Raw genomic sequence first — 115,343 nt, 5'->3', positions numbered from 1 at the left:
CCACAACGCCACGCTTCAAATTTTGCACCTGTTCTCGTGAAGGTGTGAAATAGGAGCGCAGCACCTCAAGGCTCAATTCCGGCTTGGCATCGCCGCACATGAAAATATCGATGGCGACATAGTCGTTTTCTGGCCATGTGTGTACAGAGATATGCGACTCCGCCAGCAACGCAACGCCAGTGAAACCGTAACGGTCACCAAAGTCGTGCAAGTTCAAATCCAGAACCGTCGCCCCTGCCGCCTCCGCAGCTTTGTGCAACATGGCCGCGGCGGGGCCGCCGTCGAACAACTGCGACGCGCCGTAAAAATCAGCAATCAGGTGCTGCCCCAAAGCAGTCGCGCGCACGCCAGCTGTCCCGCCTTGATTTACCATATGCCACTCGCCCAAACTGCTCTTTTGTGAAGACGTTACAGGGCGGGCGTGACAATTCCAATACGCACGACGACAAGCCGAGGCAATTGCTGGCGGAAGCGCCTGCACCACCCCAGATCCGTCGTTAACCCGCGTTAACTCGGGCCACCAGTGTTTTGTAGTGTTCGTGGGCCAGATGATCTGTTTCGCAGTAGGGCTTCGACGCCAAGAAACAGCGCTTAAACAATGCATCACGGGTCAGGTGCGGGCCTAATTTACTTTTTCGCGCCCCCTCCTCGCCCAATCCGCCTTTATAGCGCTCAGCTACAGTCATGGAGTTATACATCCAGTTCAGGCAGTTGATCGCGGTAAACGGGTCGTTCACCCCTGGAGACAACGCACGTGCCAACATCTCCACCAATTCGTCGGCCAAGAAAAAGATGTTCTGGTTTTCAGTCCGGCTGGACCCAATTGCGAAGCACTCTTGAATGTCACTTAAGTGCTTTTCAGTGAAACCGTCGTCCGCCCATATCCGCAGAACGACCGTACTGGATGTCACGAAATCACCTGGAATTTTGACAATCTCGATCTGCCAGTCGTGGTCTTCGCATATGGTTTCGATCTGACGGTAATCGAGTGTTTGAATGAAACCCGCGGGCGAAACCCGCACGCTGTGATCCGCCTCACGGTCTGGAAAATCGACTACGGGAGCGTCTGGCAAATCCTCTTCCGCGTCGATCATGGCTGTTATAGCCGCCTCCAGCTTAGCGCCCAGCGATGCGGTGATGTTGGATACGTTGATCGTCTCAGGCACGTGGTGGACGAAGTAGATCATGGTGAAGACAGCTAACAAGCACCCTGCCACGGCAATGAGCATGGAATACTGCGGAACAAACGCGTCAATGCCGCCGCTCTCCGAAGGGTCCTGCACCGCCCTTAAGATCATCAAGGTGTAGACGAACGTCGCAATCAATATGCCCAAGCTGATCTGATTGCCGCGATCGCGCATGAAGTTTCCTATCAAACGCGGGCCATAGTTGCCCGCGGCGAAGGACACGGCCAGAATTGTCATTGAAAACATGACGCCGGTTACCCCTATGACAGAGGTGGCAATGACTGAAAGTGTCGAGCGAGCGCCTTCGATCTGAGTGTTGATCAAAGCGTCTGGCAAGGCGAACGGCAGCAGATCTACGTTATGATCGATCCACTGCGACGCGTAGGACAGTGCGATAGCAACGATGACCATCACCGCAGGAATGAACCAGTAGCTCGCGCGGATATCTTGGGCCCATTTCAAAAGGAATGCAGGTTTATTCATTCGGTTCTCACACTCTCGTCTTGAAGCGTGGGGAACGCTAGCCGACCACTGTTGCTCTTGGTTTATAGCCTAGGTCAAGCGCGGCACCGTGCATAGCCGCTGCATTCAATGCCTGCTGCGTGAAGAAACTTTAGTTGAGCGATGCGATCATCTTGTCGCCATCCATGTCCGGCGACCAATTATCGCCCTGCGCCAGCGTGCAGCTCATGCCATCCGGCTCATAGGAAACGACGGTCCAAGTTCCGCCGATGCCGGAGGCCCAAACGATTGAGCCGTCCTCTTTGTGTTGCGCGGGCTTTTCGCCATACCAGTCGAGGAGCGATGCTTCCATCTCGCTCGTCGCCATGCAAACGTCGCTGTCCTGCGCTTGGGCGGGTGCGGCCATGCTGGTTAGAATAAGTGCGGTCGCGAAAAGCTTGTTCATCGTTATCTCCTTCAAAGAGCTAACGATTGCCATGCTGTTTGGTTCCGAAATTATTGCAACGAAGCCTTCTTGCTACTTTGTTTGAAATAGCGGGACCGTCGAAAGCGACATCTTGGCGGAGCCGTTTTGCAAGTCGTTGGCGTGCGCGATGTAGATCAGCGTTTGGTTCGTCTCGTCCCATATACGTTTGATGCGAAGTGACTTCCAAATGACGGAGCGGCGTTCCGAGAAGACGGACTCACCCTCGTCGCCCCGCTCAATGTCACCGACAGTTATCGCACCGGTTTGACGACAGGAGATAGAAGAATTCGAAGGGTCTTCAAACCAGTTCCCCTTTTGCAGCCGGTCGATCAAGCCGCGCTCGAAGTATGCAACATGGCAGGTGACGCCGTCCACTTTTGGGTCTTGGAACGCTTCAATGACGATGTCGTTGCCGACCCAGTCGACATCGACTTTCCCCACCTCCTCCGCATTGGAGAATGACGTGCTTCCCACCAATAGGAAAATAGCCGTCCAGATTTTCGCATAGCGCATGGGGCGTCCTCGTTTCGATATGTTAAAGAGTGAAGCGATGAGCCCGCTAGCACGGACCCGCCCACCCCTGAGTAGTGTCGCGACCCGCTTATCAGGTCTGATCTTCCCGATGTGCGACGACAACAGGATCAAACCAACTCCTCCGGAGCGCCAGGGAGATTGCGGCCTAGCTTGCGCGCCGGACTGGTCGAGTAAGGCAATATAAAGCCGGTGCGCTCTTCTGGCACTTTGGCCTGATTAGCATCAGCCAAGGCCCGCCATGTCGCCACGGCTGTTGCCGGGTCTTTGAACTCTGCCGGAGCTTCGCCGCCGTACCAATGTTCAAAGCACCGTTCCCTTAACCGCGCGACATCATCCGCATTGTCGAGCAGGACGCCCGCCTCAGTATCCCACTTCATGCTGCGCCCATTCAGGTTGGCAGATGATATTATGGCTGTGTCATCATCGAACACCGACACCTTGGCGTGCACATAGATGAGCGGTGCACCGTCTAACTGCGCCCGCGCTGTGTCAGTGGTGCGGCGCGGTTGCGCCGTTGCGGCAATAAACAGGCGTTCGCCAAAGGTTTGCTTCAACTGGTCAAGGCACTTCGCTTGCAGGTATTCCCCGTAGCGAACATCGCTGCCTTTTGAGTTCTCAAAAGCTAGGTCGTCGGGGGCCGCTGGCAGAACGATAATGACCTGCAGCTCGGAGTTGGCCCGTCCCGCCTTGCAGAGCTTATCCGCGAGCTTCGTGTCTCGGAAAAACTGGGTTTCAAGATAGATCAACCGACGCGCCCGTTTGAACCCAACCATGTGAGCCTGTTCGATTTCGTTTAAAACAGGTCTCGGCGACAGGTATAGTGCGCGAAACCGTCGTTGTTCGGAATAGGTTCGCAACAGTCCTGGAAACGGCGCCCTCAGTGCTTCGAAATCGTCTGCCACGAAGGCTGTTAAGTAATCGTGGGCCGCCTTGGCAGGCGCACCGGTCATCATGACTTGAACGTCGTGCCACGTCTGGTCACCCGACTGGTCGTGCACAAGTGTGTCGTATCGGCGCTCATCCAAGTCCAAACCGCCAACGTAGAGCTTCTTGCCATCGAAGATCGCCAGCTTTTGGTGGTGCGTGGCAGGGTGAACCGTCGGAGGGGGGAACGCGCGCGCGCGCAGGTGTGCGGTCTCGCCTCGCATCATTTTGCGCAGCCCCGGCACGTCACGCAGCGCGGCATTGCGTTCTGGCTCAGTCATATCGCGCAACTTCGCGGCGTGGCGGCGTAGCTCAATATACGTACGAGGCCAAAGCATGAGGCGGGGAAATATACCCATCTGCGCGGTGTGCAAGGCGGGGCGTACGTCGAACAGGTCAGTCTCTCCAACAGCCTCGCGAAAGCCGCGCACGGACGCGTGCGTTCCGCTATGAAGCTCTGTGCCGACGATGGGGTCGAAATCGGAGATACGCAACGTTACCTTCACGCCCTTACCGACCACATGGCGCATCAAATCGGCCCATGTGTCCCCGATCTTCAGCCCAGCCTCGGAACGCAACTTAGTTTCGGGATCAAACACCCGAAATGAGCCAAGAACCTCGGTCTTCGCCTCGAGAAAGGCCTTCTCCAGCGCGGGATATGCTTCACTCGCGGTTAAGAAGAACACGGGCGCAGCTTCGCGTTGCATCAGTAATCCAATGGTTCGGGCGCGAAATCCGCCACGGTGAACGTCGCAGTGACAACGTAATGGGTATCGGTATCCTCAACAGTCATCTCCGCGCCGAGCTGGATAAGGAACGACTTGATCAGCTTGCTCCCAAGACCTGTCTGATCAGCATCTTCTGCCTCAATCAACGTCGGTCCCTTCGAGTTGGCAACACAAAGCGTGGCAGTGCCGTCCCCGTTTTCCGAAAAACGCACATCAATCCACGGGCGCGCATCCGCAGGCTTACCCACGTATTTCAAAGCGTTCGTCATGGTCTCCGCAGTTAGCAACGATAAAGGAACGGCTTGGTCGGGATACATCGTGACGTCCTCGATGTCCCGTGTGACCTTGATGTCCGTGCCTGGTGCGACACCGACGGAGAGCATCTGGCCGACCATCTCCGACAACATGGTCCCCGCGTTCAGGTTATTGAGATTTTCAGTTTGGTAGAGGTTCCGGTGGACCGTCGCCAAGCCAAGGATACGGTCCTGCAAGCGGCTGAGCACCGACTTGGCTTCAGCGGTACGCGCTTTGCGCATATGCATATTCATGATCGAGGAAATCAGCTGAAGGTTATTTTTCACCCTATGGTGCACTTCCTTGAGCAGAATATTCTTTTCGCGCACAGCTTCTTCCATCGCTGCTTCGTCGTGCAGCAATGACTGGGCCATGGAGACGAAGTCGCTTTCCATGTCACGCAATTCCTGCGCCATGCTTTGACCGTCTTGCGCCAACTCGCGCGGAACAGTGCGCTCCTTTGCGAACTGCCCCATCTGCCTGCGCAGTCGCCGGATGTGGCGCAACACCAGTCCGTGCAGGGTCATATAGGCCACCAGCAAGCTGGCGAGCCACATCAATAGTGGGAACAGGCTTGCAGAGACATCAAAGCTCGCAGCTTTCAAAACTTCGGCATCACCGTCCCAAATGCTGATGGCATAGACCATGCCCTGCAAAATTGGTGTGACAGTATAGATCCGGTTGTCCGCGTTTTCCTGAAACTCGCGAAAGGCCACTGGCCCCGATCCTGTTAGGGTTTTCAAGCTGCGGTCCTTGGGCAGGCGATCATTTGCGGTCTCCAGATTTAAGCTAGATGTGAGGACCACCCCCTCGACGTTGTAAGTGATGACGTCCACGGGTGAAATTTCAGCCTCAGCTTCTGGGTCCACGCCAATGTCGCTGTGCGGGATAGAGACCACGACATAGCCTTCAAAGATGCCATCACTGAAGACTGGATGCACCACGACGATCACCGAAGCCTCGGACACTTCGCCAGATACGCGGATGTCCACGAAAGGCTCTTGCGTGGATTTCGCCTTCTCATAGACGGGGTTTGTTGAGAAATCGAAGCTTTCACCGGCAGATGAGCACGTCATCTGGCCGTTTGCATCTGGAAAGCCGATCAATGAGAAGCGCGGTGACTGGTCGAGGTAGTCGTTGAGCACCTCGTAACACGCATCTGGATCGTCTTTAATTACAGGAAGAACGACGGAAAGCGCCTCCGCCGCAGCGGAGGCGCGCTGGATTATTTCGCGCTCCCCTGACGCGGCGAGGTCGGTCCACGCGATCAAAGCCAGTTCAAGACGCTGTTGCGCCTGCTGGTTGACCGCGCGGCTTTGGTTGACCGCAATCAGCCCGATTGGCAACAACGCCAAAGACAGGAAGAAAACCACCTTAAAGGCAAGTGTATCAAACCGCTGCTTGATGCGGTCCATCAACGAGCCGACAGACATTTTTAAACTGGAGACGCGCCGCTAGCGGAGAGCACCGCCATCGTCGCATTATCGGTAAGTTCCAGCGTCTCGTCATCTTTTAGGTTTAACAGCTCACTTAGGCGTGCCCGACCGCGGTTTACGCGGCTTTTGATCGTGCCGACGGCAACACCGCAGGTCTCCGCCGCTTCTTCATACGAAAACCCTGATGCGCCGACCAGAACAAGCGCCTCACGCTGCTCGTCATTCAATAGGGCGAATGCCTTCTTGAAGTCTGTCATCTGTAAGTTGCCATCGTGCGAGGGCTTCACAGCCAGTGTCTCTGTGAAAACGCCCTCACCGTCGGATACTTCGCGATTAAGTTTGCGACGGCTGGAGTAGAAGGTGTTGCGCAGGATGGTGAACAGCCAAGCCCGCAGGTTTGTACCGAGTTGGAACTTATCGATGTTTGTCCACGCCTTGACGATGGTGTCCTGCACCATGTCATCTGCTGTGGCAGGGTTGCGGGTCAAGCTGATGGCAAAAGCCCTGAGAGCAGGAAGGTGTTCCACCAGCTCTTCGCGTGGGTCAGACGCAGCCAAAACGTTCATCGCGACGCATCCGATCCGCCGCCAGTACTTTGCGACTTTAGTTGGGAAAGCAAGTCCTTGAACCGGTCAGGAAGCTCTTCATTTACAACTTCCTCGTAGACCCGCTTCAGGTTTTCGTCTATTTGCTTTTCGCCTCGTATCTTCTTCTCGTCATTCGTCATGAGGCATCGCGTCCTTCAATAATATTACACTGTGTTCGGAACCAAACTCTCATTCTGCGCGTTAAGTTCCGAAAAAACTTTGAACAAGGGAAAAAAATGTCTGACAGCATAGATAGGTCTGAACTGATCGGAACACATCTTCCGTTTTTGCGCCGGTACGGCCGTGCGCTGACCGGAAGCCAGAGCAGCGGTGACGCATACGCTGTCGCGACCTTAGAGGCAATTCTTCACGATGCCACCGTTTTCGACGAAGTCGAAGACGCGCGCGTCGGTCTCTTCAAGGTATTTCACGGTATTTGGACAAGTTCGGGTGCGCCGGTAGAGGTCCAGGAAAGTGGGCCACGTGCCGCTGCACAAGACCACTTGCAAGATTTGACAGCAAACACCCGCGAAGCACTTTTGCTGAACACAATTGAAGAGTTGAGCTTTGCGCAGGTGGCCAGCGTCATGGGCGTCGAACAGGCCGAAGCAGAAGAATTGATCGTGATCGCCAAACGCGAGATGCTTGAAAGCGTCACAGGCCGCGTGATGATCATCGAAGACGAGCCAATCATTGCTGACGACATCGAAGCCATCGTGGAGCAGCTTGGCCACGACGTAGTCGGCATCGCGCGCACGCGGACTGAGGCCGTAAGCTTGGGCACCAAAGAGAAGCCGGACCTCATTCTTGCGGATATCCAGCTTGCCGATAACTCCTCGGGCATCGACGCGGTTAACGACCTGATCGAGAAACTCGGCGATGTGCCGGTGATCTTCATCACGGCTTTCCCAGAGCGTCTGCTGACGGGCGAGAAGCACGAGCCAGCCTTCCTTATCACCAAGCCGTTCAACGACGAGCAGGTAAGATCTGCAGTGAGCCAAGCGATGTTCTTCGCTTCTACTCAAACACTCAAAACATAAGCTAAAGAAAGCCCCGCCAAATCTGGCGGGGCTTTTTCACGTTACTTAGCTGATAGCGCCTTCAACATCCAAGACGCCTTCTCATGGAACGCCGACCGTGCGGTCGCTAGATCTTCCGTCACCGGATCGTTCTTGTCGCCTGCTAGCTTGATTAGTGCATGCAGCCGGTGCGCTACCCTCTCGTGGTCGCGGCTCAGATCTATACACATTTCGCCCGCACTTGGTGTCTCAGCCAAATCTTCGATGATCGAGTTGTCCATGATCTCTGCCATGGTCATTGGTGCAAGCTGACCCAGCGCACGCATACGCTCGGCAAGCTCGTCCGCTGCGGCGAACATGTCTTCATACTGCGCCTCGGTTATGTTGTGCAGCGAGAAGAACAGTGGCCCTTCCACATTCCAATGGTAGGCGTGCGTCTTGAACGTCAGGCGATACGTGTCGGCCAATACGTCTCGTAGACCTTCCGCAATGGACGCGGGGCTGCGGACACCGCTATTGATTTCGGCGGCTTCGGGGATAATGCTTAGTGTCTCTGACATGATATTTCCTTCTGCTTGTTTGGCTAGGCTCGTCTAGGTTCAGACCTTACGCACCAGTCGGGCGATCAAGGTGACGGCGAACAACGCGAGGAAGATGAAGAACAGGATCTGTGCGATCCCGGCCGATGCGCTGGCGATGCCGCCAAATCCGAAAACCCCCGCGATTATTGCGACAACGAAGAAGATCAGGGCCCAATGTAGCATGGTGTTTTCCTTTCAGTCAAAATTGATGGCGTTGAAGTCTCTCATGTCGTCTCAACCAAGAGCCCCGCTGAGCAGTTCCATAGTTTTTCTTTTCAAATATCCGGAACACTGCGGCCAGTGCTCGCGTTGAGTGGTGAATGAAACAGAAAACAAGGATGCTTCACATGGCACGCTCATCTTCTAAAATTGAACAGTTGAACACAGCAGACGCAGAAGACGTATCCGCGCAAATCGCAGCTTTGAAAGCAGACCTTAGCGGCTTGACCAACGCTATCGCGTCGATGGGTAAAGGGAAGGCCGCAGAGCTGTCCGACGCCGCAAACGCATCAGCAGAAGCTGCCCGCGCCAAAGGTGCGGAACACCTTAGTAAAGTACGCGACCAAGCGGCGGAACTGCAGAACCAAGCCAACGATTTCGTGACAAAACAGCCAGCAACGGCTCTCGCCATTGCAGCGGGCGCAGGCTTCCTGATCGGTATGATCAGCAACCGTCGCTGAGATGTTTGAGGCAATCGAATATAAGGCCAAGACGGCAGCGCGGAAGGTCGCGCTGTCGTCTCTTGGCGGCCTGATGCTGGCCGTCGGGCTCGGATTTCTGACGGCGGCTGCATGGATGTATGTAACTCTCATCGCTGATGCTATGACAGCAGCGCTCGTTATAGGCGGCGCATATGTCGGGCTGGGATTAATCCTCATGGGCCTCTCTTCGGCTCGAAAAGTCGAGACACACCACGCGACGCCCACGCCAGCATCGTCACAGCCGCCACCGCTGATGCAGGCTTTCTTACAAGGCATGCAAGCAGGGGCGCAGGCCCAGCGACGCTAGAGCGTAGTCCCGACCAGCGCCACTAGAAAACCAAAGCACCGCGCCAGTTCTTGGCGCGGTTATTTTTATTCGATGCCCCCGCGCCAAGTACCCCACGCCAAGTACAAAGGGCCGCCTGCATCTCGGCAGGCGGCCCTTTAACTAGCGTGGCGAGGTTGCGCTATACGGTGCGGCCGGAGGACCGTGGCCCAGCGACGAACCAGATGACGAAGCCGACGATGGGCAAGAGCAGGACAAGAAGTGTCCACAGAACTTTCGCGCCTGTGCTTTCACGAGATCCGATGATTGATACGATGGCCCAAATGTCGAGGACCAAAATCAGAATGCCGCCTATTCCAGAATATTCCAACATGCTTAGTTTCCTTCTATGAGTATGCTCACTAACGCGTGACCATCACTTTACGTTCCCGAACTATTTCGTTTTTCGCTAGCGATCTGGCCTCTCGGCACAGCGACGACGTCGACGCGCCACGTGATTAAAGATCGTCCTGAACGTCCCGTGCGGCGTCACTGACTACACTGCCTGCGCGACTTATATCGCGGCCTGCGCCGTCGATGGTCTCGCATGCACCGAGTAAGAACAACGCGACAGCTGCAGCCGATAGATGTAGGGTCTTCATCATAGTCTCCTTCATTGTTTCGGGGTAAATGCAGTAGGGGCAGATGAGGTTCCGAGGTCACTGCTCTTCAAATTTAGTGGGAACCAAATTTTGCTGACGGCGTTGTGGAGCGACGCCTGGAATGATCCGGCGCTTAGAAAAGAGGGACCATCATGAACAGAATTATTTACATCGTCGGCCTTGTAGTGGTTGTACTCGCAATCTTGTCATTCCTTGGGCTTCGCTAAGACTGTGCGGGCGATCCTGTGACCAACGACCTCAAAGCGATACGTCGCAGCCTTGCGGTACTGGCGACGATTTCTGTGTTCGTTGTTGCCTACCACGCCCGCGAGCTCATACTTCCCGTCCTGCTGGGATTCCTTTTGGCGCTGACACTTAGTCCGGTAAACCGGTCTATTCAGCGCATCGGAGTCCCAGCTGGGATCTCTGCCACCCTACTTGTCTTGGTCGCAGCTGCGGGCATTGTTCTGGCCATATTTTTCGCTGGTGGCACCGTCGCTGAGTGGACGAATGACGCCCCAGCCATCGCGCAACAGCTGAAACAAAAGCTGAGCGGCGTTAGCGAGGCGTTAGAAGTCGTCCAGAAAACCTCGAAAGACATAGAGGAAATGGCGACAGAGGCAGAGGCGGACACCACCCAGAAAGTCGCCGTAAAGCCCCCTAGCCTTCTAAACTCCGCAGTAACAGTTGCCGCCAGCACCGTGACGTCAATTGGTGTTGCGCTGATCCTGACACTGTTTTTGTTGGCGTCCGGCGACTTGTTTTACACCAAAATCGTTCAGTCTTTCCCCACCCTGACCGGCAAGAAGCGGGCCCTAAGCACGGTCTACGACATTGAACGACAAGTCTCGGGCTACTTGTTCACGATCACCTTGATCAACGCGGGGCTCGGCATAGCGGTCACATTGGCTTTGTGGGCCATTGGTCTGGAGTACGCCTATGTCTGGGGGATCGCAGCGTTTTTGCTGAATTACGTCCCAGTTCTGGGCGGCATCATTGGGACCGTGCTTATCGCGGCTTATTCAATCGTGACGTTTGACAGCTTAACTTACGCTTTTCTTGCGCCCGTTGCTTATCAGCTGCTGACAACGTCCGAGGCGCAATTCGTGACGCCCTACATTGTGGGCCGTCGCATGGAGCTTAATATTGTTGCAGTGTTCCTTACCGTCGTTCTTTGGGGGTGGATTTGGGGGATTGCAGGCGTCATCGTTGCGGTGCCGTTCTTGCTCGTCTTCAAGGTCGTATGTGACAACTTCGACGACCTTGCCATTGTGGGCAACTTCCTGTCGTCAGCGGAGCGACCTCTCAACTCCAACCCGAAGAGGTAGCGGCGATGGCGAAGAGCGTAAGGCGGTAGTCTGCGTACGCAGGGAAGCCCGTTCCTAAAACGCCCATTCCTTATCCATAGCGCTGCAATAGAGCAAAGATACTAGGCAACTCCAATGGCACGCACTTAAACAGCCTAAGTATCGGCGCTGCCTGACGCAATTGCCGCTACCCAGTTGGGGTGCAGACAGATCTGACCATACTCGTCGTAGAGCGGGACAAGACAAAAGCGCATGAGATTGTCGATGCGTTGCTGGATGGCGGCTGGGGTGATGTCACCGTCATATCTTCCCCCGACGCGATCGAAGGCGCCGTGAAACAGCGAGACCCCGATATCATCCTTATTGATCTGGCGGACCCCGACCGCGACACCCTTGAACATCTCAGCCTTGTCACCAACGCACGCAACCGGCCCGTTGCAATGTTTGTCGATCACACGGACGAGCAGATGACGCAGGCTGCAATCTCAGCGGGTTTAAGCGCCTACGTGGTGAACGGATTGCAAAAGGACCGCATCAAGCCGGTTTTGGAAACTGCCATTGCCCGCTTCCGGATGTTCGCAAAGATGCAGTCAGAGTTGGATGCGGCCAAACAAGCACTGTCGGACCGCAAAGTAATCGACCGCGCCAAAGGGCTGCTCATCCGCGCGCGCAATATTTCAGAGGAAGAGGCCTATACCTTATTGCGAAAGACCGCGATGGGTCAGGGCCGCAAAGTCATTGACGTCGCCACGGCCTTGGTGACGGCGGCGGAGCTTTTGCAATGAAAGCAGTTGAGGTTCGCTGTGGGTACCTTCCGCTGGTGGATTGTGCACCTCTGATTATCGCGAAGGAGTTGAAATTCGCCGCGCAGGAAGGCCTCGATTTAACTCTGGTTCGGCAACCGTCTTGGTCTGCGCTCCGCGATATGCTGGCCTTCGGACAGATTGACTTTGCGCATATGCTGTCGCCAATGCCCATTGCGATGTCTCTGGGGCTGGGCGGGGTAGCGTCACAAATTGATGTTCTAATGGTTCTTTCGGTCAATGGCACCGTTATTGGTGTATCCGAGAGCTTGAACCGCCGGATGCAGGAAACGGGCTGGAAGAACACGTTTTCAGATCCATTCGCGACGTCGCGTGCAATCCTAGCTGCTGGCAAGACCCCGCTCCGTATCGGTGTCCCCTTCCCCTTTTCGATGCACCGGATGCTGCTCGAAACATGGCTGCTGCAGACACCCCACCTCCACCCAGAACACATTGAGATCGTCACCGTGCCGCCCCCGAAAATGGCCGATGCCGTGCGCCACGGCGATCTAGACATGTTCTGTGTCGGGGAACCTTGGGGATCGGTCGCGGTACAGCAGAGCGGCGCGACGCTGGTCTTACCCGGATCCAGAGTTTGGCAGTTCTCCCCAGAGAAGGTACTCGGCGCTCAAAGCAATTGGGCAACGCAGAACCCCGCGCTATGCCACGCCATGATACGTGCCATCTTCAAAGCCGCCAGTTGGTTGGAACGCCCCGAAAACACCCCCCTCGCCATTGAAATCCTTGCGAGAAGCCAGCACTTAGACCTGCCGGACCACACCATTGACCCAGCCCTAACTGGGCGGATCGTTACAAATCTGGGGCAAACCCCACAGCAGACGAATGACTTCGTCACCTTTCACAAGGGTGCCGCAAACTTTCCTTGGCGTAGTCAGGCCAGTTGGATAGCTGACGTCTTGTCGCGTTGGCACAACCTCGACCGCGCCTCGTCACGAGCCATCGCACAAGCCTGTTTCCGTAGCGACATATACCGCGAGGCGTTAGCGCCCATCGGTGCCAACGTGCCCAAAGCATCGCACAAACCTGAGGGCGCGATGGACGGTCCGACAGCCGTATCGTCCACCATGGGCGAGATGATTCTTGGGCCGGATCGGTTCTTCAACGGCGCGATTTTCGACTCTGACGCTCCAGAGGTGCCCAAATAACTGGCACATGCTGCATCGCGGCAAAATATGCTGCAAAGGCAAGAGCCGAAAGGTAGCGAACCTCGCGCCAGTGCTTCAATATCAACGCTAAGGCAAAGAAGCCTGTACCAGCTGACAAAGCCGCCAGCTAACAAATTTAGAGCAAAGCCGCTCGATTGTGCATGCACCGCCACCGCATGCAGCAATCGTGCGGCTTTTTGCGTTTCCACAGGGATCAAGACAATGAAAAAACTCAAATGGCTACTCGCCTCGACAGCTTTCTGCACAAGCCCCGTGATGGCAGAAATGCTGGACCTTGAAAAAGACGAGCTGACGCTTGGTTTCATCAAGCTGACCGACATGGCCCCTTTGGCAATCGCTTATGAAAACGGGTACTTCGAGGACGAGGGGTTGTTTGTCACCTTGGAAGCGCAGGCAAACTGGAAAGTTTTGCTGGATGGTGTGATCGACGGGCAGTTGGACGGTGCGCATATGTTGGCGGGGCAACCGCTGGCCGCGACCATCGGGTATGGAACGCAGGCCCATATCATCACGCCGTTTTCGATGGATCTGAACGGAAACGGCATCACCGTCTCCAATGACATATGGGAGCAAATGCGCCCCCATGTTCCGCTCATGGATGATGGTCGCCCACAGCACCCGATCAGCGCCGCCGCCTTGGCGCCAGTGGTTAAGGATTATCAGGACCAGGGCGTCCCCTTCAACATGGGTATGGTCTTCCCTGTATCGACCCACAATTACGAACTGCGCTACTGGCTGGCCGCTGGTGGCTTGGAGCCGGGTTACTACTCTCCCGATGACGTGAGCGGCCAGATCGGTGCGGATGTCTATTTAAGTGTAACGCCCCCGCCCCAAATGCCGTCCACAATGGAAGCCGGTACGATCTTCGGCTACTGCGTGGGGGAGCCTTGGAACCAGCAGGCCGTATTCAAAAACATCGGCGTTCCGGTCATCACCGACTACGAAATTTGGCGCAACAATCCTGAGAAGGTGTTCGGCCTCTCCGCTGAGTTCGCCGAGGAAAACCCCAACACCACCATCGCGCTTACCAAAGCGCTGATCCGTGCCGCAATCTGGCTGGACGAAAACGAAAATGCGAACCGCGAGGATGCGGTCGAGATTCTGGCGCGTTCAGAATACGTTGGCGCGGATGCTGAGGTCATCGCCAACTCCATGACAGGTACCTTTGAGTACGAGAAAGGCGATGTAAGGGACGTCCCCGACTTCAACGTATTCTTTCGCTACAACGCAACTTACCCGTTCTATTCGGACGCGATCTGGTATCTGACCCAGATGCGCCGTTGGGGCCAAATTGCCGAACCCAAGTCCGACGAATGGTTTTTTGAGACCGCGCAATCTGTCTACCAACCAGACATCTACCTGAAGGCCGCGCGCCTCTTGGTAGATGACGGGATGGCGGAGGAAGCGGACTTCCCTTGGGACAGCGACGGCTTTAAGGCACCTACCCCCGCGGACCATGTCATTGACGCCATTGCTTACGACGGACGCACCCCGAACGCCTACCTAGATAGCCTACCGATAGGCTTGAAGGGCGATCAAACCATCGCCGGCTCCACAATCCAGAACTAAGCCCCACCCGTCCCGGCGCCTTGGGGCGGGTGCTTCACCTGATCAAAACCTCCAGAACACAGGTTCAAATATGACCGCTATTGACCCAAGTACCCTTGACGCAGAGGCACGCCGCGCCCGTCGCTTTACGCGGATCAACAAAGCCGACGCATGGTTTAAAGTGCTCGGCCTCGCATGGATAACACCGCTGCTGAAAGCCGCCGCCGGAGATAATCCACGCGCGCAGCTTTCGGAAATCTGGCGCCTATTAGGAATACCTGTTCTGGCGATTGGCCTTTTCATCTCTGCATGGGCGGCGCTAGCCCCGACGGTGCAAACGTCGCTTGGGGCAATTCCAAACCCTGCTCAGGTTTGGGCGCAGGCGATCAATCTGAACGCAGATGCTGTTCGGGAACGCGAAAAGGAAGCCGCGTTCTACGAGCGGCAAGACCAACGCAACGCAAAGCTTATCGCGGAAGGCAAAGACGACAAGGTGCGCGAGCGGGCGTACACTGGCAAGCCGACCTACTACCAGCAAATTTGGACCTCGATCAAAACCGTGTTTTTTGGCTTCCTGATCGGGTCACTCATCGCAATCCCGTTGGGAATTGTTGCGGGGCTGTCACCAACGGCGAACGCCGCAATCAACCCGATCATTCAAATCTTCAAACCGGTCAGCCCGCTCGCGTGGCTCCCCATCGTAACCATGGTCGTTTCTGCCGCCTACGCCACCAATGACGGAATGTTCTCCAAGTCATTTCTTGTGTCTGCAATCACGGTCACGCTCTGCTCGCTCTGGCCCACGCTGATCAACACAGCGCTCGGCGTGTCCTCCATCGACAGGGATTTGGTGAGCGTGTCCAAAGTGTTAAAAATGGGCACATACGCGAAGATCACCAAGCTGGTGTTGCCCTCTGCATTGCCATTGATCTTCACCGGATTGCGCCTGAGCCTCGGCGTCGGATGGATGGTCTTGATCGCCGCTGAAATGTTGGCGCAAAACCCCGGCCTTGGCAAATTCGTCTGGGACGAATTCCAAAACGGGTCGTCACAGTCCTTGGCCAAAATCATGGTGGCAGTCTTCACCATCGGAATCATCGGGTTCCTTTTGGATCGCGTGATGTTCGCACTGCAATCCATGTTCACATTCTCAGAGAACCGGTGATTGATATGGGCATTTTAACACTCACCAACGTCAGCAAAGGCTTCAGCGAGGGCGCGGCACACACCGAAGTCCTCAGGGATATCAACCTGACTGTGGCGGAGGGGGAATTCGTGGCAATCCTCGGCTTCTCTGGCACTGGAAAGTCCACGCTGATGAACCTCATCGCCGGATTAGAGTTCCCAGATACGGGCTCGGTCAAATTCAAAGGGGCTGAGATCACTGGACCAGGGCCAGAACGCGGACTGGTCTTCCAAAGTTATTCACTTATGCCGTGGCTCACTGTCGGCGGCAACGTGGGGCTGGCCGTGGATGCCGTCTTTCCTAAACTGTCGCGCGCAGAACGCCGCGAAAAAATCGAGCACTACGTCAACATGGTCGGGCTGTCGCATGCCGTGGACCGCCGCCCGTCCGAATTGTCAGGCGGGATGCGTCAGCGGGTATCTGTCGCGCGTGCTTTAGCCATGAGCCCCGAAATGCTGCTGTTGGATGAGCCGCTTAGCGCCCTCGACGCGTTGAGCCGTGCCAACCTCGCCGACGAGATCCTCGACATTTGGGAGCAGGACAAGAAGACCTGCATCTTGATCACAAATGACGTGGACGAGGCCATACTTCTCGCCGACCGGATTATCCCGCTCAATCCCGACGGAACACTGGCCGATCCGGTGACCGTCGATATCCCGCGTCCCCGTTACCGCGCGGCGATGAACCACGACGCGACCTTCAAGGCGCTTCGGTCTGAGGTTACAAAATACCTCATGGATGTTGGCATCGCGGCCAAGGTTGAAAGCACACGCCACCTGCCCCAAGTCACGCCGATTCATTCTGTGCCCGCGGCCGTCGCCAAAGCACAAGATAGCAGCTTGGAGGAACGCTACTTAACCTTCTCGAAGCTGCATAAAATTTATCCGACCCCCAAAGGCCCGCTGACCGTCGTCGAGGACTTCGACCTCAAGATCAACAAGGGCGAGTTTATCAGCCTGATCGGCCACTCCGGCTGCGGCAAGTCAACGGTTCTGACCATGGCCGCAGGGCTGAACCCTATTTCCAAGGGTGCAATTCGCCTAGATGGCTGGGACGTAGAAGGCGCTGATCCCGAACGCGCGGTCGTGTTCCAATCGCCCAACCTGTTTCCTTGGCTCACCGCCAAAGAAAATGTCGCCGTCGGCGTGCACAAGGTCTACCCGCGCGCCTCCCAGGCGGAGCGGCGGGACGTGATCGAGTACTATTTGGAACGGGTCGGCCTAGCCGACAGCATGGACAAGCAGGCCTCGTCCATGTCCAACGGCATGAAGCAGCGGGTCGGGATTGCACGTGCCTTCGCGCTATCGCCGAAACTTCTGCTGTTGGATGAACCGTTTGGCATGCTCGACAGTCTCACCCGATGGGAGCTGCAAGAAGTTCTGATGGAGGTCTGGTCGCGCACCAAGGTCACCGCAATCTGTGTCACCCATGACGTTGACGAGGCCATTTTGTTGGCGGACCGCGTTGTGATGATGACCAACGGGCCACAGGCAACGATCGGGAAGATAACCGACGTCAAACTACCACGCCCACGCACCCGCAAGGCGCTTTTGGAACACCCCGACTACTACACCTACCGCGCTGAGGTCCTCGACTTCCTTGAGGAGTACGAACACGGCGCAAAACCAAAACCGAAACCCACAAACATAGCGGCGGAGTAAGACATGACACAGAAGCTTGTAGTTATTGGAGCTGGAATGGCGTCCGGTCGTGTACTCGAACATCTCTTTGAGGCCAATGCCGACTACTACGTGACATTGTTCAACGCCGAAGCGCGCGGCAACTATAACCGGATTATGCTGTCTCCTGTGTTGTCTGGCGAGAAAACCTACGACGACATCGTGACCCACAATGCGGAATGGTACACAACACAAGGTGTGACCTGTCACTTTGGCACGCCGATCACGTCAATCGACCGCGCGGCCAAGACTGTTACCAGTACAGAAGGCACAGTGCCTTATGACAAGCTCCTCATCGCGACCGGCTCTGCCCCTTTCATCATTCCGGTGCCGGGCAAGGACTTGGACGGCGTTGTCACCTACCGCGACTTGGACGACACAAATGCCATGATTGATGCCGCCAAAAGCGGTGGCAAGGCGGTCGTTATTGGCGGCGGCCTTTTGGGGCTGGAAGCGGCCGCAGGTTTGGCCGAGCGCGGCATGGACGTCACTGTCTTACATCTGATGGGCCATTTGATGGAACGCCAGCTGGATGAAGCCGCTGGCTTTTTGCTACGCCGAGACCTTGAAAAGCGCGGCATCACCGTGAAGTGCCAAGCCTCAACAACCGCTATTCTTGGAACAACCCGTGTCGAAGCCGTGCTCCTCGATGACGGCGAGACGCTTGATGCAGACCTCGTCGTCATGGCGGTTGGCATCCGGCCCGAAACACGGCTTGCGACGGACGCGGGCCTGAGCGTTGCGCGCGGTGTTGAGGTCAACGCGCAGATGGAAACCTCTGATCCCGATATCATAGCGATTGGCGAATGCGTCGAGTTTGACGGGCAGCTCTTTGGTCTGGTCGCACCGCTCTACGATCAGGCTAAAGTGGTGGCCAAAACGTTGATGGGCGTACCGGATGTGTTCACCCCGAAAGAGCTGTCGACAAAGCTTAAGGTGACGGGTTGCGATCTGTTTAGCGCGGGCGACTTTGCAGAGGCCGAGGGGCGCGAGGACATCGTGTTCCGCGACCCAGCCCGCGGCGTTTACCGCCGGTTAGTATTGGAGGACAACATAGTTGTCGGTGCCGTCATGTACGGCGACACCGCCGACAGTAACTGGTTCTTCGGGCTAATTCGCGACAAGACCGACATCTCTGACATGCGAGAGACGTTGATCTACGGTCCCGCTTTTCAAGGGGGCGCCCCCTCGGACCCGCTCTCAGCCGTTGCAGCCTTACCGCGTGATGTGGAAATTTGCGGCTGCAACGGCATTTGCAAAGGTCAGATCGAAGATGCAGTACACGCAGGCGCAACCGACTTGGGCGCAGTGCGTGCAGTGACAAAAGCGTCCGGATCATGCGGCACATGCACCGGCTTGGTGGAACAGGTGCTGGCGGTAACATTAGGCGATGAGTTTATCGCACCAGCCGCCGCATCCATCTGCGGGTGCACCGATATGACCCACGAAGACGTGCGTCGCATGATCAAAAGCCGAGAGCTGAAATCAATGCCTGCCGTCTGGCAAGAGTGTGGATGGAAGACCTCCTGCGGTTGCCACATCTGTCGCCCCGCGTTGAATTTCTATCTGCTGGCCGATTGGCCCATGGAATACACAGATGACCCGCAATCAAGGTTCATCAACGAGCGCAAACACGCGAACATCCAGAAAGACGGCACCTTCAGCGTCGTGCCGCGGATGTGGGGCGGCATCACCACCCCGGATGAGCTGCGTGCCATCGCTGACGCCGCCGACAAATTCGCCGTTCCAACAGTTAAAGTCACCGGTGGGCAGCGCATTGATTTGCTTGGCGTCAAGGGGGAGGACCTCCCCGCCATTTGGGAAGACCTTAACAACGCGGGCATGGTGTCGGGCCATGCGTACTCCAAAGGTTTGCGCACGGTGAAAACCTGCGTCGGCACTGATCACTGTCGGTTTGGAACCCAAGACAGCACAGGGCTGGGCATAAAGCTGGAGAAGACCCTGTGGGGCTCTTGGACCCCGCACAAGCTGAAGCTGGGTGTATCTGGATGCCCGCGCAACTGCGCGGAAGCAACCTGTAAGGATATAGGCATCGTTTGCGTCGATAGCGGCTACCAGATCAGCATAGGTGGGGCTGCGGGCATGGACGTGCGCGAAACGGAGCCGCTCTGTCAGGTCAAAACGGAGGCGGAGGTGATCGACGTCGTCAAAGCCGTTACGCAACTGTATCGGGAAAACGCTAAGTATCTGGATCGCATCTATAAATGGGTGGCCAAAGTCGGCCTCGACTGGGTCAAGGAAAGCGTTGCTGACCTAGACAAACGCACGGCGCTCAAGGCGCGTTTCGAGCATTCCCAAACCGTTTATCGCAAAGACCCTTGGGCCCAGCATGTCGCAAAATCGGAAACGTATCGTCCCCTCGCCGACCTGACCTTGGAGGCCGCAGAATGAGTGCCCAATCGGACAACTGGATCGATATCGCAGCCTTGGACGCGGTACCTCAGCGCGGCGCGCGCTTAATCAAGACCGCGCATGGGTGTGTCGCGGTCTTCCGTACCGGAATTGACGAGGTTTATGCGCTCGACAACGCCTGCCCGCACAAGAACGGCCCCCTTGCTGACGGCATCGTGCATGGGAAGGCCGTGACCTGTCCGCTGCACAACTGGGTCATTTCATTAGAAACCGGTGCAGCACAGGGCGCCGACACCGGACAGGTAGCCACCTACCCCGCCAAGGTCGTCGATGGTCGCATCCAAATAGATGCGTCGCTCCTCACACACCGGGGTGTCGCATGACGCTGACACGAACGACGTGCCCCTACTGCGGCGTGGGTTGCGGTATTCTGGCTGGGGCCGATGGCACCATCAAGGGAGACACGGAACATCCAGCAAACTTTGGTCGTTTGTGTTCGAAAGGAACTGCACTTGGGGAAACCCTGGACCTGCAAGGTCGCCTGCTTGCGCCACAAGTCAACGGGTGTGATGCGAATTGGACCGACGCGCTTGACGCCGTTGCCCAAGCGTTCAGCACTGCCATCCGCGACCATGGGCCGGATAGCGTGGCGTTCTATGTCTCAGGTCAACTCCTGACCGAAGACTATTACGTCGCCAACAAGTTGATGAAAGGCTTCATCGGCTCCGCGAATATCGACACTAATTCACGGTTGTGTATGGCGTCCTCGGTCGCGGGGCACAAGCGCGCCTTTGGCACAGACACGGTTCCGGGCACATACGATGATCTGGAACACGCTGAGCTAATCGTGTTGGTCGGGTCCAACCTTGCGTGGTGTCACCCTGTTTTGCACCAGCGGATAGCCGCTGCGAAAGCCCTTCGCCCTGATATGAGGGTGATCAATATCGACCCGCGCAAGACGGCGACTTCGGCGCTGGCCGACACGCATTTGCGGATCGTGCCGGACGGTGACATCGCGTTGTTCAATGGGCTGCTGTCGCACTTGGCGCAAAACGGCGCTCTTAATGAGAGATACCTGCGCGATCACGTCTCGGGCGCAGCCCCCACGATTGCGCAGGCTCAACAGGGGAACCCGCGTGACAGCGGATTGTCACAAGCGGAACTGCTTGAGTTCTTCAACCTGTGGTCCCGCACCGAAAAGGTCGTCACAGTCTATTCCCAAGGTGTGAACCAGTCCGAGTGCGGGACCGACAAGGTTAATGCGATCTTAAACTGTCACCTCGCTACGGGGCGGATCGGCAAGCCGGGGTGTGGGCCGTTTTCGGTGACAGGGCAGCCCAATGCGATGGGCGGGCGCGAGGTGGGTGGCATGGCGAACATGCTCGCAAACCATCTGGATATAGAAAACCCTGAGCATCGCGAGGCGGTGCAGACATTTTGGAACAGCCCAACTATCCCAACCCACCAAGGCCTGAAAGCCGTGGACCTGTTCAAAGGCTGCGCCGATGGGAAGATCAAAGCGCTCTGGATCATGTCCACCAATCCGGCGGTCAGCCTGCCGGACGCCGACGGGGTGGCCAAAGCGATCTCAAACGTGCCTTTTGTGGCGGTTTCCGACATCATGGCGCGCACCGATACCGGCGACCTCGCCGACGTCCTTTTACCCGCGACAGGGTGGGGCGAGAAGGATGGCACGGTCACCAATTCCGAGCGCCGAATATCACGGCAACGCGCGTTCCTACCTGCACCTGGTGAAGCGCGCCCCGATTGGCAGATCATCTGCGAGGTCGCGGCGCGAATGGGCTGGAAGGACGCCTTCAATTTCGCCACGCCAGCCGATGTGTTTGCGGAATATATCGCGTCTGCTGCGGCAACAATGACCTTTGGACGCGACCTTGATCTCAGTATTTTTGCCGATGCCGATTACGCCAAGCTTGTTCCCACGCAATGGCCCCGCAACGACATGCGGTTCTTCGCTGACGGTAAGTTCTACCACCCTGACGGCAAGGCAAGAATGCTGCCGATCAGTGCGCCGGCACCCCGTACCAAGGACGTATTCACCCTCAACACAGGGCGCAACCGCGACCAGTGGCACACGATGACCCGCAGCGGAAAGGCTCCCCGCCTAGGTGCCCATCTCGCCGAACCTTACGTCGAGATTCACCCGAAGGATGCGGCAGATTTGTCCGTCTCTCCCGACGATCTCGTCGAGTTGCTCGGCCCTAACGGCAAATCGGTCGTGCGCGCTTTGATCACGGAACGCACGGCGAAAGGTCAACTGTTCACGCCTATGCACTGGACCCGCCAGCAGAGCAGCGCGGGGTGGGTGAACGCCCTCGCCGCGCCTGTCGTGGACCCCGTATCAGGGCAGCCTGCATCGAAAACCAACAAGGTCACAGCACGTAAATTCGCGGCAACATGGTTCGGCTATGCGGTGTCTTCCATGCCGATACGCGCCGATGGCGATTATGCCGCCGTCGCGCGAACCCGCACCGGATGGCAAGCCGAGTTTGCCGGTCTCCACACACCTGAAAGCTGGGAAGGCTTCGCGCGCACCGTCATGGATGTTGAGGGGTGTACCATGTCACAAGTGCTTGGCCGAGACGGGCGATATGGGCGCTTAGCGTTTCACGATGGCGACCACCTAACCGGAGTGCTATTTTCCAGCCCTTCTCCGGTTTCGTTGTCGCGCAGCTATGCTGTATCGCTCATCGGGACCTCCGTCCCTGCACTTCGGGCACTTGCAGGTCGAAGTGGCGCCGATCAGCCAGATCCGGGTGCGACGATCTGTGCCTGCCTCAACATCGGTGTGAACACGCTTCGTAGTGCGATCAGCGCGGGGGCAAATAGCGTCGATGCCTTGGGGGCGGCCACCTGCGCCGGTACTAACTGCGGCTCGTGCAAGCCTGAACTCGCCCGCCTCATCGAAGACATGCGCCAGCCAGAGATCGCACAATGACCCTTACGCCCTTTGTTCGCATCGTAGCACGGGGGAAAGGGCGCGCCCGCACATTGACCTTTGATGAGGCAAGGCAAGCGATGGCATTGATCCTCGCCGGCGACGCCGAACCCGAAGCCGTTGGTGCGTTGCTCATGGTGCTGCGCCTACGCGGCGAAACAGATGCGGAAATCGCGGGGTTTACCTGCGCCTTACGCGCAACGACGCCGCAACTGCCAACCCCTGATCTGGACTGGCCTTGCTACGCCGCCGGTCGAACACGCGGCGCGCCGCTGTTTTTGCTCGCCGCCAAGTTGGTGGCACAGGCGGGGTACTCTGTCACACTCCACGGATGGAACGCGCACCAAGGTCCGGCGGCAGATGTGCGCGAGGTACTCAGCGCTTTGCGGCTGGAAGGCGACGGGCTGGCCTACCTACCTTTGGAAGCCCTGAGCCCTAGGGCCTTCGCACTCCTGAACCTGCGCGATACGTTTGGGTTGCGGAGCTGCGTCAACACTGTCCTGCGAATGTGGAACCCTGCGGGCGCAACCGCGTCCGTACAGGGTGTTTTTCACCCGTCCTATCGTGGTTTGCAGTCGCGCGCCGCTGCACTTCTCGGCGATGTGAACCTGACAGTCATCAAGGGTGGTGGAGGCGAATTCGAGCGGAACCCCTCTAAGGATATCGCCGTCTTCGGCCTTCGCAACGGTCAGGACGTGGAAGAGATCGTACCGCCCATACTGCCGGAAACGCGCCGCTTGCACGCGCCAGACCACCCAGTGGATATCGCCGCGCTGTGGGGTGGCTCTCTAGAGGATGCTTTCGCATCCGCTACCGTCATAGGCACCGCGGCGCTTGCCCTGCGCGCCGTGGACACGACCACATCTATGCCAAAAGCAACTGCATACGCGGCCGAGCTTTGGAGCCAGCGCCATTCCATAACAAGGAGAGCAGGATGAAGACCTTTCCCATGTTTTTGCAAACACAGGGTCGTCGCGTCATTATCGCAGGTGGTGGCGAGCAAGCGGCGCAGAAGTGCCGGTTAATCCTCAAGACAGAAGCCGCGATCACGGTGCTCGCTCCCACGCTTGAACCCGAGCTGGCGGGACTGTGTGCCGAAGGACGGATCGTTTGGAGACCGGGACCAATCACGCCTGATGACTTCCAAGACGCGATGTTGGTGTTCGTCGCCACCGGCTGCCCTGCTACAGACGTTTGCTTGCATGGGCTCGCCAAATCCGTCGGGGCGACCGTCAACGTCGTAGACCAGCCGCATCTCTGCGATGCGCTCACGCCCTCTATTGTTGACCGTTCTCCCGTCGTTGTCGCGATCGGAACCGAGGGCACCGCGCCTGTCCTCGCCCGCCAAATAAAAACGCGGCTTGAGGAAATTCTAGAGCCTCGTCTTGGGGATCTTGCAGCACTCGCCGGCAGACTTCGCAGCCGCGCCAATGCCCGCCTCGCCCCGCGCGCGCGCCGTGATTTGTGGCGTTGGGTGTTTACGGGGCCTCCACGCAATACCCATGCGCAGGGAGGTGAACGCGAAGCGGCGCAAATGATCAAGGCTGCCATCGACACCGAGACATTTGATCAAGAGCGCGGCGGCTCAGTCGCGTTAGTGGGGGCTGGCTCGGGCGCGGCAGACCTGATCACACTGCGCGGCGTTCAACGGCTGCAAGAAGCGGACATTATTTTCTACGACCGCCTGATCGCGCCTGACGTCCTTGACCTTGCACGTCGCGACGCGGAACGCGTCTACGTCGGCAAATCGCCGGGCTGTCATCACTGGCCACAGCATAAAATTACAGGTGTTCTTGTCACCGCCGCACGTCAAGGGAAGCGGGTTGTGCGGTTGAAATGCGGCGATCCAGGTGTCTTCGCGCGCGGGGTGGAGGAAGCGGATGCTTTGAAGGCTGCGAACATCCCCTTCGAAATCGTACCAGGGGTCACGGCCGCCAGTGCTGCCTCTGCGGCGTTGGGCGGGTTCCTTACCGAACGAGGCACCTGCGACACGCTGGTGCTGGCGACAGGGCGGTCTGAAGCTGCGGATCAAGACCATGCATGGCTAGACGCGCTGAGGCCCGGAACACGTGTGGCGGTCTACATGGGGGTGGGTGCATCCGCTAAAATTGCGCAAGGACTGATCGACGCTGGCCTTGACGACCACATCACCGTCGACATCGTGTCGCGCGCGCAGCAAAAAGACCAAGTAATTGCGCGATGCTCGGCAAGAACGCTTGTTCAAACCATCGCAGAGAACGATATCTCCAACCCTGCCATTCTGTTTCTGACATGGCCGCGATCCATGGTCGCGGTACAGGAATGCGATGTAGTCGTGCGAATGTAAGCTCATCACTACTGGAAGTCGTAGCCTTCCAGCCATAAGCTTACTAAGGGGGATGCAGCTGCCGTCCGGCAAATGACACGGGTGTGGTATATTGTGAAGGGTTTGGTGGAGCCTAGCGGGATCGAACCGCTGACCTCCTGCATGCCATGCAGGCGCTCTCCCAGCTGAGCTAAGGCCCCAAACCGGCAACCCGTAGGTTGCGAGGTGGTGTCTAGAAGGGCGCGGGGATCAGTTCAAGCGAAAAATCCAACCGCGCCCCACTATTTAGGTATCGTCGTCTTCAGAGGCAACGTCTGCCAGCTCATCAAGGCTTACAGTGTCATCATCGTCGTCGTCTTCAAGGACGTCATCGCCAAGATCCACGTCTGCATCATCTTCGTCATCCTCGAGGATCACTTCATCTGCATCGTCTGTATCGTTGTCTTTGTTTTGCGCATCAGGCTTGTCAGCCTGCATCGTGCGAGACTTGTTGCCAGTCAGGCTTTCGAGCGTGAATTCGTGTTCGCACGACGGGCATGTCAGCGGGTCTTTCTGAAGGTCGTAGAAACGAACCTGGCAGTTTGGGCAAACGCGCTTAACGCCCCATTCTTCCTTAGGCATAATCGTCCTCTTTCGTCGGCGCCGCAGTAAAAGCGCTCATGCAGTTGAATATCTGAATTGCAGCCAGTTGCCACATGGGGAAAGGCGTGTCAAAGGCTTTCCCCCCATTGTTACTTTCCATGGCCTATTGGCCGCGCTACGTTTGGACATAAGCAGCAAAATGCAGGCAATCAAGCAATGGCAGAACTGATTCAACTGGGGCACCCCCCGATTGACGTCACTCTAAAGCATTCCGCGCGGGCGCGTCGCCTGTCACTGCGGGTGTCCGGGGTGGACGGGCGGGTGTCACTCACCCTGCCCCGCCGTGCTTCCATGCGCGAAGCCCAAGCATTTCTGTTGTCAAAAGAAGACTGGATTCGCAAACACCTGGACCGTCAACCGGATGCGACGATCATCGCCCCCGGTGCCACTATTCCGGTGGAGGGTCACCCGAGACTTATCGCCGAAACCAAGACCCGTTCGGTGAAGCTAATGGCCGATCACATTCTGATACCGCCTGGCGCAGACAAGTCCGGCGCGCGCGTGCGTGCCTTTCTCAAGACGATGGCGCGTGACAGGCTGGTCGACGCCAGCGAGCGCTACGCCGAGCGGTTGGGGCGGCCCTTCGGCAAGATCAGCATTCGCGATACCCGTTCGCGGTGGGGGTCGTGCACGTCGGAGGGAAACCTGATGTATTCCTGGCGGCTTATTCTGGCCCCTGTGCAGGTGTTGAACTATGTGGCCGCCCATGAGGTCGCCCATCTGGCCGAGATGAACCACAGCGCCGCGTTTTGGCACGAGGTGTCCCAGCTGATGCCCGACTATGAGGCGCCGCGCAAATGGCTGCGAACGCACGGCGGCGGGTTGCACCATTACCAATTCTGAAAAGGGACACCCAGCGCGACACAGAAACTACGCACAACCTCGCCAAAAGCTGTTGCTCACTCAATAAACTACGCCGGATGCCCCTCCCTCACGCCGGCAAAATAGCCGGTGTGATCCCTCAAGAGGCGAGATCGGTATACTCGATCTCTCAGCCCTTACCTTTCCCCACTCCATAAAGCGGGTGTTACGAAATTCCCTAAACGCGCCTTTAGCTGCACGTTCTTAACCGCATTTGGATACGTATAGCTTTGCGGTGTCAGGCCCGACATCGGGTCCAGCCCATCCGCCAAAGCCCGCGCGATGCAACGCGCCACCTGTGGCGCGGCGCCACTAGTGCCGATCAGGATTGACCTAGCACCGGAATAGACACCTTGCGACACTGTACCCGGAAGCGCTGTGCCGCGGTCGGAAACCCCGCTGAGCGCAACATGCGCGCCCCACGTCACCGGCGCGGCACCGCCCGTGTTAAGCAGGCCACCCGCAGACGAATAGCGCGCCGGATGGCCAGAGCTTTGCACATAGCCGCCCACTCGCGTCACGAAGTCGGCGTTAGCAACACCGTTCATACTGCCGAAGCCGCGAACCGGCGTAAGTGGCTGGGTGTACTCCGGCAGCGCAGGCTTTATGCGTGGTGTCCTGTTCAGGTCCACCAGATAACTTTGACGCCCCCCAGTACGCAGCTCAGACGGGTCATCGTCACGTTGCGCCCAAATGTTAACATAAGCATCAGGCGCCAAGCGTGCGGCACTTGCCGTGCGCTTTAAAGTCAAGGTCCACCGTCCCGAAGCCGCCCATCTGGCCGTCTCCCCCTCTGGCATCGTAACGGGTACGCTAGGGGCCAAAGCCACCATCGCACGCCAGCGCGTGCCACGGTTTTTATCGACCGACATTTGCCCCACCACCGCACCGCCCGCGCGAAGATTTGCGAAGTTTCGCGGGTCTCCACGCGGGAAGCGCGGGGCACCCCGCAAAGCCAGGGAAGGTGCGGCGTCAAGACTGACGCCGCGAGGCGGGGTAACTTCAAACGTATAGCCTTCAGGGTCCAGCCCCTCCGGCAACCATATTTCTACATAGCTGGATGTGCGGTCATCCGGCTGTACCTGCCAGCCGATGCTCAGCTGATCATCCGAAAAATCGCTTTCTTGGAAGTTCGCATGCATGTCGTCTTCAAAAGTGTTGCCACTGGGCATAACCAAGAATGTCGGTGCCAACTTCCGGCGCGATGACAGCAACTCCTGCATGGCGGTGTCCATTTCAGACTGCCCGTCATGACGACCAGCCGACCACCCGTAGGAGAAGTTGATCACCAACGGCAGTTCCGCCCCGCCATGTGCCTCGGCAATGCGGGTCGCGCGATCGAAAATGTAGTGTAGCGCGGAGAGCATATACATCTCTTTGCCGAAACCAGATGTGTCCCATGAGATAGAGTTGGGCAGCTGAACCGCGATGATTTCTATATCGTTCTGCGACACATCCACGCCCGTCCCGAACGCCTTACCAGCCGTCATCGCCATGGTGTGCGCGCCGTGTGTCGTTTCGCGCAGCATGTAATTTCCAACTTCAGGCAAATCCGCGTCGATGGCCCCAGCCGCGACATACATCGCTGCCTCGTCGCGCCCATGTTCCACCCGCAGCGTGTCTATCTCACCATTGCTTATCTCCCGCCCAAACGGAACCGCACTTGGGCCTGTAGTTCGTGCAGCTTGCAGCCAACAGTGGCTGACACGGGTTTTTCCCTCCCCGTCCAAATAGGTGCGGTTTGCAAAGGGAATACCGTCGTCAATCACAGCTACAATAGCTTTGGGGGCGGTCGCCTTCGGCGTCTGGCCAGCAACCGCACGGCCGGGGTCGTAGTCCTGCGTCCAAGACGCCTCATTTATCGGAAAGTTGACGCGATAACGGGCGCGCTTTCGCTGGCCTGTGACTTCGTCCAAGCCCTCGGTGAACTGGTCAAGCAGCTCTAAAAGCATGTCCATCCAGTCTTCAAGGCTCTCCGGTTCCGGAGAGGCCGCGTCAACCGGATCATAAAAGCAAAAGGGGCGTACGGACAAACCCTGCCCGTTCTTCCACAACGGCGGGTACCGCACATCGACCCGTTCGACGGGGGCGCCAGGCTCTGCGCGGAACTTCACTTGAGAGACATCCGGCAACGGCACCGGACTGTCCATCAACGCTGCAAAGTAGCGCGACTTCCAATCGCGAATGGCGGGGAAGCTGAACGGGCGGCCAAGCTTCTTGCCAAATACCCACCGCTCATAGGGTCCCGTATATTGTCGGACGCGCGGTGCCATTTAGGCCACTGGCCCGACTTGGCCAGTGTGAGCTTCTTTCAAAGCCTTATTCCAAAGCCATTCAAACAAAGGCGACGCGGTCGATTGGATAGCAGCCCCCACTTGCACGCCGTAATCGGTGGTCACTGGAACACCAGCCATAATCGCCTCAAAGTCGTGCCCGAAGAAATCGGTGTTCTGCGGGGTGTAGGTTACTGACTTGCCCATAGGTGTAGCACCACACCGCCCCAGTACGGCGGAGCCGATGGCCTGCCCAAGCGACGCGCCAGCCCATGTGTCCATAGGATAATGCACCCCTGCAACGGTGCGGTTCACCGCAATGCGGCTGGCCAATTGCCTCAGCAACTCCTTGCGGTCAGTGCTGTCGGCAAAGCTTTGCCATTGCTCCATCAGCCCCAGCATGACTGTCGCCACGCCGTAGGCCTCCGTCGCGTGAGCAGATGGAAAGCTGCCGTGGCCCGGGGTCGCGATCATGGGCATAATGCGCGTATCAACTTGATCAGGACGCCGCGTCGCCAATGCGTATTTCGCCATCATAGCCAAGTGTGAACACATCAACTGCGTGACAGTAATCAACTCCAGCGTGAAACGATTGTGGGCGGGGTGCAACGCAAGGATCATCGCAAAGTAGTCAGTCGGGAAGCCCAACTGGCTGGTAATTTCCGCCGCGCGGTCAGCCCGCAAATCAGCGTAGTCGCGCACGAAGCCCGCCTGTTCCGACAGTAACGCGGCGGAGGGGCGCTCCACCGACAGCAACGTGTTGCCCTCAAAGCTGATCGAGACCTGCTGACCCGCGACCTGCGAGCCCACATCTTTTATGAAATCCGTCAAGTAGAGCGAACCGCGCACCCAATCGGCAGAGCGATCCAAATTAGCGGTAGAGTTCTCTGGCAGTTGGGTCGGGATCGGGGCTGGGCCCTCACCCGTCGCATGGATGATCGCTTCCGCTGTTGTTTGCAGCCCTGCGGTTAGGGCCGGACCGTAGGGGCCAGCCGCTCCGCCACCAAGGAACCCGCCAAGACCCGCGCCGCCAATTCCTCCGATACCGCCAATGCCACCTATTCCGCCGATACCTCCTATGCCGCCAATCCCGCCGATGCCCCCGATACCACCAATGCCACCGTATCTCGCCATACCATACCTACCTTATGCTGAGGGCACCCCAGCGGCCTTCAAGGCCACCAATGCACGTTGACCAAGTGCCCGTCCCGAAGATGGGTGGGCCTTGGCGTATTCGTTCAGACGGAAACTCGGCTGGCGACGCATCAAGTCCGACGCCGCGGCCCTTGCCTCATCCCCGCGATCCAGAAAATGGAGCGCGATGATTTTTGCACGTAATGTTGACAGGTGACGGTCGTTGAAGGCCAAAGAGCGTTCTGCCAATTCCAACGCGCGGCCGTATTCTTCCGCCGCCAAATGGGCCGTGCTGGACAAGCTATCGTAGAAATACCCGAACGGGTCGATCGGCGAGAGACTACATGCCTGCTCTGCTGCGGCGATGGCTTCACCCCCCTCATCTTGGAAGGCCAGTAGCGCGCCGCGCAGTAACCAAGACAGGCTTTCGTTCGGGTTAATGTCGATGGCCGTGTCGTATCGTTGGCTGGCAACGTCCAGCCGTTGCTTCAGGTTGTTGTGCGCGAAACCATCAATGACCAACGAGAACGAACTGTCCGGATTGATATCCAGCGCCCGTGACGAGGAATCAAGCGCACGCTGCGTGTCGCCAGGTTGATCCGTGGTCCATCCGTTGAACACGCTCAGCACATACCACTTTGCGAGCCACGCGTGCGTTTCAGCGACCATCGGCGCGCGCGACACTGCTTCCTCCAGCAGGGTGCGGGATTTTGCAAAGTCACGGAAAGTCGGGCGGTGCATCAGTGACACCCCGCCGATCACCAAATGGTGGTCTTCCAACTCCGGTAAGGGCCGGTCGTTGACGTAAGATATAGCCTCATCCGCGATAGATCGCCCGATGGCGCGCACGGCCCCGTCCAAACTTGTGGATATCCCATCAAGGAAACTGGCCTGCGGGCCTGCAATCTGGCGGGTCCACAAGATGCTGCCATCGCGCGCATCCACAAAGTCCATGTCAACGACGACACGCCCGCCCATATCTCGGATCGAGCCGGTGACAAAATAATCGACATCCAACTCGCGGCGCACATCCATAATGTCAGTGGTACGCGCAGCCAAGGCGCGGCTGGACAGGTGGGAAATCACGGAAAGCAGGTTTGACCGAGACAGGGAGCGGCAGACCTCCTCCGCCAACCAATCGCCAAGGACCCGCAAGTTGTCCCCGCCCATAACCCGCTGGAACGGCAGGGCCGTAATACGCGGCAACGGTCGCCCCAACTGGGTGCGCGGCGTCGTCCGGTAGAGCGCTGCAATCTGGCTTTCGTCCGCGCGCATCGCGGCAACCCATTCCTCAAACCCACGATCACGTATGCCGATGCCCTCCATGAACGCCCCGACACCCGGAGAGCCCAAGAAATTCACCAACGAAAGGTCCAACTCGACATCGCTGTTTGTGCATTTAACGAAACGGTCGAAGTTCTCGCCAAGGATGTTGCGCAGATCAGAGAGTGCGCGGCGTAAATTCTGACGTCCTCCGTCGTAACACGAGGACCCCCAAAGCGTGCGTTGTAAATAGGACCGTGTACGCCGCCCAAGTGGCGCCGTCGCCAATAGGGCAAACAAAGCGCGATGCTTCGCGCCGGTAATTTCGACCCCACCATCGCCGTCTACACGCACGACGCAGGAACCGAACAATGAAATGTTAAGTTTGTTGCCCACGGTAATATACAGCCTTCCCTAGGGGTAAGCTTAGCAAGTTAACGCAATGTGCACCAAGACCTTCACACTTTTTTCACATGTGAGGCGCCTCATGCGTTGGTAGCCTGTAACTATTACCATTTTTGTTTACCGGAGCCATGCATGATGCCGTTAAAAAAGGGGTCAGAGCCTATCAACGACCTGCTCGACTTTTATGATCGCTGGCCATCGCTGCGCCAAGCGATGCACGCGCTCAGCGAAGGGACGACCCTCAACGAGCGGGAACGCGAGACGCTCTCTTGGCTCATATTACTGGCAGACAGAGTAGGCCCCGCGGATCTGCGCGACTAGCGCCGCGGCCCTTGCTGGCCACGTCACCGCGAGCTAAGGCTCGTTCATGTCCATTACACTACTTCGCACTTTGGTAGCCGTTGCAGACACCGGCAGTTTCGTTGCAGCAGCGCATCGGGTTCACGTCTCTCAGGCCGCCATCGGCCAACAAATGCGTAAGTTAGAGGACCTGCTTGGCACCTCACTCTTTGACCGCACGGCCAAGCCACCAGCTCTGACGCCGCTGGCGCGATCGATGCTCCCCAAGGCGCGCAGTCTGGTCAGCGACTATGACCGCCTGATCGCTTGCGCAGGCGATGCGAACAACTTAGCCGGAACTCTCAGCCTCGGTGCCGTCCCGTCAAGCCTGCATGGCCTTGTCCCGATGGCGCTTAAGCGATTGATGCGCAGCACCCCACAGCTCAGCGTCAAAGTCGTGCCTGGCTTGTCCACGGACCTGCTTGAAATGGTCGGTCGCGGGGCCATTGATGCGGCAATCACCTCCGCCCCGCTGACACCGGCCCCGAACCTGCGCACTTACCACATCGCGCAAGAGCCCTTGGTGCTAATCTCCGCCCCCAATGCCCCGACGGGCGCGCCGCACGACCTCTTGCGCACACACCCCTATATCCGCCACACCCCCCGCGCGACGGCTGGACAGATCGCCGATGAATGGCTCATGCGAAACCAGATCACTGTGCAAAGCATCATGGAACTCGAGTCGCTGGAGACCGTTGCCAGCGTTGTCGCCCACGGGCTTGGCGTGTCAGTTGTACCGGACATCTGCATGCCAGATGCCGTTTTTGCCGCACTGCGCCGTGTGCCGCTTGAGACCACTGGGCGCAGCCTAAGCTTGCTCGCTCGCAAAGACTGCGCAAAAGCCCAGCTCGTTGAACGACTTATGGAAGAGGTTTCAGTGGCCGTTCGCGAGTATAAAGAAAAACTTCAGTAAAACTAAATTTTTTCTAATTTGACCGATGCGTGACTTTAGGTCAAATGGAGCAATGATCCCGCAACCAGGAGCCGTCCGCATGTCCATCGACGACGTCATCATTGATGGCTTTGTGAACAACAAAGTCGAATTCATAACCACCGTCCCCTGCAAACAGCTGGGTGGCGTCATCGATGCCGCTGAAAAGCACCCCGACATCTACCACATTCCCTCCAACAAAGAGGATGAGGGCATGGGGCTCTGCGCGGGTGCCTTCATGGGCGGCAAGCGCTCAGCGATCATCATGCAAAACACGGCCATTGGCGTAACGATCAACACGCTGGTCACGCTCACGCAGTTCTACCGCATGCCGCTGCCCATGCTGATCTCCTACCGCGGCGAGTTGGGCGAACCCGTCGCCTGTCAGGCAGAAATGGCAGTGCACACCAAAGCCCTGCTCGCACAGCTCAATATTCCCACCTACCACTTCCACAAACAGTCAGACGCGGAAGAGTTCGATAAAATTCTGAAATATACCTTCATGTGCAACAAGCCGGTCGCAATTCTCACGGATGCGTCCTTTTGGGGAGGCTACTAATATGATCCGTTCAGACATCATCAAAGAACTCGCGCCGACAATCAAAGAAACGCTAACCATCTGCAATATCGGGCTTCCCAGCCAAGAAATGCACATGATCGATGATCAGCCGTCGAACTTCTATATGCTGGGCACCATGGGGCTCGCCTCCTCCATCGGCCTTGGGCTCGCCCTCGCCCAAAAGTCCAAAGTGTTGGTCATCGACGGCGACGGATCAGTCCTCACAAATCTTGGGACACTGCCGACAATCGCAAATAACGTAGCGGACAACTACTTATTGCTCATCATCGACAACGGGTCCTACGGCTCAACAGGCGACCAGCCGACCTACGCGGGCAAGAAAACCTCCCTTACAGAGGTCGCAAAAGCCTGCGGCTGCGAGACCGTGATTGAATGCAAAGCAGAGGATACTGTGCAGGTTGTCAAAGATGCTTTGGCAGGCGACAAAATGACCGTCATTGTCTCGAAATGCGACAGCGGCAACATCAAAGTTCCCGTGATCACCATGGATCCCGTCGTGATACGTGATCGCTTCATGAAAACGGTGGCGGCTCAAAACACCTGAGCGCCCATCATTGCTTCATAAATACCTCGGAGGGGTCCGGGGAGGCAGCGCCTCCCCGGCGTGGCGACGCGGCAAAGCCGCGGCGCAAACCCTTTCAGGAAAACACATCATACGCCTTCAACGCCTTGGCTGAATAGGCGTAGGACGGCCCGCCCCCCATATAGGTCGCCATCGCCAAGGCCTCCACCAATTCATCGCGCGTCAGCCCTAAGCGGACAAGCGACTTTACATGGAACCCGATGCAACTGTCGCACCTTGTGGCAATCGCGATGCCCAACGCCATCAGCTCCTTGGTTTTCTCATCCAATGCGCCAGACTTCTTGGCAAAGGTACCCATCGTCGTGAAGGCCTTTGCGGTTTCCGGCATCTCTTTGGCCAGCGCGCCGATATTCTCGACGGTTTCGTCCATAAACTCAGTCCAGTCCATCTCGCTCATCCTCTCTCGTCCGATCCCATTTTTCGCTCCAACCAGCGGACACCCGCGCTGATCACCAAGACCAACACAAGATACTCGACAATCAGCAGCGAATAGATTTCCAGCGGCCTGTATTCAGTCACCACCAACTCGTTTGCGCGTCTGGTTAACTCCTGCATGCCGATGACGCTGGCAAATGCAGACATCTTCACGATGTAGATAAATTGGTTCGCAAGTGGCGGCAGAATACGCCGCACGGCTTGCGGCAAAACCACGTAGCGCATCGTCTGATAGTAATTCAGACCAATTGTTTTTGCCGCCTCAGCCTGCCCCTTTGCGATGCTTTGGATGCCCGCACGGTAGATTTCGGCGGTAAATGCACTGTCCGACAGCGCAAGCGTTATGATCGCCCCCCAAAACGGATCAATCTGGAGACTGAGGCCCATTGACTTGAAGACAATCGGTAAGCCGTAGAACACCCAAAACAACATCGGCAGCAGCGGTATGGCACGCACGATCTCCACATAGACGCGGTTAACTGCGCGGACGCCACGACGTTGTGACAGGCCGGGCAAAGCCACAAGCAATCCCAGCACAATAGATATCGACGCCGCAATCACCGACAGCAGGATCGTCGCCCCCATGCCATTGATCAAAAACTTGATGTTAACCCAACCTGAAGCCGTCATCGGGTTGATAACGTACCAGCCCCATATGTCGGATGATCCGCACCCCGAAAGCGTCAACAGCGCGGCAAGTGATAGGATACCCCGCATATCAGTGCTGCAATATCTGTTTAAGAAACGCTTGGGTGCGTTCCGATTTTGGGGACCCGAAGAACTCCTGCGGGGTACCGGTTTCCACAATCTCGCCGGCATCCATAAAGACCATCTGGTCCGCCACCTTGCGGGCGAAGCCCATCTCGTGGGTGACCACAACCATCGTCATGCCCTCCTCCGCCAGTTCTACGATAACGTCCAACACCTCAGAGATCATCTCTGGGTCCAGCGCCGAAGTTGGTTCATCAAACAACATCACGCGCGGCTCCATGCACAGGCTTCGGGCAATCGCCACGCGTTGCTGCTGGCCGCCAGACAGCTGGCTTGGGCGTTTGTGGGCTTGCTCAGGGATGCGGACGCGCTCCAGATATTTCATTGCGCGCGCCTCGGCGTCCTTGCGGGACATGTTGCGCGCCTTCATGGGGCCAAGAACAAGGTTCTCCATCACGCTGAGGTGCGGGAACAGATTAAACTGTTGGAAGACCATCCCCACTTCGGACCGGATCGCGTCAAGCGCGGCAGAACTGCCGTCCTGCACGACGCCACCGATTTTGATCACGCCTTTTTGATGCGCCTCCAAGCGGTTGATGCAGCGCACGACGGTGGATTTTCCCGATCCCGACGGTCCGCAGATCACCACCCGGTCGCCCGGTTTCACGTTTAGATTGATACCCTTGAGAACCTGAAAGTCGCCAAACCACTTGTCCACATCGATCATCTCGATCGCGTCTTGTGTCACACTCACGCCCTTCCGGCCTTGCCATCTATTACCTTGAGGTTATGTGGCAAGTGACCGAAACTTCAAGTCACGATCACCGTGTGCCCTTGCAGACGCAACGACAAGGTCACCTACCAACACCGGAGAACTTCCCTGATATGAAACAATTTGCAAACGCCCTTGCGGCGCTGGCCTTTGGCGCTGTGATGAGCACCGCCGCCGTGGCGCAATCCGCCCTGAACGAAATTCTTGACGGCGGCGTCATGAAGGTCGGCACCACCGGCGACTGGAACCCGATGTCCGTGCGCGATCCCGCCACTAACAGCTACAAAGGGTATGACATCGACATCATGACCGAACTGGCGTCAGATCTTGGCGTCGAGGTCGAGTTCGTCCCGGCAGACTGGAAAACCTTGGTGAACGGGGTGACGGCAGGCAGCTACCACATGACCGGCTCCGCCTCCATCTCGCCCGCGCGCATGAAAGTCGCGGGTTTCTCAGAAAGTTACATCGCCGTTGAAATCTTTCCTTTCACGCTGAAAGAGAACGCCGGCAAGTTTGATGGCTACGACAGCATAAACAAGCCAGAAGTGACCGTGGCCACCACGCTGGGCACCACCTTCGAAAGCTTGGCAAAAGAATGGTTCCCGAATGCTACGATCAAGGTCGTAGAAGCCCCTGCACGTGGTTACCAAGAAGTTATCGCAGGTCGTGCGGACGTGTTTATCACGTCCAACATCGAAGGCTCCACCTTGGACGATAAATTTCCGATTGTTCGCGTAAGAGGCGCCGAGCCACGCTCCCCGTCGCCAATCGCGATGTTGCTGCCACAGGCGGATCAGGTTTGGATCAACTACGTCAACAACTGGGTCAAAGTGAAGAAAGCCCAAGGCTTCTTTGACACGACGGCCGAAAAATGGGGCCTGTAAGCGCCCGCTCTTGACCGTTTGAACAGGCCGTGTTGAATGCGCGGCCTGTTTTATTTCGACAGGATTGCCGCAATCTCTTCCGCACGCTCCAGCGCCCCCTCCAGGAACCCGCCTTGGGTCGCAGCGAACTCCGTTGAGCCTAGCAGCAACACGCCATCCCACAGGCTGCGCAGTTCAGGCGGGCATCCATAGCGCGGGTGCGGACCGTTGAAATCCCAATCCGGTCGCGTCGCGGTAAACGGCTCTTGCGCCCAATCCTTTAAAATCAACTGTTCTGGCGTCGCGGCCTTCGCGCCAAATAACCGCGTCATCTGCTCTAGGCCCGCAGCCAGAATGCGTTCATGCTCACCGTCGCGATGTGGGGCGGGAACCCCGACAAACCCGAAGATCGCGCCCTTTCCGCTATCTGGGTCGGATGCGTCGTGTATCTCCACCATTGGGCCTGCCTGGCTCACCGCATCGCCCGACAAGCCGTCTTCGCGCCAGAAGGGCGTCGGGTATGTCGCCACCAGCTTGGCCTGCCCTGCCATCCAGCCCGGTATCCCGCTTAAGGGCTGGGCCGCCGCCACAGGAAGCGGTGGCGAGAACACCATATTAGCCGCCACACGCGGTGGCACCGCCAAGACCACGTGATGCGCCGCGTAATCTGTGCCGTCGCGGGTGGTGACGATCACCCCGTCTTCTTGGGTGATGGTCTGCACTGGGGCATTCAACAGCAAGGAAGAGCGGTCCAGTTTTGCGACCAACGCCTCCACCACTGCCGACATCCCCCCAGCAATCCGATAAGTGCCCGCCATTGACGCGAACCCTTGGCCGCGTTGCACGGTTGTGCGGTCCTCAAAAAGCGCGTCGCCGGTGCTCCATTGCTCGAACGCGGTCAGGTTTAGCTTCTTTACCAAGGCTGCCATGCGTGAGTGGCTGGGCCAAAACCACGACGGGCCAAGATCAACGCCGTCGATACCGTCAATACGGCCCCCAAACCGATCGCGCGCTTCCAGAAGTTTGTACGTCAACCCACGCGACTGCGCGATCCGCGCCAGTGCCAGACCAGACAACCCGCCCCCAACAATGACCAAATCAAGCAAGGTAGAACTGCCCCAAGTTGACGCTGTTCCAGCTGTCAAAGCATTCTTCAGGCGCGAGACCGTTCACTGGTGTTGGCTGATACCCCCCAGTAAAAAAGGCGAACTGCATACCGGCCGCACGGGCAGTGCGAAAATCGGTAACGCTATCGCCCACATAAAGGCATTCCTCCACCGACAGGCCCAAGGCCAGCGCGGTATGAACCAGTGGTAACGGATCAGGTTTCTTGGCCTGCGTACTGTCCCCGCCGGTGATCACGGTAAAGTAGCGCGTGAGGTCCAGTTGATCGCAAAGCGCGCGAGCCGGAATTTCAGGTTTATTGGTGCAAAGCGCCATCGGGACGTCCACCGCATCCAATGCCTTTCGCACCCCGTCAAAGACCCGCGTCAACGTGGTCAGGTCCTTCGCGTAAGCGCGGTTCATCTCGGCGTAATGTGGTGCCATATCGGCAGGTGCGCCGCCCGTCGCTCGCAAGCAGCGCTCCACCAGCTTTTCAATGCCGTTACCAATAAAGCTGATCACCTGATCCAGCGTCACCGGTTCACGTCCGGCTTTGGCCAACATCACATTGGCAGCCGCGTGAATATCCGGTGCGGAATGAACAAGCGTTCCGTCGAGGTCGAAAATGACAGCCTTCATGCGAATTCAATCTGTGTTTTCATGGCACGGGTTCTGTCTGAGGCGATTTCAAACGCCTCAACCGCGTCTTTCATAGGGATGCTTTGGGTTATGAGAGGCTTCACGTCAATCAGGCCCTTTTGCATCAGGGATACACCGGTGGAAAATTCCTCGTGGAAGCGAAAGGAGCCCTTCAAATTCAACTCTTTGGCGGTGATCGCCATCATCGGCAGGGACATATCTCCGCTAAGCCCTAGTTGCACAATAGTGCCCTTTGGGCGCATGGCATGAATGCCAGCCGTCAAAGCTGACACAGCGCCAGAGCATTCGAACTGCACGTCAAACGTACCCTTGTCCGACATGTAGGGCTGCAAGGGCTTGTCCACTTTGGTCACGTTAAACGCGATATCAGCCCCAGCTTCGCGGGCTTTTTGCAGCGTGAAGTCGGACATGTCTGTTGCCACGATGTGATCGGCCCCAGCGCGACGTGCGGCGAGAATACACAGCACACCGATAGGGCCGCAGCCGGTCACCAGCACCGATTTACCAAGCATCGGCCCCGCTTGACGCACCGCGTGGAGACAGACCGCGAGCGGCTCGGCCATCGCGGCCTCGCCAGCGGACAGACCGTCAGCGACGGCGCATTGCGCCACGCTTGCATTCAGTACCTGACGAAACGCGCCTTGAATGTGCGGGAACGGCATCGCGGAGCCATAAAACCGCATGTTCAGACAGTGGTTGGGCTGACCAGAAAGGCAGAACTTGCAATCCCCACATGGGCGCGACGGGGAAACGGCAACCAGCTGACCAACTTCCAAGGCGGTAACTCCATCGCCCAAAGCAGTCACATAACCGGCGACCTCGTGGCCAAGGACCATAGGTTCACGCAGCTTGATCGCGCCGAAACCGCCGTGTTGGTAATAATGCAAGTCTGATCCACAAATGCCACCGGCAGCCATGGTGATTTGCACCTCACCGGCGGCGGGCGGCGTGACTTGCTGCTCCTCAATCCGCAGATCGCGAGGGGCATGGATTATCAGCGACTTCATAGCTTGCGCCTTTCCTCTGATGGAAATGTTAGCGCAAGCTATGCATGTTTTGGAAAGGCTACCAGCCTATTTCGTAATCAGCTCCGGCCCCATGACCAAGTTCGGCAGCCACGTCGAGATGAACGGGATGTAGGTGACCATGATCAAGAACACGACAAGGATCATCAAAAACGGCAGCGCCGCCCGTACAACTGACATCATCGGCATGCCAGCCACGCCAGATGTGACGAACAGGTTCAGCCCCACCGGCGGCGTGATCATCCCGATTTCCATGTTGACGACCATGATGATGCCCAAGTGAATCGGGTCAATGCCAAGCTCAATCGCGATCGGGAACACCAAGGGGGCCACAATAACCAACAGACCCGACGGCTCCATGAACTGACCGCCAATGAGCAAGATGATGTTGACGATCACAAGGAACATGACGGGGCCAAAGCCTGCATCCAGCATCGCGGCTGTGATCTGTTGCGGGATCTGCTCATCCGTCAACACGTGCTTCAAGATCAACGCATTGGCGATCACGAACATGAGCGTGACCGTCAGCTTGCCCGCGTCAAACAACGTCTGCTGCGTATCCTTGTGGAAAAACGCGGTAACCAAGGCTTGCGGCTTGGCGAAAAGGGAGACGTTCTTTTCGCCCTCTTCCGTCGCAAGTGGGCCCATGTCGCGGTAGACGAAACACGCGATGATCCAAGCATAGACAGCTGCGACCGCAGCAGCCTCCGTCGGGGTGAATGCACCGCCGTAGATACCACCCAGGATGATGACAATCAGGAACAGACCCCAACCAGCTTCCTTACCTGTCTCGAAGATGCGCCCCCAGCCAGCCCATTCCCCCTTTGGCAGATTCTTGATCCGCGCCATCACGTAGATGCCAATCATCAGCATCAAGCCCGCCATCAAACCAGGAATGACACCTGCAAGGAACATGCGCCCGACCGAGACTTCAACCGCCGCGGCATAGACCACCATCACGATAGATGGCGGGATCAGAATGCCTAGCGTCCCCGCGTTACAAATAACACCCGCTGCGAATTCTTTGGTGTAGCCCACCTGACGCATCGCCGCGATCACGATGGAGCCGATGGCCACCACCGTCGCAGGCGACGATCCGGACAGCGCTGCGAACATCATGCAAGCGAAGACAGAAGCAATAGCCATACCGCCACGCAAGTGGCCGACGCACGCAATAGAGAAGTTGATGATCCGCCGCGCAACACCACCCGTGGACATGAAGCTGGACGCCAGAATGAAAAACGGAATTGCCAATAGAGTGTAGTGGCCAGCGAAAGCCTCGAATAAGGTGCCCGCGACCGACGCCAATGACGCATCGGAGAACCACAACAAGAACAGCACGGACGAGAAGCCAAGCGATACAGCGATCGGCACACCGATCAGCATGAACCCGATGACCATCCCGAAAAGAAGGATAATTTCCATGACCTAGCGTTCCTTCAATTCAGCCGCGAGACGTTCAGCAGCATCTTCCACATCGTCTTCGGCTTCATGGCTGACGATGAGCATATCAATTTTGCCTGTCACAATGGCGACAAGCGCCTGCACCGAGCGCAGCAAAAACAAAGCCATTGAGAATGGCAGCACAAAGTAAGGGATCAGGCGCGGCAGTTTTTCGTACTCGTCGCCGTCGTTGAACATTCCCTCCAGAAAGCTCAGAACTGCGGGAACTGGAATGTCGTTGGTCTCATACCAGCCTTTGCCACGGAACTTTTCCTCGAACCCTGTGGGGAACCAACGCCCCTCAGTAGCGGGGAGGTTGGCGAAGTTGGCCCAATAGTCCCATGCGCCCTTCAGCAGCAAGAACGCGAAGGCCACACAAACCACCCCCGCAACAATGCCAAGGTTGCGCCGCAACCCCGGCGACACGATGTTCAGGATGGCGTCAACACCAAGGTGCGCGCCCTTCTTTACCGCGTAGGAGGCCCCCAGCAGCACAAGCCATGCGAACATGAAAACCGTTAGCTCCAGCGCCCATAGGATGTTGGAGTTGAAAACGTAGCGGGCGATTACGTTGGCAAAGGTGAGCAACGTCATCAGGCCCAGCAAAGCGGCGATGAAAGTCTCTTCAATAGTATCTATGAACGAGCGCGCGGCATGTGCCATCTGCATCCTCTCCCCAAGTGCAGGACTAGTGCGGCGCGGCGACGTCCCAGCCGCCGCGCCTTTTGTTTACTCGAAAGGCTTAGGAGCCGCTCTCGTTGAACTTTTGAGCGGCAGCAATGTTATCCGCGCCAACGTCGCCCTCGAACTTCGCCCAAACCGGTTTCATCGCATCAACCCAAGCCTGACGCTGCTCCGCATCCAATTGACGGATCACGCCGCCAGCGGCTTCGATGTTTGCTTTCGCCTGCTCGTTCGCTGCGAAAGCTTCAGCGTTACGGGTCTCTGTCACTTCGGCCAAGATCGTCAGCAGCTGGTCACGCACGTCCGCGTCCAGACCATCCAACCAGTCAACCGATGCCACGACGAGGTAGTCTAGAATGCCGTGATTAGTCTCAGTGATACCGTCTTGAACCTCGAAAAACTTCTTGCCGAAGATGTTGGACCAAGTGTTTTCCTGACCGTCCACGACGCCCTGCTGCAGCGCACCGTAAACCTCGGAGAACGCCATTTTCTGCGGGGAGCCACCGATAGCTTCCATCTGCGCGACCAGCACGTCAGACGGCTGCACGCGGAACTTTAGGCCGTTGGCGTCTTCTGGGGACAAAAGCGGCTTGCTGGCAGACATTTGCTTCATGCCGTTATGCCAGAATGCCAGACCTTGCAGGCCGCGCTTCTGCATCGAGTCCTTCATCGCCTGACCCGTTTCGGAGTTTTGGAACCCGTCTACGGCGTCAATGTCTTTGAACATGAACGGCAGATCGAACAGGCGGAACTGCTTGGTGAAGGTTTCGAACTTGGACAAGGATGGTGCGGCCAGTTGAACGTCGCCTTGCAACATTGCTTCGAGGACTTTGTCATCGTTGTACAATGTCGAGTTCGCGAACACTTCCATGCACGCCTTGCCGTTCATCTCGTCGTTGACGCGCTGCTCAAGCAACGTAGCTGCAATGCCTTTTGGGTGCTTGTCGGTGTTGGTAACGTGGCTGAACTTGATGACCACTTCGCCTTCATCGCACGCCGCAGCGGCAACAGATGGCACGAGGGCGACAGAGGCGACGCAAGCCGCTTTCAGTAGAGTTTTCATGGTTTCCTCCCAATGGAATATCAATCGAACGGGCCTACCCGTCGGATGGTCAGAGCATTGCAAGAAGCACATAGGGCGCGCAACACGCTTGGCCCGACTCGAAAAGATATGTTTAAATTCAAAGAGCTAACTGGATTCTTTAATAACTCTCACTCAAAAAAGTCTGAAATTTCGGACTTTTCTGGATATCTCACCCATAAAAACTGCGATATTTAGCACAAAAGGCTCCGGCGAATCGAGGGAACATGACCAGCACGAGAGACGCCGGAAAGCTATGGGCCGTGATCACCGCCTATCTGCTGCTCTCGATTACAGTGGCAATCGCCACCTATCAACTCAGCCTGCGGTCCGGCCTGGATCGCCTCTCTCAGTCCGGTGCTGTCATCTTGGAGCAATCCGCTGATCGCCTTATCGCGCAGCTCGAAAGCTACCGTGAAATGACTGACCTGATGTCACGCCACCCACAAGTTGCCGCCTTGATTGAGGGGCGTTCCATAAGCGCGCATACGTCTGAATTCCTACTCCGCACGGCGCTAACGACCGGCGCAAAGGAGCTCCATGTGTTGGACGCATCCGGCAGCGTTCTTGCCTCCTCAACATACGAAGATCCACTTAACACGATCGACAAGAACTGGGCATCGCGTGCTGACATCATCGCGGCACGCTCCCGCCGCATGGGCGTATTTCACTCCGCCGCAGATAATGGGCAGCGCAGCTATTACTTTGCCCGCAGCGTGCTGCGCGATGACGGCAAGCCGCAAGGTTACGTCGTGGTCAAAGTGAATATGGACGAGTTGGAAGCCGAGTGGCGGATTGACGAAACTGTGGTGACATTCTTCGACACCGCCGGAGTAAGCTTCGTGTCGAACCGGCTAGCCCTCGCCCTGCGGTATGACGCGGCGCTTGCCATCGCGCCGCCTGACACGTTCGGCTATGCGACGGAGTGGCTCTTCCCAATCCCAGATCATAAAAAGTCGCGCAGCGGCAGGCACGACATCTGGACGTTCACCGCACAAAGCGAAATGCCTGACAACGCGTTGGTCGTCTCGCAAGACGTGCCACTTATCGATATGACTGCGCGCGCCTTCGTTGACGCGCAGCCCGCGTTCTCAAACGCACGGCTCTTGGCTGCACTGACCGCCGCGCTGCTGTCGCTATTCGGCTTGGGCGTCGCGATTTTCGTTCAAAGCCGCGCGCGGATGGCGGATCAACTGCGCATTGAAGCGGACTTGAACATAGAGCTTGAGGCCCGCGTCGCCAAGCGCAATGCGCAGCTTCAACAAGCGCAGGACAATCTAGTTCAAGCCAGCAAATTAACCGCGCTCGGCCAGATGTCCGCCGGCATAAGCCACGAACTTAATCAGCCGCTCTCCGCCATCCAGAATTACGCGGCAAATGCCAAGAAGCTGATGGAGCGCGGACGCGAACCCGAAGCGCATGACAACCTCACGCTAATTTCCGAGCAGACCCAGCGTATGGGGCGGATCATCCACAACCTGCGCGGGTTTGCGCGCAAGGAAACGGAACCGCTTGAGAAGGTGAATGTGGCTGACGTCCTGACGGCGTCCCTAAGCCTCGCGGCACAGCGTGCCAAATCTGAAGGCGTGGAAGTGATCGTCGACGCGGTTCCTGACGCGTGGGTCGACGCGGGCCAAGTCCGCCTGCAGCAGGTCATTGTAAATCTGCTATCAAACGCGATGGATGCGATGGCCGATACGCCGGTTAAACAGATCGAAACGACCCTCAGCTTGCACCGCGGACAGGTGCAACTCGTGGTGTCTGACACTGGCCCTGGCCTCGCGGATATCGAACGCGCATTTGAGCCATTCTACACCACTAAGGAAATCGGGGCCTCAAAAGGGTTGGGCTTGGGACTGTCCATTTCATACGGGATTATCGGCAGTTTCGGCGGCTTGTTGAGCGTCGAAAACCTGGAAACAGGCGGCGCGGCCTTCACCATTACCCTACCCGCCCTATCCACGCAGGAGGCCGCACAGTGACACCGACTTTACTCCTTATCGAGGACGACGCGGCGCTGCGCCGGTCCTTGGCACAAAGCTTCGAGTTGGAGGATATTACAGTCATCGCGGCCTCCAGCTTTGTTATGGCCAAATCCCACATCACGCGGGACTTTTCTGGTGTCATCCTGTCGGACATACGAATGCCGGGAAAGGACGGCTTTGACGTGCTGGCCTATGCGCGCAAAACTGACCCCGATCTTCCCGTGGTGCTTCTGACGGGGCAGGCTGACGTGCCGATGGCGGTGCGCGCGATGGCGGAAGGCGCCTATGACTTTCGCCAGAAGCCCTGCCCGCCCGAACAGCTACTAGAGGTCGTAAACCGCGCCTTAGAGCATCGCCACCTCGTGCTGAAGTCCCGAGACATGGAACGCCAGCTTCAGGCAGGTGACGCCGCGGCCACGAACTTTCCGGGCACCTCCGCGCCGGTGGTCCGGCTGCGTGAAGCGTTACGCCAAGCCGCGGCGCTACCTGTGCATGCCTACCTGCACGGGCCAGCTGGCGCGGGCAAACGTCTGGGCGCCCACACCATCCATGCGCTGACCACAGACCGGCAGCGCTTCATCGCGTTGTCACTTCGTGACACATCTGTAGATGCGCTTCATACATTAGATCTGACGCGCCAGCCGACCGACCTTTCGATCAAATCGTTGGACCTTGCCACCACCGGCCAACAGGACGCTTTACTGACATTGATGGAGCAGTTCCCAAATCTACGCGTCATCGCCTCGTCCCCACACAGCTTGGAAAAACTTCGCCAGAACGGGCTGCGTGACGATCTCTTTTATGCTTTGGATATGATGCAAATTGATGTCCCATCGCTTGCGCAGCGACGCAAGGATCTGGCCGTCATCTTTGAGGCGTTGGTGCGTCAGACCGTGCGCGGGATGAACGGCGAAATGCGTGAGATCCCTGAGAGCCTATATGCGCAAGTGGTCGCCCGCGACTGGCCAGACAATTTGCCAGAGCTACGCAACTTTGCCCGCAGCTTTGCACTCGGCCTGAACGTGCAGACCGACGCGACCAAACGCGCAGAGCTTAGCTTAAGCGAACAGATGAGTGCATTTGAAAAGCTTGTCATCACGGACACCCTCAGACGGTTCGGCGGAAAATCTGCAACGGTGGCAGAGGCTCTGGGGCTACCGCGCAAGACACTCTACGACAAACTTGCCAAGCACAGCTTGAGGGCGAAGGACTTCCGGAAGCCCTCCTCCTGACGCAATCTCACAGCGGCGAGCCTTCAATGCCGTCACGTAAATCATCGTTTGAAGCCCCTCAAATTTTGTGACACCAATGCCTCGACTTGAGGGCAGCATGTACGACATATGGGATGGAATAAAATCCGCGCTCTACCTGTTAGTGACGCTTGATCGTGACCTTATAGAGATCACGCTGCGGTCACTTCAGGTGACGTTGATGGCTGTTGCCATTGGCTCCGCCATCGGTTTGCCGCTGGGCGCATGGCTTGCGATCCGGCGCTTTCGCTACCGCCGTGTAGCCATCGCGGTCCTCAACGCCTTCATGGGACTTCCCCCCGTCGTTGTAGGGCTGATAGTTTACCTGCTGTTATCGCGCTCAGGTCCGTTCGGGGTGTTTGGCTTGCTCTTCACGCCCACGGCTATGATCATTGCGCAAGTGATCATAATCACCCCGCTCATCGCGTCCATCGCACATCAGGCCATTCGGGAGTTGTGGGCGGAATACCACGATCTTCTGATCTCACTGAACACCTCTAAAGGTCAGCGCATTCGCACTCTTATCTGGGATGGGCGCAGACCGTTGATCACTGCCTCACTGGCCGGCTTTGGTCGCGGCATTGGTGAGGTCGGTGCGATCATGATCGTGGGCGGCAACATCGATCACGCGACCCGCGTGTTGACGACTGCAATCGCTTTGGAGACCGGCAAAGGTGATTTCGCGCTGGCCCTCGGCTTGGGCTTTGTGCTGATTTTCCTGTCGCTCTTCGTGAACTTCGCCACTCACGCTTTAGGGCGCACAGAACGGGGGCGGTTTTGGTGAAAGCGACCCTCCCCCTCAAGCTGCGTGATGTCTGCGTGCGCCGTCGCGGCAAAACGCTGATCGGCCCGATTGATCTTAGTTTGGACGCTGGTGACCTTACCATTGTGCTTGGCCCAAATGGCGCTGGTAAAACGACGCTTATGCGCGCAATGCATGGGTTGCAGCGCCTCAGCTCTGGCAGCATCAACTATGCGGTGCCAACCGTCGCCGCACGGGATGCGCAGGCCTTTGTTTCGCAGCACCCGATCATGATGCGCCGGTCCTTGCGCGACAACCTAATCTATCCGCTGAAGCTTCGTGGCACATCACGCGATGAGGCCACCGTAATGGCAGAAGACTGGGCCGCGCGGATTGAGCTGACGCACGCCCTGAGCCAAGCCGCCCCAAACCTGTCCGGCGGCGAGAAACAAAAAGTCGCCTTAGCTCGTGCTCTTATCACCAAGCCTGAGTTGGTGTTTCTTGATGAACCTTGCGCCAATCTTGACGGGCACGCCACGCGCGACATTGAAACCATGCTTTTGGCGGAGCGCGACGTCGGGCGAACGCTGGTCATGTCCACGCACGACTTGGGCCAAGCTCGCAGGCTCGCCACCCGCGTAATCTTCATGCTGAAAGGTCGCGTGCATGAGACCGGCACTGCCGACAGTTTTTTTTCAACCCCGAAGACGGCAGAGGCCGTCGCATTCCTAAAAGGAGACATTGTATGATCCGGAAACTATTTATCGCAGCAACGGCCGCCGCCATCCTACCGCTTGATGCGGTCGCCGAAACGATGAGAATGGCCGTCACCACGTCGTTCCACAACTCGGGCCTGTCAGACATTCTGCTGCCAGAAATCAAAGCCGACACCGGCTTGGATGTACAACTTCTTGTGGTTGGTACTGGCCAGGCCCTGCGCTTGGGCGAAGCTGGTGACGTGGACGCTATTCTGGTTCACTCGCGCAAAGCTGAAGAGGCATTTCTGGAGGCGGGCTTTGGCACTCACCGCCGCGAAATCATGTACAACGACTTTATCATCGTGGGCCCTGAAGGAGACCCTGCCGGTCTCGCGGGCGCTGAAAACATCACCGACGCGATGACCAAGATGGCGTCAGCCGAAGTGGCCTTCGTGAGCCGTGGCGATGACAGCGGCACACATAAGAAAGAGCTGTCTCTGTGGTCAGGCGCCAATCTTGACGCGGCGGATTTCGGGGATTGGTACAACGCGGTTGGCGCGGGTATGGGTGCGGCGTTGAACACGGCATCCGGCATGGGTGGGCACATCATGTCCGACCGCGCAAGTTGGCTCAACTTCGGGAACAAGGCAGGTCTTGCGATCCTGTTCGAGGGCGATCCCGTTTTATTCAATCAATACGCATTCATTCCCGTAAATCCGGAAAAGCACGACCATGTGAAGAATGATCTGGCCCTCAAGCTGGAAGACTGGCTCGTCAGCGACGCGGCCAAGACGCTGATCAATGATTACAAGATCAATGGCGAAACGCTGTTCACCTTCAACGCGACGAAGTAGTTGTCGCGGTGCCCACGCGGCGGGATTTATCCGCCGCGTGGGCACATTCTATAGCGCCGCGTGAAGATCCGTCAGGGCTGCTTTCAAAGCTGCGGAGCTCTCCCCATGGGTCAATCGCCCACGCTCTAGGTCAAAGTTGTCGCCGAAGGTCGCGACTGAAACGCTACCTTTTACCTTCGCACCGAAGACGCCGATGGAGTCTTCCGCGATCTTCAGAACGCGTCCGCCCCCACCTTGACCGGGCGACGTTGCCATGATGACCATCGGCTTGTCTTGAAAGACCTTTTGATCAATGCGCGACATCCAATCGAATGTGTTTTTCCAAACTGCTGAGTAGTTGCCGTTGTGCTCCGCATAAGAGATCAGGATCGCGTCCGCTTCACCCAATTTCGCGTAAAGCGCCTTGGCCAGTTCCGGTACACCGCCGTCGGCCTCGCGATCCTCACTATAGATCGGCAACTCATAGTCATTGAGGTCAATGACCTCTGTTTCTGCGGTCGTATCGATCTCTTGCGCAAAAACCTCCGCCGCATGCGTCACGAGGCGCTTGTTGATTGATGAGCGGCTGTTCGACGCCGCAAATGCAAGTACTTTCATGTCAGAACCCTCTGAGAGATATGCTGTTAGGAGGGTTGTGCAGCAGAACAAATATTCACACAACTGCGCTTCGCGCGCAGTTTATGTGCGCACTAGCGCGGAACAACGTGGCCGTCATCGCGTGTCAAAACTGAAATACAACAGAATAGACGACGCGCTTGTTGAACAGGGGTATAGGATGGCGCGCCGACCCGCTCTTGCGGGTCGGGTGTCGGGTGTCGGCTGATAATTAGGTATAGCTGTCCATCGGCGGGCACGTGCACGTCAGGTTGCGGTCGCCCCAGACGTTGTCAACGCGGTTCACCGGTGGCCAGTACTTGTCCACGCGAAACGCACCCGGTGGGAAACACCCAGTCTCGCGGGTGTAAGGTCGACCCCAGTCTTTAACCAAATCTTCCATCGTGTGCGGCGCGTTTTTCAGCGGGTTGTTTTCCGCATCCATTTCGCCGTTCTCAATGGCTGCGATCTCGGCACGAATGGCCAGCATCGCATCACAGAAGCGGTCAAGTTCGGCTTTGGTTTCTGACTCGGTTGGCTCGATCATCAAAGTCCCGGCGACAGGCCAACTCATCGTTGGCGCGTGGAAGCCACAATCGACCAGACGCTTTGCGATATCATCCACCGTTACATTGGCGCTATCCGCGAAGGGCCGAGTGTCGATGATGCACTCATGCGCTACGCGACCCGATGGACCTTTGTAGAGAACATCAAAAGCACCTTCCAACCGCTTGGCGATGTAGTTGGCGTTCAAAATAGCCACGCGCGTCGCTTGGGTCAGCCCCTCTCCGCCCATCATCAGGCAGTAGGCCCAAGAGATCGGCAGCAGCGACGGCGAGCCGAATGCAGCGGCGGAAACGGCCCCCTCCTCGCCAGTGGAGGGATCGGACGGCAGATGCTCGATCAGATGGCTTTTCACACCAATCGGCCCCATACCCGGCCCACCACCACCATGTGGGATGCAGAACGTCTTGTGCAAGTTCAGGTGGCTAACGTCGCCGCCCAAATCACCCGGACGTGACAGGCCGACCATGGCGTTCATGTTTGCCCCGTCGATGTAAACCTGCCCGCCATTCTCGTGCGTGATCTTGCAGATGTCGATCACAGTTTCCTCAAACACGCCGTGGGTCGACGGGTAGGTGATCATGCAGGCCGCCAAGTTATCGCCGTGCTTTTCAACTTTCGCGCGGAAATCTTCCAGATCAATATCACCGTTCTCCGCTGATTTAACCGGTACGACCTTCCAGCCGACCATCTGGGCGGAGGCGGGGTTGGTCCCGTGCGCTGACATAGGGATCAGGCAAATGTTGCGGTGCCCTTGCCCGTTTGCGCGGTGGTAGCCCGCGATGCTGAGCAATCCGGCCAACTCTCCCTGCGCACCGGAATTTGGCTGCATAGAAATCGCATCGTAGCCGGTAATCTCGCAGAGCTTCGCGGACAGATCGTCTATCATCTCGCTGTAACCGGCCGCCTGATCTTTCGGAATGTATGGGTGCAGCAGCGAAAATTCATCCCACGTCACTGGCATCATTTCCGCCGCAGAATTCAGCTTCATGGTGCATGACCCCAGCGGGATCATCGCACGGTCAAGTGCGAGGTCGCGATCGGCCAAGCGGCGCATGTAACGCATCATTTCTGTCTCGGCACGGTTCATATGGAAGACGGGGTGGGTCAGATATTCCGACGTCCGCAACAACGCATCAGGGATGCGGTATTCCGCCGTTAGGTCAGTCTCACGATCCGCGATGCCGAAAGCCCGCCACACGGCACGAATGGTCGCGGCCCGCGTACGTTCATCCAAAGTGATACCAACGCATGTGTCGCCCACACGGCGCAGGTTGATGCCCTCGTCCACGGCGGATTTCATCACGGCGTCTTGGAGGGGACCGACGTCCACTGTTATTGTGTCGAAGAAGCTGTCCTGCTCAATCTTGAAGCCGTTTTCCTCCAGCCCGCGTGCCAAGCGCACGGTCTTGCGATGGATACGCTGTGCAATAGCTTTCAAGCCCTCGGGGCCGTGGAAGACGGCGTAGAAACCCGCCATCACCGCCAGCAAAGCTTGTGCGGTGCAGACGTTGGAGGTCGCCTTTTCGCGTCGGATGTGTTGCTCGCGTGTTTGCAGGGACAAACGATACGCACGGTTTCCGTGGCTGTCGATCGAGACGCCAATGATCCGCCCCGGCATCGCGCGAACATGGGCTTTTTGGGTGGCCATGTAAGCCGCGTGTGGACCGCCGTACCCGACCGGCACGCCGAAACGTTGCGTGCTGCCGACTGCGATGTCCGCGCCCATAGCGCCGGGCTCTTTCAGCAAGGTAAGCGCCATGGGATCGGCGGAGATGACACCGATGGCGGCGTTGTCATGAAGTGCGGAGATTTCATTGGTGAAATCGCGCAGCTGGCCATGCGTTCCAGGGTACTGAAAAATCGCGCCGAACACCGCGCCAGCGTCCAAATCATCGGGATTGCCGACGATGATCTCAATCCCTAGCGGGACCGCGCGGGTCTTCATCACCGCGATGTTTTGCGGGTGGCAGTTTTCATCAACAAAGAAGCTGGTCGCCTTGGACTTCGCGACGCGTTGGGCCATGGTCATGGCCTCAGCGCAGGCTGTCGCCTCATCCAGCAAAGAGCCATTGGCCATTTCCAGACCCGTCAAGTCCGAGATCATGGTCTGAAAGTTCAGCAGCGCCTCCAGACGGCCTTGGCTGATCTCCGGTTGATACGGGGTGTATGCCGTGTACCAAGCGGGGTTTTCCAAGATGTTCCGTTGAATTGCAGGTGGTGTCACCGTACCGTGGTAGCCTTGGCCGATCAAGGACGTCAGCACCTTGTTCTTTGAGGCAACCTCTTTCATGTGATGCAGCAATTCGCGCTCGGACTTTGGCTTGCCGAAGTCCAACGGCTGCTTTTGGCGGATTTCGGCGGGCAGCGTATCGCCGATTAATGCATCAAGATTTTTCGCCCCCACAACCTGCAGCATCTGCGCCATCTCGGCTGGCGAGGGGCCGATGTGTCGGCGGTTTGCGAAGTCGTACGGCAGGTAGTCTGTGGGGGTGAAAGTCATGTTTGCGCTCCGCTTATTCAATCATTGCTTTGTAGGCAGCTTCGTCCATGTACTCATCCATCTGGGACGGGTCGGACGCCTTGATCTTGAAGAACCAACCGTCGCCAATCGCGTCTTCGTTGGTCAGGCTGGGGTTGTCGGTTAGAGCGTCGTTTACCTCGACGATCTCGCCATCAATTGGCGCCAAAATATCGGAGGCCGCCTTCACAGACTCGATCACTACAACCTCGTCATCTTTGGTCACGACAGTTCCCACGTCGGGCAACTCAACAAACACGATGTCGCCCAATTGGGTCGTCGCGTGCTCCGTGATGCCCACTACGATGATGTCGTCTTCGGCGCGCAGCCATTCATGCTCTTCTGTATATTTCATAAGATCGTTCCCCTGTTGATTAGCGTTTGAAGTTTGCCGGTGTGAACGGCATTTTGACCACGGTGAGCGGCAAGCGTTTGCCCCGCAACTCCCCGTAAACGACAGTATCCGGCTTGGCCAAATCGGTAGGCAAGTAGCCCATTGCCACCGGCCCTTCCACTGTTGGCCCGAAGCCACCGGATGTGATTACCCCGACCTCTGCACCGCCTTCAGCGGCTGCGAAAAGCGGCACGCCCTCGCGCATCGGCGCGCGCCCCTCGGGGTGCAGGCCCACGCGCTTACGCGCCGCCCCCGCGTCCATTTCCTCAAGAATGATTTCCGCGCCAGGGAAACCGCCAGCGCGGTCGCCACCTGCACGGCGTACTTTCTGGATTGCCCATGTCAGGCCCGCTTGAACAGGCGTCGTTTTGGTGTCGATGTCGTGCCCATAGAGGCACAAGCCGCCCTCTAGGCGAAGCGAGTCGCGGGCACCTAAACCAATTGGCTCAACGTCGTCGTGCGCGATCAAAGCTTCGGCCAGCGCCACGGCTTGACTGTTTGGAACCGAAATCTCGTACCCGTCTTCACCCGTGTAGCCAGACCGCGACACCCAGCATTCCGCACCATTCAGGGAAAGGGTCGCCACGTCCATAAACTTCATCTGCGCAGCGGCAGGGTCAAGGGCGCTCAGCACGGCTTCTGCAGAAGGGCCTTGCAGCGCGAGCAACGCACGGTCCGTGATCGGCATCACTTGAACCGCAGGCTCCAGATTGGCCTTCATATGCGCAATGTCCGCAGACTTGCAGGCAGCATTCACCACCACAAAGATATGGTCCCCGCGGTTGGCCAACATCAGATCATCGGTGATCCCGCCCGCCTCATTCGTGAAGAAGCCGTACCGCTGACGATCCTGCCCTAACCCCACAACGTCGACGGGTATCAGCATTTCCAACGCGGCGGCCGCCCCGTCACCCTGAACCATCACCTGCCCCATGTGGCTGACATCAAACAAGCCAGCTTTGGTACGGGTGTGGATATGCTCTTTCATCACGCCAAGCTTGTACTGAACAGGCATGGAGTACCCGGCGAAGGGCACCATCTTGGCCCCTAATTTGACGTGTAAATCGTGTAGCGGTGTCTGCAGCAAATCTGACATCTTCCGGCCCTTCTCAATCAAGCCGACGATATCCTGTATGCACAGCGTCCGGCACCAAAGAACGCGTGGTGTCCCCACACGCATGATGCCCACTCTGTCCTTTTGCCTGAGATCGCTATCCCTTCGGCGGGTGATCTAACACCTCTCTCCAGATCCTTATCTGTTGCGTCGGTCCCTTTGGCCTGAGAGTTTCCGGGGCGGTTGCTCCTTCGGCACCAGACAAGCTGGTTCTCCCGACGTAACTGCGCGATGACCGAAGCATGTGCTCCAGCCAAGCACGGCCAAATGACAGTTGAATGCTGTACGAGTCAAGAGCCTACGCGTGGCGGCTCATATTGACCCGCCACTGCTCACCGCGCGGCACCTGTCTCAACGTCGAACAAGCGTATTGAATCTGGTTTGATGTTCACGGCAGCATCACCGGCACCGACAACGACCTCTTTCCCGACGTGAACGGTAAACGGCTGCCCCGCCAACCGCCCGTGGAGCAACCGGTGCGCGCCTAACTCTTCGACCAAATCGACCGTGAACATAAGGCTGCCTTGATCGTTAAGTTCAACGTCTTCGGGACGGATGCCCACAGTGACAGGGCCCGTGCCTTCTGCGTTTCCGAGGGCGATGCCGTCTCCGATCATTACCTGACCGGTGTCCAGGCGTCCCTCAACTAGGTTCATCGGCGGAGCGCCCATGAAGCTTGCCACGAAGGTTGAGGCGGGTGCGTGGTAAATTTCCGCGGGCGTTCCGATTTGCTCGATCTGCCCCCCGTTCAGAACAATGATCCTGTCGGCCATGGTCATCGCCTCGACCTGATCGTGGGTCACATAGATTGACGTCACACCAAGGCGGCGTTGCAAGGACTTGATCTCGATCCGCATTTGATGACGCAGCTTCGCATCAAGGTTTGACAGAGGCTCATCAAATAAGAACAGCGCAGGGTCGCGGACCACTGCGCGCCCCATGGCAACACGCTGACGCTGGCCGCCCGAAAGCTGGCTGGGCTTGCGGTCTAGGTATTCCACAAGGTTCAACATCTTTGCTGCCTCTTGCACCTTGGCCTCAATCTCGGCGGGCGCGGTTTTGCGGTTCTTCAACCCGTAGCCGATATTCTTGCGTACCGTCATATGCGGGTAGAGCGCGTAGTTCTGAAACACCATCGCGATGTCACGGTCTGCGGGGTCGACATTGTTCACCTGCCGCCCGTTGATAGACAAGGAACCTTCTGTGATGTCCTCCAGTCCAGCGACCATGCGTAGAAGCGTGGACTTGCCGCAGCCGGACGGTCCGACGAGCACCACAAACTCGCCATCCGCAATATCAAAGTTCGTCGGCTGCACCGCCTCGAAGCCGTTGGGGTAGATTTTGCGAAGGTTCTGTAGGGAAATTTGCGCCATTTTTGCGTCCTTACTTATCCGATTCCGTCAGTCCCTTGACGAACCAGCTCTGGAAGAAAATCACGACTGCCACAGGTGGCAGGATCGCTATGAGGGCGAGCATATTTGCTCGTCCGTATTCGGGGATGTTGGTGCCTTCAAGGTCTTGCGTCAGTTGCTTGATGCCGCGCACCAGCGTGTACATACCTTCCTCTGTCGTCACCATTGTGGGCCAGAGATACTGGTTCCAGCCAAAGACAAACATGATGATGAACATCGCGGCGATCATTGTTTGAGACAAAGGCACCAAGATATCTATGAAGAATTTGACCGGTCCTGCCCCGTCAATGCGCGCGGCCTCCACCAACTCTTCGGGGACAGACCGGAAATACTGGCGAAAGAAGAACGTCGCCGTGGCGGACGCAATCAGCGGAACGATCAATCCCGTATAGGTGTTCAGCAGGCTAAGCTTTTGCGCAATCTCATAAGACGGCAGAATGCGCACCTCCAGCGGAAGCAACAACGTCGTGAAGATTAACCAGAACGCGAAGGTGGCGAAGCGCAGGCGAAAGTAAACCAGCGCGTAGGCCGCCATCATGCCGATCACGATTTTACCAAGCGCAAACCCAAGGCCTAGGATCATCGAGTTAATCAACATCGACGTCCCAGTATTTTCGCCCGAGAAGCCCGACGCCTTGAACATCGCCTTCATGAAGTTGTCATCGAACTGTGTGCCGATTAACAATTCTGGACCGTTCTTTATCGTCTCGATATCCGTGGTCGTCGTGGTTTGCAGCACGACCAACAGTGGGATGAGCATGAACAGAGATCCGACGATCAAGATCGCATGATCCAGTACCCTGCCCCATTTTATGCGGCGGGCGGGTGTGGCGTGCGGGTCTTGTGATATGTCAGTCATTATCGCGTCCTCACGTGTAATGGATGCGCCGCTCGATCAAGCGGAACTGGAATACGGTTAAGGCAAGGACAAGCACCATCAGCACAACTGATTGGGCTGACGAGCCGCCCAGATCATTGCCGCGAAAGCCGTCGACGTAGACCTTGTAAACCAAGGTCATCGGGTTATTTCCTGGCTCTCCCTTCACCAGCGTGTCGATAATCCCAAAGGTATCAAACAGCGCGTAGGTGATGTTGATGATCAGCAGGAAAAAGCCAGTCGGTGCCAGCAACGGAAAGGTCACATCCCAAAAGCGGCCAACAGCGGAGCGGTTATCGATCAACGCGGCCTCGCGCACCGATTTAGGGATAGACTGCAATCCGGACAGGAAGAAAATGAAGTTGACCGGTACCTGCTTCCAGACCGACACAATTACCATCGCTGTGGCGGTATCGTTGAAGTTCACACCCAGCTTGAAGTCCCAGCCGATGGCGCGCGCCATCTCGGTCAGTGGCCCCCAGCTTTGGTTGAACATGAGCAAGCCGATAAAGCCCGCGACGGGCGGGGCCACAGCGTAGACCCACATCAGCAAGGTACGGTACGATCTGGCGCCACGGATAACATTGTCAGCCTTAACCGCCAGCAGCAGCGCCAAACCTAGCGAAAAGAAGGTTACAAGCACGGTGAAGAGCAGCGTGAAACGCGCGATTTTGATGTATTCTCCACTGCCTGCAAGGTCCCTGTAATTGTCCAACCCGACGAAGCTGGAGCCGAAGCCAAAGGGGTCTTGCAAGAAGAAGGATGACTGTACCGCGTGAACTGCGGGCCAATAAAAGAAAACCGCGATGATCAGCAATTGCGGCAAAAGCAGCAAAATGGGCAGCCATCGGGTGGTGAATCCGGCGCGTTTCAAAGGGGGGCCTCCTGTCGGAACGAAATGGCGGCCGCAAGTGCTGCGACCGCCGATGGCATTGTGTGGGAAACGTTTAGTTCTGCGTTTTGGCGAAGCGAGCGAGCAGGCCGTTGGCCTCTTCTTCAATGTTCGCGAAGGCATCCTCTACGGACGTTTCTCCGGTCAGGATGCGGCCGTATTCGCGGTTCATCACATCACGGATCTGTACATAGAAGCCCATCCGGTAGCCCTTGGTGTTCTCACCTGCTGGCAAGGACAGCTGCAAGATGCCGGTTTCGGCCGCCGGTGCGCGGTCGTAGTGGCCATCAGCTTTGGCCATCTCATAAGCGGCTTCCGTGATCGGTACGTAACCGGTTTCCTGGTGCCAGAAATACTGTGTCTCGGGCTTGGTCAGGAACTCGAAGAACGCGGCGGTTGCTTTGTTCTCTTCAGGGCTTTTCCCAGCCATTGCGAACAAGGATGCACCACCGATGAAGGTCTGCTTAGGCTCAGTCGTGACGGCTTCCCAATATGGGAGGTAAGTCGCGGAGAAATCAAACGGCAGGCCTTTTTTGGCCAGACCACCGAACGAGCCGGAGGAGCCAAGCCAGATCGCCACTTTGCCTTCTTCAAACGGGGTTTGGTTGTCGCCCCAGCCAGTGCCGAACCACTCAAAATAGCCGTTCTTCTGCCAGTCCGTTACCGCGGTGAAGTGGTTCTTGATGGCGTCGTTGTTCACCAGAATTTTTGTACCCTCTGCGCCCTCGTAGCCGTTGTCGTTCGTGGCAAACGGCAGATCGTGGCGGGACATGAAGTTCTCAGTGAAAATCCACGGCAGGTGCGATTGCGACAACGCAGTGTAGCCCGCATCTTTCAAAGCAGGGGCCGTGACTGTCTGAAACTCTTCCCATGTTTTAGGCGCGGTCACACCGGCCTTTTCCAACGCTTGCACGTTGTAATACATGATTGGCGACGAGGAGTTGAACGGCATGCCGATCATCTTGCCATCGCTGTCCGCGTAGAAGTAACGCACACCGGAAATGTAATCGTTGATGTCGAAGTCGGCTCCGTTGTCAACGAGCAGGTCTTGGACCGGAACGGTCGCCCCTTTTGCACCAATAACAGTGGCGGCACCGGCATCGAACACCTGCAAGACGTTTGGCTGCTCGCCCGCACGGAAGGCGGCGATCCCAGCCGTCAACGCTTCCTCATAAGTGCCTTTGAATACTGGCGTGATTTTGTAATCGCTTTGGCTCGCATTGAAGTCCTCGGCCAGCTGGTTGACGGTATCGCCAAGAGCGCCGCCCATAGCGTGCCACCAGCTAATTTCTGTCGCGGCGAAAGACGCATTCGCCATGAGTGCGAAAGCGGCGGCAGCCGTGGTAATTTTGAAAGCTTTCATATCTGTCCTCCAGATTTAAATCTGTACCCGTGGGGTGCACGCGCACGGGGTTTGCATATGCAGTTGGTTTCGGGGCACCTGCCCCATGCGGCTGTAACAATGAGAAGGGTCACGCCCCTTCCCGAGGCATGCACGGTGTGCACACGTGTTCACCTAGCCGCGCTGTGTGACAGTTCGACGAAACATTTACGACAATCTTGACAAATCCCCCTCAGGAATAGGACAGGTCTGGCGTGAGCGATTACATCCCCGTCCATGGCCAGCGGCCCCGCCGCGTGACAGCTCGAATGGTTGCAGAGGCCGCAGGCGTGTCCCGCTCCGCCGTCTCGCGCGCATTCACCGACGGGGCTTACCTTGACGATAAAAAGCGCACTAAAATCCGCGAAGTAGCCGCAATTTTGGGCTACAAACCCAATGCCCTCGCAGCAGGTTTGCAAGGCGGTAGATCGCATCTGGTTGCGATCTTCGTTGGCGACATGCGCAGCCCTTACGACACCGCGTTTGTCGGCCAGTTGGTCGGCGAATTGAACGCCTTGAACAAGTGGCCGATTCTCATTGATGGCGGCGGTCAACGGGCCGCAACCGCGATTGAAGACGTGCTTCGCTATCCGCTGGACGCCCTTATCCTGCGCGGGGGCAGCATGTCGGCAGATATCGTCAGCCAGTGCACGAAATACGCGATTCCGATGATATCATCCGGTCGCCCCATTGAAGCGCCAGACGTAGACAATGTCTGCTGCAGGCACTCGGACGGCACCAAAGAGATGACTGAAACCTTGATCAGGCAGGGCAGAACTCGCTTCGGTTTTTTGGCTGGTCCTGCAGATTTCTACTCCTCGGCGATTCGTAAAGGCGGGGTGCTTGAGGCCTTGAAAGCAGCGGGGCTTTCACTTGTTGCAGAAAGCTTGGGCGACTACACGGTCGCTGGTGGGCATTCGAGCGCAAAACAACTGCTGAGCTCCCACGCCATTGACGCGCTGATCTGCGCCAACGACGCTATGGCAATTGGCGCGTTGACCGCAGCACGGGAGATGGGGCTGGCGGTTCCTAAAGATTTGTCAGTGGTGGGCTTCGATGACATCTCCATGGCCAGTTGGCCGATGTTTGATCTTACCACAGTGCGTAACCCGATTGACGCCTCCGTCACCGAAATACTCAACCTGCTAGAACGGCGACTTGCCACTCCCGGAAAGCAAAGCGAAACGGTATTTATTGATACACAGCTGGTCCTGCGCGCCACCCATTAAAGTGGCGCACAGGTCTACAGGTCCCTCAGATCGACTTGATCGACCCGCCATCAATGCGGATGCGGGAACCAGTCACGTAAGACGCACGCTGTGACGCCAAAAACGTTACGACGTCCGCGAATTCTTCAGGCTTGCCATAGCGTCCGGCTGGGATCGTTGCACGGGACTTGGCCGATACATCGGCGATGTCGGTGTCGGTACGCTTGGCCGCAGCCGCGTCCAACTCGTCCACTCGTTGAGTATGAATGCGCCCAGGCATGACAACATTGACGGTGATCCCGTCGCCCGCAACTTCATTTGCCAGCGTTTTGGACCACCCAACAACCGCCCCGCGGATGCCGTTGGACACGGCAAGGTTTGGAATAGGTTGCTCCACACCTGAAGACGTGATCGACACGATGCGCCCCCACTTGCGCTCTTTCATCGAAGGCAGGAGGCGGGTGTTCAAGTGGAACAGATTGGCGGCCATCGCTTCGAAATGCGCGAGCCAAGTGCCGCGATCCGCAGCTTGCGCGGTGCCGGGGGGCGGCCCGCCACTATTGTTCACGATGATATCGACGCCGCCATCTTTCAGCAGCGTGTCAACGACGCTGTCGACCTCGTCAAGCTTGCTCAGGTCGAGCTGAACGGGATGCACGTTGTCCATGCCTTTCGCCCAGTCCACAATCTTGTCGTGGCTCCGCGCGGCGGCGAACACCGTGACACCCTCACTCGCCAATGACTTTGCAATCGCCATGCCTAGGCCACGGCTGGCCCCCAAGACGAGCGCGCGTTTTCCGCCTATTTCAAGTTCCATTAACCAAGCTCCTTCAGTCGTTTCTCTTGCCGCGCAATAAGCCTGTCGACCTCTACCCGGCTTTCTTTCGATAACCCGGCGCCGGGTTTACGCAGCGCGTCATGTGCAATGACGCCGCGTTTCGCCAATGCGTACTTGCGAATAGCGAGCCCCATTCCCGGCTGCTGCTCAAACCGCGCAAGTGGCAGGTAGGCGTTGAAGATGTCTTGCCCCCGCTCCACGTCGCCTCGGTTATAGTGCTCCACCACGCTGACCATCATTTCCGGATAGGCAAATCCGGTCATTGCACCGTCGGCACCGCGCGCCATTTCTTCGGGCAGGAACAGGCCACCGTTGCCGCAAAGGATCGAGATACGCTTGTTCAGCACCCCGTCCGCGCGCAGCGTCGAAATCTTTTCCAGCCCGGGCCAGTCTTCGTGCTTCAGACAGACGCAAGTCGGCACGTCATTTGCGATGCGCGCGATCACTTTGGATGCCATCTGCACCCCCGTCACCAGCGGGAAATCCTGCAACACGAACGGCACATCACCGATTAGCGCGGCAACCTGAGTGTAGTAATTAACAATTTGATCATCCGTGCGTAGCGACGATGGCGGCGCGATCATGACCCCTGCCGCCCCAAGGTCCATCACCATCTTGGTCAGGGTCTCGATCTGCGCAAAGCCGGGCGCGGAGACGCCCACAACGACCGGCACACGACCGTTCACGCGGGCCAAAATTCGTGCAACGACATCGCGGGATTCTTCAACGGTGAGCTTTGGCGCCTCCCCCATCATTCCGAGAACCGTTAGGCCCGTGGCGCCCACATCAAGGTAGAAATCTACCATCTTGTCGCAACTCTCAAAGTCAATGCCCCCATCGGGCGTAAATGGGGTCACCGCGATAACGAATACGCCGGAGGCGTCGGGAGTAAGCTGTGTCATATAAATTTCCTAACGTGTCGTTTGAAGAGCCACTTGGCCGATGGCCATCGCAACAGCCGCCTGACAAGGTTCGATTACCGGAAGACCCAAATGCTGTTCCAAGTCTGTTCGAAAAGCCGTCATACCCGCGCAACCAAGAATGACCACATCCGCCATTGCAGTGTCGCGCAGGGCCTCACCCACTGCTTTTAGTCTCTCGAAGGTGCGGGTTTCGTCTGCCAGTTCCAGCACGCCCAACTCAAGCGGCAGGTCTGCCGCGAGCCGATCCATAACCCCCATCGCACCAACGTAACGCATGTGGCGCGGCACGCTTTTGGACAAGATCGAGATAATCCCGAAGCGCTGGCCGAAAGTCATCGCAGTAAGAATTGACGCCTCCGCAATACCGATTACTGGACGGGCGGATTGCTCCCTTAGTGCCGCGAGACCTGGATCAGAATAACAGGCCACGACAAACGCGCTGGCGTCATTCTCGAATGCCGCGCAATGCTCCAGCAACGGTGCGACCACGCCATCCACATGCGCCTGTGTCTCGATACCTGGAGGGCCTTGCGTCAAGGTGCGCGCCTCAATTGGCACTAAACTTGCCGCCCGCATCGGGTCGATAGCCTTATCTATACCGTCGGTCACATGCTGGCTGCTATTTGGATTAACCACATATATCGTCATGACGATTGCCCCTCCCGTCCCCAAAAATCGCTGGGCAGCGCAAGATCGCCCTGCGCTCCGATACGTTCAATCATCAACTGCGCTTGCGCCGCTGCGTCAGCCATGATTTCGGCCTCACGTACGCGGGTGGCCTTGCCATCCTCTAGCACCAGCTCCCCGCCAATAATGACGTTGGTGACGTCGTTACCATTCGCAAAACAAACCAAGCGATGCGCGACCATATTGGGCGGGTAGAGATGCGGGCGGCGCATATCGACGGTTACGATGTCTGCTTGCTTACCAACCTCTAGCGAGCCAATGCAGCCTTCCTGTCCAAGCGCCTTGGCGCCGCTGATTGTGCACATGTCCAGCACCTTACCAATCGGCAGCACGCTGGCATCGGAAAAGTGCGTGCGGTGGTAATGCATCGCTTGCTGCATATGCCGGAACATATCGCCGGAGCGGTCCGGTGCGGTCGCATCGGATCCCAGAGCAACGCAAGCCCCTGCCGCCATCATTTCCGTAGCTGGACATCGGCCCATGATGGACGCATTCGCGGACGGATTATGCGCGATCTTCGTGCTGGTTTTAGCAACCAGCGCGATCTCGTCTTCGTGTAAGTCAATGCAGTGCGACAGCAACGTATCCGGACCCAACAGTCCCAGCTTTTCAGCCCGGCGGATGGAGCCGCGCCAATGGCCGTCCTGCGTGAAGGTTAGCCCCATCTCACGCGCATATTTGCGCACGATCTCCGCTTGCTCACAGGCCGTCTGATAGTCAGTGGGGCTCATGTCGCGTTCGTGCTCGTCGCGCAAAACGGGATAAAGCATGGCGATGTTGATGCGCCCCTCATGAGCGCCGTGCCAGTCGGTGACAATTTGTTGGCAAGTCTTCAACTGCTGCTCGAAAGTCACGGGGTAATCGGTGCGCTGGCCGCCCGTCCAACTGCCATAGGTCTGCGGATGGGGCGCGCGGGTTGGGCCGACGGCGACAACACTGCGCGTACCGACCTCACTCACACCGCGACAATGCGCAGCCGCGTACTCGGGCTGATCGGTACGCATGATCGTGTCGCCACCGCCTAGCAGCGACACGCCCGTAGTTACACCGAAGCGTAGGCGCTCCAGCGCCGCCAGCCGCGCCTCCACGTACCAAAATTCAGGTGGGGACGCTTGAGTGTAGACTTCGCCGCAAATGTCTTCCCAGCGGTCGCCGCCATGCATCCCGATCGTCTTGACCAAACCATGCCCGGCGTGGGCATGCACATCAATCAAGCCCGGAAACACGACATGGTCGCTATAATCCAACACCTGTTCCGCCCGAACAGTTTTACGCATCTGTGCAGCGTCACCGAGTGCTACGATCTTGCCATCAGCGATGGCCACGGCCCCGTTCTCAAGTATGCGACGGGCGGGGTCCATGGTGATGATATGCCCCCCGATCAAAAGTGTATCAGCCTGCATCACGCGGCCCCTTCAAGTGCGGGCAATCGAGCCACGTCAATCACACCGTCGGCGGGCATGACAAAGCCGGGGTGATCGCCAGCCACGCCGATCACACGGATGGGGTTATAAAGCGTCAACCACGCAGGATCCTCCTGCAACAGCGTATAGGCCTTTTGCCAAATATCGGACCGTGCGTCGCTGTCGGGTGTGGCGCGCCCCTCATCAATTAGGGCCTCGACAGCGGGGTTATGATAGCCCTGCCACCATGATCCCGCGATACGCGCGTCGATCTTTTCATAAAGAACGCGGTAGGTGCTCATGGGGCTGGAATCGAAAACACAAAGATCTCGAATTTCCTTGCGACGCACCATATGCGCATAATCCTCGCGCTCCGGATGGATGTGAACATTTAGCGTTATACCAACGGCGTTCAGTTGATCCGCAAGGGCAGCAGTCAAACGTTGTGCTTCATCGGGCAAGCGGGTCGGGCAATCAACCTCAAGCGTTAAGCCATCGCCGAACCCTGCCTCCACCAGCAGCGCGCGCGCTTGGGTGCGGTCCATCTGGGCGTCGCCCCCCGCGCCGTGACCAGAGCCGTAGTGATTAGGGCTGACGAACCCGCGCAAGGGCTGCGCCGCGCCCGCCATGACCGTCTGCACGATCGCGTCACGGTCCACCGCAAGGCTGAGTGCGCGACGGACGCGCCCGTCAGCAAGCGGGCCTTTAGCCGCGTTCAAAAGGTAAATGATCGCCACAGGAGACAGGAACTCGTGCCGCATATCACCCAAAGCGCGCGAAGCCTCAAAATCCAACGTATTGGCGACTTGCACCTCGCCGCGCTCCAGAAGAGACAGCCGCGCCGCCGCATCTGGGACCAACCGCCACGAAACCGTCGCGTTTGCAGGCTCACCCGCAAAATGGTTGTTCACGCGCGTCGCTGAAATCTCGGTGTCGGAAATCGACACAAGCTTGTAGGGACCCGACCCAATTTGCGCGGTGTAATCCTTCGCATCAAGCGCCGCGAAGGCGGACGGTGCGACGATGAAACCCTGCTCTAGCACGTCCAGTAGGTCGGCCATTGGTTCCGCCAGCGTTACGCGGATCGTTTCAGCGTCGATGACATCAAGCACCGCGTCCTTCAAGAACTGCCGCCAAACCGCCGGTGCCCCCAAGGTGTAGCCTTTGTCTTCACGCGCCATGCGTTGCAAACAGAGTGCCACCGCATCCGCGTCGCAGTCTGTCCCGTCATGAAATTTAACGCCGGGGTGCAGGTGGAACACCCATGTCCGCGCGTCTTCCGACACGGTCCAACGCTGCGCCAAATGGGGCACGAACCTTTGCCCAACGCGCCGCACCAACGTGTCGTATACAGCGTGCAAAATTGTTAGCTCGTCGTTGGCATCTGTGCAGTCATGTGGGTCGTGAATACCCAACCGCGCCTGTGCAATCACGGTCATGCGGTGTCCCTTTCCGGTTCGTCTATCAGGTGGCAGGCGACCGTTTGATCGTCGCCGACATCTTGCAGCGCGGGGCGCTCGCGCGCGCAGCGGTCCCACGCAAACGGACAACGTGTTCTAAAGCAGCATCCCGATGGCAGGTTGAGCGCCGATGGCACCTCGCCAGACAAAACGATCTCCTCTTTGTCCCGCTTCTCTTTGATGCTGGGGGCCGCCGAAAGCAGCGCGCGGGTGTAGGGGTGACGCGGCTTGGCGAACAGCACATCACGCGGTGCGTTCTCTACCATTGAGCCCAGATACATCACCCCAACACGGTCCGCGATGTGGTGCACGACCGACAGGTCATGGCTGATGAACAGATAGGCTAGGCCAAACTCGTCGCGCAGGTCTTTCATAAGGTTCAAGATTTGCGCCTGAATCGACACGTCTAAAGCCGACACTGGTTCATCCGCGACGATCAAGCCGGGGGTTACCGACAATGCACGGGCGATGCCGATCCTTTGGCGCTGACCGCCAGAGAACTGATGTGGGTAGCGACCCGCGTGTTCCGAGTTCAGGCCAACTTTCGCCAACAATGCCTCAATCCGCGCGGGCACATCCTTGCGACCTTGGGCGGTTTTGGTTTGCTCTAGCAAAGGCTCCGCCACGATATCGCGGACGCGTTGACGCGGGTTAAGCGACGCGTAGGGGTCTTGAAAAATCATCTGCATCTTAGCACGAACCGGCAGCATTTCTGCGAAGCCGTAGCCCGCGATGTCCTCGCCCTCGATCCGCACCTCGCCGGAAGTGGGTTTGTGGATGCGCGCTATGGTCTTGGCGACCGTTGATTTGCCACAACCGCTTTCGCCGACCAACGCCATGATCTCGCCGCGTCCGATCTTGAAGCTGACCCCGTTGACCGCTTGCACCACTGGATTTTCGAGCCGAACACCCTTGCCTCCTAGCTTCAGCCGGTTGAAGAAGCCGCCCCCAATCGGGAAATGCATCTTCAAATCACGCACCTCAAGCATGGGGGTGTTGCTGGTATTCATGCGGTTTCTCCCGGCTTGAGTGGATAGTGGCAGGCCGCCCATAGGGTCGCGTGCTGCTTGGTCAAAACGGGCTCTTGCTGCGCACAGAGCGCCTGCGCGCGGGGGCAACGATCACGGAAATTACAGCCCTTGGGCAGGTTGCGAATATCAGGCACGGAGCCTGGAATTTGCATCAACCTATCGTGGCGATGGGCGGTGTCGGGAATGCTGTCGATCAGGCCACGCGTGTAAGGGTGAGACGGCGTTTCGATCAGGTCGCGGGTTTTGCCACGCTCCACCACGTTGCCACAGTAAAGGACGGTAATGTGATCTGCCATCTCGGACACGACGGCAAGATCGTGGGTGATCAGGATCATCGACGCGCCTTTATCCGCGATCTGCTGACGCATCAGTTTCAGGATTTGGCTTTGGATCGTCACATCAAGCGCCGTCGTCGGCTCATCCGCAATGATCAGACGTGGCCGCGCCAGAAGGGCGATCGCAATGACCACGCGTTGACGCATCCCGCCAGAGAACTGGTGCGGGAACGCCTTCAACCGCTCGGCGGCCTGACTGATCCCAACACTCTCTAGCATCTCTACGCACGCCTGATGGCGGGCATCCGCGTCCAGCTTCGTGTGTAACCGCAAGACCTCATCCATCTGGCGACCGACCGTGTGCAGTGGGTTGAGTGATGTCATCGGGTCTTGAAAGACCATTGATATCTCGCGCCCGCGCACCTCGCGCAGCCGATCTTCACCGGCCGTCACAAGGTCTTGGCCGTCCAGCAATATTTCCCCGCCCTCGATTTTACCGGGTTCGTCGATAAGGCCAAGGACGGAGAAGCCGACGACCGACTTACCGCCACCACTTTCCCCAACAAGCCCCATCACCTCGCCTTCGCCTATCTCGAAGCTGACGCCATTGACCGCCTTCACGGTGCCGGAAAACGTGTGAAAATACGTCCGCAGATCGCGCACCGCCAGCAGCGGGTTTTGTGTGTCATTCGTCATCATTTGAGCCTCGGATTCAATTCATCGCGCAAGAAGTCACCAAACAGGTTGATGCCGAAGACCAGCGTCATGATCGCGAACCCAGGGAAGACCGACGTCCACCACAGCCCGCTGAACAAAACGTCAAAGCCGTTCTTAATCAGCAGCCCTAAAGATGGCTGCGTTATCGGCACGCCGACCCCCAGAAAACTAAGCGATGCTTCAATCAGAACGAATGTGCCGACTTGAATTGTCGCGATGACAATCAGCGGTGTCAGAACGTTCGGAAGCACGTGCTTGCGGATGATTTTATGGTTCGGCAATCCGGCGACCTTGGCGGCTTGCACGTATTCCTTTTCGATCTCGGATAACGTCGAGCCGCGCACGGTGCGCGCATAGACAACCCAGCCCACCGCCGTCAAAGCGATCAGAACCTTGTCCACTCCGGTGCCAACTGCCGACATCAAGAACAGCGCGATCAGGATCGACGGGAACGACAGCTGGATGTCTGCGATCCGCATTATGACGGAATCCACGACGCCGCCGTAAAACCCCGCAATGAGACCAAGCAGCGTGCCGATCGTGCAGGACGCGATCATTGCCACGAGACCGATAAACACTGATATCCGTGCGCCATACAGAATGGACGCCCAAACGTCCCTGCCCTGCCCGTCGGTCCCCAGTGGGAAGCGACTATCGCCCCCTTCAAGCCACATGGGTGGCTTGTAGCTATCCATCAAATCAAGCGACGCAATGTCGTAGGGATTTTGCGTCACAAGAAACGGCCCAATCAGAACGCATGCCGCAAAGAAGAGCATAAGCCCGCTTCCGACAATCGCAGAAGTGCTACGTTTGTAGTTGTGAAAGAATTCGGATCTCAGGAAACCTGTCGTCATCTGTGGGGCCCTCATTTCAACGAAATACGCGGGTCGATCAGCGTATAGACGAGGTCGACGAGAAAATTGATCACGACAAAAATCAGCGCTACCAGCATCAGATAGACAACGATCACCGGACGGTCCGCGCGATATATGGAATCGATCAACAGCTTACCCATGCCGGGCCACGAGAAGATCGTCTCGGTGATAGTTGCAAAGGCAATAAGGTCCCCGAGTTGCAGACCGAAGATTGTCACGACTGGGATCAGCGCATTTTTCAGCCCATGCTTGTAAAGCACGTCGTGGCGTGTGGCACCTTTGGCGCGGGCGAACTTCATAAAGTCCTGCCGCCCGACCTCCATCATACCCGCCCGCGTCATACGAAGCAGAATTGCCATCGTCCCAAGGGAGAGCGTCACAGCGGGCAAAATGATGTGATGCCACCCATCCCACGTCAGCAGACTGATGCGCAGACCGAATAGCTCCGCCGTGTCACCACGACCGGAGGACGGGAACACCCCCCAATGGACGGCAAAAAGGTAGATCAACACCATGCCTACCCAAAAACCGGGAAGGGAAATACCTAGCAATGATCCCGCCATGATCGTGCGGCTCAGGCGCCCTTCAGGGTTGGCCCCTGCATAAACACCAAGCGGGATGGCCACGGCGACAGCCATAACCATAGCCACCAGCACCATTTCCACAGTCGCGGGCAACCGCTCCAAGATCAGGGTCATCGCGGGTTGACGGAATACGTAGGATTGACCGAAGTCGCCCTGCACCAGACTGGTCAGGAACCGCCAGTACTGAACCAACGGGGACTGATCTAATCCCAACAGCCGGCGTGCTTGGGCGATCTCGGAATCGGTCGCATCAATAGGGACGACCATGAAAACCGGATCACCGGTGAAACTCATCATCAAGAACACGATGACCGACACGACCCATAGCACCAGAGTCATTTGTATCAGTCGTTTCAGCAGATATCCGAACATAAGGTGAGGCCCGTCTTGCGCAAATTAGTAGGAAACCTTTGCCCCCGGCGGCTTGTCCGCCAGGGGCTCGCGGTTATGCGATATCAGTCGACGTCCATGTCATAGGCCCACAGGAACTTGTCCACGCGAGGCACCAGTGTCACGCCATCCCGCACGGCGTAGATGTCTTGCTCATAGTGAACAGGGATCATCGGGATGTCCGCCATCAGAATCTTAGTCGCCTCCTGAAGGTAGGCATCACGCTGCTCCACATCGGGGGTGGAGTCCGCCTTGTCGACAAGTGCGTCCATCTCCGCGTTCGAGTAGGACCCGCGGTTAACCTGACCGTAGCCGTCCTTCTTGTCGCGCGTGTAGAACAGCGCGCCGTACATCGAGCCGGCATCGCCTGCTGGAACATCCCAGCCGCTCATGATGAAGCTGGAGTTCTCGGTCGGCACGCGAATGTGGCCCCAGAAGTTCGATTTCGGCATGATGTTCAGCTCCAACGTCACCCCGATTTTGGCCAACATAGAGGCCAAAGCCTGCGCAATCTGCGCATCGTTGACGTAACGGTTGTTGGTTGCATCCAACGTCATGGTGAAGCCGTCAGGATAGCCCGCATCCGCCATCAGCGCTTTGGCCTTTTCGATATCCAGCGGATACATCTCGCGGAAGCTCATCCCGTCAACGTAGCCGATATGCGACGATGGCACGAACTGGTCACTTGGAGTGGCCAGACCGTTCATGACGATCTTGTTGATCGCATTAACGTCCACGGCCCGTGCAATAGCTTCGCGTACGCGCTGGTCCGTCATCGGGTTCTTGCCCTCGATGGTCGGGGACTGCTCACGCATGTCCATCGCAAGCACAACGTTCAGCAAGCTTGGCCGCGTCACGACGCTGTAGCCGTCTTCCTTTTTGACGCGGTCAACATCGCGCACGGCCAAGTCTTGAATGACATCCACTTCCCCCGTCAGCAGCGCTGCGGTGCGGGTCGCGGGATTTGTGATGGGGCGGAACGTGACGTTCTTGATCTTCGGCTCACCCGCCCAATAACCGTCATTGGCGGTCAGGGTCAGCTTCTCTTCCTTGATCCATTCGCCCAACTTGTACGGACCCGTGCCCATAGGCATCAAATCCATCTTCTCGTCGCCGGTAGCGGTGGTGTACTCCTCATCAAGGATAAGCAGTTCGGCCAGATCATTTGGCAACACAGCGTAGGGTTTCGGTGTCTTGATCTCGACCGTGTAGTCATCAACTGCAGTCACAGAGGCCACATTTGCCACCAAATCAGGCCGGATCGACTCGCGGGCCTTATTGACGGTGTAGACCACGTCCGCTGCAGTGAAGGCGTTGCCGTTGTGGAACGTCACGCCTTGGCGCAGCTTGAAGCGCCATGTGATCTCATCCACGTTTTCCCAGCTTTCAGCAAGGCCTGGCCCGAACGACAGGTCGGCCCCTCGCTTCACCAAAGGGTCGTAGAGATGGTAATACATGATATTCGATGACAGCTCCTCCCCCGCGAGCGGGTACAGGTGGCTTGGGTCTGATGTCAGACCAATCATCACGGATTTATCCTGCGCAAATGCGGCACCGGCGGCTGCGATGGCGACGCCAACAGCCCCTGCACGCAGCGCTGTGTGAGATAGATATTTCATGGAAACTCCTCTGTGTTGGTAAATCAAGTGAACAGTCGTCGGAGCCGGTTTACCGACCCTCTTAGTTGTTAGTTTCGGAGATTTTTGGTCAGTGGCCCGGCTTCGCCGTTTGCACTTCAATCTGATAGCCTTCGGGGTCATTCATCACGAACGCTCGTATGCCCAATTCTTCGCTGTCGCGCGGGGCGGTCAGCCCGTCCACATCATTTGCGGCAGCCCACGCATGCCACGCATCCACGTCGGGTACCCTGAGACAAATCTGAACGGTCTTCGCTTCCGCCCAGTTTTGCATGCCCCGCGCCTCATCGACCAAGCCAATATGCGCCTGACCATCAATGCGGTAGATTTTGGACCACCCCTGATCAATCGCCAGATCAAAGCCCAAGATATCCTCGTAGAAGGTCATCGCCTTAGGGAGATCGCGGTAATACTGGAAGGTGATGGCCAGAACGATGCCGTCCGTTGGCCGCTGGGCTGTCTGCGCGGTCATAGTGTATCCCGTAATCTACATAATTGGTATGCAAATGGTATACACATAGTATGCAGAGTCAAGAATGACGGTCAGAAAAACTGACTGCGCCCGGCAGGAGTTTTCAAAATGGGTGATAAATGTGCGCTATAATCGCCGCGCGCACATTTGCTAGGTGCTCTTTCATCGCTGCCGCCGCCTGCTCCGGCGCTTTGGCCGTAATCGCGTCGATAATCGCCAAATGTTCATGGCACCCTGGAATAAGGCGATCGGGTATCGACCCTTGGTCGTACATCCGCGTTTTAGTCTTTAGCCCCTCGATCAATTCGATCAGCAGCTTTGACCCCGCCATGCGCGCAATGGCGAAATGAAGCTTCATATCTAGCGCGGTATGCTCTGCAGCACTAGGCGGCGGGCCTTCGAGTATAGCCGCAACCTCAACGCGAAGTACCTTTATTTCCTCGTCGGATTGGCCTGAAATCGCTGCTTTCCTTGCAGCTTCACACTCCAGCAAGCTTCGCACATGCAGTATTTCCATGATGTCGCCCAGCGACACGCTATTTACCACCGGAGTGCCGCCTGCCCCCCTGACCGCAAGGCCTTCGCTGATCAACTGCCCGATAGCTTCGCGCACTGGCGTACGGGAAACGCCCAAGTGATCTGCGAATTTCTTCTCGCTCAATCGCGCTCCCGGCTCTAGCGTTCCATCCAAAATCATGGCCTTCATCCGCTCGAAGGTAGAGTCTCCCAATGTCTGCACTGCGTCGGCCATCACAATTCCTCCTCCAAGCGCCAAACCTTTCGGTCAATTTACGCGCATCGTCTTTCAATACTTTGTAAACGGTATACACTCGGTATATCAACTTTCAAAATCTTAGCTTCGAGGCCGCAATGCAGAACTCCCACTTCGACTTAACTATCCATGGCGGCACCGTCGTTACTTTGCAAGGCGTGCAAAAAGTCGACATCGGCATCGTGGACGGCAAAATTGCAGAAATCGCGACATCTCTGTCCCGCGCTAGCAAGCGCCAGATCGACGCCACCGGACGTTACGTGCTGCCAGGCGGTGTGGATACGCATTGCCATATCGAGCAGATTTCCGGCGCAGGACTGATGAACGCCGATACATTCGAGACCGCGACCCGTTCAGCGGCCTTGGGCGGCACAACGACGACCGTGTCCTTCGCCGCGCAACATCCCGGTCAGCGAATGCGCCAAGTCGTGGCAGACTACAGAGCGTTGGCCCGCAAGGGCGCTGTTATTGACCACGCCTTCCACATGATCGTCGCAGACACTAGCAACGGCAACCTGTCGGAAGACATTCCGCAGCTGATTGCGCAGGGGCACCGCTCCATCAAGATTTTCACGACTTACGACAAGGTGCGCCAAGACGATAAATCCATCCTCGACATTCTGGATGTGGCCAAGCGTGACGGCGCGGTCGTGTGTTTTCATGCTGAGAACGATGGGCTGATCCGTAACATGACGGAGAAACTGCTGGCAGAAGGAAGGACTGCGCCCAAGTACCACGCCGCCTCCCACCCGCGGGAGGCGGAGATCGAAGCCATCGAACGGATGTGTCGTTTCGCCGAATTTACCGGCGCGCGAGTGGTGATCTTCCACGTCTCCACCCGCGAGGGCGCGGAGATAGTGCGGCAAGCCCGTGCGCGCGGCATAAACGTGCAAGCCGAAACCTGCCCGCATTACTTGTTCATGACCGTCGACATATTGGAAAGCCGCGACCCCGCCCGTTTCATGTGCTCCCCGCCGCAAAGAACCGTCGGCGACCAAAACGCGCTCTGGGATGCCATCGCCGATGGCACGATTGAACTGGTGACATCCGACCACGCCCCCTACCGCATGGACGCCAGCGGAAAGTTTGCGCATGGCACGGACGCGCCGTTCAATAAAATCGCCAACGGGATGCCAGGGTTGGAAACACGCCTTCCGCTTATGTTCGACGCAATGGTGAGTAAGGGCCGCGCAACGTTGGAAGCTTTCGTCGACCTCACCGCGACGGCACCCGCCAAGGCGTTTGGCTTGCACGGCAAGGGCTTGATCGCGGAAGGCTACGACGCAGACATCGCGATATGGGATCAGACCCTTACCAAAACCTATGGCACCAACGACCTTAGCGACAACGTCGGCTACAACCCTTTTGAAGGAACAACCGTCACTGGGATGCCCGTCACGGTTGTGTCGGGTGGGCGCGTCATCGTGCGCGACACTGAATTTGAAGGGGTTGCAGGCAGTGGCGCGTGGCTAAAAATGGCGCCCCCCACCGCCTGACATTCCTAATCGCCCAGATCAATCGGGCCGTGTTCCGCATAAGCATCACCGGGGCCGGGATTTGATTTAGAGGACTGCCCGCCCATGTGGTTCATCACCCCCCAGACGGCGTTCAATGCCGTCTGGACCGCGCCTTCAACCCACGCAGGCGTCCAACTGATACCGTCTCCCGCAAGGAATAGCCCGCGCTGCTCTGCTGGCATCTCGGATTGCACGAAGTGCCCATACATCCGGTGGTTGTATCTGTAGTGGCCAGGCAACGCCCCCTTGAACGCCCCTAGAAAGTTCTCGTCACTCTCCCAGCTCACAGTAATGGGGTTGCCGACGATGTGCTTGGCGATATCAACGTCGGGGTAAATCTTGCGCAGCGAGTCCAAGGCAAGTTCCACCCGTTTCTCCACCGACAGCGGCTCCATCTTGAGCGCATCGGACATCCACGAATAGGTCAGGCAGATTACCGCAGGTTCATTCGGGCCGTTCTCGAACAAATAGGTGCCCCGCGTCATCCGGTCCGTCAGCGTCACACTCATCACTTCTCGGCCCGTTTTCGGGTCGCGGTCACGCCAGAACGGTCGGTCTACCATCACAAAGGTTTTGGACGACTGCATATAACGTGTGCGGTCCAGCGCCATCCACATTTTTTGGCTCAGCAGACGTTCTTCAAAGTCCATCGACGTAGTCATCAGCCAACTTTGACAGGTGCTGATAATTGCGTCGTATTTCTCGCTGCGGCCCCATCTGTCAGTAATCACAAACTGCCCGTCCGTGCCCTCACGGTGCACCTTCACGACCCCCGGCAAAGTGGAGCCACCGTGTAGCTTCTCAAGTGTGGTACCCTTAGGCCAATGCATAAGATTTCGCGGCGCACGGGTCCACAAACCACGCGGAACCTGCTCCACGCCGCCCACCATGAAACGCTGATCGTCGTCGAGACCCAACAGGTTTACGCGTAAAATTTCCAGCATCGAGTTTGGGAAATCACTGTCCCAGCCGCCCGTGCCAAAACCGACCTGACCGAAGACTTCGCGGTGCCTGAACGACAGCTTTTTGAACGCATCAGACGACGCGATGAAATCATAGAAACTACGGTCGTCCCATTCGCGTACAATCGGGTTCCACAGCTCCTTTACCAGTGCTGCGTCGCGGTTTTTAATCGCCGCCTGCAACGCGCCGAATTGGGCATGATCTTCCAACGCGCGGTTGTAGGCATCACCCACTTCTCGGAACAACGGCGGCAGGTCATCAATCGTTTCCGCGTAGAGCGTCTCTCCTGCCAGATCGATAACCGTTGATCCCGCAGCTGTGGTTAGTGGGTTCGGAAAGGGACGCGTCTCAATACCCAGCTTGTCCACGTAGCGGTAGAACGCAGTAGACGAGATCGGAAAGCGCATACCGCCCAATTCAGCGATCGCGGTGCTGGAGCCTTCAAACTGCTGGCTCCGCAGCCGCCCACCAAACTGGCCCGACTCGTAGACAACTGGGCGCAAGCCCAGCTTCATCAATTCATAGGCTGAAACGATCCCCGAGATACCAGCCCCGATAATAGCGACCTTACGCCCGTGACTTTGCGCGGGGACGGTCCCGATGCCATCAGGGCTATTGATCCAATCATCAAACGAGAACGTGAAGTCTGGACCAAATGCGGTCACGTCTGGGATTGGCCGTCCGGCTTCAGTCATCGCTCGAAACTCCAGTTGTGATGTTGCCATAAACCTCCGGCCTCAAACCGGACAGGTAGTTTAGGTTTTGCCGCACCGATGCAACATCCGCGCGATTCATGTTTGCCATAAGCAACGCCTCGCCTTGACCAGCCCGTGCGACATCCTCGCCGTTGGGGCCACAGATGCAAGACAACCCGCAGTAGTCAAAGCCGCCTTCCGTCCCGCAGTAATTCGCGTAGACAACGAAAAGACCGTTTTCTTCTGCGCGGGCTGGGACCAATCGCTTCGAGACGCCCTCATATGGGATCATGTTTGCGGTAGGCGTTAAGATAATGTCAGCGCCATCTAAGGCATAAGCTCGGGCGAGTTCTGGAAATTCGATATCAAAACAGATCGCCAGAGCCACCTTCCAGCCTTTGAATGCCACAATATTTGAGCGGGCCTTGCCGGCGGAGAACTGGGCGCGGTCCACATCCCCGTAGAGGTGGGTTTTGCGGTAACGTGCGCGCATGGTCCCCGCCCCGTCAACCAGTTGCACTGCGTTGAAAATACCGCTGTCACCCTCACCTAACTCAGGATAGCCGAACAAGATGCCAATGCCCGTATCTTTTGCAATCTCACCGACGCGCTGCGCATTTGGGCCGTCAAAAGGTTCTGCCAAGCGATGCACTTCGTCCGCACCGATGTTGTAACCAGTCAGATACATCTCCGGCGTGATCAGCAGATCGCATCCCTCCGCATTGGCCTCACGCGCTGCGCGCTCGAGCCGCGCCATGTTCTCGGACACGGCTAGCGGTCGCGATGCCACTTGCATGCAACAGATCTTCATTGCCCCTCACCCCTCGAAACTTGGCGCAAGGTAACGACGGAAATGAAAAATGTTCAACCAAGATAGTGTCACGAAAAAGCGCGCACCATTTCTGATGCGCGCCTCTCCAGTTTTTCGCAGGTATCAGTTAGCCGCGAGCTGTGCCGGCAAACGGAACGTCCACAGCAGCCCACCTTGGTTAAGGTAGTTCACCTTTTTGGCGACCTCACCGCCCCAAAGTGGAACCGCGCCGCCCCAGCCTGAGATCACGGTCACATACTGCTCACCGTCCTGCTCCCAAGTGATCGGTTGGCCGATCACACCAGAGCCCGTCTGGAAGGACCAGAGTTGCTCACCCGTCTCATCGTCGAAGGCGATAAATTCACCCTCCGGCGTGCCAGTGAATACCAGACCACCGGCTGTGGTCATCACGCCGCCCCAAAGGGGTGCGTTGTTTTTGAACTCCCACTTGGTTTCGCCTGTGTCAGGGTCGATAGCCTTCAAGCTGCCAATGTGATCGTCGTAGTTTGGCTTGATCGTGAAGCCCGACCCCAGATAGGCCGCGCCTTTCTTGTAGGTGATAGGCTCGTTCCAGATATCCATGCCCCATTCGTTCGAGGGAACATAAAACAGGCCAGTCTTGGGGCTGTGCGCCATCGGCATCCAGTTCTTGCCACCAAGGAATGACGGCGAAGAGAACACGACCTCGCCTTTCTTACCGTCCGCCGCAGCACTTGGATCGCCTGGGCGGTTGTCTTCCGCAAAGATCGGGCGGCCCGTGTCGTCTATACCCTCTGCCCAAGTGATATCCTTGACGAATGGCACCGCCGAAACGAACGCGCCGTCTTCACGGTTCAAGACGTAGAAGAACCCGTTTCGGTCCGCCGTCGCATAGCGCTTGTTGCCGGAACGATCCTCATAGGCCACGACCTCATTTACGCCGTCGTAATCCCAGCCTTCGCGCGGTGTGGTCTGATAGTGCCATTTGATCTCACCTGTCGCGGGATCAATACCCAGCCGAGAGGCCGCATAAAGGTTATCGCCAACATTGCCCTCTGTGGGCGCGCCAGCGTTCCGTAGGTGGCTGTTCCACGGCGCGGGGTTGCCAGTGCCGAACACCAGCGTGTCGGTATCCGCATCGTAAGAGCCGCCAAGCCAGGTGGCACCGCCACCCGTCTTCCACATGTCCCCCGGCCAGGTCGCGTTCAGCGTCCCTGTCATGGTGCTTTCCTCGCCATTCAGGGTGCCCATGTGCCCCTCGATGACGGGACGTGTCCAAACAATGTCACCAGTCTCAGCGCTGCGCGCCTGGACTTCACCAACAATGCCGAATTCGCCGCCGGAGTTGCCCGTGATGATCAAACCGTTCACGATCAGCGGCGCGGCGGTGTAGCTATACCCCGCCTTATAATCCGCAATTTTCTTGTTCCAGACAACATCGCCGGTTTTCTGGTTCAACGCGACGATCCGCGCATCAAGTGTGCCGAAATAGATGTTCTCGCCGTAGATCGCAGCCCCGCGGTTCACCACGTCGCAGCAGGGCAAAATACCCTCTGGCAAGCGGGCATCGTACTGCCACAACTCTTGGCCCGTCTTAATATCAATCGCATACATCCGGCTGTAGGATCCGGTGATATACATCACGCCGTCATGCACAATTGGCTGTGTTTCCTGACCGCGCTGTTTCTCCCCTCCTAGGCTGAACGCCCAAGCGGGAACCAAATTCTTCACGTTCTCCTTGTTGAGGATTTCCAAGGGGGAATGTCGCTGCAGATGCCGCCCCATCCCGTTGGTCAAAACGTCCCCCGTAGATGCCGTGTCGTTGGCAAGCATCTCTTCCGTCACGCCGCCGTGGCCATCTGCAAATGCTGCGGTTGCCAACATGCTGGCCGTGGCCGCGATGATGAACCTGTTCATAAGTTGTTTCCTCCCTGAGCCCCAAACTCGGGGCATGCCGTTCGGGCCAACGCGCAAATAAACAGGCGCAATTGGTCCCCTTCAGCAGTATTCGTACAAAGCCCCAACCTAGATATTGAACATTAGTCGTAAGACCCTCAGCCCCTTGACATGCACGCTTTCAAGGCGTTTTGGGCAGCCCGACTCGGCGCAGCACATGCGCTCTAGGCGGGCCTTTGGTCGTATTCCCCTGTCGGAAGTTTTGGCTACTCTAAGCGCAACAGGGAGGCAGATATGACACTTGTGAAAAAACTCGTCGCGACGGCCATCGCCGCGCTGATCACGACAACCGCTTGGGCCGAGGCCCCAACATTGCGCGCGGCGGTCCTGAAGTTCGGCACCGTCAATTGGGAGCTGAACACAATCAAGCATCACGCCCTCGATGCGGACAACGGTTTCACGCTCGACGTGCAAGGCATGGCGGGTGGGTCAGCCGCAAAAGTTGCGTTCCAAGGCGGGGAAGCGGACGTGATCGTGTCCGACTGGCTCTGGGTTGCACGCCAACGCGCGGCTGGCAAAGACTACGTCTTCATCCCCTACTCTAAAGCCGTAGGTGGCGTGCTGGTCGGCAAAGACAGCACCGCGCAAACCTTGGCCGAGCTCAAAGGTGCAAAGATCGGGATTGCGGGCGGGCCGCTCGACAAAAGCTGGCTTATTCTACAGGCCTACGCCGAGAAGAACTTCAACATGGACCTGAGCGAGGAGACCGAGCAGGTCTACGGCGCCCCGCCTCTCATCTTCAAATCCGCCCTGTCCGGCGAAGTGTCCGCCGCGATCAACTACTGGCATTTCATGGCGAAAATGGAAGCCTCCGGCATGCGCAAGCTGGTGGATGTGACAGAGGCCGCCGCAGACCTAGGTCTTGATCCGAATACGCCCCTGCTAGGTTACGTGGTAAAAGGCGAATTGCTGCGCGACGCTCCAGAGTTGGTTCAGGGGCTTGCCGCTGCATCGCGCGCTGCGAAGGATTTACTTGCAACGAACGACGCAGAATGGGAGCGCCTTCGCCCGAAAATGAACGCGAAAACTGACGCGCAGTTTGAAGCGTTAAAAGCAGGCTTTCGCGCAGGAATCCCCGCCCCTGGCCCCGTGGATGAAGACGCCGCCGCACGCATGTTGGACTTGATGGTGCAACTGGGTGGCAAGGAACTTCTGGGCGATACTACCGAATTGCCGAAGGGGACATTCTTGCGAAGCGGGAGTTAATCCACTGCAACACGCAGCCACTGTGCCAAACTTCTCCCAAGCGGGTCACGCACTTGACCTGCGCTTGAACGGCCTCACTCTCGGGGCCGTTCAGGTTTTGGGGGCTTTCGACTTGAGCATCGCAAGGGCCGAGACTGTGGCGCTGACCGGCCCGTCCGGTGTCGGCAAAACATCGCTTCTGCGGATCATCGCGGGGCTGGAAGATCGCTACGATGGCAACTGCCATGTCGCTGGGCGGGTCGCCATGGTCTTCCAAGAGCCGACACTTTTGCCGTGGCGCACCCTGCAAGACAATCTGTGCATCGCTTGCAACATACCCCCTGGTGACGCGATATCGGCCCTTGCCAACGTAGGGCTGGCAGATCGCGCACAAGACTTTCCAAACGCGTTGTCTCTAGGGCAACAACGACGCCTGTCTCTGGCAAGGGCCTTCGCGATAAAGCCTGACCTGCTGCTTATGGATGAGCCGTTCGTGTCGCTGGATCCGGCCTTAGTGGACGACATGATGGAACTCTTCGCCAAGCTCCGTGCGGCTCACACCGTAACAACAATATTGGTCACTCATGTAGAAGCCGAAGCCCAACGCCTAGCCAGCCGCATCGTGACATTGGGCGGCGCGCCTGCGCAGATCACCCGCGATATTCAGAACAATGGGGCGTACTTCCAGTCATCGGCATCTGGGGTGACTTCGTCCAAATCGTAACCTGCCCCTTGCAACCGCTTGGCGATTTGCAGGCCGTCACTCGCGGCTTCGTCTACGTACTGGCGACCAAGAGACGTGTCTTGTGCCACACCGTGGCCACGCATCAAGTCCAGCCCGTAGTTGAACTTACCCACCGGATCGCCCGCATCTGCTGCCCGCCGGTCCCACTCTGCCGCTGCATCAGGGTCGTACTCGCCGCCTAACCCGTTGTTGTCCAACTGGCTCATCCACGTCATAGCGCCAGTGTAGCCAGCCGCAGCGCAAGCTTCAAAGATTGCACGAGCCGCGCTGTGGTTCCCCGCCTTGGTTATCGCGTAACCACTGGCGCAGATGTTCATATCAACCTCGCCCCGTTGGGCACGTTCGGTGATCGACCCCCAAGTCATTTCCTCGGGGTTCAAAGTACCAAGTTCTTCGCCAGTCTGGGCCAAGGCCGGTGAGGTTGTCAGAAACAAAATCGTTGCAATAAACTTCATGAACTATCCTCTCTTCGCTAAACCTGTACGGGCGGGATTATACCCCCAAACCGCAACAAAAGTAAAAATGACCGCAGCCGACAGGCTCCAGAACAGCGCGGTCCCATTGAAGTTGGCGTAGAGCGCGAAGCGGATTAACTCCACCGCCTGAGTGAAGGGGTTGATCGCGCAGATTTTGTATAGCAGCTCGGAGCTTTCTGCCATTTTCCACAGCGGATATAGCGCGGATGACAAAAAGAACGTTGGGAAGATCACGAAATTCATGACGCCAGAGAAGTTTTCTAGCTGCTTGATGAAGCTCGATAACAGCAAACCCAGCGCCCCCAGCATCACCCCCGCTACGACCAAAGCGGGTAGCACTGTTACATAGCCTATCAGGGGCATGGTGATGCCGAAGGCAGCGGCTATGCCGAGAAAGGCGTAGACCTGTAGAACTGAGATCGCGGTCGATCCGATTAGCTTGCAAAACAACAGCCACCAGCGGGGCAACGGGCTGGTTAATAGCAGCTTCATCGACCCCATTTCACGATCATACACGAGGCTAAGCGAAGACTGCATGCCGTTGAACAGCAAGACCATGCCGCACAAACCCGGTACGATATATGTCTCATAGGTGATATAGGTCTGGTATGGGGGAATGATGCTGAGCCCCAAAGCCGCCCGAAACCCAGCGGCGAAGACCAGCAACCACACCAACGGGCGCACAAGCGCCGCAATAAAGCGCTCGCGTTGGTGAACGAACCGCAGCGCCTCACGTTTGACGATCGCCGAAAGGGACGTCAGGTAGGCATTCATACAGACGCCCCCGTCAGTTCCAGAAACCGCTCTTGCAAGGGCGTGTCACCACACATGTCTTGGCAAATGCCATCAGCCAAAACACGCGCGTTGTGCAAAACGATCAGCTGATCGTCAGGTGCGACCTCATCCGTCAGATGCGTTGCCCAAAGCACGGTCGTGCCGTCGCTGGTGAGGTCATGGACGTGCCCCGTGATCGACGCCCGCGCCGCGGCGTCCAAGCCCACTGTCGGCTCATCCAGAAGCAAGACAGCGGGATCATGTATCAGCGCGCGCGCGATTTCCGCCCGTCGCCTATGACCGCCGTTCAAGGATCGGGCCTTCTCGTCAGCCCTTGCCAACATATCCAACTTGCGCAGACACGCCTCGATCCGCTGTGCCGCATCTCTGCCGGATATTCCGTGCAATGACGCAAAATAGCTCAGGTTCTGTCGAACCGTTAGATCAAGGTCCAATGTCGATTGCTGAAATACAATACCAAGATTTGCTAATGCGGCACGCGGCCCTGTCGCCAAATCATGCCCCGCGATCCTGATCCGCCCTTCAGGTGACGTAAACAGCCGTGTCAGCAAGTTAAACAGCGTCGACTTGCCAGCCCCGTTGGGGCCCAGCAAAGCGCAAAACTGCCCCGTCTTTACGGTGAAGCTGACATCATCCAGCGCCCGCTTCGCACCGTATGCGTATCCGAGATTGGCGACCTCGATCCCGTTCATTCAATCGTAATTTCGACCCGTTGGGTTTCGCCCTCTGTGCCCGGAATTTTCATATGGTAGCGGCCAGGTTTGATCGCGACAAAGCCTATTTCCATCTCTCCGGCTTCATCGAATTCGATGCTGTCCAAGCCGAGCGGACGTATCTCCAACCCTTCGACAACGATCTCGTCAATCCAGATGGCACGAAAAAATTCAGCGCCAGCAAGCGCCAGTTCCTGCGACCCGTCGCCGATGATCTCAAACTCGTAGTAGGTTCCCGACTTCAAAGTCCAAGGGCCCTCCGAAATAGGCTCCCCCGAGGACAGTTTGATCGGGGGGAGGTCTTCTTTATTCTTGCCCGACAGCAAACCGGCTGCCCCGAGGCCGTCGGCCAATGCTGGTGCCGCGCTGAGCGCGAACGCGGCGACAAGGGCAGTGCTAAGCACTTTCGTAATAGCGGTAATCATCGTCGGAATCCTTCTTTTGATCATTGCAAATCTAATGACTTGTTAAGGTCTAAAGGCCGCCCCCCATGGGAAGCGACCCACCTTGATTGACTTGACCGCCTTGCGCGAGGCGACATCTACGACAGTCACATCACCAGACACGCCATTGGTGGTGAAAAGCTGCGTCTTGTCCGCGTTGAACGCCATGTGCCACACGCGCCGCCCCACCAGAATGTAGTCCTCCACCTCGAAGGTTTCGGCATTTACCACGGCAACGTGGTTCGACGGGCCAAGGGCCACAAATGCAAACTTGTCACCTTTGGTGAATTCAAAACCCACTGGCTGTACGCGGTCAGGATGGACGCCTTGAACTTCAAAGGTAATCTTGGCCTGTTCCATTTGGGTAGCGGTGTCGAACACGGTCAACGTTCCCCCAATCTCGGAGCTGACCCACATCTGCGTGCCATCTTTTGCGAATTCAGCGTGTCGCGGGCGACTGTCCACCAATGTGTTCGCAAATAATTCCTGCGTTTCCGTGTCAATCCAATGCGCCATGTTAGTGGTCTCTGACGTAGTGATGGCAATCTTACCGTCCGGCGAAACAGCCATGCCTTCCGGCTCCACCCCAACATCTATTTGCGCCACGACTTTGCGGGTCTGGGTGTTCACCACTGTTGTGATCGCATCGTCTTCATTGGCAATGTACAAATGCGTATCGTCTGGATGGAGGACGAATTGCTCTGGGTCCTCGCCCGATGGCAAGTCGTGCAGAATTTCACCCGTTTCTGGGTCCATAACCTGAACCGCGTCACTATCCGATGCGCAGATATAAACCCGCGAGTAATCCTTGGAGAACGTGATGCCGCGTGGGCGCTCTCCGGTCTCGTAGGTCTGGATCACTTCCAGGCTGTCCGTGTCGATTACTGACACGGTGTCGTCCTTTTCATTGGTCACCCAAATCTGCCCCGCCAAACCGGCAGTGGTGGACAACAACACAGCCAAACCAGCGGTGCGGATACTTCGGCTCAGGATCATCGGAATGCCTCACATTTGCTTTCTGGGCGGTCCAGCCCAAGACTGTCGAGCTCATTGGTCTGGTGCAAAAAACCGTCCAACGGCGCTTGTGCGACCAGCGCCCGCGGGTGAACCACCGCGATAGGTTGGCGCAACTGACCATTCCAATCGCGGTACGTCAGCGGGCGGCCTTTAAATCCCGCCAACTCAAACGCATCCGAGAAAATGTAGCCGCGCAGCGCCTCGGCCTCTGCGGAATTTGTACGGGTCACGGCCTCCCCCAATGTGCGAAGCGCCGCCCATGCGGCGTAGTCCTGACTACGCATTTCCCGGTTGTTCTGGTCGGCAAACCGGCTTTGCAATTGCGCGGCGCCCCACTGCTCGATCACAGGTGACCAAGTGACGGCGGACAGCCCCTCCGACCCCGTGACAGGACGTGCCGCCCAAGTATTATAAAGCACGTAGCGGCCAAAATCCTGAAGCTCATCCGCCACTATCATCGCGTCGTAGTCGCCGAAGCTTTGGGTAAACAACGGTATTTCTTGGGACGCGGTGCGGCGCATGTCTGCGGCTTCGTCCCACTCTTTTTCATCCGAAAGCTTGAGGCCAAACTTGGTCAACGATCGACGCATAGCATCAGCATAAGCTTTGTCGTGCGGCGCGGTACCGGTGATCATCACCAGATCAGTCCACCTCTTTTGTACATAAACCTGCGCCAAAGCGTCAGTGCGCATCGCATCCGACGGAAGACTATGCAGAAGGTTCACGCGGCACGCGTCGTCTCGCAGGGCAATGTCGCCAGCAGACGTATTAAACAGCAGCGCACCCTCAGCATCGGGTAGATCGGCAATCTGCAGCAAAACCTCGGCGGGGGCGTCCAGCACTAGGTAAGGCGACGCCCCCAGCATTTCCTTGGCCGCACCCAGCACGTCACCATCCACGGGCACGCTTTGCGTGTTAAGCGTATATTCGTGACCCAAAAACTTGCCCGTCGTCTGGTTGTCTTTCAGACCAGTACGTGCGCCTGCGATCCCGATATCGTCCGGGATTGGGTCCAAGTTGGACAACGTTGGCGCAAGCGCCACCTCAACCCGCAGATACCCGACCGTCAGGTTCGGCTCTGCCAGACCGGACGATCCGGAAGCCGTCGCGGCAAGAAGCAGCGACGCTCCTATGATGTGATTGCGTACCATAGAAATAGGCTAGCAAGCAGCAAGCGACCCGTCGAACTAGACTTTGGTCGGGGGCCACACTGACCGCAACCAAAGTCCAATACCGCCCCCCGCAACTGCTGGATTACAAACTTGGAAAAGGACTATAGCGTCTAGGGAGGACCAGCATGAAACAGCTATCACTCAAGAGCATTTTGGCCGGCGGTCTGGTGCTTGCAGCCAGCACCGTTGTCTACGCCCATGGAGATGTGAACCCGCAGCCCGTGGATACCGCTGGCCTGCCTGAAACAGGGGAGGAATGGCTGACCGAGAACCCATACCGCGCAGATGCCGTAGGCGAAGATGTCTGGCTAAAAGCCATTGAGATTGGCGCCTCCGGATACAACCAAAATTGCGCACGGTGCCACGGATTGGAAGTGGTGTCCGGCGGCCTCGCCCCAGACCTGCGGTTCCTTGAAGCAGAGGAATACGGCGACGAATGGTTCGTGGAACGCTTCCGTACAGGCTACACGCAAAACGGTACCACTAAAATGCCAGCGTTTGGCGAATTGCTGGGCCAGGACGCAGCTTGGGCAATCCGCACATACGTCGAAACCCGTCCCGACGCCGATGCGATGGAAACCGTGGCAGAAGAGTTGATGGCGATGCGCGACCAATTGAACAGCTACTCCACAGACGCAACAGGTGCGGACGCGGACGCGCTAAAGTCCCGCCTGAGTGAGATTGCCAGCACCATCGAGACGTACTCCGGCGCGCCGATTGCAGACTCTGTCGCTTTCCGCGCGGCCAACCTGATCGACGGCTCCCCAGCGTCCTACAAATCGGCGGCAGAGACGTTGACCATCGGTCTCTCCGCAGCGAACTAGGTGCCGGGCCTCACAAAAACTGTCCTTTGCATGGGGCTGTTCCTATCGGGACAGGTCTATGCGGCGGATCCATGCGCCGACTATGTCTTACAGCCCAAGCCGCAAAACGTTGGCCGTGACATCGTTGGGCAGGAAATGGACGTGATCCAAGACCAAGGCCACATGCTGTTCGCCGTCTACGAAGACTATCCCCCTTACAGCTGGGAGGACGCCGGACAGCCACGCGGCGTTGACGTGGATATCGCAAAAATCATCGCTGAAGATATCGGCGTAGAGGCGCGGTTCAACTTCGTCTCCGCAGGGGAAAACCTGGAGTCGGACCTACGCAACAACATCTGGAAAGGCGCATTAATAGGCGGGCGTATTTCTAACGTCATGATGCGAGTTCCTTACGACAGCAGCTTCAAATGCCGTGTAGAGCAGGTTGTGTTTACGGGCCAATACGCCGCAGAGTCCGTGGCGATTGCATATAGCAAGGCCGCCTACCCCGACGAAAAGCCGGTCCCTGCTTATTTCAGGTTTGACCCTGTCGCAGTTGAGAACGATTCAATTTCCGACTTCTACCTGTCCTCTTTCGCAGGCGGTCAGCTATCGCAGAAAATCCAGAGATTCCCGAACATGGTGGACGCCATGGCGGCACTGAACGCCGGCGCGACGAAGGCCGCGATGGGACCACTGGCGCAACTAGAGCACGGATTGACCACGAAAACCTCTGTCCACCAACCACCTTTAGCAGGGTTCGCCGTCAGCAAATGGACGTTGGGTGTCGCGGTAAACTTTCGCTACCGCCCGCTGTCTTACACGGTGGACGATGCCATCAACGCAGCGTTACAGGATGGCCGCATCGCCGACATCTATGGCCAATACGGCCTGACCTTCCAACCGCCGGAAAGATAGGCTTTCACGCTGAAAACGTGGTCAGGTCACCCGAACGATCCACCAATGTGACCCGCGAAATCTGCCCTTCCGAGACTATCCGTTTAACCAACTCCAAGGGGGCAAGAACCAAGGCGGTCGACAGCCCATCGGCCAAAACCGCCGAAGCCGCTTCTACCGATACCGTCGACCACTGTGGCCTCGCAGTCGGGTGGACGATATGCCCCCCCCCGGGCAGGGGGGTGGCGTTCGGACTGGACGTCGCTATGGCACCGGTTGTCAGCGTTCGCATGCCAAGAGAGCCGTGGACCGGGTCACTCAGCTCCAAGCGCCAAGGGCCACCAACGCCGCGGTGTTCCCCTATGTTGACCAGCACATCGCCAAGACCGTGCGCGCGCAGAACCTCTGTGACTTTATCCGTCGCAAATCCCTGCGCGATACCGTTGAACGTTAGCGCTTGCGACTTGCCCAGCACAATACGGCGGGCGTCCAATTTAACCTTTCCCCAGTCTCCTCCCGTGCCAGAGGCCCCCACTACCCGTCCCGCCGCGCGCGCTTTCCAAAGCCGCTGCACAGTCGGGTCGAACAGTCCGTCGGTCAGCTTGTGGATGCGGTCGGCGGCCGTCATCAGCTCCAAAAACCACGGTTCAGGCCCCTCAAGGTGGCCAACAGCATTCAGTCGCGATAGGGCCGAGGAAGGATCGTATAGGTTAAACAGGGCTTCCACCTCCGACATCACCCGCCGCGCATCGCGCAAGGCTGCGGCAGCGTCTGCGCCCCCCCTGATCGTTATCGCAATGTCCGCGCCAAATGCGCGGCCTTTCCAACTGTGGGCGTGCGCGGCGTTTGGCGCGCAGGCGAAGGCGGCGGAGACGGTCATGAAACGGCGGCGTGTGAGTGTCATTCGGCAGCGACCTCCGAAGGGCGGCGTTTAGCGGCGAGTATCAACGGCACGCACTGCGTTCTGTCGTCATGGATGGTGACGCAATCCAGACATTGGAAGCACTCCGAGTACTGGATCTCACCGGTTTTCTTGATCGCCCCGTAACTGCATTTCACCTTGCAAAGCTGACATGGAGACCCACATTCGTCGCGGCGCTCTATCCAGTCTTGTCCACGGACAAGTCCGCCGATAGCCATGACTGCGCCCAGCGGGCAAACGTAGCGGCAGAAGCCTTTAAACAGCACCATCGACAACACAAGCAACCCGACGGCATAGGCGACGTAATACCATTCCCGCAGGAAAAATGTCGTTATAGCGGTCTTGAACGGCTCCACCTCGATAGCTTTGTCCAGCCGTGCGGGGGCCGTGAGCAACATTAAAACTAGCGCTGCAAGCACCCCGTATTTGATCCACTTCAAGCGGCCGTCCCAAACCTGTGACGGTTCGATCTGGGGCAGCCGCAAAATGCGGCCTAGGTGATGCGCGAACTCCTGAAGCGCACCGAACGGGCATAGCCAACCGCAAAACAACCCGCGTCCCCATAGGACGAAGCCCAGTATCGTGACGCCCCAGATCGCCAGCGAAAATGGATCGTACAACAAAAACGCATATGACCCGCCCTCCAGCGCCGTGCGCGCCACCGCCAGTGGCGTGGCAATCGACAACTGGCCTTGCCCCCACCAGCCAATGAAGCACGTCACAAATGCCAAAACCCCAAGCCGTATCGCTGCAAAGTGGCGGTGCCCTGCAAGCCGGTTTAGTCGCAGCCCTAGTACGGCCAGAAGTGCAGTAAGAAAAACGCCCAGCACGATCAGGTCCGCTTGACGGTTACGTAGGGCATCAACCCATGGCGGCACGGGTTTCACCGCCTCCACACGTGCGTAAAACCGCTCCGGCGTGGCATGGGTGAGTTCCAGATCGACGGAGCCTAGCTCGGGCTGAAAGGAACCGTGCTTGCGCAGCGCCTTTATGCGCAACACCCAATCCGCCGTCGGGTCGAACCCCAGCCTGCGGTCCGTGCGCAAAATCAGTGCCGCGCCATCGTGTAGGGCGTCTGGCAAGGCATCGTTCAGCTCCACGTATATATCGGAGTCGCGGAAGGCGATCGGGAACCCGCCTTGCTCAGCGCTGATCAAGTCAGGCGATGTGTTGCGCACAAAATCCTCGGTCACCAGACCATGACGTGCGGTGTCGATCACCAAGACGGGCTCATCCGTCGTCGAGATCGACATGAATTGTTGCAGCTCCTCCAGTCCTCCTTCGCTCAGGACGGCTTGCGCAATGGAAGGTGCGCCCAGATCAATGACCCACAGATCCAGATATGGCGCGTCGGGGTTTTCCTTGGCCTCGGGATCATCGTCCTCCCACAAAGTGCCCGCGAATATCGCGTCGATATCGCGGTTCAGAACAGTCTTTCGCGCAGCAATCCCTTCAGCGACCAAATCGTCCCACGACAACTCCTCGACGTAGTCCATATCCGGATAAGCTGGCGGGCCGGTCGAGATGCCATTCATCTTCTCGCGGGCGACCTTTAGTGTCGCGGCCAATATGCTTTCATGCGCAATCCGGACTGATGCGGTGCCTTTGGTGACCCCGTCCAGATAGACCAACGCCGACCCGTCGCTGCCGGCCCCGTAGGGGGAGCCGACGACTAAGCTATCCGATATGGAATGCCCGCGGTACTGTTTGAAGAAATCGAAAAATAACTTCTCCGGCAGGCCGGACACAAAAATCGGCTCATTGTGCGAAATCAACTGCACGTCAAGGAAGCGACCCTCTAGGTCCAACACAACCAACACGTTAATCGCTGCACCAGAGAACCCTGGAAGGGGGGCCATCGGCTCCGTCTCGAATACGTATCCGGCCTGCGTCCCGCCGGAGTTCAAAAGCTGCCACACGCCTTCGTCGTTCACCTTTTCGCCGAGCGACATCGGGGGCGCGATGAAGGGCGCGAGCACGTCGCGCGGTAGTGGTTGCGCGATGCAAGTGGCCGCAAAGCACATCCATAAAAGCGCTCCAAGAAGAGCCTTGTGAAGTGAGACACCTACCCCCATGGCAAGAAGCGTAGGCCCGCCCCCGTGCCCACGATATTCGACTTAGGTACACACTCTGAGGATTTGGCTTGGGGAGTTATGGCATTTCGTGACACCCTGCGCGTATGACAAACCCCTCCGCTCCCAATCAAGCGTCGGTCGTCGCAATATCGCTGTGCGCACTTATCATAGCGTGGGCGGTTGCGGCGTGGGTCGGGGCTGATCCGACGATCTTGCCAAGTCCCTCCGCCGTCTGGTCCTTGGTGATCTCTGAAAGCCAGTCTGGGGAGCTTACCAAGCACCTTTTTGCCACCCTACGGCGGGTCTTTTTTGCCTTCACGCTCGCGATGGGATTCGGCTTGATCATCGGCATCGCGATGGGACTGAATGCCACCCTAAACCGGTGGTTCGGTGCGTGGCTTGTTGTCTTGCTGAACATCCCCGCGCTCGTGGTTATCGTGCTGTGCTATTTATGGATTGGCCTGAACGAAGTTGCCGCTATTACAGCAGTAGCATTGAATAAGACTGCTATGGTCGCAGTGACTATCCGCGAGGGCGTTCATTCATTGGACCCCAAGCTGTCCGAGATGGCCCGATCCTACCAACTGCGGCCCGCAAGCAGATTGCGTCACGTCATCTTGCCACAACTCTGGCCGTTCATTGCGTCCAGCACCCGCAACGGCTTGGCGATCATCTGGAAGATTGTCTTGGTGGTGGAATTCTTAGGTCGCAGTGATGGCGTCGGCTTCCAGATACATCTGTATTTCCAGCTATTCGAGACGGCCTATGTCCTAGCTTACGCGCTAAGCTTCGTCGCTATTATGCTGGTGCTGGAATACGCCGTCATTGGCGTCGTAGAGCGACGCGCGCTGCGCTGGCGGAGCGACGCTAAACGCGGCTAAACCTCGCCTAAGATCAGCGGCGATAGCAACGCGACTTGCTACCGAACCCAGCGGGGGAGCAAACATACGTACCGCTGCCCGTCGTGCTGGCGATTTCGGTCGCCTCTGCGGCAGCACTGCGGGACGTCGTTGAAAGGCTTACCGCGCTAACAATTGCCAACCCGAAAACCATCGTGCGGCCCAAAGGCCGGTGCATTTGAAAAACCACTGTTCTCTCCTCAATTCGGAACCGCATTCAGGACGCGCGATCCTCGTTAATGTGAGAGAAATGCCTTAAAAACCGCTAAACGGTCAAGCCAGCCTGAGTTTTAAGCTGGCAAACGTGTCTCATAAGCCAGCCCATGCGCGGCGTTCATCCGCCCATCTGCTGAGAAGGAGAGGGAACTCAATCCGTTAGCTTGCGCGAATTGTCGCCAGCCGACTTGGCCGATTGCCGCCTATATCTGCCACCCCACGGCTTGCCCGTCAGTTCGTCACGTTTTGCGGGCGCCGCCAATCAGGTAATCCGAATCCATTTGGCCATGGATAGACTTCTCGCTGGTTAAAATAGATCACTGCGTCCAACTCAGGATATTGCGCGGACTTGCTGCGCACGTCTGCCTCCCAAAGGGCCATGTGTTCCTCGTCGCCAGTGAAGCCCAGCTCCGCAATCATGATGGGTTTTCCGAATTCTTGGGCACGGGCGTAGCGCGGGGCGAAGATATCATCGAAGGACTGCTCCTCACCGAGTACCTGCTTTTCCCACGGCCCCAAGCTGAACACTGACAGCCCTACCACGTCGACGTAATCGTCACCGGGATAGTAATCCGCCATGTCCTCGAACCCCAAGGGCGACCACATGAAAGACGCATTAGGTGCAGACACGCGACAGATGTCGATCATCTTTTGGTACGCGTCCACATAGGTTTGCGGCGCCCATCCGGCCCAGATGAATTGCCCACTTTCGTCGTCCATCTCTTGCGCCCAACGGATCGTTAATGGGCGCCCTAGCGAGCCGAGCGAGGAGCACACTGTTGTCATCGTCTCGTCGTACACACCCGCCGCGATACCGGCTTGTAGAACAGCTGGTGAATTGCGCTCGTCGCGGGTCCACGTCCAAGGCTCAATCGTCACAAGCAAAGATCGCCCACGGTCCTTGGAGTAGGTTTCGGCCTCAGCCAAACTGGGCAAGAACACGTCTTCCCATGGCAAAAACAGGTGCTCGATTGCGATGCCTGTCACGTCGCTAAAATCGCCGCTCGGATCGAAGACGCCAAAGGGAATATCGCCTGGTGGCAGTGACTGCGGCATGACAGGCGCAGCAATCATCATCGCGCCAATCAAAGCGCCAGCACCAATGGTCTTTTTATGCATGAGGGGTAGCATTACTTTCCCTTCCTAATATCCATGTTTGAAATAAGGTCTGATAGCCAGTTCGAGTTATAGCTGACGTGGACTTGTCCGCGCCTGCCCTGCCCCGCGCCCGCAACGACGAAGCCGGACTGAATAAAGCGCACCTCACCGCCCGTCGTCGCCAAGGCAATAATCGCGTCACTGCCCTGCGCGACCGTGCCGTAACCGATCGCTGCGGTCAGCACCGCGATGCAGCCGAACTGCGCGCCTAAGGTTCCCGTGACCCTGCGGTGCAACATCGGGTTCTCTCGCAAGTGGTTCACAACGATAATGGCAAACAGGCTGGTGTAGATCGCGGCATTGACCAGCGCGAAGATGTAGAAACCGGCAGCTTGCGACACGTCCTTGGCGAAGATCACCGGCAGCAAGGACACCAGAGCCAGCACAAAGTACGGGGCCAGCACCGACCATGGCACCACCGACGACGCGGCCTCCCCTTTGGGCGTCACGCGAAAATCGACGAAGTTGCCCGTGAGCTTATCACGCAGCGCCATCACGCAGCCCCACAGAACCCACGGCCATTGCAACGCGGCAAACAACGCCTTCTCCCAACCCAGAATTTTAGCGTCATAGGGTCGGAACATTTTGTCGGCCCTTACAAGGTAGGCAAGTAACAGCAGCATGATGACGGTCGGCAAGATATGCGCCACAAAGGCGGGATACATAACCCCCACAAACCGCACATCAAACAACAGCGCACAGATGGGCATCACGAATAGCGTCGCCATGAACACCGCAAAGATCGGATACCAAAGCTGCGAGAACACGAACTGAAATTTCTGGCGGGCCGGCAACGTGCGTAGGTACCGCGGAGTATGCGACAGCAACAACGTCAACAGACTGCGCGACCATTGGAACTCTTGTGTCACAAGATCGGACAAGTTGGCGGGGCCCTGCCCGATAGCAATAGCGTCCATCGCGTGCATGCCCCGCCACCCTGCCGCGTTCATCAACATGGAGGTGGAGTGATCCTCCGCCAGCTCCGGCCCCAACCCACCGATCTGGCGTAAAGCCTTCGTCCGAACCGCATAGTGGGAGCCGATGCACATCGGGGCCCATCCATTGGAATAGCCAGCTTGCAGAACCCCGTGGAACATCGCCTCGGCGTGCAAGCGCGTGCGAGCCGCCCAACTCATTTCAGCGTTCTGCGAACAAATGCTGGGGGCGCTGACATAGCCTATGTTCGGGTCGGCGAAGGGCCGTAGCATCTCGCGCAGGTAACCGGGTTGCGGCACGTGATCTGCGTCCAGTTGGGCGACTATGTCGTACTGTTCGTACCCGTAGTGGTCATAGAAATAGGCTAGGTTGCCTTCCTTGCAGCGGGTCCGGCGCGGCCAATGCGCTTGGTGATAGGCCTCCACACCCTTGCGCGTGGATATCTTGACGCCGTTGGCTTCGCACCATGCAACCGCGGCAGGTTGCGGGTCTTCATCGGCGAGCCATGTGTCGTGCGCCACGTCCTGCGCCAGCATTGCCAGCAAGGTTTCCCGCACCACCTCAAACGGCTCCGCAGGGGCTTTGGTCACCACCATTGCCACGCGCCAGTCGCCCGTTACCGCGAAATTTTTCGCCACCTGCTGCGCCCGCATGAACATGGCTAAAAAATATGCTTGTAAGAAGAAAATCCAGAACAGGCACGCGCTCACCAGCAAGTAGCGGCCCCAGCCGATGTTGTGTTCCGGCCGCAACCACCACAACCAAAAGAAGGCCGCGCAGACTACCCACGCGCTGATGACCATCCTGTATTTGGTGCGTCGGCGCCCCGTCAGGATAGCTTGGCGAAAGGTTTCGCTGGGGCGTGTTAAGGGGTCAGGCCGAAATTGCATGAACAGCCTCCACCCCGAAACTACGTGCGGCGTCCGCCACAATAGTCGCCAGATCAGACCGCTGCGGCTTGAACCCTAGAGTTTCATACGCAAGCGAGGTGTCAGCGACCAGCATGGGCGGGTCGCCAGCACGGCGGGGCGCAATCTCCACTGGGACGGATCGCCCCGTCAATCGCTCCACCATCTCTACAATCTCGAAGTTGGACGTCCCACGGCCGCTCCCAAGATTGAGCGTCAGGCTCCCGCCCTGCGCACTCAGGTGTTCGAGAGCCAGCATGTGTCCGTGGACCAAATCCGATACATGCACATAGTCGCGGATGCAGCTTCCGTCTTCTGTGTCGTAGTCATCCCCGAACAACTTGAGGCCCTGCGTCCATCCGGCGGCGGCGAATAAGGTCAGTGGGATTAGATGTGTCTCTGGGTCATGGCGTTCGCGCAACATGCCGCTAACGTCCGCACCCGCGACGTTGAAGTACCGCAATATCCCGTAGGACATGCCCGTCTGTGGGGCGATGTCTTTCAACATCTGCTCACACATCAACTTCGTCATCCCGTAAGGGTTGATGGGCTGCTGTGGCGTGGTTTCCGTTACCGGAACCGTCTTCGGCACGCCGTAAGTGGCGCAGCTGCTTGAAAGGACAAAGGTTTTCACACCTGCTGCAGCGCAGGCTGTCAGCAAGGACAACATACCGCCGACGTTGTTCTCATAATAGGCCCGTGGGTTGGTCACGGATTCCCCGACATAGGCCGAGGCCGCGAAGTGCAAAACCGTGTCGACCGCCCGTGCGAGCAAAGCTTGGGTGAGTTCCTCCGTATGGCGGATGTCCAGTTCGACCAGCGGTCCCCATTCAACCGCATCCCGCGATCCCGTCACCAGATTATCCACGACCAGCGGCTTCGCCCCCCGCGCCGCAAGCGCAAGGCAGGCGTGGCTGCCGATATAGCCCGCGCCACCGGTTAAACATATGGACCGCGCCTTTTTCATTCAGCGACCACCAATCTCAGAGGCGCACGCACCGCCTCTGCTGCGAAGTAGGGAATGCTCTGTACCAAGCCTTCGGCAAGCGGCACGTGAGGCGCCCAGCCCAAGCATTCCGCCGCGCGCGAAATATCGGGCTTGCGTTGTTTGGGGTCATCGACAGGCAGCCGTGAGAACACCACGCGCGATGGCGATGCCAACGTCTCAATGACCGTCTGCGCCAGCTCCAGAATGGTGAACTCTGTCGGATTGCCCAGGTTGACCGGATCGCAAACGCTGTCTGGCGCGTTCATCAAGGCCATCAGTCCGCGCACCATGTCGCTGATGTAGCAGAAGGACCGTGTCTGGCTGCCATCGCCGAAGACGGTCACGTCATCGCCCGCCAAAGCTTGCACCACAAAGTTGGACACAACGCGCCCGTCACTGGGTGACATGCGCGGCCCATAGGTGTTGAAGATGCGCGCTATGCGAGTACTAACACCCCGCTGCAAATGGTACTCATAAAACAGCGTTTCAACCGCGCGTTTGCCTTCGTCGTAGCAGGATCGCGGACCAACGGTGTTCACGTTGCCGTGGTATCCCTCCGGCTGGGGGCTGACCTCTGGATCGCCGTAAACCTCCGAGGTGGAGGATTGCAGGATCGTCGCATTGTTGCGCTCAGCTATTTCCAAAAGATTCATCGCACCGATCACATTGGTCTTGAACGTATGAAGCGGGTCCGACTGGTATTTTGGTGGCGAGGCTGCGCAAGCTAGGTTGTAGATTTGGTCCACTGGCCCCAAGGCGGGCAAGCGCTCTATGATGTCATGCCGTATCAGCTTAAATCTGGGATGGGTCAGCAGGTGTTCGATGTTTGATCTACGGCCAGTCAGGAAGTTGTCGACACAAACAACCCGATGCCCGTCTTTAATCAGTTTCGTGCACAGATGACTTCCCAGAAAGCCCGCACCGCCAGCAACCAAGATGCGGCGCACACCATGGCGCGTTTGAGAGTGAATGTTCGACGTAAAAATAGTCACCTTGTTACCCCCGAAAAATCGGTCTGGGTTTGTGAATTAGAAAAGGCAGACAGGTGGTCCAAGCCGTGGAAAAAAGCTGGCCGTAATTCGACCCTGAGCAGTGGACAACCAAGGTCTGTCAAGCAGCCCCCAGACCGTATGAAAATGTAATTTAACTGTAGAAGCGGCGACTTAGTGGGGGAACCTAACAATAGGAATAGGGTCACCCCAATGGGACTAGTCCGGGTAGTTAAGATCGCTCACTGTTTGCCATATGTCGCGGTTGATTGACTGGAGTTCACCGATCGCCGCGCGAACGTCTTCTGCGGCCGCAGCGTCCAGGTCGTTGACCTGCCCCATCATCAATCTGTCCTTGCGGTCCGCTATCCGCATGAGGATGGAGCGCGGGTTATCGCCATCGCTGTCGAATGCATAAATGCAGTGATTGTACCGGTTTCGCAGCGCCGATTGACGTTGTATCCGCCCCGTCAGCGCCAGAATACGCGCGCGCTCCTCTGGTGCGATGCGGTCCAACTTGGCCAGACGCTCCACCATGTCGATGCGCGCGCGTGTGGTGTTTAGCGTCAGGAACACCACGGTGGCGATTTCTTTGTCCATGCCCGATAGGCCCGCGATCAGATGGATCAGCAGGCTTTCGGTGTTGGTCCAGCTGTAGTTGAGCTTGCCGATCAGCAGCAAGAAGGCGTCAAAATCTATAGCGCCCTGCGCCTTGGTCATCGGCCCTGCCTCCTCACCCGTCTGGATTACGTCGGTGATACCAATTCGCGGCCTCGGTCCGGTTGTGAACACCCAGCTTGGCGATGATGTGATGCATGTGCAGTTTCACGGTGTGCTGCGACAGCTGCAATTCATCCGCAATGATTTTGTTCTGCTTGCCCTCAGCCGCAGACTCCAGCACCTGCAACTCCCGCGTGGTAAGATGAACCGCTTCGCAGGGGTGCAATTCCCGGGCGTTGTCTGGTTGGGCCTCTTGCTGAACAGGGGCTTCCGATACCGGCTGATTGCGCACGAAAAGTTCCGCTGGAAAATAGCATTCGCCTGCCGCCAACAGGCGCACAACCGACAGCCAGAAATCGAGGTTAATGTTCATCGGCAGGAAGCCGACTTGCCCCCATGATGCGTCCGTTTGCAAACGCACCACCAAGTTGCGTGCGATTTCAGTGTTGCGAAATGCGAGCGCGATGCTTGCCATCGGGAAGGCCTCGCGAAGTTGCGGCAGGGCCTTAGCCAAATTCTCCAGCATGGATTCATCTACGATAATAAGGCGCACCGCATTTGTGCGTGCCTCCCCCATTAAAAGAAGATCATTAACTGCAGCTGTCCGGATACAACTGATGCACGGTAATTCCGTTTCAACAAGTTTAAGCGCCGTGTCCGAAAAACTCAGCGGGTTGCCAACAAACACGCAACCGACGGTTTTGGCATTCATATTTTTCTCAGCAAGTTTCATATCTGCTTACTCATCTAACTAATAACTAATTATTCAGGCAGCCGCTAAACAAACGGCGCCAAGGGTCTTGCTACAATGTTCCCGATAATGAGCGCCGTTCGCTCACTGCCCTAAACGCGGGTATAGCGTGTCAGGCAGGGATTACAGGCGTGCCGGCCACCTTATGGTGGCTCTTTCGGGGTGATCCGGTCATCGGGTAAACAAAGCTTCCCAGAAACACCCGCGCTTAACTTAAAACTAAATTCAAAAACTGAACTGCGCTCAAAACAGGCATTCGAAGGCGCCTGCCAAAACGCTTAACTGTTTTTTAACCTATCACTAAATCCGGCATTTGTCCGCCACTTCTTTGTCGCATCCTCGGCACATCCCCGCCTCAAGTGGGCCATTTTTCATATCGAAATAACTATAAAATAGGCAAATTTCGCCTACACCTTTCGATAACTTTCCCGATTTTATCCCCCAAAAACAAAGCAGTGTGGGGTCGCTAATTCGTTAACCCTATGTCCAGCTTACGAAGTCAGCCCAGTCGGTAGAAGCTAAGCCAATCACGAATTCAACGTGATCGCCGATGCCACATTAGGTGCCGGTTCGGGGGGCATCATCGGGGCATTTCGCCCGAATCACCTTGTTGCGCTCCTGCTCTGAGAGACTTGAACATTGGGGGTACTGCCAACGAGAAGCATTTAATCCAGAAGCATGTGAACCTTGGATCGAGTCATCGTCCGACGTTCCCAAAACCAAACATCAATCCCATACAGCATCTACACGTTGGTCGCCTTTGATAGAGTGGCGGTCCCGTAGGTGTCATTTACGGAGATACCAACATGTCTAACAAGAACAACTTTTTCTTCCCGATAGGCGGCCACGGTCATCAAGATCAAAACCAGAATCAGGATCAAGACCAGCTGCAAGCGCAGGCCGAACTACAGGCCCAGCTGCAAGGTCAGGGTCAAGGCCAGCACCAGTCCTCCAACAGTGATAACGATAACGACAACGGCAATCACAACGGGAACGGCAATGGGAATGGCAACCTGAACGGAAATGGTAACCTGAACGGCAACGGGAATGGGAACCATAACGGTAACGGTAACTCAAACGGCAACTCCAACGGAAACGGAAATGCGAACGGCAACGCCAATGGCAACCTGAACGGGAACCTGAATGGCAACCTGAACGCAAACCACAACACCTCCACCACGGATGTCGACGTTGATGTCGACCTGAACATGGCGGGTTGGGTGCCGACCGACGATGATTTTGCCGACATTGATATGACTGGCAGCAACATCGACGATATCGTCATGTCCAATGGCGATATGAACTACAGCCCCGGCGATGACATGAACATCGAGGACATCTTGAACGATGCCCTGAACGGCGCTGGCAACGACTCCGCAACGGTCAACACGCAGTCGAACAAACTGACGGACAACGACGTGCTGGACAATGTGTCCAACAGCGGCAACCTCCAGCAGGACAATGACTCCTCCGGTGGTCACGCGAAGTCTGACGACGGCATCTCTGCCGGTGCAGACGGAGGCAAAGGCAACGGGTCAGCTTACGCTGACGGTGGCGGGGCCGTAGGTGGTCTTGGTATCGGCGGTGCAGCTGGTGCAACTGGTGGCGCAAGCGGTAACGGCGGTCACGCCGGTGCAGCAGGTGGCTCAGGTGGCGCAGGTGCGGCTGGTACTGCTGTCGGCCTAGGTGTCGGCCTTGGGGGCGCGTCCTCCGGTGCTGGTACATCTGGTGGTGAAGGCGGCGACGCTGCTTCATTGGCGGCTGGACTTGGCGCAGGAACTGCCTTGTCAGGTGCAAACGCTGAAGGCGGCGACTCTGGTATCGCTGGCGGTGTTGGCGCAGGGATCGGTGCAGCCGGTGCTGGTGCAGACAGCAGCAACACAGGCGACGCAGGTGCCCTTGGCGCCGGACTTGGCCTGTTAGGCCTTGGCCTTGCCGGAGCGAACAATGGCTCCACCGGTGAAGCCGACGCAGACGCATTAGGTGCTGGCTTTGGTGCTGGCCTCGGTGCAAGCGGTGACGGCGGTGGTGCCGGTGCTATGTCCGGTGCAACCGGCATGGGTGCTGGACTGGCTGACGCTGGGAACGCAAACGGCGGCGGCGGCGGCGACGCTGGTGCAATCTCCGGTGCGATGAACAGCACGGCTGGCTACGGCGGACAGAACGCAGCCAACGGCGGCGCAGGTGGTGACGGCTACGGCGGACACGCTTGGGGCGGTGGCTCTGGCGATGCGTTTGGCGGCCAAGCTCAAGTCGGCGGCGTCCAAGCTGGCGGCGGAGTTGGTGGCGCGGGCGGTGACGCTTACGCTGGCGGCGGCGGTGCTGGTGGCAACGCTGGCATGTGGGGCTCGGGCAACGGTGATGACGGTTATGTCACCGGCGAGTCCTTCGCATCCGCAGCTTCGCAGATTGATACATCTGCGTTCAACCAGACCATCGTGCAAGGTGCCAACGTGCTTGGCAACACTGTCGATATGACGGTTGTTGGCGGCTCGTTCAGCTCCAGCTACATCGGCGACGATGGCGACGGCGCATAAGCCTTAGAAACGATCTCCGAGCCCGATGAGAGTCGGGCTCGGACCCCATATTTAGACAAGCTACCTTTTTAATCGACCCGCTACATTCTGCGCAACAAAACCAAGAAACGACCCGAGGAGAGCGCTCAAATTAACTCAAAGCGAGGCTGCGATGTTAATGGACAAAATGACCGAAATGGTCGCTCACATGATTGGTATATTTCATACCGGCATTGAAGAAGCGCGTATGCGTGATGCCTACGATAAATTTAAGGCGCTCCAAGCGGCGGATCCCGACAGTGATCCTCTAGCCGCGCCCGGTCTTACTTTCCAAGCAAAGTATACACTTGATGGCTACACGCCCAACCTGCGGTATTCCGAGGGGCCGCCCATCGGTCCGGCCTCCGAGGTATCAAGCCCGTTCTTCGCAGACCTAACCGGCCTCTCCGCCGCCCTGCCCTTCATCAACGAAGCCCCTGCCAACTCGCTTTCTATCTACATGCAGATTACCGGCGGTGGCGGGCGTCCGCAGCTGATCCTTGATCCACCCGCCAGCGTCGCCGTTATCACCTCACAAGCCGCGTATCTGAGCGATAACGACATCTTAATGTTGGGCAACGGCGACACCATCTTCACCGACCCTGCTGAATTCTGGGAGCAGATTGCACAACTGCAGACTGTGGCGGCGGCCATCGGGGCACCGCTTGATGCGGACAGGCTTATCCCGGGGAAAACCGCAACCGAGGACGCAATAGCGCTCCACACGCTTGCAGGGGCCGCCACGGTGTCGACCCTGTCTGGTGTTACCGCCCATATGATGCACGGCGTCGATGCGATAGGCACACACGTCAACGGTGATGACACCGACGAACTGCCCACCCTTACTGACCTTTGGCCCGCGATCAAAACTGAGGATGACGATGTGCCAGACGATGAGGCGGATGGGCATGATTGGCCTGATCCCTTCGACGGGTTAAGCCCCGCCATGGGGGACGACACGATCCCCGAAATAGACGACGGGCACGCTGTGGTGGCCGGTGCAAACTCCCTGATCAACGAGGTCGCGATCTCCTCCGCGTGGCTCGACGCCCCCGTCATTTCGGTGATGGGCGACGTGGTCAAACTCAGCGTTGTCGCGCAGATCAATGTCCTGATGGATATCGACTACGGCACTTTCGCGGACGCGGGCACGTCCACCGTGATGAACGCGGTGACACATACAATCACGGCAACAACGCCGCCACTGGACGCCGAGGGTGACGCCGCGCCCCCACCCACGGGCTTGCCGTCGAATTGGGCCGTGACGCGGATTGAGGGTGACTTGATCAGCGTCAACCAGATCAGCCAGTACAGTTTCGTCACTGACAACGATCGCGCTGAAATCACGTTCAGTAGCGCCAACACCTACATCGGCTTGGGCGACAACACGGTGGTAAACCTGACCGACTTCGCCGAATTGGGGTTCGGCTACGACCTGATCATGATCGGTGGCAGCATGATATCCGTTGATTGGATCAGCCAAGTCAACGTGATGGTCGACAACGATACGGTGACCTATTCCGGCGACGTTGCGGGCGACTTTAGCGGCAGTGACAACCTGCTGTTCAACGGCGCGATCATCAATGCGGTGGGTGTCGACAGCTACGGCGAGATGCAGGACAACTTCGCTTCCGCCAGCGACAGTCTAGCAGATGGCGCACAATCCATTGGCACTGGCGTCGCGCATGACAGTGTCTTTGAGGGCGTTGAAATCCTGCGCGTGCTCTACATTGAGGGCGACCTGACCACCATCAACTGGATTGAGCAGACAAACATCTTGGGCGACTCCGATCAGGTGCATCTGGCGCTCGACAGCTTTGAGGCGGCCACGGGCACCAGCGCGACAGTCACCGCTGGCTCGAACTCCACGGTGAACATCGCCAGCATAAACACCTATGGCGTGGATTCCGAAGTGTCCGTGAACGGCGACGTGTACGACGACGCCTTGCTCTACCAAGCAGAGCTTATCGACACAAACGCGGATCCGCTGGGCGTCGACATGCCTGCTCTCGCGTCGGAGGCCGTCGCTTTTCTAGCCGACGACATGATGACCCCCGACATGGGCCCCGCCGATGCACCTATCACCGCAACCGCGTCCGAAAGCACCGCATCCTCTGATGTGATGCAGTCGATGTTGGCCTAACAGGATACCCAGTTCACATGACATTGAATGATACCAAGAGCTTCGCAAAAGCCGCGCCTGCATCTAAAACCCACGACGCCTCGCCCACCGCACGCAAAGCAGAACCACTGCCGCTGACGCCCGATTTGCGGGTCAACCCGCAAGACCCTCTTGCGTTCAAAAGCAAACGCAACGACGCGCCAATGCGCGCCAAAGGACTGGGCGGCGACCAGATCGAGGGGGACACAGGACCGATCCTGAAATCCGACGGCGGCGGCAAGCCCCCGACCTCCGATGGTGGTGGCAAAGGTGGCGGCGGCGGTGGTGGCGGGGGCACCCCCAGCTTTCACAAACGCGCAGCGCCCGACCAATTCGTCCAGCAACTTCATGCGGGCACGCGGATCGTCAGGCGCAATCTGTCCTTTGTAATGCTGCTGACATGCGCCACAAACTTGCTGGTACTGGCGATCCCTATCTATCTGTTTCAAATCTCTGACAGGGTGCTCACCAGTCGTTCGCTCGACACATTGGTAATGCTCACCACGGTGATTGTCGGCGCGGTGGTGTTGCAGGCGGTGTTTGACGCCGTGCGCAGGTTCATCTTGATGCGCACGGCGGTGGAGGTCGCGGTGCGCCTCGGCGCCCCCGTGCTAAGCGCGGCCGCCCACGCATCTTTGCAAGACAATGGACGCCAGTATCAGACCTTGGGCGACTTGCAGTTGCTACGGGGGTTCCTGACCTCCGGCACCTTGATCTCGTTTCTAGACGTGCCGTTCGCGCCGTTCTTCATCTTTGCGATTTTTCTCGTCCATCCGCATCTGGGCATGATCGTTGTCACTACTGCCGTGATCTTGATGGTCATTGCCATGATCAACCAAAAGGTCACTGCCAAGCCCTTTGCCGCCGCAAATCTGGCGCAGAGCAAGGCCAACATGCATCTGGATTCGATGACCCGCAACAGCCAGATCATTAATGCGCTGGCCATGGTTCCCGAGGCTGTAGCGCTCTGGGGTAAGGATACCGCAGACTCGTTGCGCTCCCAAGTCAGCGCGCAAGACCGCAACATCGCGTGGGCGGCGGTGTCCCGCGCCGCGCGTCTGCTTACGCAGATCGCCATGCTGGGCTGGGGGGCCTATCTGGCCATCCAAGGCGAGATCACCGGCGGCATGGTCATCGCGGCGTCGATCATCGCAGGCCGCGCCCTCGCGCCCATTGAGGGTGCTATTGAAGGCTGGAACGGTTTCATCATGTCGCGCTCTGCCTATGACAGGGTGCGCGCGCTGATGCATAACTCCGTGCAACGGTTTGAGAAGCTGGTTCTGCCAAACCCCGAGGGCCGCCTGAACGTAGAGCGGTTGCTTTTCGTCCCCTCCGGCACCAAGCAGGTGATCCTGAACGGGCTTACCTTCGGCCTGAACCCCGGTGAGTCCTTGGGCGTCATCGGCAACTCCGGCGCGGGGAAGACCACGCTGGGTAAAATGCTTGTGGGGTCGATCCTTCCCACTTCTGGCAACGTACGGCTTGATCTGATGGATTTGCGCAATTGGGATCCGCGCCAGCTTGGCGAAAACATCGGATACTTGCCGCAAGACGTGCAGCTGTTCCCCGGCTCCATCAAAGCAAACATCGCCCGCATGCGCGCCGGAGCCAGCGACGAGGACGTTCATCGCGCCGCCATGCTGGCCGACGTCCACGATATGATCGCGATGTTACCCCACGGCTATGAGACGATGGTGCAGGCCGACGGCTCCCCCCTGTCGGGCGGTCAGAAGCAGCGCATTGCGTTGGCCCGTGCGTTCTTTGGCAACCCGCGCCTGCTGGTGCTGGATGAGCCCAACTCGAACCTAGACACCGCGGGGGACCGCGCTTTGGCGAACGCAATTCAGCACGCGGGCCAGAACGGCATCACCGTTGTCGTCATCACCCAAAAGCCGTCCCTTCTTAGCGTGGTCGATAAGATCATGCTGATGGCGGATGGCAACATCGCGATGTTCGGCTACCGCCAGCAGGTGCTGCAACAACTTGCCCAGCGCAACCAGCAAAACGGCAACCTTCCCCCTGCACAAGGTGGGCAAAGCGGGCCAGGAGGCCAACCAAATGTCTAATGTCACCCTCCACACAGCCCCCGCCGAATGGTATGACGACGTCCCGCGGTCCGTCAGCAAGCACATGATCTTCGGGCTACTTCTGTTCGTCCTGTCTTTTGGTGGTTTCGGTGCGTGGGCCTTACGGGCCCCGTTGGCGGCCGCCGTTATCGCGCAAGGCAGCTTTGTAGCGACAGGCCGCAACAAGATTGTGCAGCACCTTGAGGGCGGCATCATTAACTCAATCCTTATTGAGGAAGGCGACACCGTCACCGCCGGCCAGCCAATCCTGCTACTGGACGAAACCGCTGCCTTAGCGACGGAACGCGAACTCTTCCTACGGCAGATCCGCCTAGAGGCGATGGAGGTACGCATTCTTGCGGAGCACAGCGGCGCGGAGCGACTTGTGTTCCCGCCACACATCGAAACCCTACGGTCTGATTTCAGCATTGCGTCCATGCTGGACAGCCAGAAAGTGACGTTCGACGCCGCCGCCCGCCAACTAAAAAACGATATCGTGCTACTTGAACAAAGCATCGAAGCCTTGACCGTTCGCTCCTCCGGCTACGGCTACCAGCTTGACGCAACCCGCACCCAGCTTGAAATTCTTCATGAGGATTTAGAGAGCAAGCAGGAACTGCTGGATCGTGGCCTGATCCGGCGCACGGAGGTCAACGCGCTCCGGCGTGCTATCGCAGAAGCCCAAGGTCAGGTCGGGCGTCTCACTGCGGAGATCAGCGAGATAACCGAGGTGACCAAGCGCTACGAGGCCCAGATCGCCCAGACCATCAGCGAACGGCAAAGTGCCGCGCTAGATGAGTTGCAACTTGTGCAATCAGAACTGGAAAGCGTCAGCGAGCAGGCCCGCCGCGCGGAGAACATACTGCGGCGCTCGGAGGTGTTAGCGCCGGTGTCTGGCACCGTTGTCACGCTGCATTATCACACCGCCGGCGGCGTTATTGAGAGCGGTAAGCCCATTGCGGAGATTTTGCCATCGGGCGAGCCGCTGATCATTGAGGCCAGCGTGCCGCGCACCGAAGTCGACGTCGTTCAGCAAGGGCAAATGGCCACCGTTCGCCTCACAGGGTTGAACGCACGCACGACGCCAATACTCGAGGGTCAGGTATTTTATGTCTCTGCCGATGCCATCCTCGACCGCCGCCAAGAGATGCCGCAGGAGGTGTACATCGCCCGCGTATCCGTGTCGCCAGAACAGCTGGACCGCGTTAGGGGCTTCTCCCCCACGCCGGGCATGCCCGCAGAGATCATGATTCAGACCGAAGCGCGGACGTTCTTTCAGTACTTGATGAAACCTATCACCGACAGCATGAACCGCGCGTTTAGGGAGCAGTAGTCGCCTACTGCCCCTTTTCGCTAGCTTTAACCGACAGTATTGAACTCTGGGCCGTAGGGGTAGCCCGTTATATTTTCGTTGCCATCTTCCGTGATGATCAGGATGTCATGCTCACGATATCCGCCTGCGCCTGCCGTCCCCTCGGGGATCGTCAGCATCGGCTCCATCGATATCACCATGCCGGCCTCTAACACGGTGTCGATATCCTCACGCAACTCCAGTCCCGCTTCGCGTCCGTAGTAATGCGACAGGATGCCGAAGGAATGGCCGTACCCAAAGGTGCGGTATTGCAGAAGATTGCGCTCCTCTAGGAACGCATTGATTTGTCCGGTAACCTGCGCGCAACTAACGCCCGGCTTCAACAGGCTCATCCCGTATTCATGCGCCGCCACATTGGCCTGCCAAACAGCAAGGCTTGCGGGGTCGACTGTGTCGACGAACAAGGTCCGCTCCAACGCGGTGTAGTAGCCACTGATCATCGGGAAGGCGTTCAGGCTCAAGATGTCGCCCGATTGCAGCGCACGCGACGTCACCGGATTATGCGCGCCATCGGTGTTGATGCCAGACTGGAACCACACCCAAGTGTCGCGGTATTCTGCGTCGGGGAAGCGCTTGGCGATCTCCAATTCCATCGCATCGCGCCCCGCCATGGCGACGTCAATTTCACGCACGCCAACCTTGACGGCATCCTTAATGGCATAGCCGCCCACGTCCGCAACCTGCGCGCAAGAACGGATCAACGACAGCTCCGCCGCAGATTTGTGCATCCGCTGGCGCATCGTCATTGGGGCCACGTCCACCAAGGCCTTTGGCGACAGGAAGTCCTCAAGAAGCGTGTGCTGCGCCAACGTAAGGTGATCGGCCTCATATCCGATGGCTTTTCCGGTCCCCGTCACCGACAAGATGGCGCGCCAGTAATTGTTCCGCTTCCAGTCGGTGTAGGTGATATTGTCGCCGAAGCTGCGCCGCCACGGCTGGGCCGCGTCGATCCCTGCGCTCATGGTGACGCAATCCTGATCCGTCACGACCAGCGCGTAGGGGCGGCCAAAGGCGCAATACAGGAAGCCGGAGTAATACGCGATGTTATGCATTGATGTGAAAACACAGGCATCAGCCCCCGCCGCCCGCATGTCCGCGCGAAGTTTCGAAAGGCGCGCCTCATACTCTTGCAGCGCGAAGGGGAGGGTCTTCTCTCCTTGGTGGAAACGGTAAAATTCTGGACGATCCATCGCAATGGCTCCTTCTGGGGTAAGCCGTTGCGCAGCGGGGGAGCCGGTCTCCCCCAGCCGTGCAAACGGCAAAGAAAAGTCCCGGCGTTCAGGAAGATGATAGTCAGGTTTGCAAAGTATTGCTGGCGACGCCATCGCCCACCCATACTTCTACATGCCCGAACATCCACCATTCTGGCAAGCGTCTTCAACGCCCCAGACTAACTGCGACGCTCGATCAGTTCGCGCACCGCCGCGACACGGGCAAACGCGGACCGCCCGCGCCGCGATATCAGCCATTGATCAATGAACCTGCGCTTACGCAGCGGCACTATGTCCAGCTTGTGTCGCTCGGAATACGCCTCAAGCCCCGACCGTGGCAGGATCGTGTACCCAAGCCCCCGTGCAACGGGGGCCGGAATTTGGCCGATCTGGTTGACGAACGTTCTAACCCGCAAGCTATCCGCCCCTTGATAGTCAGCGGCGAAATTCAACGACAACAGATCGTCCGCATAAGTATTCCCATCTGGATGGGCCACGAACCCGAGTTCATTAAGCTGGTGCAGGTTTAAGTCGGCGGTGTCATATCCCGCTGGCACCACGAGGCATAACTCCTCCGCCGTCAACGGACTCGCGTCCAAGCGCGGGTGGTCCGGCTTTGACGCGAGGACGCCCAGATCGAAATCACCGCTTAGTACGTCGCGCACGATGCTGGCCTGTGGGGCGGCGGTCAGTTGGATTACCAACTCGGGCGCCCGCGCCATATGGTCTAACAAGCGCGGGTAGGCCCAAAGCGCGAAGCTGCCCGAACAGCCGATGCTCACGGTGCCCGCATTGGGATTGTCCTGATCAATGGCGTCGCGCAATGCGCGTTCCTGCGTCCGCCGCGCCTTACCGACAGATAGGACCGCATCACCCGCTGGTGTCACAGTGAACGACTTGCCCTCTTGAGAGATTAACGGCTTGCCAACCTGCGCCTCCAGCTTGCGCAAATGCTGGGAAACACCTGGCTGCGTCATGCCCAGCCGCTCCGCCGTGTGGGTAAAGTGACCGACCTCACACAGGGTCGTGAAGGTTTCCAACCAAGTTGCGTTCAGCAAGGAAATTACCAATAGTTATGATTATAATCTGAAATGATAATTTTTTATCCAGACATGTTCCAGCTATTTTCGCCCCAAGTCACATTTAAAAGGAAACCACCATGACACCTACACCACGCTCTTTCTCGCACATCGGTTTGTCGGTCCCCGATCTAGACGCCGCTATCAAATTCTACAGCGACGTTTTAGGCTTCTACATCATCATGCAGCCCACCGAAGTTGTTGAGGACGACAGCGACATCGGGCAAATGTGTACTGACGTTTTCGGACCTGGTTGGAGCCAGTTGCGTATTGCGCACCTCGCCACCGCTGATCGCATCGGAATCGAGCTATTCGAAATGGAAGGCAACCATGCCCCAGATAACAACCTGAACTTCAAGCAACACGGGATGTTCCACTTCGCCATCCAAGACCCGAACCTAGAGGACCTGCTGGAGAAAATCGTCGCCGCCGGTGGCAAACAACGTATGCCGGTGCGCACTTACTTCCCCGACGAAAAACCTTACCGCATGGTCTACGTCGAGGACCCCTTCGGAATCGTGTTTGAACTCTACAGCCACAGCTACGAGCTTACCTATTCAGGTGGCGCGTACTCGTGAGAACAAAAATCCACCTTGGTTGAAAATTAATTTCATTTAGTGCGACGGAAACGGTGGGCCGCAACGTTCAATCCCCCGAACAGTCGCGGGATACGTTGAGAATGAAGAAACCTTTGGTGCTTATCGCTTCAGCAGCCTTTGTTGCTGGCGCGTATATTTGGTCGTTCGGTGTTCCGGCGTCTGTGTCGCCCTTTATCGGGGCCGAAACGGAAACCCCCGCGGCGAGCAACACCAGACCTGCTGGGCGGCGCGGTGGCGGTGCCACCTCCGTCGTTCTCACCCCGCTCACTTTGATGCCGTATGGGGACACCTTGCACGCCGTCGGCAGCGCTAAAGCCCTGCAAAGCGCGACGGTAACGTCAGATGTGTCCGGCAAAATCACGGCGCTGAACCTCACACCGAACACGCAGGTATCTCAGGGCGATAGCTTGGTGCAACTTGACGACCGTGTAGAGCGCCTCAATCTGGAAAAAGCCGAAGGAGAGCTGGCACAAGCTCGCGACGCGGTTTCCCGCTACGAACGCCTTCGCGCGACAGGTAACGCCACGGTATCCGACGTTGCGATTTCAGATGCACGTTTGGCCCAACAACTGGCAGAGGTGAACGTAGGCCTTGCGCAACTTGCGCTCGATGACCGCACGGTTCTGGCACCCATCTCGGGCACCTTGGGCTTGAGTGACCTCAACGTTGGCGACACACTGGGCGCAGGCATGGCCATCGTCACGATTGATAACGCAGATGCTCTGATCGTTGATTTTGAATTGCCCGAACGCTCCATCGCGCTGCTTGCCAAGGGGCGCGAGGTTTTGCTGGGGACACCGTCACTTACGGGCCGGGTATTCACCGGGCACATCACGTCTTTTGACAGTCGCATCGACCCCACCACCCGCAGTGTTAGCGTCGAAGCCCGCGTTGAAAACGCGGACGGCGATCTATGGCCTGGCATGACCTTCTCCGTTCGCCTGATTGACCAAACCGCGCCCATGGCGGCCCTGCCCTCGACAGCGGTAACTTGGTCGCGTGACGGGGCCCGCATCTGGGTTGCGCAGGACGGCACTGCCGTCCAACAACCCATCACCATTGTGCACCGCCGCAATGACCTTGTGTGGCTCGACGTAGATGTACCCGCCGGAACGATGGTCGTCACCGAGGGGGCGCAAAAAATGCGCGCGGGGGCGAAAATCATGGATGTGGGTGACCACGCCGCCGAAGAACAAGTTCCGCAAGCGGAACGGGTGAATGCACCGGCCCGACCCTCCGCCCCCCCATCCAGCGAGCAACCGACATGAGCGCGCCAGCCCTGAAACGCGCCGTCAGGGGCATGGCCGACCTCTTCGTCGCCCGCCCTATTTTTGGCATCGTGATTAACCTGCTCATCCTCATCGCAGGGTTGGCGGCGCTGAACTCCGTTGACGTGCGTGAAATGCCGAATGTTGATCAGCCGGTTATTTCAGTGCGCACAACCTATGAGGGCGCCGTGCCCTCAACCGTAGATCAGGAAATAACGCAGGTTTTAGAGGACGCGTTAAACGCGCTTGAGGGGCTGTCCTATATTGAATCCTCTTCCAGTACCGGCTCCAGCCGCATCACCATCGACCTGTCCGAGGGCACAGACATCGATGTCGCCGCGAACGAGGCTCGGGAGATCGTAGCCGCCACAATGCGGCAATTGCCTGACGATCTTGAAGACGACCCAAGCGTGTCAAAAAGTGACAGCAACGCCGACGCCATCATTCGCCTCGCTATTATGGGGGATGCGACACTCGACGAAATGACCGCATTGGCGGAGGGGGCGATCTACGACCGGCTCTCCCTGATTGACGGCATTTCCGAGGTCACGGTGCGCGGCAACCGCGCCAACGAATTCCGCGTTACGTTGAATATCCCATCGTTGCTAAGCCGTGGCTTGACCGTGTTCGACGTCACCGATGCCTTGAACGATCTGCGCGACGACACTCCGCTTGGGTCGCTAGAGAGCACATCCCAGACCTTGGCTCTGCGGGTGGGCAATGCCGAAGTGACCGCCCAAAGCATCGGCCAGATATCCATCAATGCGCAAACCCGTGTGGCGGACGTTGCGTTCGTTCAGTTGGTGCCCGAGGATTCCGACGTCAGTTCGCGCGTGAACGGGCAGACAGCAATCGGAATCGACATCAGCCGCCAATCTGCGGGCAACACGCTTGAGATATCGAAGGATGTGCGCGCCGCAGTCACGGAGCTTCAAGCGGGGTTGCCCGACGGCATAGACCTGTTGATCACGTCCGATGACGGTGTCTTCATTGAAGGGGCGATGAGCGAGGTCGTGAAATCCATCGGCATGGCCACCGCCATCGTGATCTTGGTCATCTTCGCCTTTCTGCGCTCTCCCAGCGCCACCTTTATTCCCGCCGTCACAATTCCAGTGGCGCTTGTCGGGACTATCGCCGCAATCTGGATCACGGGATTTTCGGTCAATACGATCAGTTTGCTGGCGCTGGTGTTGGCCACGGGGATGGTCGTGGACGACGCAATTGTCGTGGTCGAAAACATCGTGCGCAAACGCAAACAGGGGCTGGGCGCGTATGCAGCAGCCGCCTCCGGCACCAATGAGGTGTTCTTTGCCGTAATCTCGACCACCGCAACACTGGCAGCGGTCTTCATCCCTATCTCCTTCCTGCCGGGGCAGGCTGGTGGCGTGTTCAGTGAGTTTGGTTTCGTTCTGGCCTTCGCGGTCACGCTGTCCTCCATCGCCGCGCTGACCTTGGCGCCCGTTTTGGCTGCCTTCCTTGATCCAGGCAAAGGCAAGGTGACGCATGAGGCATCCCCCAGCGCCCCAAGCAAGCTCGCGCGCGGGTTTGACTGGGTCATGGATCAAGCCATCCGCGCGCCTCTTGTGGTGCTGGCCATCGGCATAGGGTTTGCGATCATCGCCGCCGGTGCCGCAAACACGTTATCATCCAGCATCACCCCGACAGAGGACCGCGGGTTCTTCTTGATACAAGCACGCGGCGCGCCAGATACGACCGTCGACTACCTCGACACGCAAGTCGCACAGATCGAAGAAATCCTAACCCCTTTCCGCGAAAGCAACGAGATCAGCGCCGTGCAAAGCATCATCGGCGTCGGCGGCGGGACCAGCGCGTTCATCATCGTGCGCCTTCCGGACTGGAGCACCCGAGACAGATCGCAGCAAGACATCATCGCCGACATCAGCGCGCAACTAAACACGGTGCCCGGTGTGCAAGTCGCGGCGCGCTCCACCAACAGCCTCAACATTCGGGGTGCCGGTCGGGGCCTGCAATTTGCCGTAACCGGCACCAACGTCGACGCCATGACCGACGCGGCCGACGCGCTCGTCGCAGCCATGGCCCGCGACGATATGTTCACCAATCCGCAGCTCTCAGGCGATAGTGTTCAGTCACAGTATGAAGTCCGCGTTGACGAAGAGATGTCCAGCGTCTTCGGCCTTAGCGAGGCGGAGATTACCCAGACAATAAGTGCCATGACCCAAGGTCGTGTCGCCGTCAGCGTGTTCAACAACGATACTGAAACCGACGTGCGCGTGATCCCCGGTGGGCCACCAATCAATGACCCGTCCGATCTTGAGGCCATTTTCTTACGCTTGCCAAGTGGCGCATACATCCCGCTCTCCGCCGCGGCGACCCTGACCCCAGTGGTCAGCCAGTCAACGATCACGCGGCAGGCGGGCTCTTTAGCGGTGTCCGTGCAATCCAACCTCTCCCCCGGCGTGGACCTTGGCACCGCGATGGCGCGCCTAACAGAGCTGGCGAACGAGAACCTCCCCGACACGATGGGTATCGCATTCACCGGCGAGGCCGCCGCGCTAGGGGACAGCCAATCCGGCATGTACATGGTCTTCGGGGTGGCGTTTATCGTGGTGTTCCTTGTTCTTGCCGCCCAGTTTGAAAGCTTCGCCAGCGCCTTAGTGATTATGCTCACCGTGCCTTTCGGGCTGGCTGCCGCGCTTTTGGCGATATCAATCACTGGCGGCACGTTGAACTACTACAGCCAAATCGGTTTGGTGATGTTGATCGGCGTAATGGCCAAGAACGGCATCCTGATCGTCGAATTCGCCAACCAGCTACGAGAAGCAGGCCAAGATATCGACAGTGCGATCCGTGATGCGCTGCGGCTGCGCATTCGCCCTGTGATGATGACGATGGTGTCCACCGTGTTCGGGGGCTTGCCGCTGATCCTGACGTCAGGCGCAGGCGCGGAGGCCCGCATCGCCGTCGGTTGGGTGATCGTCGGCGGGCTTGGCTTCGCGACAGTGTTCACCCTGTTTTTGACGCCGGTGTTCTATCGCTGGGTTGCGGTCTGGGGGGCAGCGCCTGGTATGGCGTCGCGTCGCCTACACAATGAGCAGGCCGCCGGCGAAGCGACTATTTAAACTCCATACGGCACCTTTCCACCGCCCAATTCTTGGGCGAAGACCGGCAATCGCGCCTAATAACGTGGCGACCGGTCCGTTTCGCTGTGACGATGGCCGCCCAGATTTGCCCTACCTGCTGCGGCGCAGCAACGATCACACATCCCCAGACGTCGAATCGAGACACTTTGGGAATGGGGGTGTGTGACGACCGGTAGAATTGGACCTCAGCCAGCCGCCACACGATTTGCAACACTTACGCTGCAGGGCGTAGCTAAGACGCGTGTGTTCCAAGAACAAGCCCGCGCTGGCTCCCCTGCTTGGAGAGACCACATGAAAACGACCACTGCTCTTGCCTCGGCGCTTACGTTAGCGACCGCCCTGCCCGCACTCGCGGCGGACTGCACCGTAAAAGTCGGCGTCTTACACTCGCTGTCTGGCACAATGGCTATTTCGGAAACGACACTCAAAGACACCATGCTGATGCTGATTGATCAGCAAAACGCCAAAGGCGGCGTATTGGGCTGCGAACTGGAGGCCGTGGTCGTCGACCCTGCATCGGACTGGCCGCTGTTCGCCGAAAAAGCGCGCGAGTTGCTCACCGTGCAAGAGGTAGACGTGATCTTCGGCAACTGGACGAGCGTAAGTCGAAAGTCGGTGCTGCCCGTAATTGAGGAGCTGAACGGCCTGCTGTTCTACCCCGTGCAATACGAGGGCGAAGAAAGCTCCAAGAACGTGTTCTATACTGGTGCCGCGCCAAACCAGCAGGCTATCCCAGCGACTGACTACTTCCTTGAGGAGCTAGGCATCGAGAAATTTGCGCTGCTCGGCACCGATTACGTGTACCCGCGTACCACCAACAACATTCTGGAATCCTACCTGCAGTCTAAAGACATCGCCAAAGACGATATCTTTGTGAACTACACCCCCTTCGGTCACTCCGACTGGTCCAAGATCGTGGCTGACGTTGTCGCTCTTGGCGCAGACGGCAAGAAGGTCGGCGTTATCTCCACAATCAACGGCGATGCGAACATCGGTTTCTACAAAGAGCTGGCCGCCGCCGGTATCTCTGCCGACGACATCCCTGTGGTGGCCTTCTCTGTCGGCGAGGAGGAGCTTTCCGGTCTGGATACCGCCAACCTCGTAGGGCACCTCGCGGCATGGAATTACTTCCAGTCCGCCGAGACGGACACCAACGCCGAATGGATCGCCGCGTGGAAAGAGCGCATGGGCGCAGACCGTGTGACCAATGACCCGATGGAAGCGCATTACATCGGCTTCAACATGTGGGTAAACGCGGTTGAGGCTGCAGGCACTGCCGATGTCGATGCTGTCCGCACGGCGATGTACGGCCAAGAATTCCCGAACCTGACCGGCGGCACGGCCGTGATGCTGGCGAACCACCATCTGGCGAAGCCGGTGTTGATCGGCGAGATCACTGAAGACGGCCAGTTCGATATTGTCAGCCAAACCACTGAAGTCGCAGGTGATGCATGGACCGACTTCCTGCCGGAATCCGCCAAGCTGACCTCCGATTGGAAGGATCTTGGCTGCGGCATGTACAACACCGAGACAAAATCCTGCGTGCAGACATTGTCCAACTACTAAGTCCCCCAGACCGGAGGGCGCATGGTTATTGCGCCCTCCCCCTTTGACCTTCCCGAAAGCCCCAGTCTTATGAAGACCTTGCTTCTGGCAGCCCTCGCCGCGCTGCTGTTGACCAATGCTGCCCCCGCCCAAACCACGCCCGTGCAGGACATTTTGCAAAGCCAAAGCGACCTGATCATGAAAAGTTCTCGGCGCACCATCGGGCCAGCCATTGACGCAATCGCAGACAGCGGACTGCCGCAGATGCAGTCCGTATTGGAGGCTTGGCGCGCCAAAGACATGTGGCAGCGCAAGTCGGATGGGCTGTTCTTCGCCGCCAGCAAAAACGACGACGGCACGCTTAAGCTGCGCAGTTTTGAGGACAACGCCGTCGTAGGCGACGTCGCAAGAAATACGCTGATCCAGTTAAAACCTAACAGCGGCATCCGCGCGATGATCGCCACCGCGCTGGTGCAGTTCCAACTCTCCGACCCGGATCCAACAAAGCGCCACGCGGCATTAGACTCGATTTCGCGCGATCCGGACGCGGCCCTGCTGGCACCGCTCCGCGCCTCCATCAACGGGGAAGACGACGCCGCCTTGCTGGCCCGCAAGACACGCCTGAACAATTTGATGACGATGACATATGACCCTGATGAGGCCAGCCGCGTCGCGGCTATCAATGCAATGGCAGGCGATCTGGGGCTGGACTTTCGCGGGACGCTGAACCCGCTGCTGATCACCAAGATGACAGTTGCGAAGACAGGCACAACGCCCGATGCAAATGTCGCAGCACAGCTTACGCCCGGCACTGACGCGCTTTCGCGCAGCGCAGCCTACGCGATCTTGGTCGATGCTGGGCTTGCTCCACCACTCGTCACCCAGGATGCGCGCGACGACGCGCTTCGGGCGAACATCGTGGCGGGCTATGTCGCCGACACGCCGGTTGCCCAACTCTCCACCGAAGCCAAACGCGATGCCGCATATGACGCCCTAGCGGCGCAAAGTTTGGCCGCGCCACGCGTCACCGACACGGACATCACAGTGCGCCTATCAGAGCACCAGTTCTTTGAGGTCTACGCGGAACCGTCCCCTGCCGTCACAACCGCGGCCAAAGCCGCGTTGGCGAAATCCGAAAGCCGCGTTGCAGCCAGCCAAATGGTGGATTTGGGCCTTGACGCCTTGTCGCTGGCGTCGATTTACTTCCTAGCGGCCATCGGCCTTGCCATCACTTTCGGCGTCATGGGCGTCATCAACATGGCGCACGGCGAATTTATCATGTTGGGGGCCTACACCGGATATGTGGTGCAGCTGTTCGTCCCCAACCACACGCTGTCCATCATCATTGCTGTGCCCATGGCCTTTGCCGTCACATTTGCCGCCGGTGTCGCCTTGGAACGGCTGGTGATCCGTTGGCTCTACCACCGTCCGCTGGAGACACTGCTCGCAACGTTCGGCGTCTCCATTGCCCTGCAACAACTGGCGAAAAACATCTTCGGCACGCAGGCCCGCCCGCTGACCTCCCCTACGTGGCTTGATGGGGCTTGGGCAATCAATGACGTTGTTTCCATCAGTTACATTCGCATCGCCATTTTCATTCTGGCGCTCATGTTTTTGGGGCTGTTTTTGTTCATCATGCGGCGTACCCGCCTTGGTTTGGAGACACGTGCGGCGACCCAAAACCCGCGCATGGCGTCAAGCATGGGGATCAACACGGACCGTGTGAACATGCTCACCTTCGGGCTTGGCTCCGGCATCGCAGGCATCGCGGGCGTGGCCATCGGATTGTTCGCCAAAGTCACTTCCGAGATGGGCGGGGACTACATCGTGCAGAGCTTCATGACAGTGGTTGTGGGCGGCGTTGGCAACATCTGGGGCACCCTCGCGGGGGCGGCCATGATCGGCGGGTTTCAGAAAGGTGTGGAGTGGTTGAACCCCTCCAACACGCTGGCCGCGCAGACCTACATGATCGTCTTTATCATCATCTTCATTCAATTTCGGCCAAGGGGCATCATCGCCCTCAAGGGCCGTGCGGCAGGGGATTGAACCCATGAACAGATCCTTCATTGCACGCAATCCTTCAGTGCTCGTCTTCCTCTCATTG

The 115,343-nt window shown here is 57.8% G+C and carries 107 protein-coding genes, 1 tRNA gene and 1 riboswitch (2 of these 109 cut by a window edge); of the genes, 43 read left to right on the top strand and 65 right to left on the bottom strand.

What is annotated here, in order from left to right:
* From speD to BLW66_RS15065, 8 genes are all read right to left on the bottom strand, one after another.
* Window positions 1–373: the 5' portion of an adenosylmethionine decarboxylase gene (gene speD / locus BLW66_RS15100; protein ID WP_089947989.1), read on the bottom strand. It extends 23 nt beyond the left edge of the window; only the first 373 of its 396 coding nucleotides appear in the window; its start codon is at window positions 371–373; its stop codon lies beyond the left edge, outside the window.
* A 124-nt stretch (window positions 374–497) separates the two neighbouring features.
* Window positions 498–1,670, bottom strand: a complete 1,173-nt coding sequence (locus BLW66_RS15095; protein WP_089947988.1) for a DUF2254 domain-containing protein — start codon at window positions 1,668–1,670, stop codon at window positions 498–500.
* Window positions 1,671–1,800: 130 nt separating this feature from the next.
* On the bottom strand, window positions 1,801–2,094 hold the full coding sequence (locus BLW66_RS15090) for an S-adenosyl-L-homocysteine hydrolase (protein ID WP_244508666.1): 294 nt from the start codon (window positions 2,092–2,094) through the stop codon (window positions 1,801–1,803).
* 72 nt (window positions 2,095–2,166) lie between these two features.
* Window positions 2,167–2,628, bottom strand: a complete 462-nt coding sequence (locus tag BLW66_RS15085) for a CreA family protein (protein WP_089947987.1) — start codon at window positions 2,626–2,628, stop codon at window positions 2,167–2,169.
* 128 nt (window positions 2,629–2,756) lie between these two features.
* A complete protein-coding gene (locus BLW66_RS15080; RefSeq protein WP_089947986.1) occupies window positions 2,757–4,280 on the bottom strand; it encodes a phospholipase D-like domain-containing protein in 1,524 nt (507 codons plus the stop codon).
* Window positions 4,280–6,028: a sensor histidine kinase gene (locus BLW66_RS15075; RefSeq protein ID WP_089947985.1), complete on the bottom strand. Its 1,749-nt coding sequence runs from the start codon at window positions 6,026–6,028 to the stop codon at window positions 4,280–4,282. Before BLW66_RS15075 ends, BLW66_RS15080 begins: the two co-directional genes overlap by 1 nt.
* 2 nt (window positions 6,029–6,030) lie before the next feature.
* On the bottom strand, window positions 6,031–6,597 hold the full coding sequence (locus tag BLW66_RS15070; RefSeq protein WP_394199765.1) for an RNA polymerase sigma factor: 567 nt from the start codon (window positions 6,595–6,597) through the stop codon (window positions 6,031–6,033).
* Window positions 6,594–6,758, bottom strand: a complete 165-nt coding sequence (locus tag BLW66_RS15065) for a NepR family anti-sigma factor (protein WP_089947984.1) — start codon at window positions 6,756–6,758, stop codon at window positions 6,594–6,596. The genes BLW66_RS15070 and BLW66_RS15065 overlap by 4 nt, the downstream gene beginning before the upstream one ends.
* Window positions 6,759–6,854: 96 nt before the next feature.
* Between BLW66_RS15065 and BLW66_RS15060 the strand changes: the two genes are divergently transcribed.
* Complete coding sequence (locus BLW66_RS15060) at window positions 6,855–7,658, top strand: response regulator (RefSeq protein ID WP_089947983.1); 804 nt, start codon at window positions 6,855–6,857, stop codon at window positions 7,656–7,658.
* A gap of 41 nt (window positions 7,659–7,699) precedes the next feature.
* Here BLW66_RS15060 and BLW66_RS15055 read toward each other — a convergent pair whose 3' ends face one another.
* The gene (locus tag BLW66_RS15055) at window positions 7,700–8,197 is read right to left on the bottom strand and encodes a Dps family protein (protein WP_089947982.1); all 498 of its coding nucleotides are present in this window, start codon (window positions 8,195–8,197) and stop codon (window positions 7,700–7,702) included.
* Window positions 8,198–8,236: 39 nt separating this feature from the next.
* Window positions 8,237–8,401, bottom strand: a complete 165-nt coding sequence (locus tag BLW66_RS15050; RefSeq protein WP_089947981.1) for a DUF1328 domain-containing protein — start codon at window positions 8,399–8,401, stop codon at window positions 8,237–8,239.
* 164 nt (window positions 8,402–8,565) lie between these two features.
* Here BLW66_RS15050 and BLW66_RS15045 point away from each other — a divergent pair, with 164 nt between their 5' ends.
* Together BLW66_RS15045 and BLW66_RS15040 are read left to right on the top strand one after the other, a co-directional pair.
* Window positions 8,566–8,898 carry a DUF883 family protein gene (locus BLW66_RS15045; RefSeq protein WP_170833498.1) on the top strand — a complete coding sequence of 111 codons (333 nt, stop codon included), beginning with the start codon at window positions 8,566–8,568 and terminating at the stop codon, window positions 8,896–8,898.
* A 1-nt stretch (window position 8,899) separates the two neighbouring features.
* Entirely contained in the window at window positions 8,900–9,226 is a 327-nt protein-coding gene (locus BLW66_RS15040) for a phage holin family protein (protein ID WP_089947979.1), read from the top strand.
* 160 nt (window positions 9,227–9,386) lie between these two features.
* Here BLW66_RS15040 and BLW66_RS15035 read toward each other — a convergent pair whose 3' ends face one another.
* Entirely contained in the window at window positions 9,387–9,578 is a 192-nt protein-coding gene (locus BLW66_RS15035) for a PLDc N-terminal domain-containing protein (RefSeq protein ID WP_170833497.1), read from the bottom strand.
* Window positions 9,579–9,702: 124 nt separating this feature from the next.
* Window positions 9,703–9,846, bottom strand: coding sequence for an entericidin A/B family lipoprotein (locus tag BLW66_RS17810; RefSeq protein WP_211664280.1), 144 nt, complete (start codon window positions 9,844–9,846; stop codon window positions 9,703–9,705).
* Between the two features lie 245 nt (window positions 9,847–10,091).
* Here BLW66_RS17810 and BLW66_RS15030 point away from each other — a divergent pair, with 245 nt between their 5' ends.
* From BLW66_RS15030 to cysG, 11 genes are all read left to right on the top strand, one after another.
* Window positions 10,092–11,174 (top strand): AI-2E family transporter, encoded by a 1,083-nt coding sequence (locus BLW66_RS15030; protein ID WP_089947978.1) that lies wholly within the window; start codon window positions 10,092–10,094, stop codon window positions 11,172–11,174.
* A 179-nt stretch (window positions 11,175–11,353) separates the two neighbouring features.
* Window positions 11,354–11,938 (top strand): ANTAR domain-containing response regulator, encoded by a 585-nt coding sequence (locus BLW66_RS15025; protein ID WP_089947977.1) that lies wholly within the window; start codon window positions 11,354–11,356, stop codon window positions 11,936–11,938.
* Window positions 11,935–13,122 carry a CmpA/NrtA family ABC transporter substrate-binding protein gene (locus tag BLW66_RS15020; RefSeq protein WP_089947976.1) on the top strand — a complete coding sequence of 396 codons (1,188 nt, stop codon included), beginning with the start codon at window positions 11,935–11,937 and terminating at the stop codon, window positions 13,120–13,122. Before BLW66_RS15025 ends, BLW66_RS15020 begins: the two co-directional genes overlap by 4 nt.
* Window positions 13,123–13,344: 222 nt before the next feature.
* Entirely contained in the window at window positions 13,345–14,712 is a 1,368-nt protein-coding gene (locus BLW66_RS15015; protein WP_089947975.1) for a CmpA/NrtA family ABC transporter substrate-binding protein, read from the top strand.
* A 70-nt stretch (window positions 14,713–14,782) separates the two neighbouring features.
* Complete coding sequence (locus tag BLW66_RS15010; protein ID WP_089947974.1) at window positions 14,783–15,856, top strand: ABC transporter permease; 1,074 nt, start codon at window positions 14,783–14,785, stop codon at window positions 15,854–15,856.
* Window positions 15,857–15,861: 5 nt separating this feature from the next.
* The gene (locus tag BLW66_RS15005) at window positions 15,862–17,538 is read left to right on the top strand and encodes an ABC transporter ATP-binding protein (RefSeq protein WP_170833496.1); all 1,677 of its coding nucleotides are present in this window, start codon (window positions 15,862–15,864) and stop codon (window positions 17,536–17,538) included.
* Between the two features lie 3 nt (window positions 17,539–17,541).
* Window positions 17,542–19,968 (top strand): nitrite reductase large subunit NirB, encoded by a 2,427-nt coding sequence (gene nirB / locus BLW66_RS15000; RefSeq protein ID WP_089947972.1) that lies wholly within the window; start codon window positions 17,542–17,544, stop codon window positions 19,966–19,968.
* Entirely contained in the window at window positions 19,965–20,312 is a 348-nt protein-coding gene (gene nirD, locus BLW66_RS14995) for a nitrite reductase small subunit NirD (protein ID WP_089947971.1), read from the top strand. The genes nirB and nirD overlap by 4 nt, the downstream gene beginning before the upstream one ends.
* Window positions 20,309–22,888: a nitrate reductase gene (locus BLW66_RS14990; protein WP_089947970.1), complete on the top strand. Its 2,580-nt coding sequence runs from the start codon at window positions 20,309–20,311 to the stop codon at window positions 22,886–22,888. The genes nirD and BLW66_RS14990 overlap by 4 nt, the downstream gene beginning before the upstream one ends.
* Window positions 22,885–23,826, top strand: a complete 942-nt coding sequence (locus BLW66_RS14985; protein WP_089947969.1) for a glycosyl transferase family protein — start codon at window positions 22,885–22,887, stop codon at window positions 23,824–23,826. The genes BLW66_RS14990 and BLW66_RS14985 overlap by 4 nt, the downstream gene beginning before the upstream one ends.
* Entirely contained in the window at window positions 23,823–25,214 is a 1,392-nt protein-coding gene (cysG, locus tag BLW66_RS14980) for a siroheme synthase CysG (RefSeq protein ID WP_089947968.1), read from the top strand. The genes BLW66_RS14985 and cysG overlap by 4 nt, the downstream gene beginning before the upstream one ends.
* Before the next feature lie 103 nt (window positions 25,215–25,317).
* Here cysG and BLW66_RS14975 read toward each other — a convergent pair.
* A tRNA-Ala gene (locus tag BLW66_RS14975) sits at window positions 25,318–25,393 on the bottom strand.
* A gap of 85 nt (window positions 25,394–25,478) precedes the next feature.
* Window positions 25,479–25,814, bottom strand: coding sequence for a TIGR02300 family protein (locus BLW66_RS14970; protein ID WP_089947967.1), 336 nt, complete (start codon window positions 25,812–25,814; stop codon window positions 25,479–25,481).
* A gap of 177 nt (window positions 25,815–25,991) precedes the next feature.
* Between BLW66_RS14970 and BLW66_RS14965 the strand changes: the two genes are divergently transcribed.
* The gene (locus tag BLW66_RS14965; protein WP_089947966.1) at window positions 25,992–26,678 is read left to right on the top strand and encodes a M48 family metallopeptidase; all 687 of its coding nucleotides are present in this window, start codon (window positions 25,992–25,994) and stop codon (window positions 26,676–26,678) included.
* A 155-nt stretch (window positions 26,679–26,833) separates the two neighbouring features.
* Here BLW66_RS14965 and BLW66_RS14960 read toward each other — a convergent pair whose 3' ends face one another.
* The 3 genes from BLW66_RS14960 to BLW66_RS14950 are packed head-to-tail and all read right to left on the bottom strand — an operon-like array spanning window position 26,834 to window position 31,762.
* Window positions 26,834–28,969, bottom strand: coding sequence for a S8/S53 family peptidase (locus BLW66_RS14960; RefSeq protein ID WP_089947965.1), 2,136 nt, complete (start codon window positions 28,967–28,969; stop codon window positions 26,834–26,836).
* Window positions 28,970–30,103, bottom strand: a complete 1,134-nt coding sequence (locus BLW66_RS14955; RefSeq protein WP_139254576.1) for a phosphatase PAP2 family protein — start codon at window positions 30,101–30,103, stop codon at window positions 28,970–28,972. It abuts the gene before it with no gap.
* A gap of 12 nt (window positions 30,104–30,115) precedes the next feature.
* On the bottom strand, window positions 30,116–31,762 hold the full coding sequence (locus BLW66_RS14950; RefSeq protein WP_211664279.1) for a hypothetical protein: 1,647 nt from the start codon (window positions 31,760–31,762) through the stop codon (window positions 30,116–30,118).
* A gap of 141 nt (window positions 31,763–31,903) precedes the next feature.
* Here BLW66_RS14950 and BLW66_RS14945 point away from each other — a divergent pair, with 141 nt between their 5' ends.
* The 4 genes from BLW66_RS14945 (at window position 31,904) to comE (ending at window position 34,165) form a co-directional block, all read left to right on the top strand.
* The gene (locus BLW66_RS14945) at window positions 31,904–32,092 is read left to right on the top strand and encodes a hypothetical protein (protein WP_089947962.1); all 189 of its coding nucleotides are present in this window, start codon (window positions 31,904–31,906) and stop codon (window positions 32,090–32,092) included.
* A gap of 46 nt (window positions 32,093–32,138) precedes the next feature.
* Entirely contained in the window at window positions 32,139–33,023 is an 885-nt protein-coding gene (locus BLW66_RS14940) for a LysR substrate-binding domain-containing protein (RefSeq protein WP_089947961.1), read from the top strand.
* 79 nt (window positions 33,024–33,102) lie between these two features.
* Entirely contained in the window at window positions 33,103–33,600 is a 498-nt protein-coding gene (locus BLW66_RS14935; RefSeq protein WP_089947960.1) for a thiamine pyrophosphate-binding protein, read from the top strand.
* A gap of 1 nt (window position 33,601) precedes the next feature.
* On the top strand, window positions 33,602–34,165 hold the full coding sequence (gene comE, locus BLW66_RS14930) for a sulfopyruvate decarboxylase subunit beta (RefSeq protein ID WP_089947959.1): 564 nt from the start codon (window positions 33,602–33,604) through the stop codon (window positions 34,163–34,165).
* A gap of 94 nt (window positions 34,166–34,259) precedes the next feature.
* Here the strand turns inward: comE and BLW66_RS14925 are convergent, their stop codons facing one another.
* Genes BLW66_RS14925 through BLW66_RS14915 form a run of 3 tightly spaced genes read right to left on the bottom strand, consistent with a single transcriptional unit; the run spans window position 34,260 to window position 36,098 of the window.
* Window positions 34,260–34,592, bottom strand: coding sequence for a carboxymuconolactone decarboxylase family protein (locus tag BLW66_RS14925; RefSeq protein WP_089947958.1), 333 nt, complete (start codon window positions 34,590–34,592; stop codon window positions 34,260–34,262).
* Between the two features lie 5 nt (window positions 34,593–34,597).
* Window positions 34,598–35,356 carry an amino acid ABC transporter permease gene (locus tag BLW66_RS14920; RefSeq protein ID WP_089947957.1) on the bottom strand — a complete coding sequence of 253 codons (759 nt, stop codon included), beginning with the start codon at window positions 35,354–35,356 and terminating at the stop codon, window positions 34,598–34,600.
* Between the two features lies 1 nt (window position 35,357).
* A complete protein-coding gene (locus BLW66_RS14915; RefSeq protein WP_089947956.1) occupies window positions 35,358–36,098 on the bottom strand; it encodes an amino acid ABC transporter ATP-binding protein in 741 nt (246 codons plus the stop codon).
* Between the two features lie 137 nt (window positions 36,099–36,235).
* On the opposite strand from BLW66_RS14915, the gene BLW66_RS14910 reads away from it, so the two are divergent.
* A complete protein-coding gene (locus BLW66_RS14910) occupies window positions 36,236–37,006 on the top strand; it encodes a transporter substrate-binding domain-containing protein (RefSeq protein ID WP_089947955.1) in 771 nt (256 codons plus the stop codon).
* Window positions 37,007–37,056: 50 nt separating this feature from the next.
* Here BLW66_RS14910 and BLW66_RS14905 read toward each other — a convergent pair whose 3' ends face one another.
* The 6 genes from BLW66_RS14905 to BLW66_RS14880 all read right to left on the bottom strand — a co-directional run bounded on the left by BLW66_RS14905 (window position 37,057) and on the right by BLW66_RS14880 (window position 42,964).
* The gene (locus BLW66_RS14905) at window positions 37,057–38,091 is read right to left on the bottom strand and encodes a flavin monoamine oxidase family protein (protein WP_089947954.1); all 1,035 of its coding nucleotides are present in this window, start codon (window positions 38,089–38,091) and stop codon (window positions 37,057–37,059) included.
* Window positions 38,084–38,728: a phosphoglycolate phosphatase gene (gene gph, locus BLW66_RS14900; protein WP_089947953.1), complete on the bottom strand. Its 645-nt coding sequence runs from the start codon at window positions 38,726–38,728 to the stop codon at window positions 38,084–38,086. The genes BLW66_RS14905 and gph overlap by 8 nt, the downstream gene beginning before the upstream one ends.
* On the bottom strand, window positions 38,725–39,756 hold the full coding sequence (locus tag BLW66_RS14895; protein ID WP_089947952.1) for an L-idonate 5-dehydrogenase: 1,032 nt from the start codon (window positions 39,754–39,756) through the stop codon (window positions 38,725–38,727). The genes gph and BLW66_RS14895 overlap by 4 nt, the downstream gene beginning before the upstream one ends.
* A gap of 66 nt (window positions 39,757–39,822) precedes the next feature.
* Entirely contained in the window at window positions 39,823–41,199 is a 1,377-nt protein-coding gene (locus BLW66_RS14890; RefSeq protein ID WP_089947951.1) for a TRAP transporter large permease, read from the bottom strand.
* 3 nt (window positions 41,200–41,202) lie between these two features.
* Window positions 41,203–41,880 carry a TRAP transporter small permease gene (locus tag BLW66_RS14885; protein ID WP_089947950.1) on the bottom strand — a complete coding sequence of 226 codons (678 nt, stop codon included), beginning with the start codon at window positions 41,878–41,880 and terminating at the stop codon, window positions 41,203–41,205.
* A 79-nt stretch (window positions 41,881–41,959) separates the two neighbouring features.
* On the bottom strand, window positions 41,960–42,964 hold the full coding sequence (locus BLW66_RS14880) for a DctP family TRAP transporter solute-binding subunit (protein ID WP_089947949.1): 1,005 nt from the start codon (window positions 42,962–42,964) through the stop codon (window positions 41,960–41,962).
* A gap of 245 nt (window positions 42,965–43,209) precedes the next feature.
* Here BLW66_RS14880 and BLW66_RS14875 point away from each other — a divergent pair, with 245 nt between their 5' ends.
* The 5 genes from BLW66_RS14875 to BLW66_RS14855 all read left to right on the top strand — a co-directional run bounded on the left by BLW66_RS14875 (window position 43,210) and on the right by BLW66_RS14855 (window position 48,511).
* The gene (locus tag BLW66_RS14875; protein WP_089947948.1) at window positions 43,210–44,964 is read left to right on the top strand and encodes an ATP-binding protein; all 1,755 of its coding nucleotides are present in this window, start codon (window positions 43,210–43,212) and stop codon (window positions 44,962–44,964) included.
* On the top strand, window positions 44,961–46,199 hold the full coding sequence (locus BLW66_RS14870; protein ID WP_089947947.1) for a sigma-54-dependent transcriptional regulator: 1,239 nt from the start codon (window positions 44,961–44,963) through the stop codon (window positions 46,197–46,199). Before BLW66_RS14875 ends, BLW66_RS14870 begins: the two co-directional genes overlap by 4 nt.
* 97 nt (window positions 46,200–46,296) lie before the next feature.
* Window positions 46,297–47,001 carry an ABC transporter permease gene (locus tag BLW66_RS14865; protein WP_089947946.1) on the top strand — a complete coding sequence of 235 codons (705 nt, stop codon included), beginning with the start codon at window positions 46,297–46,299 and terminating at the stop codon, window positions 46,999–47,001.
* Window positions 46,998–47,708, top strand: coding sequence for an ABC transporter ATP-binding protein (locus BLW66_RS14860; protein WP_342027826.1), 711 nt, complete (start codon window positions 46,998–47,000; stop codon window positions 47,706–47,708). Before BLW66_RS14865 ends, BLW66_RS14860 begins: the two co-directional genes overlap by 4 nt.
* Complete coding sequence (locus BLW66_RS14855; protein ID WP_089947944.1) at window positions 47,705–48,511, top strand: ABC transporter substrate-binding protein; 807 nt, start codon at window positions 47,705–47,707, stop codon at window positions 48,509–48,511. Before BLW66_RS14860 ends, BLW66_RS14855 begins: the two co-directional genes overlap by 4 nt.
* Before the next feature lie 48 nt (window positions 48,512–48,559).
* On the opposite strand, the gene BLW66_RS14850 is transcribed toward BLW66_RS14855, so the two are convergent.
* From BLW66_RS14850 to BLW66_RS14815, 8 genes are all read right to left on the bottom strand, one after another.
* Window positions 48,560–49,108, bottom strand: coding sequence for an NADPH-dependent FMN reductase (locus BLW66_RS14850; RefSeq protein WP_089947943.1), 549 nt, complete (start codon window positions 49,106–49,108; stop codon window positions 48,560–48,562).
* 229 nt (window positions 49,109–49,337) lie between these two features.
* Window positions 49,338–52,172 (bottom strand): aminomethyl-transferring glycine dehydrogenase, encoded by a 2,835-nt coding sequence (gene gcvP / locus BLW66_RS14845; protein WP_089947942.1) that lies wholly within the window; start codon window positions 52,170–52,172, stop codon window positions 49,338–49,340.
* A 13-nt stretch (window positions 52,173–52,185) separates the two neighbouring features.
* On the bottom strand, window positions 52,186–52,545 hold the full coding sequence (gcvH, locus tag BLW66_RS14840) for a glycine cleavage system protein GcvH (RefSeq protein WP_089947941.1): 360 nt from the start codon (window positions 52,543–52,545) through the stop codon (window positions 52,186–52,188).
* 19 nt (window positions 52,546–52,564) lie between these two features.
* A complete protein-coding gene (gene gcvT, locus BLW66_RS14835; protein WP_089948003.1) occupies window positions 52,565–53,680 on the bottom strand; it encodes a glycine cleavage system aminomethyltransferase GcvT in 1,116 nt (371 codons plus the stop codon).
* Between the two features lie 159 nt (window positions 53,681–53,839).
* A riboswitch (glycine riboswitch) is annotated at window positions 53,840–53,926 on the bottom strand.
* 104 nt (window positions 53,927–54,030) lie between these two features.
* Window positions 54,031–55,071 (bottom strand): sn-glycerol-3-phosphate ABC transporter ATP-binding protein UgpC, encoded by a 1,041-nt coding sequence (gene ugpC / locus BLW66_RS14830; RefSeq protein WP_089947940.1) that lies wholly within the window; start codon window positions 55,069–55,071, stop codon window positions 54,031–54,033.
* Between the two features lie 10 nt (window positions 55,072–55,081).
* Window positions 55,082–55,969, bottom strand: coding sequence for an ABC transporter permease subunit (locus BLW66_RS14825; protein WP_089947939.1), 888 nt, complete (start codon window positions 55,967–55,969; stop codon window positions 55,082–55,084).
* Window positions 55,970–55,979: 10 nt separating this feature from the next.
* Window positions 55,980–56,861, bottom strand: coding sequence for an ABC transporter permease subunit (locus BLW66_RS14820; RefSeq protein WP_089947938.1), 882 nt, complete (start codon window positions 56,859–56,861; stop codon window positions 55,980–55,982).
* Window positions 56,862–56,934: 73 nt separating this feature from the next.
* Window positions 56,935–58,242 (bottom strand): extracellular solute-binding protein, encoded by a 1,308-nt coding sequence (locus tag BLW66_RS14815; protein WP_089947937.1) that lies wholly within the window; start codon window positions 58,240–58,242, stop codon window positions 56,935–56,937.
* 233 nt (window positions 58,243–58,475) lie between these two features.
* On the opposite strand from BLW66_RS14815, the gene BLW66_RS14810 reads away from it, so the two are divergent.
* The gene (locus BLW66_RS14810) at window positions 58,476–59,489 is read left to right on the top strand and encodes a LacI family DNA-binding transcriptional regulator (RefSeq protein WP_244508665.1); all 1,014 of its coding nucleotides are present in this window, start codon (window positions 58,476–58,478) and stop codon (window positions 59,487–59,489) included.
* A 25-nt stretch (window positions 59,490–59,514) separates the two neighbouring features.
* Here the strand turns inward: BLW66_RS14810 and BLW66_RS14805 are convergent, their stop codons facing one another.
* The 12 genes from BLW66_RS14805 to BLW66_RS14750 form a co-directional block, all read right to left on the bottom strand.
* Entirely contained in the window at window positions 59,515–60,285 is a 771-nt protein-coding gene (locus BLW66_RS14805) for an SDR family oxidoreductase (RefSeq protein ID WP_089947935.1), read from the bottom strand.
* On the bottom strand, window positions 60,285–61,208 hold the full coding sequence (locus tag BLW66_RS14800; protein ID WP_089947934.1) for a dihydrodipicolinate synthase family protein: 924 nt from the start codon (window positions 61,206–61,208) through the stop codon (window positions 60,285–60,287). Before BLW66_RS14800 ends, BLW66_RS14805 begins: the two co-directional genes overlap by 1 nt.
* A 9-nt stretch (window positions 61,209–61,217) precedes the next feature.
* Window positions 61,218–61,877, bottom strand: a complete 660-nt coding sequence (locus BLW66_RS14795; RefSeq protein WP_089947933.1) for an aspartate/glutamate racemase family protein — start codon at window positions 61,875–61,877, stop codon at window positions 61,218–61,220.
* Window positions 61,874–63,319, bottom strand: coding sequence for an amidohydrolase family protein (locus BLW66_RS14790; RefSeq protein WP_089947932.1), 1,446 nt, complete (start codon window positions 63,317–63,319; stop codon window positions 61,874–61,876). The genes BLW66_RS14795 and BLW66_RS14790 overlap by 4 nt, the downstream gene beginning before the upstream one ends.
* Complete coding sequence (locus tag BLW66_RS14785; RefSeq protein WP_089947931.1) at window positions 63,319–64,758, bottom strand: ABC transporter substrate-binding protein; 1,440 nt, start codon at window positions 64,756–64,758, stop codon at window positions 63,319–63,321. The genes BLW66_RS14790 and BLW66_RS14785 overlap by 1 nt, the downstream gene beginning before the upstream one ends.
* Window positions 64,755–65,789, bottom strand: coding sequence for an ABC transporter ATP-binding protein (locus BLW66_RS14780; protein ID WP_089947930.1), 1,035 nt, complete (start codon window positions 65,787–65,789; stop codon window positions 64,755–64,757). Before BLW66_RS14780 ends, BLW66_RS14785 begins: the two co-directional genes overlap by 4 nt.
* Complete coding sequence (locus tag BLW66_RS14775) at window positions 65,786–66,781, bottom strand: ABC transporter ATP-binding protein (protein ID WP_089947929.1); 996 nt, start codon at window positions 66,779–66,781, stop codon at window positions 65,786–65,788. The genes BLW66_RS14780 and BLW66_RS14775 overlap by 4 nt, the downstream gene beginning before the upstream one ends.
* A complete protein-coding gene (locus BLW66_RS14770) occupies window positions 66,781–67,656 on the bottom strand; it encodes an ABC transporter permease (RefSeq protein ID WP_089947928.1) in 876 nt (291 codons plus the stop codon). Before BLW66_RS14770 ends, BLW66_RS14775 begins: the two co-directional genes overlap by 1 nt.
* An 11-nt stretch (window positions 67,657–67,667) precedes the next feature.
* The gene (locus BLW66_RS14765; protein ID WP_089947927.1) at window positions 67,668–68,633 is read right to left on the bottom strand and encodes an ABC transporter permease; all 966 of its coding nucleotides are present in this window, start codon (window positions 68,631–68,633) and stop codon (window positions 67,668–67,670) included.
* Between the two features lie 83 nt (window positions 68,634–68,716).
* Window positions 68,717–70,270: an ABC transporter substrate-binding protein gene (locus BLW66_RS14760; RefSeq protein ID WP_089947926.1), complete on the bottom strand. Its 1,554-nt coding sequence runs from the start codon at window positions 70,268–70,270 to the stop codon at window positions 68,717–68,719.
* An 88-nt stretch (window positions 70,271–70,358) separates the two neighbouring features.
* On the bottom strand, window positions 70,359–70,760 hold the full coding sequence (locus BLW66_RS14755) for a VOC family protein (protein ID WP_089947925.1): 402 nt from the start codon (window positions 70,758–70,760) through the stop codon (window positions 70,359–70,361).
* Between the two features lie 103 nt (window positions 70,761–70,863).
* The gene (locus tag BLW66_RS14750) at window positions 70,864–71,511 is read right to left on the bottom strand and encodes a GntR family transcriptional regulator (protein WP_089947924.1); all 648 of its coding nucleotides are present in this window, start codon (window positions 71,509–71,511) and stop codon (window positions 70,864–70,866) included.
* Window positions 71,512–71,630: 119 nt separating this feature from the next.
* Between BLW66_RS14750 and hydA the strand changes: the two genes are divergently transcribed.
* On the top strand, window positions 71,631–73,028 hold the full coding sequence (gene hydA, locus BLW66_RS14745; protein WP_089947923.1) for a dihydropyrimidinase: 1,398 nt from the start codon (window positions 71,631–71,633) through the stop codon (window positions 73,026–73,028).
* Between the two features lie 5 nt (window positions 73,029–73,033).
* Here hydA and BLW66_RS14740 read toward each other — a convergent pair whose 3' ends face one another.
* The 3 genes from BLW66_RS14740 to BLW66_RS14730 form a co-directional block, all read right to left on the bottom strand.
* Window positions 73,034–74,707, bottom strand: a complete 1,674-nt coding sequence (locus BLW66_RS14740) for a flavin monoamine oxidase family protein (protein WP_089947922.1) — start codon at window positions 74,705–74,707, stop codon at window positions 73,034–73,036.
* Window positions 74,700–75,503, bottom strand: a complete 804-nt coding sequence (locus BLW66_RS14735; protein WP_211664278.1) for a carbon-nitrogen hydrolase family protein — start codon at window positions 75,501–75,503, stop codon at window positions 74,700–74,702. The genes BLW66_RS14740 and BLW66_RS14735 overlap by 8 nt, the downstream gene beginning before the upstream one ends.
* Window positions 75,504–75,641: 138 nt before the next feature.
* A complete protein-coding gene (locus tag BLW66_RS14730; RefSeq protein ID WP_089947920.1) occupies window positions 75,642–77,414 on the bottom strand; it encodes a PQQ-dependent methanol/ethanol family dehydrogenase in 1,773 nt (590 codons plus the stop codon).
* 273 nt (window positions 77,415–77,687) lie between these two features.
* On the opposite strand from BLW66_RS14730, the gene BLW66_RS14725 reads away from it, so the two are divergent.
* On the top strand, window positions 77,688–78,659 hold the full coding sequence (locus BLW66_RS14725) for an ABC transporter substrate-binding protein (protein WP_089947919.1): 972 nt from the start codon (window positions 77,688–77,690) through the stop codon (window positions 78,657–78,659).
* Window positions 78,660–78,681: 22 nt separating this feature from the next.
* A complete protein-coding gene (locus tag BLW66_RS14720) occupies window positions 78,682–79,362 on the top strand; it encodes an ABC transporter ATP-binding protein (RefSeq protein WP_244508664.1) in 681 nt (226 codons plus the stop codon).
* On the opposite strand, the gene BLW66_RS14715 is transcribed toward BLW66_RS14720, so the two are convergent.
* From BLW66_RS14715 to BLW66_RS14690, 6 genes are read right to left on the bottom strand one after another with little or no spacing between them, the layout of a single operon-like run.
* The gene (locus BLW66_RS14715; RefSeq protein WP_089947918.1) at window positions 79,302–79,838 is read right to left on the bottom strand and encodes a tetratricopeptide repeat protein; all 537 of its coding nucleotides are present in this window, start codon (window positions 79,836–79,838) and stop codon (window positions 79,302–79,304) included. The genes BLW66_RS14720 and BLW66_RS14715 overlap by 61 nt on opposite strands.
* Before the next feature lie 3 nt (window positions 79,839–79,841).
* The gene (locus tag BLW66_RS14710; protein ID WP_089947917.1) at window positions 79,842–80,633 is read right to left on the bottom strand and encodes an ABC transporter permease; all 792 of its coding nucleotides are present in this window, start codon (window positions 80,631–80,633) and stop codon (window positions 79,842–79,844) included.
* Window positions 80,630–81,346: an ABC transporter ATP-binding protein gene (locus BLW66_RS14705; RefSeq protein WP_089947916.1), complete on the bottom strand. Its 717-nt coding sequence runs from the start codon at window positions 81,344–81,346 to the stop codon at window positions 80,630–80,632. Before BLW66_RS14705 ends, BLW66_RS14710 begins: the two co-directional genes overlap by 4 nt.
* Entirely contained in the window at window positions 81,343–81,792 is a 450-nt protein-coding gene (locus BLW66_RS14700; RefSeq protein WP_089947915.1) for a hypothetical protein, read from the bottom strand. Before BLW66_RS14700 ends, BLW66_RS14705 begins: the two co-directional genes overlap by 4 nt.
* Before the next feature lie 42 nt (window positions 81,793–81,834).
* Complete coding sequence (locus tag BLW66_RS14695; protein WP_089947914.1) at window positions 81,835–82,806, bottom strand: YVTN family beta-propeller repeat protein; 972 nt, start codon at window positions 82,804–82,806, stop codon at window positions 81,835–81,837.
* Window positions 82,803–83,978 carry an ABC transporter substrate-binding protein gene (locus tag BLW66_RS14690; RefSeq protein ID WP_089947913.1) on the bottom strand — a complete coding sequence of 392 codons (1,176 nt, stop codon included), beginning with the start codon at window positions 83,976–83,978 and terminating at the stop codon, window positions 82,803–82,805. The genes BLW66_RS14695 and BLW66_RS14690 overlap by 4 nt, the downstream gene beginning before the upstream one ends.
* 146 nt (window positions 83,979–84,124) lie before the next feature.
* Between BLW66_RS14690 and pedF the strand changes: the two genes are divergently transcribed.
* Together pedF and BLW66_RS14680 are read left to right on the top strand one after the other, a co-directional pair.
* Window positions 84,125–84,823 (top strand): cytochrome c-550 PedF, encoded by a 699-nt coding sequence (gene pedF, locus BLW66_RS14685; RefSeq protein ID WP_089947912.1) that lies wholly within the window; start codon window positions 84,125–84,127, stop codon window positions 84,821–84,823.
* A gap of 30 nt (window positions 84,824–84,853) precedes the next feature.
* A complete protein-coding gene (locus tag BLW66_RS14680; RefSeq protein WP_089947911.1) occupies window positions 84,854–85,720 on the top strand; it encodes a substrate-binding periplasmic protein in 867 nt (288 codons plus the stop codon).
* A 4-nt stretch (window positions 85,721–85,724) separates the two neighbouring features.
* Here BLW66_RS14680 and BLW66_RS14675 read toward each other — a convergent pair whose 3' ends face one another.
* Both BLW66_RS14675 and BLW66_RS14670 read right to left on the bottom strand, forming a co-directional pair.
* Window positions 85,725–86,603: an FAD:protein FMN transferase gene (locus BLW66_RS14675; protein WP_089947910.1), complete on the bottom strand. Its 879-nt coding sequence runs from the start codon at window positions 86,601–86,603 to the stop codon at window positions 85,725–85,727.
* Window positions 86,600–88,645, bottom strand: a complete 2,046-nt coding sequence (locus BLW66_RS14670) for a 4Fe-4S binding protein (RefSeq protein ID WP_244508663.1) — start codon at window positions 88,643–88,645, stop codon at window positions 86,600–86,602. The genes BLW66_RS14675 and BLW66_RS14670 overlap by 4 nt, the downstream gene beginning before the upstream one ends.
* Window positions 88,646–88,800: 155 nt before the next feature.
* Between BLW66_RS14670 and BLW66_RS14665 the strand changes: the two genes are divergently transcribed.
* Window positions 88,801–89,577, top strand: coding sequence for an ABC transporter permease (locus BLW66_RS14665; protein ID WP_089947908.1), 777 nt, complete (start codon window positions 88,801–88,803; stop codon window positions 89,575–89,577).
* 35 nt (window positions 89,578–89,612) lie between these two features.
* The gene (locus BLW66_RS17985) at window positions 89,613–89,777 is read left to right on the top strand and encodes a hypothetical protein (protein ID WP_170833494.1); all 165 of its coding nucleotides are present in this window, start codon (window positions 89,613–89,615) and stop codon (window positions 89,775–89,777) included.
* A 265-nt stretch (window positions 89,778–90,042) separates the two neighbouring features.
* Here the strand turns inward: BLW66_RS17985 and BLW66_RS14660 are convergent, their stop codons facing one another.
* From BLW66_RS14660 to BLW66_RS14635, 6 genes are all read right to left on the bottom strand, one after another.
* Window positions 90,043–90,930 (bottom strand): glycoside hydrolase family 26 protein, encoded by an 888-nt coding sequence (locus tag BLW66_RS14660; protein ID WP_170833493.1) that lies wholly within the window; start codon window positions 90,928–90,930, stop codon window positions 90,043–90,045.
* A gap of 11 nt (window positions 90,931–90,941) precedes the next feature.
* Complete coding sequence (locus BLW66_RS14655) at window positions 90,942–92,795, bottom strand: glycosyltransferase family 2 protein (RefSeq protein ID WP_089947906.1); 1,854 nt, start codon at window positions 92,793–92,795, stop codon at window positions 90,942–90,944.
* The gene (gene galE, locus BLW66_RS14650; protein ID WP_089947905.1) at window positions 92,779–93,780 is read right to left on the bottom strand and encodes a UDP-glucose 4-epimerase GalE; all 1,002 of its coding nucleotides are present in this window, start codon (window positions 93,778–93,780) and stop codon (window positions 92,779–92,781) included. Before galE ends, BLW66_RS14655 begins: the two co-directional genes overlap by 17 nt.
* A complete protein-coding gene (locus tag BLW66_RS14645) occupies window positions 93,777–94,793 on the bottom strand; it encodes a UDP-glucuronic acid decarboxylase family protein (protein ID WP_244508662.1) in 1,017 nt (338 codons plus the stop codon). Before BLW66_RS14645 ends, galE begins: the two co-directional genes overlap by 4 nt.
* A gap of 216 nt (window positions 94,794–95,009) precedes the next feature.
* Window positions 95,010–95,510, bottom strand: a complete 501-nt coding sequence (locus BLW66_RS14640) for a hypothetical protein (RefSeq protein WP_089947904.1) — start codon at window positions 95,508–95,510, stop codon at window positions 95,010–95,012.
* 13 nt (window positions 95,511–95,523) lie between these two features.
* Entirely contained in the window at window positions 95,524–96,087 is a 564-nt protein-coding gene (locus BLW66_RS14635; RefSeq protein ID WP_244508661.1) for a helix-turn-helix transcriptional regulator, read from the bottom strand.
* Window positions 96,088–97,067: 980 nt separating this feature from the next.
* Here BLW66_RS14635 and BLW66_RS14625 point away from each other — a divergent pair.
* From BLW66_RS14625 to BLW66_RS14610, 4 genes are all read left to right on the top strand, one after another.
* Window positions 97,068–98,798: a hypothetical protein gene (locus BLW66_RS14625; protein WP_139254575.1), complete on the top strand. Its 1,731-nt coding sequence runs from the start codon at window positions 97,068–97,070 to the stop codon at window positions 98,796–98,798.
* 157 nt (window positions 98,799–98,955) lie between these two features.
* The gene (locus tag BLW66_RS14620) at window positions 98,956–100,959 is read left to right on the top strand and encodes a hypothetical protein (protein ID WP_089947901.1); all 2,004 of its coding nucleotides are present in this window, start codon (window positions 98,956–98,958) and stop codon (window positions 100,957–100,959) included.
* Window positions 100,960–100,976: 17 nt separating this feature from the next.
* The gene (locus BLW66_RS14615; RefSeq protein ID WP_089947900.1) at window positions 100,977–103,043 is read left to right on the top strand and encodes a type I secretion system permease/ATPase; all 2,067 of its coding nucleotides are present in this window, start codon (window positions 100,977–100,979) and stop codon (window positions 103,041–103,043) included.
* Window positions 103,036–104,376 (top strand): HlyD family type I secretion periplasmic adaptor subunit, encoded by a 1,341-nt coding sequence (locus tag BLW66_RS14610; protein WP_089947899.1) that lies wholly within the window; start codon window positions 103,036–103,038, stop codon window positions 104,374–104,376. Before BLW66_RS14615 ends, BLW66_RS14610 begins: the two co-directional genes overlap by 8 nt.
* Window positions 104,377–104,402: 26 nt before the next feature.
* On the opposite strand, the gene BLW66_RS14605 is transcribed toward BLW66_RS14610, so the two are convergent.
* Entirely contained in the window at window positions 104,403–105,605 is a 1,203-nt protein-coding gene (locus tag BLW66_RS14605; RefSeq protein WP_089947898.1) for an aminopeptidase P family protein, read from the bottom strand.
* 200 nt (window positions 105,606–105,805) lie between these two features.
* Complete coding sequence (locus tag BLW66_RS14600; RefSeq protein WP_089947897.1) at window positions 105,806–106,684, bottom strand: LysR family transcriptional regulator; 879 nt, start codon at window positions 106,682–106,684, stop codon at window positions 105,806–105,808.
* 101 nt (window positions 106,685–106,785) lie between these two features.
* Here BLW66_RS14600 and BLW66_RS14595 point away from each other — a divergent pair, with 101 nt between their 5' ends.
* From BLW66_RS14595 to urtC, 6 genes are all read left to right on the top strand, one after another.
* On the top strand, window positions 106,786–107,283 hold the full coding sequence (locus tag BLW66_RS14595) for a lactoylglutathione lyase family protein (protein ID WP_089947896.1): 498 nt from the start codon (window positions 106,786–106,788) through the stop codon (window positions 107,281–107,283).
* 101 nt (window positions 107,284–107,384) lie between these two features.
* Complete coding sequence (locus BLW66_RS14590; protein ID WP_089947895.1) at window positions 107,385–108,572, top strand: efflux RND transporter periplasmic adaptor subunit; 1,188 nt, start codon at window positions 107,385–107,387, stop codon at window positions 108,570–108,572.
* A complete protein-coding gene (locus BLW66_RS14585; RefSeq protein ID WP_089947894.1) occupies window positions 108,569–111,673 on the top strand; it encodes an efflux RND transporter permease subunit in 3,105 nt (1,034 codons plus the stop codon). The genes BLW66_RS14590 and BLW66_RS14585 overlap by 4 nt, the downstream gene beginning before the upstream one ends.
* Window positions 111,674–111,985: 312 nt before the next feature.
* On the top strand, window positions 111,986–113,260 hold the full coding sequence (urtA, locus tag BLW66_RS14580; RefSeq protein WP_089947893.1) for an urea ABC transporter substrate-binding protein: 1,275 nt from the start codon (window positions 111,986–111,988) through the stop codon (window positions 113,258–113,260).
* A gap of 69 nt (window positions 113,261–113,329) precedes the next feature.
* On the top strand, window positions 113,330–115,285 hold the full coding sequence (gene urtB, locus BLW66_RS14575) for an urea ABC transporter permease subunit UrtB (RefSeq protein ID WP_089947999.1): 1,956 nt from the start codon (window positions 113,330–113,332) through the stop codon (window positions 115,283–115,285).
* Between the two features lie 4 nt (window positions 115,286–115,289).
* Window positions 115,290–115,343, top strand: partial view of an urea ABC transporter permease subunit UrtC gene (urtC, locus tag BLW66_RS14570; protein WP_089947892.1) — the beginning only. It continues 1,119 nt past the right edge of the window; only the first 54 of its 1,173 coding nucleotides appear in the window; the start codon lies at window positions 115,290–115,292; the stop codon falls past the right edge of the window.

It is taken from the genome of Litoreibacter albidus (assembly GCF_900107015.1).
Taxonomy (GTDB): Bacteria; Pseudomonadota; Alphaproteobacteria; order Rhodobacterales; family Rhodobacteraceae; genus Litoreibacter; species Litoreibacter albidus.
This window is presented reverse-complemented; position numbering and strand designations above follow the sequence as displayed.

What these genes read in the sequence shown, in the direction of transcription:
- BLW66_RS14610 (WP_089947899.1), top strand. Translation starts at nt 103,036, where the DNA reads ATGTCTAATGTCACCCTCCACACAGCCCCCGCCGAATGGTATGACGAC.
- BLW66_RS15045 (WP_170833498.1), top strand. Translation starts at nt 8,566, where the DNA reads ATGGCACGCTCATCTTCTAAAATTGAACAGTTGAACACAGCAGACGCA.
- BLW66_RS15040 (WP_089947979.1), top strand. Translation starts at nt 8,900, where the DNA reads ATGTTTGAGGCAATCGAATATAAGGCCAAGACGGCAGCGCGGAAGGTC.
- BLW66_RS14710 (WP_089947917.1), bottom strand. Translation starts at nt 80,633, where the DNA reads ATGAATGCCTACCTGACGTCCCTTTCGGCGATCGTCAAACGTGAGGCG.
- BLW66_RS14850 (WP_089947943.1), bottom strand. Translation starts at nt 49,108, where the DNA reads ATGAAAGTACTTGCATTTGCGGCGTCGAACAGCCGCTCATCAATCAAC.
- BLW66_RS14590 (WP_089947895.1), top strand. Translation starts at nt 107,385, where the DNA reads ATGAAGAAACCTTTGGTGCTTATCGCTTCAGCAGCCTTTGTTGCTGGC.
- BLW66_RS14660 (WP_170833493.1), bottom strand. Translation starts at nt 90,930, where the DNA reads ATGCATAAAAAGACCATTGGTGCTGGCGCTTTGATTGGCGCGATGATG.
- BLW66_RS14755 (WP_089947925.1), bottom strand. Translation starts at nt 70,760, where the DNA reads ATGACCGCGCAGACAGCCCAGCGGCCAACGGACGGCATCGTTCTGGCC.
- BLW66_RS14640 (WP_089947904.1), bottom strand. Translation starts at nt 95,510, where the DNA reads ATGACCAAGGCGCAGGGCGCTATAGATTTTGACGCCTTCTTGCTGCTG.
- BLW66_RS14780 (WP_089947930.1), bottom strand. Translation starts at nt 65,789, where the DNA reads ATGAATACCAGCAACACCCCCATGCTTGAGGTGCGTGATTTGAAGATG.
- gcvT (WP_089948003.1), bottom strand. Translation starts at nt 53,680, where the DNA reads ATGTCAGATTTGCTGCAGACACCGCTACACGATTTACACGTCAAATTA.
- BLW66_RS14735 (WP_211664278.1), bottom strand. Translation starts at nt 75,503, where the DNA reads ATGCAAGTGGCATCGCGACCGCTAGCCGTGTCCGAGAACATGGCGCGG.
- BLW66_RS14725 (WP_089947919.1), top strand. Translation starts at nt 77,688, where the DNA reads ATGACACTTGTGAAAAAACTCGTCGCGACGGCCATCGCCGCGCTGATC.
- BLW66_RS14615 (WP_089947900.1), top strand. Translation starts at nt 100,977, where the DNA reads ATGACATTGAATGATACCAAGAGCTTCGCAAAAGCCGCGCCTGCATCT.
- BLW66_RS15065 (WP_089947984.1), bottom strand. Translation starts at nt 6,758, where the DNA reads ATGACGAATGACGAGAAGAAGATACGAGGCGAAAAGCAAATAGACGAA.
- BLW66_RS17810 (WP_211664280.1), bottom strand. Translation starts at nt 9,846, where the DNA reads ATGAAGACCCTACATCTATCGGCTGCAGCTGTCGCGTTGTTCTTACTC.
- BLW66_RS14985 (WP_089947969.1), top strand. Translation starts at nt 22,885, where the DNA reads ATGACCCTTACGCCCTTTGTTCGCATCGTAGCACGGGGGAAAGGGCGC.
- BLW66_RS15050 (WP_089947981.1), bottom strand. Translation starts at nt 8,401, where the DNA reads ATGCTACATTGGGCCCTGATCTTCTTCGTTGTCGCAATAATCGCGGGG.
- BLW66_RS14700 (WP_089947915.1), bottom strand. Translation starts at nt 81,792, where the DNA reads ATGATTACCGCTATTACGAAAGTGCTTAGCACTGCCCTTGTCGCCGCG.
- BLW66_RS15075 (WP_089947985.1), bottom strand. Translation starts at nt 6,028, where the DNA reads ATGTCTGTCGGCTCGTTGATGGACCGCATCAAGCAGCGGTTTGATACA.
- BLW66_RS15085 (WP_089947987.1), bottom strand. Translation starts at nt 2,628, where the DNA reads ATGCGCTATGCGAAAATCTGGACGGCTATTTTCCTATTGGTGGGAAGC.
- BLW66_RS14990 (WP_089947970.1), top strand. Translation starts at nt 20,309, where the DNA reads ATGACGCTGACACGAACGACGTGCCCCTACTGCGGCGTGGGTTGCGGT.
- BLW66_RS15020 (WP_089947976.1), top strand. Translation starts at nt 11,935, where the DNA reads ATGAAAGCAGTTGAGGTTCGCTGTGGGTACCTTCCGCTGGTGGATTGT.
- BLW66_RS14715 (WP_089947918.1), bottom strand. Translation starts at nt 79,838, where the DNA reads ATGAAGTTTATTGCAACGATTTTGTTTCTGACAACCTCACCGGCCTTG.
- BLW66_RS14665 (WP_089947908.1), top strand. Translation starts at nt 88,801, where the DNA reads ATGACAAACCCCTCCGCTCCCAATCAAGCGTCGGTCGTCGCAATATCG.
- comE (WP_089947959.1), top strand. Translation starts at nt 33,602, where the DNA reads ATGATCCGTTCAGACATCATCAAAGAACTCGCGCCGACAATCAAAGAA.
- BLW66_RS15060 (WP_089947983.1), top strand. Translation starts at nt 6,855, where the DNA reads ATGTCTGACAGCATAGATAGGTCTGAACTGATCGGAACACATCTTCCG.
- urtB (WP_089947999.1), top strand. Translation starts at nt 113,330, where the DNA reads ATGAAGACCTTGCTTCTGGCAGCCCTCGCCGCGCTGCTGTTGACCAAT.
- BLW66_RS14750 (WP_089947924.1), bottom strand. Translation starts at nt 71,511, where the DNA reads ATGGCCGACGCAGTGCAGACATTGGGAGACTCTACCTTCGAGCGGATG.
- BLW66_RS14765 (WP_089947927.1), bottom strand. Translation starts at nt 68,633, where the DNA reads ATGTTCGGATATCTGCTGAAACGACTGATACAAATGACTCTGGTGCTA.
- BLW66_RS14690 (WP_089947913.1), bottom strand. Translation starts at nt 83,978, where the DNA reads ATGGTACGCAATCACATCATAGGAGCGTCGCTGCTTCTTGCCGCGACG.
- BLW66_RS14865 (WP_089947946.1), top strand. Translation starts at nt 46,297, where the DNA reads ATGTACGACATATGGGATGGAATAAAATCCGCGCTCTACCTGTTAGTG.
- gcvH (WP_089947941.1), bottom strand. Translation starts at nt 52,545, where the DNA reads ATGAAATATACAGAAGAGCATGAATGGCTGCGCGCCGAAGACGACATC.
- BLW66_RS14800 (WP_089947934.1), bottom strand. Translation starts at nt 61,208, where the DNA reads ATGACACAGCTTACTCCCGACGCCTCCGGCGTATTCGTTATCGCGGTG.
- BLW66_RS14935 (WP_089947960.1), top strand. Translation starts at nt 33,103, where the DNA reads ATGTCCATCGACGACGTCATCATTGATGGCTTTGTGAACAACAAAGTC.
- BLW66_RS14925 (WP_089947958.1), bottom strand. Translation starts at nt 34,592, where the DNA reads ATGGACTGGACTGAGTTTATGGACGAAACCGTCGAGAATATCGGCGCG.
- BLW66_RS14785 (WP_089947931.1), bottom strand. Translation starts at nt 64,758, where the DNA reads ATGACCGTGATTGCACAGGCGCGGTTGGGTATTCACGACCCACATGAC.
- BLW66_RS14670 (WP_244508663.1), bottom strand. Translation starts at nt 88,645, where the DNA reads ATGTGCTTTGCGGCCACTTGCATCGCGCAACCACTACCGCGCGACGTG.
- BLW66_RS14605 (WP_089947898.1), bottom strand. Translation starts at nt 105,605, where the DNA reads ATGGATCGTCCAGAATTTTACCGTTTCCACCAAGGAGAGAAGACCCTC.
- nirD (WP_089947971.1), top strand. Translation starts at nt 19,965, where the DNA reads ATGAGTGCCCAATCGGACAACTGGATCGATATCGCAGCCTTGGACGCG.
- BLW66_RS14635 (WP_244508661.1), bottom strand. Translation starts at nt 96,087, where the DNA reads ATGGGGGAGGCACGCACAAATGCGGTGCGCCTTATTATCGTAGATGAA.
- BLW66_RS14970 (WP_089947967.1), bottom strand. Translation starts at nt 25,814, where the DNA reads ATGCCTAAGGAAGAATGGGGCGTTAAGCGCGTTTGCCCAAACTGCCAG.
- BLW66_RS14740 (WP_089947922.1), bottom strand. Translation starts at nt 74,707, where the DNA reads ATGACTGAAGCCGGACGGCCAATCCCAGACGTGACCGCATTTGGTCCA.
- BLW66_RS14875 (WP_089947948.1), top strand. Translation starts at nt 43,210, where the DNA reads ATGACCAGCACGAGAGACGCCGGAAAGCTATGGGCCGTGATCACCGCC.
- BLW66_RS14620 (WP_089947901.1), top strand. Translation starts at nt 98,956, where the DNA reads ATGGACAAAATGACCGAAATGGTCGCTCACATGATTGGTATATTTCAT.
- nirB (WP_089947972.1), top strand. Translation starts at nt 17,542, where the DNA reads ATGACACAGAAGCTTGTAGTTATTGGAGCTGGAATGGCGTCCGGTCGT.
- galE (WP_089947905.1), bottom strand. Translation starts at nt 93,780, where the DNA reads ATGAAAAAGGCGCGGTCCATATGTTTAACCGGTGGCGCGGGCTATATC.
- BLW66_RS14760 (WP_089947926.1), bottom strand. Translation starts at nt 70,270, where the DNA reads ATGAAATATCTATCTCACACAGCGCTGCGTGCAGGGGCTGTTGGCGTC.
- BLW66_RS14960 (WP_089947965.1), bottom strand. Translation starts at nt 28,969, where the DNA reads ATGGCACCGCGCGTCCGACAATATACGGGACCCTATGAGCGGTGGGTA.
- BLW66_RS14825 (WP_089947939.1), bottom strand. Translation starts at nt 55,969, where the DNA reads ATGACTGACATATCACAAGACCCGCACGCCACACCCGCCCGCCGCATA.
- BLW66_RS14940 (WP_089947961.1), top strand. Translation starts at nt 32,139, where the DNA reads ATGTCCATTACACTACTTCGCACTTTGGTAGCCGTTGCAGACACCGGC.
- BLW66_RS14625 (WP_139254575.1), top strand. Translation starts at nt 97,068, where the DNA reads ATGTCTAACAAGAACAACTTTTTCTTCCCGATAGGCGGCCACGGTCAT.
- BLW66_RS14895 (WP_089947952.1), bottom strand. Translation starts at nt 39,756, where the DNA reads ATGAAGTCGCTGATAATCCATGCCCCTCGCGATCTGCGGATTGAGGAG.
- ugpC (WP_089947940.1), bottom strand. Translation starts at nt 55,071, where the DNA reads ATGGCGCAAATTTCCCTACAGAACCTTCGCAAAATCTACCCCAACGGC.
- BLW66_RS14585 (WP_089947894.1), top strand. Translation starts at nt 108,569, where the DNA reads ATGAGCGCGCCAGCCCTGAAACGCGCCGTCAGGGGCATGGCCGACCTC.
- gph (WP_089947953.1), bottom strand. Translation starts at nt 38,728, where the DNA reads ATGAAGGCTGTCATTTTCGACCTCGACGGAACGCTTGTTCATTCCGCA.
- BLW66_RS14805 (WP_089947935.1), bottom strand. Translation starts at nt 60,285, where the DNA reads ATGGAACTTGAAATAGGCGGAAAACGCGCGCTCGTCTTGGGGGCCAGC.
- BLW66_RS15095 (WP_089947988.1), bottom strand. Translation starts at nt 1,670, where the DNA reads ATGAATAAACCTGCATTCCTTTTGAAATGGGCCCAAGATATCCGCGCG.
- pedF (WP_089947912.1), top strand. Translation starts at nt 84,125, where the DNA reads ATGAAACAGCTATCACTCAAGAGCATTTTGGCCGGCGGTCTGGTGCTT.
- BLW66_RS14790 (WP_089947932.1), bottom strand. Translation starts at nt 63,319, where the DNA reads ATGCAGGCTGATACACTTTTGATCGGGGGGCATATCATCACCATGGAC.
- BLW66_RS14880 (WP_089947949.1), bottom strand. Translation starts at nt 42,964, where the DNA reads ATGAAAACTCTACTGAAAGCGGCTTGCGTCGCCTCTGTCGCCCTCGTG.
- hydA (WP_089947923.1), top strand. Translation starts at nt 71,631, where the DNA reads ATGCAGAACTCCCACTTCGACTTAACTATCCATGGCGGCACCGTCGTT.
- BLW66_RS14855 (WP_089947944.1), top strand. Translation starts at nt 47,705, where the DNA reads ATGATCCGGAAACTATTTATCGCAGCAACGGCCGCCGCCATCCTACCG.
- BLW66_RS15005 (WP_170833496.1), top strand. Translation starts at nt 15,862, where the DNA reads ATGGGCATTTTAACACTCACCAACGTCAGCAAAGGCTTCAGCGAGGGC.
- urtA (WP_089947893.1), top strand. Translation starts at nt 111,986, where the DNA reads ATGAAAACGACCACTGCTCTTGCCTCGGCGCTTACGTTAGCGACCGCC.
- BLW66_RS14815 (WP_089947937.1), bottom strand. Translation starts at nt 58,242, where the DNA reads ATGAAAGCTTTCAAAATTACCACGGCTGCCGCCGCTTTCGCACTCATG.
- BLW66_RS15035 (WP_170833497.1), bottom strand. Translation starts at nt 9,578, where the DNA reads ATGTTGGAATATTCTGGAATAGGCGGCATTCTGATTTTGGTCCTCGAC.
- gcvP (WP_089947942.1), bottom strand. Translation starts at nt 52,172, where the DNA reads ATGACTTTCACCCCCACAGACTACCTGCCGTACGACTTCGCAAACCGC.
- BLW66_RS14730 (WP_089947920.1), bottom strand. Translation starts at nt 77,414, where the DNA reads ATGAACAGGTTCATCATCGCGGCCACGGCCAGCATGTTGGCAACCGCA.
- BLW66_RS15055 (WP_089947982.1), bottom strand. Translation starts at nt 8,197, where the DNA reads ATGTCAGAGACACTAAGCATTATCCCCGAAGCCGCCGAAATCAATAGC.
- BLW66_RS14955 (WP_139254576.1), bottom strand. Translation starts at nt 30,103, where the DNA reads ATGGCGAGATACGGTGGCATTGGTGGTATCGGGGGCATCGGCGGGATT.
- BLW66_RS14675 (WP_089947910.1), bottom strand. Translation starts at nt 86,603, where the DNA reads ATGACACTCACACGCCGCCGTTTCATGACCGTCTCCGCCGCCTTCGCC.
- BLW66_RS14775 (WP_089947929.1), bottom strand. Translation starts at nt 66,781, where the DNA reads ATGACGAATGACACACAAAACCCGCTGCTGGCGGTGCGCGATCTGCGG.
- BLW66_RS14885 (WP_089947950.1), bottom strand. Translation starts at nt 41,880, where the DNA reads ATGGCACATGCCGCGCGCTCGTTCATAGATACTATTGAAGAGACTTTC.
- cysG (WP_089947968.1), top strand. Translation starts at nt 23,823, where the DNA reads ATGAAGACCTTTCCCATGTTTTTGCAAACACAGGGTCGTCGCGTCATT.
- BLW66_RS14770 (WP_089947928.1), bottom strand. Translation starts at nt 67,656, where the DNA reads ATGACGACAGGTTTCCTGAGATCCGAATTCTTTCACAACTACAAACGT.
- BLW66_RS15070 (WP_394199765.1), bottom strand. Translation starts at nt 6,597, where the DNA reads ATGAACGTTTTGGCTGCGTCTGACCCACGCGAAGAGCTGGTGGAACAC.
- BLW66_RS14595 (WP_089947896.1), top strand. Translation starts at nt 106,786, where the DNA reads ATGACACCTACACCACGCTCTTTCTCGCACATCGGTTTGTCGGTCCCC.
- BLW66_RS15010 (WP_089947974.1), top strand. Translation starts at nt 14,783, where the DNA reads ATGACCGCTATTGACCCAAGTACCCTTGACGCAGAGGCACGCCGCGCC.
- BLW66_RS14945 (WP_089947962.1), top strand. Translation starts at nt 31,904, where the DNA reads ATGATGCCGTTAAAAAAGGGGTCAGAGCCTATCAACGACCTGCTCGAC.
- BLW66_RS14910 (WP_089947955.1), top strand. Translation starts at nt 36,236, where the DNA reads ATGAAACAATTTGCAAACGCCCTTGCGGCGCTGGCCTTTGGCGCTGTG.
- BLW66_RS14795 (WP_089947933.1), bottom strand. Translation starts at nt 61,877, where the DNA reads ATGACGATATATGTGGTTAATCCAAATAGCAGCCAGCATGTGACCGAC.
- BLW66_RS14705 (WP_089947916.1), bottom strand. Translation starts at nt 81,346, where the DNA reads ATGAACGGGATCGAGGTCGCCAATCTCGGATACGCATACGGTGCGAAG.
- BLW66_RS14680 (WP_089947911.1), top strand. Translation starts at nt 84,854, where the DNA reads ATGGGGCTGTTCCTATCGGGACAGGTCTATGCGGCGGATCCATGCGCC.
- BLW66_RS14695 (WP_089947914.1), bottom strand. Translation starts at nt 82,806, where the DNA reads ATGATCCTGAGCCGAAGTATCCGCACCGCTGGTTTGGCTGTGTTGTTG.
- BLW66_RS15090 (WP_244508666.1), bottom strand. Translation starts at nt 2,094, where the DNA reads ATGAACAAGCTTTTCGCGACCGCACTTATTCTAACCAGCATGGCCGCA.
- BLW66_RS14890 (WP_089947951.1), bottom strand. Translation starts at nt 41,199, where the DNA reads ATGGAAATTATCCTTCTTTTCGGGATGGTCATCGGGTTCATGCTGATC.
- BLW66_RS14920 (WP_089947957.1), bottom strand. Translation starts at nt 35,356, where the DNA reads ATGCGGGGTATCCTATCACTTGCCGCGCTGTTGACGCTTTCGGGGTGC.
- BLW66_RS15015 (WP_089947975.1), top strand. Translation starts at nt 13,345, where the DNA reads ATGAAAAAACTCAAATGGCTACTCGCCTCGACAGCTTTCTGCACAAGC.
- BLW66_RS14965 (WP_089947966.1), top strand. Translation starts at nt 25,992, where the DNA reads ATGGCAGAACTGATTCAACTGGGGCACCCCCCGATTGACGTCACTCTA.
- BLW66_RS14655 (WP_089947906.1), bottom strand. Translation starts at nt 92,795, where the DNA reads ATGCAATTTCGGCCTGACCCCTTAACACGCCCCAGCGAAACCTTTCGC.
- BLW66_RS15080 (WP_089947986.1), bottom strand. Translation starts at nt 4,280, where the DNA reads ATGCAACGCGAAGCTGCGCCCGTGTTCTTCTTAACCGCGAGTGAAGCA.